The organism is Paenibacillus contaminans (genome assembly GCF_003285015.1).
Taxonomy (GTDB): Bacteria; Bacillota; Bacilli; order Paenibacillales; family NBRC-103111; genus Paenibacillus_V; species Paenibacillus_V contaminans.
On sequence record NZ_QMFB01000004.1, the window covers coordinates 1 to 115,343 of the forward strand.

81 protein-coding genes and 2 pseudogenes (1 of these 83 running past the window's edge) are annotated in these 115,343 nt (G+C 51.0%); 13 read left to right on the plus strand and 70 right to left on the minus strand.

What is annotated here, in order from left to right; genetic code table 11:
• Positions 1–413: 413 nt before the first annotated feature.
• The 14 genes from DQG23_RS08890 to DQG23_RS08960 all read right to left on the minus strand — a co-directional run bounded on the left by DQG23_RS08890 (position 414) and on the right by DQG23_RS08960 (position 24,713).
• A complete protein-coding gene (locus tag DQG23_RS08890) occupies positions 414–1,115 on the minus strand; it encodes a PIG-L deacetylase family protein (protein WP_113030489.1) in 702 nt (233 codons plus the stop codon).
• Between the two features lie 30 nt (positions 1,116–1,145).
• The gene (locus DQG23_RS08895; RefSeq protein ID WP_113030490.1) at positions 1,146–2,756 is read right to left on the minus strand and encodes a hypothetical protein; all 1,611 of its coding nucleotides are present in this window, start codon (positions 2,754–2,756) and stop codon (positions 1,146–1,148) included.
• 30 nt (positions 2,757–2,786) lie between these two features.
• Complete coding sequence (locus tag DQG23_RS08900; RefSeq protein WP_113030491.1) at positions 2,787–3,980, minus strand: Gfo/Idh/MocA family protein; 1,194 nt, start codon at positions 3,978–3,980, stop codon at positions 2,787–2,789.
• A 69-nt stretch (positions 3,981–4,049) separates the two neighbouring features.
• Positions 4,050–4,928, minus strand: coding sequence for a carbohydrate ABC transporter permease (locus DQG23_RS08905; protein WP_113030492.1), 879 nt, complete (start codon positions 4,926–4,928; stop codon positions 4,050–4,052).
• Positions 4,929–4,945: 17 nt separating this feature from the next.
• On the minus strand, positions 4,946–5,842 hold the full coding sequence (locus DQG23_RS08910) for an ABC transporter permease (RefSeq protein WP_113030493.1): 897 nt from the start codon (positions 5,840–5,842) through the stop codon (positions 4,946–4,948).
• Between the two features lie 120 nt (positions 5,843–5,962).
• Positions 5,963–7,675: an extracellular solute-binding protein gene (locus DQG23_RS08915; RefSeq protein WP_158560364.1), complete on the minus strand. Its 1,713-nt coding sequence runs from the start codon at positions 7,673–7,675 to the stop codon at positions 5,963–5,965.
• A gap of 86 nt (positions 7,676–7,761) precedes the next feature.
• Complete coding sequence (locus DQG23_RS08920; protein ID WP_113030495.1) at positions 7,762–10,695, minus strand: family 78 glycoside hydrolase catalytic domain; 2,934 nt, start codon at positions 10,693–10,695, stop codon at positions 7,762–7,764.
• A gap of 32 nt (positions 10,696–10,727) precedes the next feature.
• Positions 10,728–12,779 carry a hypothetical protein gene (locus DQG23_RS08925; protein WP_113030496.1) on the minus strand — a complete coding sequence of 684 codons (2,052 nt, stop codon included), beginning with the start codon at positions 12,777–12,779 and terminating at the stop codon, positions 10,728–10,730.
• Between the two features lie 50 nt (positions 12,780–12,829).
• Positions 12,830–15,634 carry an S-layer homology domain-containing protein gene (locus tag DQG23_RS08930; protein ID WP_113030497.1) on the minus strand — a complete coding sequence of 935 codons (2,805 nt, stop codon included), beginning with the start codon at positions 15,632–15,634 and terminating at the stop codon, positions 12,830–12,832.
• Positions 15,635–15,971: 337 nt separating this feature from the next.
• Positions 15,972–17,609, minus strand: coding sequence for a response regulator transcription factor (locus DQG23_RS08935; protein ID WP_113030498.1), 1,638 nt, complete (start codon positions 17,607–17,609; stop codon positions 15,972–15,974).
• A 6-nt stretch (positions 17,610–17,615) separates the two neighbouring features.
• On the minus strand, positions 17,616–19,349 hold the full coding sequence (locus DQG23_RS08940; RefSeq protein WP_113030499.1) for a histidine kinase: 1,734 nt from the start codon (positions 19,347–19,349) through the stop codon (positions 17,616–17,618).
• Positions 19,350–19,479: 130 nt separating this feature from the next.
• Positions 19,480–21,075, minus strand: coding sequence for an N-acyl-D-amino-acid deacylase family protein (locus tag DQG23_RS08945; RefSeq protein WP_113030500.1), 1,596 nt, complete (start codon positions 21,073–21,075; stop codon positions 19,480–19,482).
• 374 nt (positions 21,076–21,449) lie between these two features.
• Complete coding sequence (locus tag DQG23_RS08950) at positions 21,450–22,667, minus strand: metallophosphoesterase (protein ID WP_113030501.1); 1,218 nt, start codon at positions 22,665–22,667, stop codon at positions 21,450–21,452.
• A gap of 777 nt (positions 22,668–23,444) precedes the next feature.
• Positions 23,445–24,713: an MFS transporter gene (locus DQG23_RS08960; RefSeq protein ID WP_113030503.1), complete on the minus strand. Its 1,269-nt coding sequence runs from the start codon at positions 24,711–24,713 to the stop codon at positions 23,445–23,447.
• A 696-nt stretch (positions 24,714–25,409) separates the two neighbouring features.
• On the opposite strand from DQG23_RS08960, the gene DQG23_RS08965 reads away from it, so the two are divergent.
• The 4 genes from DQG23_RS08965 (at position 25,410) to DQG23_RS08980 (ending at position 28,041) form a co-directional block, all read left to right on the plus strand.
• Positions 25,410–26,186, plus strand: a complete 777-nt coding sequence (locus tag DQG23_RS08965; RefSeq protein WP_113030504.1) for an SDR family NAD(P)-dependent oxidoreductase — start codon at positions 25,410–25,412, stop codon at positions 26,184–26,186.
• A gap of 288 nt (positions 26,187–26,474) precedes the next feature.
• A complete protein-coding gene (locus tag DQG23_RS08970) occupies positions 26,475–27,125 on the plus strand; it encodes a DUF2306 domain-containing protein (protein ID WP_158560365.1) in 651 nt (216 codons plus the stop codon).
• A gap of 36 nt (positions 27,126–27,161) precedes the next feature.
• Positions 27,162–27,785 (plus strand): DUF1361 domain-containing protein, encoded by a 624-nt coding sequence (locus DQG23_RS08975; RefSeq protein ID WP_113030506.1) that lies wholly within the window; start codon positions 27,162–27,164, stop codon positions 27,783–27,785.
• Positions 27,778–28,041, plus strand: a complete 264-nt coding sequence (locus DQG23_RS08980) for a hypothetical protein (RefSeq protein WP_113030507.1) — start codon at positions 27,778–27,780, stop codon at positions 28,039–28,041. The genes DQG23_RS08975 and DQG23_RS08980 overlap by 8 nt, the downstream gene beginning before the upstream one ends.
• Positions 28,042–28,185: 144 nt before the next feature.
• Here the strand turns inward: DQG23_RS08980 and DQG23_RS43715 are convergent, their stop codons facing one another.
• The 15 genes and pseudogenes from DQG23_RS43715 to DQG23_RS09050 form a co-directional block, all read right to left on the minus strand.
• On the minus strand, positions 28,186–28,338 hold the full coding sequence (locus tag DQG23_RS43715) for an FIMAH domain-containing protein (protein ID WP_420330219.1): 153 nt from the start codon (positions 28,336–28,338) through the stop codon (positions 28,186–28,188).
• A gap of 29 nt (positions 28,339–28,367) precedes the next feature.
• Positions 28,368–29,216: a carbohydrate ABC transporter permease gene (locus DQG23_RS08985; RefSeq protein ID WP_113030508.1), complete on the minus strand. Its 849-nt coding sequence runs from the start codon at positions 29,214–29,216 to the stop codon at positions 28,368–28,370.
• Between the two features lie 19 nt (positions 29,217–29,235).
• Entirely contained in the window at positions 29,236–30,105 is an 870-nt protein-coding gene (locus tag DQG23_RS08990; protein ID WP_113030787.1) for a carbohydrate ABC transporter permease, read from the minus strand.
• 103 nt (positions 30,106–30,208) lie between these two features.
• Positions 30,209–31,564, minus strand: coding sequence for an ABC transporter substrate-binding protein (locus DQG23_RS08995; RefSeq protein WP_113030509.1), 1,356 nt, complete (start codon positions 31,562–31,564; stop codon positions 30,209–30,211).
• A 104-nt stretch (positions 31,565–31,668) separates the two neighbouring features.
• Entirely contained in the window at positions 31,669–33,174 is a 1,506-nt protein-coding gene (locus DQG23_RS09000; RefSeq protein ID WP_113030510.1) for a helix-turn-helix domain-containing protein, read from the minus strand.
• The gene (locus DQG23_RS09005) at positions 33,146–34,942 is read right to left on the minus strand and encodes a cache domain-containing sensor histidine kinase (RefSeq protein WP_113030511.1); all 1,797 of its coding nucleotides are present in this window, start codon (positions 34,940–34,942) and stop codon (positions 33,146–33,148) included. Before DQG23_RS09005 ends, DQG23_RS09000 begins: the two co-directional genes overlap by 29 nt.
• 419 nt (positions 34,943–35,361) lie before the next feature.
• The gene (locus DQG23_RS09010; RefSeq protein WP_238177809.1) at positions 35,362–36,198 is read right to left on the minus strand and encodes a transposase; all 837 of its coding nucleotides are present in this window, start codon (positions 36,196–36,198) and stop codon (positions 35,362–35,364) included.
• Positions 36,199–36,788: 590 nt separating this feature from the next.
• A pseudogene (locus DQG23_RS09015) lies at positions 36,789–37,106 on the minus strand (SDR family oxidoreductase); the annotation flags it as partial.
• A gap of 332 nt (positions 37,107–37,438) precedes the next feature.
• Positions 37,439–38,326 (minus strand): carbohydrate ABC transporter permease, encoded by an 888-nt coding sequence (locus DQG23_RS09020; RefSeq protein ID WP_113030513.1) that lies wholly within the window; start codon positions 38,324–38,326, stop codon positions 37,439–37,441.
• Positions 38,327–38,335: 9 nt separating this feature from the next.
• Positions 38,336–39,301: an ABC transporter permease gene (locus tag DQG23_RS09025; RefSeq protein ID WP_238177810.1), complete on the minus strand. Its 966-nt coding sequence runs from the start codon at positions 39,299–39,301 to the stop codon at positions 38,336–38,338.
• A gap of 105 nt (positions 39,302–39,406) precedes the next feature.
• Positions 39,407–39,544 (minus strand): hypothetical protein, encoded by a 138-nt coding sequence (locus DQG23_RS42090; protein ID WP_158560366.1) that lies wholly within the window; start codon positions 39,542–39,544, stop codon positions 39,407–39,409.
• Between the two features lie 107 nt (positions 39,545–39,651).
• On the minus strand, positions 39,652–44,046 hold the full coding sequence (locus DQG23_RS09030) for a hypothetical protein (protein WP_113030514.1): 4,395 nt from the start codon (positions 44,044–44,046) through the stop codon (positions 39,652–39,654).
• A 298-nt stretch (positions 44,047–44,344) separates the two neighbouring features.
• A complete protein-coding gene (locus tag DQG23_RS43720; protein ID WP_113030516.1) occupies positions 44,345–44,902 on the minus strand; it encodes a transposase in 558 nt (185 codons plus the stop codon).
• A gap of 203 nt (positions 44,903–45,105) precedes the next feature.
• Positions 45,106–45,465, minus strand: coding sequence for a Rieske (2Fe-2S) protein (locus tag DQG23_RS09045; RefSeq protein WP_113030517.1), 360 nt, complete (start codon positions 45,463–45,465; stop codon positions 45,106–45,108).
• Entirely contained in the window at positions 45,462–46,613 is a 1,152-nt protein-coding gene (locus DQG23_RS09050) for an amidohydrolase family protein (protein WP_113030518.1), read from the minus strand. The genes DQG23_RS09045 and DQG23_RS09050 overlap by 4 nt, the downstream gene beginning before the upstream one ends.
• 194 nt (positions 46,614–46,807) lie before the next feature.
• Between DQG23_RS09050 and DQG23_RS09055 the strand changes: the two genes are divergently transcribed.
• Positions 46,808–47,620: a helix-turn-helix domain-containing protein gene (locus DQG23_RS09055; protein ID WP_113030519.1), complete on the plus strand. Its 813-nt coding sequence runs from the start codon at positions 46,808–46,810 to the stop codon at positions 47,618–47,620.
• 394 nt (positions 47,621–48,014) lie between these two features.
• On the opposite strand, the gene DQG23_RS09060 is transcribed toward DQG23_RS09055, so the two are convergent.
• Complete coding sequence (locus DQG23_RS09060; RefSeq protein ID WP_113030520.1) at positions 48,015–49,676, minus strand: type 2 periplasmic-binding domain-containing protein; 1,662 nt, start codon at positions 49,674–49,676, stop codon at positions 48,015–48,017.
• A gap of 413 nt (positions 49,677–50,089) precedes the next feature.
• Between DQG23_RS09060 and DQG23_RS09070 the strand changes: the two genes are divergently transcribed.
• Both DQG23_RS09070 and DQG23_RS43400 read left to right on the plus strand, forming a co-directional pair.
• Positions 50,090–50,419, plus strand: a complete 330-nt coding sequence (locus DQG23_RS09070) for a helix-turn-helix domain-containing protein (protein ID WP_158560367.1) — start codon at positions 50,090–50,092, stop codon at positions 50,417–50,419.
• 88 nt (positions 50,420–50,507) lie between these two features.
• A complete protein-coding gene (locus tag DQG23_RS43400; RefSeq protein ID WP_202865895.1) occupies positions 50,508–51,011 on the plus strand; it encodes a transposase in 504 nt (167 codons plus the stop codon).
• A gap of 272 nt (positions 51,012–51,283) precedes the next feature.
• Here the strand turns inward: DQG23_RS43400 and DQG23_RS09080 are convergent, their stop codons facing one another.
• Entirely contained in the window at positions 51,284–51,487 is a 204-nt protein-coding gene (locus DQG23_RS09080; RefSeq protein ID WP_146762268.1) for a hypothetical protein, read from the minus strand.
• A 17-nt stretch (positions 51,488–51,504) separates the two neighbouring features.
• Positions 51,505–51,735 (minus strand): annotated as a pseudogene (locus tag DQG23_RS09085) (histidine phosphatase family protein); the annotation flags it as partial.
• Positions 51,736–51,803: 68 nt separating this feature from the next.
• On the opposite strand from DQG23_RS09085, the gene DQG23_RS41775 reads away from it, so the two are divergent.
• Entirely contained in the window at positions 51,804–52,265 is a 462-nt protein-coding gene (locus DQG23_RS41775; RefSeq protein ID WP_146762269.1) for a hypothetical protein, read from the plus strand.
• A 110-nt stretch (positions 52,266–52,375) separates the two neighbouring features.
• On the opposite strand, the gene DQG23_RS09090 is transcribed toward DQG23_RS41775, so the two are convergent.
• From DQG23_RS09090 to zwf, 30 genes are all read right to left on the minus strand, one after another.
• A complete protein-coding gene (locus tag DQG23_RS09090) occupies positions 52,376–53,344 on the minus strand; it encodes a carbohydrate ABC transporter permease (protein ID WP_420330220.1) in 969 nt (322 codons plus the stop codon).
• Between the two features lie 253 nt (positions 53,345–53,597).
• A complete protein-coding gene (locus tag DQG23_RS09095) occupies positions 53,598–54,470 on the minus strand; it encodes a carbohydrate ABC transporter permease (RefSeq protein WP_238177812.1) in 873 nt (290 codons plus the stop codon).
• Entirely contained in the window at positions 54,467–56,710 is a 2,244-nt protein-coding gene (locus tag DQG23_RS09100; RefSeq protein WP_113030523.1) for a DUF5696 domain-containing protein, read from the minus strand. The genes DQG23_RS09095 and DQG23_RS09100 overlap by 4 nt, the downstream gene beginning before the upstream one ends.
• The gene (locus DQG23_RS09105; RefSeq protein ID WP_113030524.1) at positions 56,707–58,848 is read right to left on the minus strand and encodes a YIP1 family protein; all 2,142 of its coding nucleotides are present in this window, start codon (positions 58,846–58,848) and stop codon (positions 56,707–56,709) included. The genes DQG23_RS09100 and DQG23_RS09105 overlap by 4 nt, the downstream gene beginning before the upstream one ends.
• 25 nt (positions 58,849–58,873) lie before the next feature.
• Entirely contained in the window at positions 58,874–59,788 is a 915-nt protein-coding gene (locus tag DQG23_RS09110; protein WP_113030525.1) for a carbohydrate ABC transporter permease, read from the minus strand.
• The gene (locus DQG23_RS09115; RefSeq protein ID WP_113030526.1) at positions 59,788–60,765 is read right to left on the minus strand and encodes a carbohydrate ABC transporter permease; all 978 of its coding nucleotides are present in this window, start codon (positions 60,763–60,765) and stop codon (positions 59,788–59,790) included. The genes DQG23_RS09110 and DQG23_RS09115 overlap by 1 nt, the downstream gene beginning before the upstream one ends.
• Complete coding sequence (locus tag DQG23_RS09120) at positions 60,752–63,754, minus strand: extracellular solute-binding protein (RefSeq protein ID WP_113030527.1); 3,003 nt, start codon at positions 63,752–63,754, stop codon at positions 60,752–60,754. The genes DQG23_RS09115 and DQG23_RS09120 overlap by 14 nt, the downstream gene beginning before the upstream one ends.
• Before the next feature lie 20 nt (positions 63,755–63,774).
• On the minus strand, positions 63,775–64,896 hold the full coding sequence (locus tag DQG23_RS09125) for an ABC transporter ATP-binding protein (protein WP_113030791.1): 1,122 nt from the start codon (positions 64,894–64,896) through the stop codon (positions 63,775–63,777).
• Positions 64,897–65,032: 136 nt separating this feature from the next.
• Entirely contained in the window at positions 65,033–65,911 is an 879-nt protein-coding gene (locus DQG23_RS09130; RefSeq protein ID WP_192894568.1) for a sugar phosphate isomerase/epimerase family protein, read from the minus strand.
• Positions 65,912–65,945: 34 nt separating this feature from the next.
• Positions 65,946–67,352, minus strand: coding sequence for an ABC transporter substrate-binding protein (locus DQG23_RS09135; RefSeq protein ID WP_113030529.1), 1,407 nt, complete (start codon positions 67,350–67,352; stop codon positions 65,946–65,948).
• 96 nt (positions 67,353–67,448) lie between these two features.
• On the minus strand, positions 67,449–68,879 hold the full coding sequence (locus DQG23_RS09140) for a hypothetical protein (protein WP_113030530.1): 1,431 nt from the start codon (positions 68,877–68,879) through the stop codon (positions 67,449–67,451).
• Between the two features lie 50 nt (positions 68,880–68,929).
• Entirely contained in the window at positions 68,930–71,668 is a 2,739-nt protein-coding gene (locus DQG23_RS09145; protein ID WP_113030531.1) for an alpha-galactosidase, read from the minus strand.
• Positions 71,646–73,448 (minus strand): right-handed parallel beta-helix repeat-containing protein, encoded by a 1,803-nt coding sequence (locus DQG23_RS09150; RefSeq protein ID WP_113030532.1) that lies wholly within the window; start codon positions 73,446–73,448, stop codon positions 71,646–71,648. Before DQG23_RS09150 ends, DQG23_RS09145 begins: the two co-directional genes overlap by 23 nt.
• A 37-nt stretch (positions 73,449–73,485) precedes the next feature.
• The gene (locus tag DQG23_RS09155; RefSeq protein ID WP_113030533.1) at positions 73,486–75,540 is read right to left on the minus strand and encodes a right-handed parallel beta-helix repeat-containing protein; all 2,055 of its coding nucleotides are present in this window, start codon (positions 75,538–75,540) and stop codon (positions 73,486–73,488) included.
• Positions 75,541–75,647: 107 nt separating this feature from the next.
• Positions 75,648–76,547, minus strand: coding sequence for an amidohydrolase family protein (locus DQG23_RS09160; RefSeq protein ID WP_113030534.1), 900 nt, complete (start codon positions 76,545–76,547; stop codon positions 75,648–75,650).
• A gap of 31 nt (positions 76,548–76,578) precedes the next feature.
• Positions 76,579–77,391, minus strand: a complete 813-nt coding sequence (locus tag DQG23_RS09165; RefSeq protein WP_113030535.1) for an AAC(3) family N-acetyltransferase — start codon at positions 77,389–77,391, stop codon at positions 76,579–76,581.
• 108 nt (positions 77,392–77,499) lie between these two features.
• Positions 77,500–78,345 carry a carbohydrate ABC transporter permease gene (locus DQG23_RS09170; protein ID WP_113030792.1) on the minus strand — a complete coding sequence of 282 codons (846 nt, stop codon included), beginning with the start codon at positions 78,343–78,345 and terminating at the stop codon, positions 77,500–77,502.
• A 70-nt stretch (positions 78,346–78,415) separates the two neighbouring features.
• Positions 78,416–79,270 (minus strand): ABC transporter permease, encoded by an 855-nt coding sequence (locus tag DQG23_RS09175; RefSeq protein ID WP_113030793.1) that lies wholly within the window; start codon positions 79,268–79,270, stop codon positions 78,416–78,418.
• Between the two features lie 142 nt (positions 79,271–79,412).
• Positions 79,413–81,098, minus strand: coding sequence for an extracellular solute-binding protein (locus DQG23_RS09180; RefSeq protein WP_113030536.1), 1,686 nt, complete (start codon positions 81,096–81,098; stop codon positions 79,413–79,415).
• A 101-nt stretch (positions 81,099–81,199) separates the two neighbouring features.
• Positions 81,200–82,858: a response regulator gene (locus DQG23_RS09185; RefSeq protein ID WP_113030537.1), complete on the minus strand. Its 1,659-nt coding sequence runs from the start codon at positions 82,856–82,858 to the stop codon at positions 81,200–81,202.
• 3 nt (positions 82,859–82,861) lie between these two features.
• Positions 82,862–84,664 carry a cache domain-containing sensor histidine kinase gene (locus tag DQG23_RS09190; protein WP_158560368.1) on the minus strand — a complete coding sequence of 601 codons (1,803 nt, stop codon included), beginning with the start codon at positions 84,662–84,664 and terminating at the stop codon, positions 82,862–82,864.
• A 251-nt stretch (positions 84,665–84,915) separates the two neighbouring features.
• A complete protein-coding gene (locus DQG23_RS09195) occupies positions 84,916–90,303 on the minus strand; it encodes an S-layer homology domain-containing protein (protein WP_113030539.1) in 5,388 nt (1,795 codons plus the stop codon).
• A 192-nt stretch (positions 90,304–90,495) separates the two neighbouring features.
• The gene (locus tag DQG23_RS09200; RefSeq protein ID WP_113030540.1) at positions 90,496–92,157 is read right to left on the minus strand and encodes a hypothetical protein; all 1,662 of its coding nucleotides are present in this window, start codon (positions 92,155–92,157) and stop codon (positions 90,496–90,498) included.
• The gene (locus tag DQG23_RS09205; protein WP_113030541.1) at positions 92,154–93,521 is read right to left on the minus strand and encodes an FAD-dependent oxidoreductase; all 1,368 of its coding nucleotides are present in this window, start codon (positions 93,519–93,521) and stop codon (positions 92,154–92,156) included. The genes DQG23_RS09200 and DQG23_RS09205 overlap by 4 nt, the downstream gene beginning before the upstream one ends.
• A 117-nt stretch (positions 93,522–93,638) precedes the next feature.
• Entirely contained in the window at positions 93,639–94,652 is a 1,014-nt protein-coding gene (locus DQG23_RS09210) for a LacI family DNA-binding transcriptional regulator (protein WP_113030542.1), read from the minus strand.
• A gap of 863 nt (positions 94,653–95,515) precedes the next feature.
• On the minus strand, positions 95,516–96,934 hold the full coding sequence (gene gndA, locus DQG23_RS09220) for an NADP-dependent phosphogluconate dehydrogenase (protein WP_113030544.1): 1,419 nt from the start codon (positions 96,932–96,934) through the stop codon (positions 95,516–95,518).
• Positions 96,935–96,950: 16 nt separating this feature from the next.
• Complete coding sequence (locus DQG23_RS09225; protein ID WP_113030545.1) at positions 96,951–98,300, minus strand: glucose-6-phosphate isomerase; 1,350 nt, start codon at positions 98,298–98,300, stop codon at positions 96,951–96,953.
• Positions 98,301–98,322: 22 nt separating this feature from the next.
• The gene (gene fsa / locus DQG23_RS09230) at positions 98,323–99,009 is read right to left on the minus strand and encodes a fructose-6-phosphate aldolase (protein ID WP_113030546.1); all 687 of its coding nucleotides are present in this window, start codon (positions 99,007–99,009) and stop codon (positions 98,323–98,325) included.
• Between the two features lie 38 nt (positions 99,010–99,047).
• Positions 99,048–101,036 (minus strand): transketolase, encoded by a 1,989-nt coding sequence (gene tkt / locus DQG23_RS09235; RefSeq protein ID WP_113030794.1) that lies wholly within the window; start codon positions 101,034–101,036, stop codon positions 99,048–99,050.
• The gene (gene zwf, locus DQG23_RS09240) at positions 101,020–102,549 is read right to left on the minus strand and encodes a glucose-6-phosphate dehydrogenase (RefSeq protein WP_113030547.1); all 1,530 of its coding nucleotides are present in this window, start codon (positions 102,547–102,549) and stop codon (positions 101,020–101,022) included. The genes tkt and zwf overlap by 17 nt, the downstream gene beginning before the upstream one ends.
• A gap of 182 nt (positions 102,550–102,731) precedes the next feature.
• Here zwf and DQG23_RS09245 point away from each other — a divergent pair, with 182 nt between their 5' ends.
• Positions 102,732–103,610: a LysR family transcriptional regulator gene (locus DQG23_RS09245; RefSeq protein WP_113030548.1), complete on the plus strand. Its 879-nt coding sequence runs from the start codon at positions 102,732–102,734 to the stop codon at positions 103,608–103,610.
• Positions 103,611–103,832: 222 nt separating this feature from the next.
• Here the strand turns inward: DQG23_RS09245 and ssuE are convergent, their stop codons facing one another.
• From ssuE to DQG23_RS09280, 7 genes are all read right to left on the minus strand, one after another.
• Positions 103,833–104,390 (minus strand): NADPH-dependent FMN reductase, encoded by a 558-nt coding sequence (ssuE, locus tag DQG23_RS09250; RefSeq protein WP_113030795.1) that lies wholly within the window; start codon positions 104,388–104,390, stop codon positions 103,833–103,835.
• A 22-nt stretch (positions 104,391–104,412) separates the two neighbouring features.
• Positions 104,413–105,360: an ATP-binding cassette domain-containing protein gene (locus DQG23_RS09255; RefSeq protein ID WP_238177813.1), complete on the minus strand. Its 948-nt coding sequence runs from the start codon at positions 105,358–105,360 to the stop codon at positions 104,413–104,415.
• On the minus strand, positions 105,315–106,133 hold the full coding sequence (gene ssuC, locus DQG23_RS09260; RefSeq protein WP_113030549.1) for an aliphatic sulfonate ABC transporter permease SsuC: 819 nt from the start codon (positions 106,131–106,133) through the stop codon (positions 105,315–105,317). Before ssuC ends, DQG23_RS09255 begins: the two co-directional genes overlap by 46 nt.
• A 16-nt stretch (positions 106,134–106,149) precedes the next feature.
• The gene (ssuD, locus tag DQG23_RS09265) at positions 106,150–107,292 is read right to left on the minus strand and encodes an FMNH2-dependent alkanesulfonate monooxygenase (RefSeq protein WP_113030550.1); all 1,143 of its coding nucleotides are present in this window, start codon (positions 107,290–107,292) and stop codon (positions 106,150–106,152) included.
• Positions 107,293–107,307: 15 nt separating this feature from the next.
• On the minus strand, positions 107,308–108,450 hold the full coding sequence (locus DQG23_RS09270; RefSeq protein WP_238177814.1) for a sulfonate ABC transporter substrate-binding protein: 1,143 nt from the start codon (positions 108,448–108,450) through the stop codon (positions 107,308–107,310).
• A 346-nt stretch (positions 108,451–108,796) separates the two neighbouring features.
• Positions 108,797–111,121 (minus strand): ABC transporter permease, encoded by a 2,325-nt coding sequence (locus DQG23_RS09275; RefSeq protein ID WP_192894573.1) that lies wholly within the window; start codon positions 111,119–111,121, stop codon positions 108,797–108,799.
• 2 nt (positions 111,122–111,123) lie between these two features.
• Entirely contained in the window at positions 111,124–111,828 is a 705-nt protein-coding gene (locus DQG23_RS09280) for an ABC transporter ATP-binding protein (RefSeq protein ID WP_113030551.1), read from the minus strand.
• A gap of 222 nt (positions 111,829–112,050) precedes the next feature.
• Here DQG23_RS09280 and DQG23_RS09285 point away from each other — a divergent pair, with 222 nt between their 5' ends.
• The 3 genes from DQG23_RS09285 (at position 112,051) to DQG23_RS09295 (ending at position 113,981) form a co-directional block, all read left to right on the plus strand.
• Complete coding sequence (locus tag DQG23_RS09285) at positions 112,051–112,419, plus strand: GntR family transcriptional regulator (RefSeq protein ID WP_113030552.1); 369 nt, start codon at positions 112,051–112,053, stop codon at positions 112,417–112,419.
• A 64-nt stretch (positions 112,420–112,483) separates the two neighbouring features.
• Positions 112,484–113,296 (plus strand): ATP-binding cassette domain-containing protein, encoded by an 813-nt coding sequence (locus tag DQG23_RS09290; RefSeq protein WP_238177815.1) that lies wholly within the window; start codon positions 112,484–112,486, stop codon positions 113,294–113,296.
• A 91-nt stretch (positions 113,297–113,387) separates the two neighbouring features.
• The gene (locus tag DQG23_RS09295) at positions 113,388–113,981 is read left to right on the plus strand and encodes a hypothetical protein (protein WP_238177816.1); all 594 of its coding nucleotides are present in this window, start codon (positions 113,388–113,390) and stop codon (positions 113,979–113,981) included.
• 205 nt (positions 113,982–114,186) lie between these two features.
• Here the strand turns inward: DQG23_RS09295 and DQG23_RS09300 are convergent, their stop codons facing one another.
• The gene (locus tag DQG23_RS09300; protein WP_113030555.1) at positions 114,187–114,930 is read right to left on the minus strand and encodes a phytanoyl-CoA dioxygenase family protein; all 744 of its coding nucleotides are present in this window, start codon (positions 114,928–114,930) and stop codon (positions 114,187–114,189) included.
• Positions 114,931–115,079: 149 nt separating this feature from the next.
• On the opposite strand from DQG23_RS09300, the gene DQG23_RS09305 reads away from it, so the two are divergent.
• Positions 115,080–115,343, plus strand: the beginning of a protein-coding gene (locus DQG23_RS09305; protein WP_113030556.1) for a helix-turn-helix domain-containing protein. It continues 552 nt past the right edge of the window; 264 of the gene's 816 nt are visible here — the first part of the coding sequence; it begins with the start codon at positions 115,080–115,082; its stop codon lies off the right edge, out of view.

Here is a 115,343-nt window from a genome sequence, read left to right on the forward strand (position 1 = left end):
GTCGAGCACGAGCATCAACGCCTTTCGGGACAGTTTATTACCATTATTATATCATATTAACGCGCTGTCGTGGTAAAATGAGGACTTTCTAAACAGTCTGGGTTTTTCCCGTTAATTCCTTTTTTCATGCTTTTTAACCAGAATTACCTGCATGTTTTACAGTTAGCGCAGCATCTCCACTCCATGCAAAAAAGACGCCGATTCCCGACGTCTTCCTTTGCGTTGATGTACAGTCATTCCTTGGGTTGTTTTTCTCTTCGTTCTTTAGGTTGTTGCTCTGCTAATTGTTGTTCCGCTCGTTTCTTGAGTTGAAGTGGCGGCTTTCATACTTTGAGTTAATTAGTACTTTGAGTTGATGTTCTGCTCGTTCCTTGAAGTCGATGCTCCACTAATCTTAGCAAGCATTTCAACGGCTAAGTCAGCAAATGCGGGCCGCCGCTGACCGGATACATCGGAAGACTGCGAAACGCCTCCGCATATTTGACCCCGATCGCCATGCCACGCATGACAGCCGATTTCGACATATGCCCCACGACGTCGATTCCATAAAGATGCTGCAGCCATGTATCCTGGCTTTCATGGCAGCGTAGCATGCGGCACTTCGTCTCGAATGTATCGGTAATATCTACGTACGCTTCCGGCTCGAAGCCGATCGATCCGATGTTGTCCATTACAAATACATGCGGAACCTTATCCATATGGGGATATTCCGTTTGAATCAGCCGGACGGTTACCGGAATGCGGCAATCGCTTGCGATTTCGCCGCAAATGCGGTGATCCGGATGATAATCGTTCGTGCCGTGTACAAACATCACGTCCGGATTCGCTTGGCGAATTGCGTTAATAAATTTCATTCTCGTTTCTTTATCGTGGAACAGAAATTCGTCGTCAATATCCAGCCAGATCATGTCAGCGCCGATAACAGCTGCGGCTCTTTCCGCTTCTTTCCGGCGAACTGCAGCAATTTCATCCTTTGAGAGCGTCGGCGAACCGACGTTTCCATTGGTTGCGATCATGATCGTCACTTGGTCGCCTCTGGCCGCGTATTTCGCTAACGTTCCGCCGCATAATCCCTCGGCATCGTCCGGGTGCGCACCTATTGCCAATATTCGCATGGAAAACTCAATCCCCTTTTCATTCCTATTTCACCATTCTGTGCGCGAGTACGAACCATTCGTTTCACGACGGATCAGCAAGCAAGTGTCGGCAGGCAGCTCTACCCGGTGCGATCGGCCGTCGAATCGAAGGGTTCCTTCCGTTCGCGCACCATGCATATTCAGCAAAATAACTCCGTCCGCATCACGCAGCCAGATCACGCCTATATTCCGGCCTTCCGTCATATAAGGAAATTGCGGATTGGTCGCCGCGAGGAGCTCCCGTAATTGCCGTCCTTCTTCTTCCGTCGGTTTCGTTCCGAAGGTATGCTCCCAACGGACAATCGGGAAATCGGCGAGACCGGACAGCGAATCCTCATTGTAAGCCGCAGCGGTTTGGTCGAAAATGATCGTGCGATAGTTGCCCAGCGAGCGAATCCAAGCATCGGTCAGCCGGTATTTTCCGAAGAAAAGCAGAACCTCCGCCTTCTCCGCATTTTTCTCCGCCTCGAGCCCCCGCACAGGTTTGACAGGAAGACCGGACAGAAAAGCCGTTTGCGGCATTTCCGTCGGTTCCGCGCCGGCCCCATCCGTTCCGTACGCCTGATGTACGGGAAATATGCGGGCATAAGGTTCATACTCGCTCGCGACACGTTCGATCGCTTCTTTGCTCTCGATCCATACCTGCCAATAGTCTTCCTCGATCATCCACGTTCCGCTCATGAAGAAGATGTTCGGAATACCGGCGGAAACCGCCATTTTTACCTTGAACACGAGGCTTGAGGGGCTCAGCGATCTTGGCGGAAAAACCGTCGTCTCGCTGAATGCCTGCTCGCGCGGCACGATGTTCAAATGGTGGAGGATGCTGAACAAATCGTAGGCGCGAGCTTGCGGATTACCGAAATCCTGATCGTTGAAATGACCTTCGCCTACCCGGAACATACAGCCCGGAATGTCGTCCCGGATGCCCGGCATGTCGATGCCGTGCCGTTCATCTCCCAGATGCATGACCTGGATGCCGATCCGAATCCCCGGCAAATCCGACTGCTTCATCAAGCGGCTAATTTTACCGCTGAGGTATGCCACCCATTCTTGAGCCACCTCAGGGTCTCCCGGTTCCTCGGGACGGGGAAGCGACCGAGCGAGCTCCTCCCGTGTCAATCGGCGGTTATAAGCTTCGTTATAACCTTTCAGGCAATCGTCGCAGAAGCAGCCCTCGATGTTCGGCCCCCAATTTCCCTGTCGCAAATCGTCGTCGTAGAACACCTGCTCGAAGCCCGCATCTCTCAGCATTTCGATCGCCCGGACGTTGTCGCTTAGCATCGTTTCGTCAAGATCGGCGCAAAAGTATACGGGCTCGCCGTTGCGGTCGATGCGATACCTCCAGCTGGACGGAATGGTCAAATCGAGGGTGTCGTCATCCGGATTCAGGCTATTTCCCGGATGTCCGACCGGTACTTGCGCCACCCCGACCTCGAACCCGTTGCGAAGCAATATTTCTTTCGCCTTGATCATATCTTCCATCGACGCCCACCAACGGCCGAAGAAGTATCCCCACAACCAGATCGTGCGGATGCCGCTTCGTTTGAACAAGTCCAGGGCGCCTTGGCTTTCCGCCTCGTTGATGACCAACAGCGGATTCATATTATAGTGGATATGCACGGCTGCACCTCTTTTTCCGATTCGATTTCGTTACAACGCGTGGACGGCCGCTCGGCCGAGCTCGTTCCAATCGACGGCTTGAAACCGGCGGTTCTCGGCCGACCACTTGGCATTCAGACACATCAGCGCACTCAACAAACCGTCGCGTAACGGAAAAATCGACTTCTTTTTACCTTGCATCACTTCGATAAAGTTGACCGCCAACGCAGTGTCGCCGCCGGAGTGCCCGCCCGGTCCCGGTTCGATATCGTACGTTTCCACGCGATGCGTATGGTGCATGAACACTTTAATCTGATTACTGTAAATATCGAATTCCAGCGTACCTTTGTACCCAAGCAGCCGATATCGCCGCGTGGCCGCCTTCTTCCGCGCAAAGAAATTCTGCGAGTAAGCGGCGTGCATACCTGTCTCGTATTGGATCAACGCGCTGCCGGAATCTTCGTTGCCGGTGTCGACGGCATACGCACAATATTCGCCATGCTCGTCGTCCCCTTTTTTGCGCCTGAGCACTACGCTATCCTGACAGGTCAGCTGCTCATCGCAAGCCTTGCAGCGCAAGCCTGCCGGCTTGTCGCCCTTGAAGATCTGCTTCGACGTCATTGCCGATATCCATTTCGGCTGAATGCCGAGCAGATGGTTGATACAATCGAAATCGTGGGTCGCCTTCTGTAGGAACAGCCCGCCCGTCTCTTGCTCATCCCTGTACCAGTATTGAAAATAAACATGGCCATAGGGCACGTTGTTCTCTACCTGCATATGCTCCACCGTACCGATTCGCCCAGAATCGATGATCTCTTTAGCCAATCTGACATGCGGGGTTTCGCGCAACGGAAAGGAGACGACGACCTCCGAACGGGATTGTTCGTAGGCTTCCTTCAAACGCAGCAGATCGGCCGCGTTCGTGGCCACCGGCTTTTCCAAGAACAGCGGAATTCCGCTTGGAAGCGCGCGAACGGCCATTTCCGCATGCAGCGAGCAGCGCGTTCCGATCAGAATGCCGTCCAGCTGCGCCCCGCGAATCATATCTTCCGGCGTATCGAAGTACGCGATCTCGTCGGAGCGCGTCTTCCGCCGCTGTTCGGCTCCGGATCCGGCCAGCTCGTCCCGTATGGCTTCATTGCGTATATCGGCAATTGCCGTCACCCTGCAAGCGGGTTCGATCCGGATGATTTCATCGATCATGTTCCGGATTCGTGTACCGTAACCAATCACACCGAGTCTCATGTGAAATCTCCCTTGTTCTATACTTGTCCTGTCCTATTACCGGCAGCCTGCCGAATTCCGGCAAATGCGCTATCCTTTAACGCTTCCGAGTACAATTCCTTTCATAAAAAAACGCTGCAAAAACGGATAAACGATCAGAATGGGCAACGTTCCGACGAAGATTTGCGCTGCCCTTACGGTTCTTTCCGTCACGTCGAGAAACTCACTCAGGTTCGTAATTTGCAAAATATTCGGCTGAGCGATCAACGACTGCAGATAGGTTTGCAGCGGATAGTTGTCCGTTCTGTTCATGTACAGCAGGCCATCGAACCAGGCGTTCCAGTGGCCGACCATCGTGAACAGGGCGATCGTCGCCATCGCCGGCAGGGACAACGGCAAATAGATGCGCAGCAGAATCGTCAGATGCCCGGCTCCGTCTATGAAAGCCGATTCCTCCAGCGGCTTGGGCAACCCTCTGAAGAAATTGAGCAGCAGCACGACATGAAAGACGCTCACCGCCCCCGGAAGCACAAGCGCCCAGATCGAATCCAGCAAGCCGTAATTCCGCACGGCCATATAGGTCGGAACCAAACCTCCGCCGATCAGCATCGTCACGACGAAATACCAGACATACACCGTGCGCGACCGGAAGGATCCCGACTCCTTCGACAGCGGATAGGCGGTAAACAACGTCATTGTCAAACCGAGTATCGTTCCTAAAAGCAATCGTTCCAATGAAACGCCGAACGCTCGGATAAATTTAGGATCGTTCAGGATTAGCCTGTAGGCATCGCTATTGAATTGAACGGGCCAGAACGTCACGTAACCCGCCGAAACCGCACCTGCGCTGCTGGCCGACAAAGCCCACACATGGATGAACGGTAAAATGCATAGAAGCCCGAGCGCCGTCATTAACGTATAATTTGCGGCGATAAACAGTCGCCTGGAGAACGTGCGCGACTCAATCATGCTTAAACCACCTCTGCTTAAAAAATTCTGTAGTTGGCGTAAACATACGCAAGCCGGTAAGAGGTGACGATCAATACAAGGCTGATAACCGATTTGAACAATCCGACCGCCGTAGACACGCTGTATTGCGCCTCTACAAACCCGATCCGGTAAACAAGCGTATCCAATATATCGCCTGACTCGTAGACTTGCGGACTGTACAGCATGAAGATCTGTTCGAAGCCGGCGTTCAAAATATTGCCCAGGCTGAGCACCGCCAATAGCAGGATGGTCGATGCGATGCCGGGAATCGTAATATGCCAGGTCTGTTTCCAGCGCCCTGCCCCGTCGACATACGCCGCCTCATATTGCGTGGGGTCGATCGACGTCAAGGCCGCCAAATAAATGATCGTAGCAAACCCGAATTCCTTCCAGACGTCCGATGCGACGATTGCAAAAGGAAACCAGTTGTTGCTGCCCAGAAAAAAAATCGGTTCGACGCCGAAGGCGCCAAGAACGCGGTTGAAAATCCCTTCCGTTGACAAGAGATCGATCATGATTCCGCCCAGAATGACCCAGGACAGAAAGTGCGGCAGATAGATCAAGGTCTGCACCCCGCGCCTTAGGAGCTTGTGCTTCATTTCGTTCAGCAGGAGCGCGGCGATAATCGGCACAATCTGGTTCAGAACAATCTTCATGACGGCAATATAAACCGTGTTCCATATGACTTGCCGGATGTCGGGCATTTGGAGCATGTACTTGAAATTTTCGAAGCCAACCCATTCGGAGCCGAATAGTCCGCGGTTGGGAATAAAGTTCTGGAACGCGATAGAGATGCCGGCCAGCGGAACGTAACTGAATAGAAAAACCATGATCACGCCGGGCAAGATCATCAAGTGAAGAGGCAGATTCCGTTTAAATTTTGCAAGTGTCATCATTCGTACCACCTTAAAGCCGATAAGGAAGGAAGAAGCCCGAGGTGCGGCTTCTCCTCCTTCTTGCCGGCTATCGTTAATCACGCGTTATGCGAATGCGCCGGAACAGCCTGATTGGTCTTATTGGCCGGCGGCAGCCGCCCATTCGTTGACTTCCTTGGTGATCTGATCTCCCCCGAGGTTCTTCCAGTCACTCACAAACTTGTCGAACTCCTCGATGCCGGCCGAACCAAGGATGATCTTGGTCAGCATGACCTTCTCCATTTTATCCAGCGTGGCCATCTTCTCGGACATAGCCGGCGTTGACCCGCCCAGGAAAGTCGTTTGCTGGAACTGCTTGTTGGCGATGTAGCTGTCCACCGCTTCCAGGCCTGCATGATCCATGCCGAACACCTTGTAGAACATCCAGCCTTCCACATTGCTCGGATCTTTGCGCCATGTATCGATTTTGTCGTAATACATCTTTTCTTCGGAATTCAGTTTGGCCGGATCATTGGCAATCAAGGCCGCTTTCACGTTGCGGTGGGAAGTGATGTTTTTCATCACCGGGCTCGCCTGCACAATGTTGTATGGATACCAGAGCACGCCGGTATCCGGGTTTTGCGAGATGGTGGGATCCGGGTTCACCCAGTTCTTCTCGTTATAGTAGTTCATCAATTTGACGAGAACTTCCGGATTTTTGATGCCCTTCTTCACGACATAAACGACGGTGATCGGCATATTCATCGAGACTTTGGCCGGCGTGCCGTCCGCGCTCACGATCGGATACGCGTTCCAGTCCGCGTTCAGATCGTTTTTCTTCGTTCCGTTGTTGGCATACAGGGTGGCAGCCAAATCTCCATAAAACAGGCCGATTTTGCCGGCGTTGATCGACTCGTAGACTTTGCTTGTGTCCTTGACGCCGAATTCCTTGTCGATCATACCGGCCTTGTACATTTCCGCCAGCTTGAGAATCGCGTTCTTCATCTCCGGCTGGATGCTGCCGTAGGCCAACTTGCCGCTCGCGTCCTTCACCCAGATGCCGGGATAGGCGTGGAAGGCGTTAAAGAAGCCGCCGATGCTGGGGCTGCCCGCAATATTCAGCTCTTTCGACAACCCAATGCCAAACGTATCCGCCTTCTGATTGCCGTCGGGGTCTTGCTCGACGAACGCTTTGGCGATGTTGTACACGTCGTCCATCGATTTCGGCTCGCTCAGCCCGAGCTTCTTCATCCAGTCGCTGCGGATCCACAGGACGTCGGAGGCATCGATGGCGCTAACAGTCATCGGCAGGGCGTACAGCTTGCCTTTGAAGCTGGAGGCTTTCAACGCCACGCCTCCATCCTCCATGAACAGAGACTTCAGTTCTTTCGTCGCGTATTTATCGTACAGTTCGGTGAGATCCTCGATCATGTCCGCTTCCACCAGCTTCTTCAGCTGCAGCGGGCTGACCGCGAGAATGTCGGGAATGTCGCCGGAAGCGATCGCGATGTTCGCCTTGTTCGTATACCCGTCCGCGCTGTTGACGACCCACGTGTTTTTTACCTGGATGCCCAGATCGGCCAAATACCTGTCGTATATCTGGTTGTTATCGATGCTGCGGCCCGTATCGAACTTCATGCCACTCTCGCTGCGCCCCGTCGTAACCACGATCGGCGGGTCGTATTTCCCCATCGGGTCAACCGCTTTGGTAGACGGGGTTTCCGACGCAACCGCCGTTCCCGGTTGTTCCGACTGCGAAGCGGACGGGGTCCCGCTTTTCCCGTTGTTGCTGCTGCATGCGCTTACGATCAGCAGGCTGCAGACGAGAGCCCAACCGACAACCATTTTGATGCGTCTTTTTCTGCGATTCACTTTCATGTCCCCCTCTAGGTAAGTAGTTCCGTCAATCTATCCTCATTTTATGGAGTTCAAGCTTGCCGAACAATCCAAATGTGTTGTCATTGCATGTACTCTGTTGTGCAATCCGGAATTTCTATCCGCTCGCTGCTGCCTTCATATCCGTCGGGATAACGAATTTCGTACCGCAGGGAGGCGGGAGAGGAAATGCGAATATGAAACCGGTTGTTTTCTTCGTCTATTCGCCAGGACACGTCGATACGTCCGCCGCCGAAGATCGGAACCGCACCTCTGGCCCAGCTTAATCCGCAAGGCTGCGGCGCGATGATCGCTTCCTTCCAGCCGGGCGCCGTCCGGCGAACGCCCAATACAATGGCACCGAGAAAATAAGCGGGAGCGGCGGACCAAGCGTGACAATGGCTCCGTGTCGGAGCGGCCGACTTGCCGCTATTGTCTTGGTTCCCGGGATACATCTCCCAGCAGGTCGTCGCGTCATGCTCCAGCATACGGCCGTAATTCCGGCGGATATCGTCCAGAATCCAGCGATATTGTCCGATTTCGTCCATCGCCTCGTAATAGAAAAACGACATGAATGGGCTGCCGATCGGCACAAATTGTCCCGGCGGCTGCAGAAGCAGCTGTTCCAAAGCTTCTTTCCGGTCAAGCTCGGGCACCTTGCAAAGAAAGGCGGTCACCTGGGTTTGCATGCTGTATATATCCGATACCCGTCCGTCTGTATGAATGCAATCCACATAGGCGCGCTTCTCTTCCGACCAAAGGTGGAGATTGATCGCTCTTCCGAGTTCCTTGGCCCTGTTCGCCCACGCCGCCCCGTCGGTAGGTTGTCCGGCGGCGATGGCTAATTGGCCGGCAGCGGACAATGCTTTACATAGGAAGACGTTCTGATGCGTAACGACTCCGTGATTCGGCTGGTCGATCGGCGCCCAATCGAGAAAATTCCAGCCCCTCATATTCAATAATCCGAGCTCGTCCATCCTTAACAGGTAATGTTCCAGCGTAAAGCGAACATGCGGCCAGATCCGCGAAGCGAACGCCGCGTCGCCGGTTTGCTCATAATATTCCTGGCAGGCGACAACCCACAGGAAGGTCCAATTGGGAATGACGCTGCTCAGACCGCCAGGCAACTGGTCCGCGTACAGCGGCGTCTGCCGGCTTGAACCGGGAACGAGCTCCAAGCATCGCTTCACCAGCGGTTCGGCGCCCAGCGTATAGTAACTGACCAAAGCCTCGTTGCGGCTGTCGCCTACCCAGAACGTTTGTTCATAAGCCGGGCAATCGACAAACGTATCCTCCATGCACAGCTTCGTCGTATAGACGCTCATTTTCCAAACTTCGTTCAGCAGCGTGTCGGAGCACTGAAACCGCCCGATATCGGCGACCGGATAATGACTTTGGATCACGGAGATACCGGCGATTTTCACCGGCTTCGCGGTTGCGGATGCGTGCCTAATCGTCAGCATCACATAGCGCAAGCCCCGCCGAACAAGGGATGAATAGCTTTGCCGGCCTGCCCGGCACGCATAGCGCAACGTATTGTCCAGACTGTGCGTGTCCTGACGCCAACCATCCCGCATATACTCGTAGCCGTAGCAATCGACGACAGTGCCTTCCTCCGCCGTCAGTTCAAACGCGATGTATCCGCTCAGTTCTCTGCCGAAATCGATGATGATTTCCGTATCCGCACCGTCGAACCGCGGAATTTCCGTCAATGCGCCGTTCGGGGATACCAGCTGCTGTAAGGAAGCGGGCACCATCACCGGTCGGCACTCCCTCTTCCAAATGCAGGAGGCAAACACATCGTCACGGCTGACCAGACTTAAAGGAATCGGTCTTACCCATTCCATCAACGCCGTCAGCGTCCCGGACTGCATGTCTTGACGAGCCTGCAAATAAGCTTCGCCCGTCATATCCAGCTCTTCGCCCGGCTCGTGATCGACGAACTTAACGGTGTGGAAAGGCCCGATCGAAACAAAAGCGGAATCTTTGCCGGTCTCGACGGCCAACGGAGACAACCACTCCAGAGGGCCGTCTCCATCCAGGCCGATGTGATAGCCGCGGCCGTGTTCCAATCCGCTCACGTCCATAACAAACAAATGGTCCCCCTGTTCCAGTTCAAGATCCAGGAACAGCTCCGGCTTTTCCCCGCGAAAATCCTCTTCATTGTAAGCTTTGCCGTCAATCCAGCACGTGCCGAAATTAACCGCGGCGAAAGTAAAGCCGAGCGTTGCCTGTACCCGTCCCTCGGGAACCCGGATGATCGTCGCCACAAAGCCGGTGTATCCGACGAGATGGGCATGCTCCGTACTTTCCGGCACCATATGATTGCGAATATCGATTACGGTAGTTAGCTTAACCGGGACAACCCTTGATAGCGACTCCACCCGAACCGGATAAATGCGTTCTTCCGTAAGTTTTGGAATTCCGCTAGGCTTCAACCCTTCCCATGGCGCAGTCAACGCCGGCCCGACGATCCGGCAGAACCCCCAATTCGAGTCATCGTAATCCCGATCCATCCACCTCTCGTGCCACAATCTGCCGTCGATCCTTTCGGTAAAAGCTTGCTGGCAAGCCATGCGGGGAGCGCGCGCATCTTGTCCCAAATGACGCGACGTTTTCCACGACGAATCCGTTCCGTAAACGTCTATCAGCCTATCGCTATCATACAGCTCCAACTGGGCAAGCAAACCGCCTCGGCCTTTCACATAATAAAAGTTTGGAATCCCGTAATGCAGAACGATGACGGCAATCGTATTTCTCGCTCCCGTGCGTAAAAGATGACCTACCTCATAACGATCATAGGCCTGCTCGAACGGCCAGGAGCGAACGGGCCCGCGGCCGACCTGAACATCGTTGACGTACAACACATAACGGGAATCGGCGGAGATGTTGAGGACAGCCGATTCCGCATTTTCCGACGATAACATGAAGTTTTTGCGAAAACACCACCACTCGTTGCGCGGACTCGCTTCCGTTTCCCCGTTCCAAATCCATTGGGCTACCCAATTCGTATTCATCGAAAGTAATTCCTTTCTTGTAGGTCAAGCGCTTAGACGGCTGTAACCGTAATTGCCCCGGTGTCGCTCACCGTTATTTTGTAAGGCGTGCCGTTCGGCGATTTGACGATTAACCCCGAACCGCTGAAGTTTAACGCTGCGTTCATCCGGTTTAACAAAGAGTTATGGTATGCCGTCTGAAGCGAAAACAGCTCGAGTCCCGTTACAAAGATCGATACGGCTCCGCTGCCGTTCCCTTGCGCTCCTATTTGTAACATACCGAAATAAGCGTCGGAAGGGACTACTCCTTGAATATAGTATTCTTTCCAAGCCGTGCCCAGCGTTCCCGCTCCGCTTGCATTCGAGAGCATAACCGTTTGGCCGGATACCGACGTTCCGTCTTCTTTAAACCAAATCACTTTTACTAACGTATCGCTTCCTATCGTTCCCGAGCTGACTTTTCCTTGAGCCTTGAATGCAAAGCCTTCGCCGGGAACCGTTTGGAACAAAGGGGAATATATATACAAGTTGTTATTGGCTCCGTTTGCCTTTACCTCAATCGCCGTTCGGTAACCGCCCGGCAAATTCGACGTCGTTTTGCGAAAAAAGTTTCCGCTGCCATTTACACTGAAGCCCGACCAGCTCGATTTGGAAGCCATATCGGCTGCCGCCGTCATAGACTCTCCGGTCGTGTCGGCGGATTCCGCCCAGTTAACGGCCCCTTGCAATCGATCGGAGACATGCGTAACGACGTCCGAAACCTGGAACGTCGTATTCGTAACCAGCACCCGATCTCTACGGCTGTCCGCGATACGGTTTGCCGACCATTCGATTAGCTGGGAATTATCCATGATGACCGAATAGGCGGGCGACCCGGCAAGTCCCGCTACAATCGAAGCCTCAGAGATAAAGCCGCCGCCCGGACGAACACAACGAATATTGTCCAGCAGCAGCCGTCCAGTACTGCCAGTCTCAAGCTTGAACAAATCAAATTGCAACTGGCTAAGATACCCTCCGGTCACGTCGCGGATGACCGCCTCGCCCTGCAAGTAACCCCAACTTGCAGCCACTTCGATTAAGCAATCGAGCAGTTGAAAGTCCTCACCTTTGAACCCATAGCCGTACGGCGCGGCCGTTTTTATGATTTCGCTGCTGACGATCGATATTGTCGACTTAGGCTCGGTGCTCTTCACTTCAAAGGCCGTCGCCAGCTCATTGTCGAAATGGGCCGAATTCCAGGAATATTGGTTGCAGTCCAGAATGCTGCCGATTACCTTGAGCGCGCCATTGGGTTGGTAGCATCGGATGCAGTTCTGCACCTCCCGGGTGCGAAAGCCATAGATCAAGTTTTCGCTTTGCGGAGCGTCAACGACTGCATCCGTGAAATGCGAGCCATATTGGAGTCCGACCAGCACGCGATAAATACACATGCCAAATACGGTATTGTGCTGGGCGGCATGGCTGGCCGAGTAAGAATACCAATGGATGCCGCAGCGGTAATGGATATTGTAGTCGCCATACACGAAAATGTTGAACAAATTGAGGTAGCGGCCGTTGATTTTCAGTATCGCATCCCTGTCTTCCTCCGAATCACTCGCCGTGCTGATTCCAAACAGAAAGTAACCGTTGAAATCGATCGTCTGATTGTCTTTGCCGATTCGTACCGAGCGCACGTAATAATGGCGGGTGAAAATCACGGTTCGACCAGAATCGAAAGCGGCCTGAACGGCTTCAGTATCGTCCCGCCCAGTCCCGACTTTATAAAAGTCCGGAGTTACGCCTCTCCCGGCAAATTCCGAATCGATCATTTCAAAATTGCCGTTAACGTCGAGGCTATCCAAAGGATCCATTTGCTTCAGCTTCAAATTTGGCGTTAAGGTCGTTGTGGAGGACCCAGTACCTGTACTGCCTCTCATTAAATCCTTTACCTTTGTGCGGGTCTCGGCCGAATCTGCGTAGGCTTTCGACATAGCTCCGTCAACCAGCCCTGACGAAGCAAGCGCAACGCCAGCCATCCCTAAAGAAGCGAGCAGCTTTCTTCTGCTAATCATGCTTTTCTCTTGTTTAGTGTTTTGCAGGTTTTCCAATTCCTTATCGTCTAACATCGTTCATTCCTCCTGTAAGTTTGAGATGGAATTCGATAAAGGGAAACGTTTTACTCATTCATAAACCCTGCGGTCTGCAGCATCCGTTTAATAACAACCGCAGCCTGTGCGCGTGTAGCTTTGTCCTGAGGAGCAAATTGATGTTCTGTGATGCCTCTCATCATACCGGATTCAAGCATTTGTGCTGCCGCAACCTGTGCCCATGAACTTATCGCCGATTTATCTTCGAAACCAGCCAGCAAAGGAAGCAGCTTCCCTGCAACAGCAATAGGTTTATTAGCAAACAATAACGCATTTGAAAGCATCACAGCCATTTGCTCTCTCGTTATCGTATCGTTAGGCCGGAAGGTTCCGTCTTCAAACCCGCTGACGATTTGCGCCCTCACCGCCGCGCCAATTGCACCCGCGAACCAGTCGGTTTCTCCAATATCCGTAAATGCAGGGATCGAATCCTCTTCAAGCCCTAATGCACGGATAATGAGGCTGACGAACTCTGCACGAGTGACATTCCCTTCCGGAACAAAGTCCGTTTCGGTCTGCCCATTTACAATGAGCTTGGAGGCAAGCAGCTCCACATCGGTTTGCGACCAGTGGCCTTGGAGATCATCAAAGGATCGTATGGACTGAGCTATCGTGTACAGACTGTTTCCAGTGCGGAAGATATGAACCTCCGTTAATCCGTTCGTTGTTGTAAAGGTGGAAGGAACAAATGAGAATTCGCCGGTTTGCGGATGGAGCCTGATTGCCGTCGACTGTGCAGGATCAATAGCTTCCGACACTCTGTTCCTTTTTGGCCCGCTTTCAACAATACTTCTGCTCACATACGTACGTCCGAAGTCAGTGAATACTTGTTTACTGCCATCCACCTCGATACTAAGAGTGAAGTCAATGATGTCTCCTACAAGCATTATGCCGGCTGTTTTCGCCTGCTCAGCCATCTGTTCTTTGGCTGCGTCTGTGAGCGTTTCCATCGTAACGAAAAAAGTAGCGTGCTCGAGCTTGCCGCCGAGCTGCTTCAATTGAGCTGTAAGCGTAGGGAAGTGGATCGGTAATGTGTAGCTGGCATTTTCCGTCTTAATTTTGATTAAGGCATAGGGATTTTCACTAGCTGCCGCAGTAAGCACTTGAGCCGGAATACCAACATTACGAATCGCTTCCGTACCCGGTAATTCAAACAAAATGGTTTGCGACCCCTTTGCATTTCCTTTAATTATTCGAAATGCTTTCATTAGCGATTCCGTATGCAGCATTGCTGTAGCCTCAGCTTTTCCGTTCGTTTCCGCAGTTGCCTTTACGGTGAATGCTGCCGCACGGTTAGTAAGCGTTGCTCCGCTTGCAGTCTCTTCTACATCTTCGGATTCCGGCTGAAAGGTGTCCGTCTTTTCCGAAGTGTTTGTATCGGGTGGATTCGGGGGTCTGTATTCAATGGGGGCTTCGGCCCGAATCACGGTTAAGGTGTAGGTCTTGCTAGTAAAGCCATCTGCTGCCGCAGTCACAAGCAATATTTGATTGGTTCCTACTTGAAGGCTTATGGGATTCGACACACCGCCGCTATAAGCTTGACCATTGAGTCTCATTGTAGTCGCGGGGTCATAGGTAACCGCTGTTACACTGATGCTGGATACGGTATGACTGACTTCAATAGAGTAAGAGAATACTTCCGGAGCAAACGAAGGCTGCAAAGCGCCTGCACTAACACTGATTTTACTTAGATCAGCATTCGGTTCGCTATCACCGGCCCGCTCCTCGCCGATGACGGTTATTTCGTCACTGTTGAAGTTCGCCAAATAGACTTTGTTCAGTCCTATGTTCACAGCAGCAGCAATTGGGTTCGTTCCTGCCGCTGCAGTAGAAGTCGTCTGACTCCTTCCATCGATCACCGTCACATCGTTGCTGTCGTAATTCGCTATATGAATCTTATTCGTCTCTGCGTTGATGGCCAGCGAACTTGGTCCGGATCCGACGGATACCGTGGAGATGCTGTGATTGGCGCCATCAATTACGGTCACATTGTTACTCGTGGTATTGGTCACATAAATCATTCCGGTCACCGGATTTACTTCCACTGCAGTCGGCGTTATACCAACATTCAGAGTAGAGACATCACCCGTAGTTCCATCAATTACAGTGACGGTATTACTGTAGAAGTTGGCCACGTACACGCTGCCTGTCAGAGGATTTACCGCTAATGCATTGGGTCCGGCCCCCGTAGAAACCGAGGAGGAACTGTTACTGACACCGTCGATGACTGTCACCGTGTCACCATCCACGTTCGCGACATAAATCTTGTTTGCGGCTTCATTAACAGCAATGGCAAACGGACTTTCCCCAACTTGTATCGTTGCAGTTACGGCTTCGGTATCCATATCCGCAGTGGCTCCGTCAATGACCGTCACTGTATCGCTGCCTAAGTTCGCCACATAAATCTTGTTAGTCACCGTATTGACCGCCACAGCAAAGGGCAGAATTCCAACATCCACCTCTATGGTATTGTTCGTCACGCCGTCGATGACTGTTACCGTATCGCTATCCGCGTTCGCCACGTAGATCTTGTTCGTCACCGGATTCACGGCTAAAGCATAAGGCGTTGTTCCAACATCTATGTTCGCCACGGTGACAACACCCCCGCCATATGTATCTTCCAGCACGGTCACGCTGTCGCTGTCGGCATTGGCTACGTAGATCCTGCTAGTCACCGGATTGACTGCAACGGCATGCGGCCCTCTACCTGCAGCGACATTTGTGGATGAAGCAGCTGCAGACACTTGCGAAACAGGCAATCCTCCAGCAAGTAACAGGAAGACGATCATTCCTACTAAGCCATATCGCAGTAGGGGGGTTGTTTGAACATTCATTAACAACCAATCCTTTCCACATATTTGTTAACGCTTTCAATTTGAAAACAAGTTTTAAATCAGTTTTCACACGTACTTTATGCTTTCATCGTGTTTAGGTTGTTTAGCAGATCACCTATTCCTCCTTTTAATGGCCTTGCCATCCTTTAGTTGATCAGCATGCTGTGCTCCCTTCTTTATTGATGTCTTCATTCTATTTACCCCGTTCGGTTCGAACAATCCAAATGCATTGCGATTGCATGTACTCTGTTGTCATCTTGTCCCGCATCGGCGATTTGCATATAAAAATCCGCCTTTCACAGTTTTCTCTGCGCAAGGCGGAAGCGTAACCGCTCGATTATTTTCTTGCATGATCTCTATATTCTTGCGGACTCATGCCTACGTGCTTCTTAAAATACTTGCTGAAGTACGAAAAATTTTCGAAGCCCAGCTCCAAGCTGACTTGCTGAATTTTGGCAAAATCGTTGCTGAGCAGCTGCTTCGCTTTGGTTATTTTCAATTCGATCAATCGTTCCGCAAGCGTATAGCCTTTCTCCGAATGATAAAGCCTGGAAAGATAATAAGGACTTAAATGCACCTGCTTCGCCAACTGCTGGAGCGACAAATCTCCATTTAAGTGCCGAACCATGTAACGGTCCACGGTATCGATGATATGCCGTTTTTGATCCGTTTGTTTCAGCTCCATCTGATTCATCACGATCTCCGAAAGCCTAACGAAATAGACAAGCAAGTCTTCCCAATTTCCATGCGCTTTGTAATCGGAAAGCAGCGATAGGTCAATGCCGCTTTCCTTGACTGCAGCGCCCAAGTTTTTTTTGTTTATAAAAGCGATGAACATCGCCGACAAGCAGCAGTAAAACTCCAACTGCAGAGTATAATCGACGAACACCGGCTTTTGCGTTTCGCGAAAGCAGTTAATCAGCTCCGTCTTAAACGATTCCGACTCCCCCGACTCCAACAGCGTTTGAAGAGCAAAAACCGCTTCTTGAGGCCTTTTTTCCAAATACGACTCTTGCTCGTTAGAGGGAACGTCTACCAGAATAATTTCTTCCTCCAGCCCTATGCCCTGGGTGAAAAGCTCGCTCATTGAGCGAAAATCCCTGTGCAAGCATGTCCAATTTGTCAAAGGACTGCCAAGAACGATCGATAGCGGCAAGCTTAGCATTTGACGTACCGTTTGTTGAATTTTTTCAAGCATCTCCTGCACGAAGAGGTACGTTTGCTCGGAAGCCCGCACGGAAATTCCGCCTTCCTCCGCAGGCGCTTGTATCAACCAGATCATGTTCGTCTCTTCCTTGGCCGGAATGACGCTGACGACCGGCGACAAATACTCCTGAATAATATTGCTGCAGGCGTACTCCATGAGCAGCCTGTCGTTTGCCGTCATATGCGCCGGCCAGCGGTCGACCCGGGCCATGATCAGCATCACGGGACTATCGCTCTGCATCGGAATATCGAGGAAATCCAGCTGCTCCTGAATGGCGGTAACCGAATCATTCCCTTTATAGAGCAAATTATGAACGAAATCACGCAGCAATAACGGCTGGGCGCTTCTCAACTGGAGACGAGCTTTCGTCAGCAGCTCGATTTCGTCAATCTCGCGTTCTACTTCATCGATGGCGCGACGAATCAATTCCTCGATCGTTTCCTCATCCGCCGGCTTCAGCAAATAATCGTACGCGCCTTGACGCAAAGCGCCCTGTAAATACGTGTAATCCGAGTAGCCCGACAAAAAAATAATTTTACACCTCGGCCACTGCATGCGTACTTTTTCGGCCAGCTCCAGCCCCGTCATTCCCGGCATTTTGATATCCGTCAGGAGAATATCGATACGATTCTCGGCAAAAATTTGCAGCGCTTCTCGCGGCGTTTCCGCTTTCCAAACGGCAAGGTTCCAATCCGTCAAATCTTCCAAAATTCCCGCTATTCCTTCAACGATAATCGTCTCGTCATCAACTACCAGAATATGATTCATAACGGCTCACTCCTTTTCCGAAGCTCGATCAATGGTGATGATTGCAGTCACTCCGCCTTGCTCAATATTGTTGGACAGCCCAACCCCCGACGTGCTGCCGTAAAGCAGCTTCAAGCGTCTATGGACGTTCTCCAAGCCGTGTATATCGTCCCTCGTCGCATCTTCTCCATCCCGTGACAGGGAAACCCCCGCCTGCCATAACTCAAGCTGCTTGGGGTTTATCCCGACTCCGTTATCCATAATTCGGACGGTTAATTGCCGTTCTCCCGCTTCTACAGCGACTACAATAGATCCGCCGGACTCTTTATGCTCCAATCCGTGTATAAATGCGTTTTCCAGTATGGGCTGAATGATGAGTCGCGGAACCTCCCATGCGTCGACGTCGCCTTCCGCCTCGAAGCGGCATGAAATCCTTTTTCGGAACCGGATCTCCTGAATGGCCGCATACATTTGGGCATGCTTCAGCTCGGTTTTGAGCGGAATAAACTCCGATTTATTATAGGTGATGAACTTGAAATATTCTCCGAGATACTTGGCCAGTTTTTTTACGCCGTCATGATCGCCGCTATGTGCCATTAAGTACAAAATATATAAGCTGTTGTATAAAAAATGAGGGTTGATTTGCGACTGCAAAAGCTTTAATTCCGCTTGTTGGCTGTAAATCGTTTTCTCGTACACCTCTTGAATCAATTGCTTCAGCTTCCCTGCCATCCGGTTAAATTGCGCATAGATGAATTGAAATTCGTCATTCTCTTTTCTTTGAATAACGACATCCAGGTCGCCAAGCTCCACTTTGCGAAAGCCGCCGATCAACTTCTTCAGAGGCCTGTCGATAAGCCGGAAAATAGCAAATGATGCGAGAATCACGAAAATGAAGGAGAGAACGGATAAATACCAAATCCATTTTTTGAACGAATAAACCGGGTGCAAAATCTCATTCTCCGGAATTAATGTCGTTAACGTCCAATTCAGCGGTTCGGAGCGCTCCTCAAAGACCATATAGGGAGTGCCGTCGATGCTTATCCGTTCTTTGCCGGCGGCTAACGCCCGAACGCTCGTAGCAGCTTGGCCGTCCGAAAGCTCTTCGTACAAAGGCTTCTTATAATACTCGTCCAACAAATAAGAAATCGAATGCTCATACGGCTTGAGCGCCTTGATCTCCTGGCCGATTTTGGGTAATGACATCTCGACGACAAGCATAAATTGCGAACGCGATGCGGGCGGATAACCAAACGAAAAAAACAAACGATCCTTATAATAAAAGGCCGTAGCCGGAGCGGCGTTAGCGTTTTGAAGCGCTTTCCATTCTTCCGCGTCCAAAGGCTCGACCCCCGTCCGCGAGGAAATGCGCTTATTCGGAATAGGCATCATAACGAACACATCTTGGATATACTTGCTGGATGTGCCCAGCATGACGATTTTGGAAAATAAATCATTATAAGCCTTCGTTCTTTCATACTCCGTCAAGGATTCCGAACGGATGCTCAGATCGTTCAAATCGGAATCGTTAATAAAGGTTCGCATTATATCCGTAACCCTCGTGATTTCCGTTTGGAGCGAAGCAAGGATGTAAGCCGATTTTTGTTCCATCGATTTGGCGATTTCGTTCCGGACGATTCCGGCGCCATAATCATTCATTAACAAGCCGATGATGTAGACGGGAATCAAAATAACTAAAAACGTGCCTACAAGCTTATGAAAGATTCCAAGCTTCACCCGCCTCCCCGGTCTCTTCCCCATTCGATCCCGCTCCTTTCGTTCACGCCTTATCTAAACACCAATATACGCTGTTTTTTGCCGATGGCAAAGACAGACCGCCGAAACGGATCGGCAGTCTGTCAACCAAAAATATTCCGAAACGGTACTAACGTCAAGCGGAACCGGTGCCGGCCGCTCTGATCACCCGCCCTGCGGTAACGCCCGTAAACGCTCCGTTCCGTACCGCAATTGTCCCGTTCACGATAACGCAGGCAATGCCGACGGGTTCCAGCAGAGGATTGCTATAAGTCGACCGATCCGCCACTGTCTGCGGATCGAACACAACGACATCCGCAAACATGCCTTCGCGCAGAAGCCCGCGATCCTTAAGCCGCAGCAGTTGGGCGGGCGCCCCGGTCATTTGGCGAATCGCCTGCGGCAGCGATAGCGTTTGCAGTTCACGCACATATCTGCCAAGCACACGCGGATACGTCCCGTACAGCCGGGGATGCGGCTTGCTACCAAAAATACTGTCGGAGCCGAACAACTGGAGCGGATGCTTCATCGCTTGCATCACATCTTCCTCTTCCCCCCAATGAACGACCATGGAGACGGCCCCTTGTTCCTCGATCATGAGATCGAAAGCCGCGTCCGCCGGATCCACTTGCTTTAACAGGGCGATTTCGGCAATACTGCTGCCTTCCCACTGCCGGTTTCGTTCGGAGGCGACCGAGGCGATGACGATATTTCCCCAGCCGCAGTTTTTCACCCAGTTCTCGAAGTTGTCGTTATGGAGAAAATCCCGCTTAATCCGCTCGCGAATTTCGGGGTCCGCAAGCCTTACGAGGCATTGCGCGGCTCCTTCTTCATGCATCCACGGGGGCAATATCGTTTGCAGCACGGTCGAACCCGCCATATACGGATATTGGTCGAATGTGATTTCCAGTCCGTTAGCCCGCTCCTTGTCCATTAACGCAAGCGCATCGGCGAATTTATGGCGGTTCGCTCCGCCGATGGCCTTAAAATGCGAAATATGCAGCCGAACGCCAGATTGGCGGGCCGCCTCGATCACTTCCTCCAGCGCTTCGATAAATCGGCTGCTTTCGCTTCGCACGTGAACGACAAAGCAGCCGTTATATGCAGCCGCGCCTTTGCATATCTCGATGAGCTCCGCTTGATCGGCGAATACGTTCGGCGGATAGACGAGTCCCGAGGATACGCCGACCGCTCCTTCCCGCATGGCCAGTTCTACCAGCTCGCGCATGCGGCTTAGCTCCTCCGGCGTCGCCTTGCGGTCCTCGAAGCCCATAACAAGCGTCCGTACCGCGCCGTGCGGAACAAGATACATAACGTTTCCGGATAAATCGGCCTGCTCGAGAAATCGCAAATAGTCGTCGACCGAGTTCCACGGCCAATCGCCGATATCGCCGTTAAGTCCCCTAAGCTGCTGCTGCCACAACGGCTTCGTATGTTCCGATACGGGGGCTACGGAAATTCCGTCCTGCCCGAGCAGTTCTGTCGTTACTCCTTGAAGCACCTTGACGTGATGGATATCCGGCTTCGTACACAACAAATCGGAGTGCACATGCGTATCGATAAAACCCGGACAAACGGCCAATCCTTCCGCATCGATCTCCGTTCGCCCTTGCTCACCCTTCAAATCACCGATCGCCGCCAGCTTCCCGCTGCGAATCCCGATATCGGCCTTCATCCACGGATTGCCTGTACCGTCATACACCTGTCCGTTCCGGATGACGATATCCATCATGGTTTATCCCCTCGCCTTTACCCTCGATTTAACATCGTGTATCAGATCGTTACTTCCTTCTTCGCAAGCTTTGAATGAATTTTAAACTTCATAAATATAATAATATCGAATTCAAAACTTCAAAAATGATTATAACTGCTATCCCTATCTTTAATCAAGATATTTTACTAGATTCAAGGTTATGAATGACTTTGGGGATGCCCAGATTGTCTTGTCATTTTTCACAAAAAAAAGGACCTCGACTTACGCCTTGCAGCGGTTTTCGAGGTCCTTTTCCTTGACTTTTCGGTTATTTCGTACGATGCAACGCTTGGTAAAGCCCCTTATTTTTAGCTAAATAGTACTTGTGGCTGTCCCTCGCCGCGACAGAAGACTTAAGACTTCACAACCTTCTCCTGCTTTTTGTTTTCCGGAATAGGAGCGGGATCTATGCTTTGGTCGTTCGCGGTAAGGTCAATGCCATAATCCTTGGCAAACACCATGCGGGTATCGACAAGCACGTTCTCGCTATGTTCATCGAGTTCGAATACGCGTGCGCCGCGCAGCCGGTTCCGGTCTGCGCCTGGCAAACCGTAAGTGCCGAAACCCGCGCTTCCTCCATACCCGAGCAGCACGCCGTAATAGTTGCCGTGGTATGTATTCACGTGATCGTGGCCGCAGAAGACGCCTTTGACATCGCCGCGGGCCATTATCGCCGAAAACATACCGCTATTGACCGGACCCGGGCATTCGTCTTCGTTCCGTTCCCCCACGATTCCGTGCTTACCGGCGGCGCGTTCATGGTCGGCGGCGGACCTTCCGTCCACGCTGGCGTGCCACATAAACCGGTGCTCCCATAGCGGGATATGAATGAACATAAGCGACGGCACTTTATGCCCCGTCGTTTGCTCCAGCTTTTTGGAGGTTTCGTAATACCATGCCACTTGATCGAAACGCAGCCAATCCCAAGTCGGATAACCTTCGAAGTTTTGACCGGCAATCTCACTCGGCGCATACCTTCCGCTGTCCAGCAGCCAGATGTTGAATGCCGCCTTCGAACCTTGGGAAGAGCGGATCAAAAGGTTGGTATTTCCCGTTCCGGTAATATCGCGTTCGCCGGGTTGGTTCACATTATACTTGTAGGCCATATAAAATTGCAGCATGTTCTCTTCGTCCAGTCCGGCGTTCGGCGTCGAATCTTCGTCGTGATTTCCGAAGGTGACGGCCCACTTGATTCCCCGCTGCTCCATCGGCTGGGCAACATTGTTCATCGCCTGCTTCATGTCCATCGCCGTATCGCAGCCCCCGGTAATGTTATCGCCGTTAAGGACGACAAAATCCGGTTTTTCGGCGTCGAGCACTTTCTCCATCAGTTCCACAGTCCGCCGATCGATATGCTCGTCGTCCTGCGTATCGTTAAACTGGACGATTTTGAACTTTCCGTCGGCATGAAATTGCAGCTTCCCATTGTCTTTGCTTGCAGCCTGTACCGTTCCTCCGCTAAATTCGAACGGAATGCCCGCCGTTCCGAGCGTGAGCGCCAGCGCCCCCGCCCCTCCTACTTTAATAAATTCCCTCCTGCTCATACTTTTACTAGTTTCATCATGGCTCATCGACAAATACCTCCCACATTTATTAGGATAAGCACACTCCCAATTTAGCGAAGAAATGTAAGATGAATATAATCGTGAACTAAACGTTATGTAAAAGCGCCGACGGATACCTGCCAAAAGCTTCAGTCTAAAAAAATCTAAAGTAACTCGATAATTTCTTTACTGATTGAAAAGCTGCATTGCAATCGCTTTGTTACTTTGCTCGAAATCGTGTAACTCCTGGTAAATGCGGCACCTCTATGCACCTGTAGTCCGAATCTGCCAGCTTGGAGCGAGGAATCCAAGTCGCTCTTGAGCTGTAGTCCGAATTCGCCTGCTTGGAGTGAGGAATCCAAATCCCTCTTGAGCTGTAGTCCGAAATCGCCTGCTTGGAGCGAGGAATCAAAGTCCCCCTTGAGCTGTAGTCCGAAATCGCCTGCTTGGAGAGAGGATTTATCGGTGTGCCTTGTCAAATCACCTCTGCAAGCGTGCATTTTCGGACTACAAGCAAGGAAAGGAAGCCGAGCCCGATTCCAAGAGGGGAAAATCGGACTGCAGCGAAAGTAGGTCACAATCGGAGAAGAAAAAAGACGCGTCCACCCCCGCGAATACAGCGGTTTTGGAAGCGTCCTTGCACTCCGGCTCCATTATTGAGCCTATATGAAACAGCCTCATTTTAACGCTTGCTTGCGCCTAAGCTACGCTTGATTTGCTGCATGGCAACCGCGTAGCGCAACAATGATATCCCGTCAATCGCTGCCGATCCCAAGCTTCGCAACAGGAACTATGACTATCCCGTTAAACGGCGGCTTGCACCGCTTTTCCTTGCTTGCGGATTCGAATCGCCATCACGGATGCATACAGGCAAACGAGTCCTGCCGCTATGAACGGTACGGTATAGCTGCCCAGCCAATCCCGGACGATTCCTGCGCCGTAAGCGGCCGTCGACGCGCCGACTTGATGGGCCACGACAATCCAGCCGAAAATCATGCCGGCCTTCTCTCGGCCGAACGTATCCGATGTGATTTTCGCCGTCGGCGGAACGGTCGCAATCCAGTCCAATCCGTAAAATACGGAGAATACGAGCAGCTGTGTATACCCCATATCGAGCGCGAACGGCAAGTAGATGAGGGATAAGCCGCGCAGCCCGTAATACCAGAACAGCAGCCATCTGCTGTCGAAACGGTCGGAAAGCCAACCCGACATCGTCGTCCCTATCAGATCGAATACGCCCATCAGTGACAACAGCCCCGCCGCCATAACGAGCGGAATTTGAAAATCGCCGCAGGCGGGAATCAGATGCGTGCCGATCAAACCGTTCGTCGAAAAGCCGCAGAAAAAAAAGGTGCCGGCCAGCAGCCAGAAGGTGCCGTTCCGCGATGCGGAGCGAAGCGCGAGTATCGGCGTCAAAAAAAGATTGCCCGTGAAAGGCGCCGGCTTGACGACATCCGTTTCGCCGAGAGGAGCGCTGCTTACATCGTATGGATGATTTCTCATCCATATCGCGATAACCGGTATCAGCACGATCAAAACTCCCCCGACTGCGCACACGGCGTACCTCCAGCCGATTTCCTCCGTTATTTTGGCAAGCAGCGGCAGAAAAAGCAGCTGTCCGGTTGCCGCGCTAGCGGTAAGCATGCCGATGACAAGCCCTTTGTATTTGACGAACCAGCGGTTGGCCACCGTGACGCCGAGGACGTTCGCGAGCGATCCTGTGCCAAGTCCGACGATGACGCCCCACACCAGCGTAAGCTGCCAAACCTTCGTTATGAATGGTGTAACCGCCATGCTTACGACGAGCAAGGCCAGCGAGATCACCATGATTTTTCTTATGCCGTAGCGCGCCATCAGCGCCGCGGAGAAGGGTCCCATCAAGCCGTATAGTAAAATACGAATCGATGCCGCACCCGATACGTCGCTGCGAGCCCAGCCGAATTCTTGCTCTAGCGGAATCATCAGTACGCTGGGCACGGTGCTGATCGCCGCAGAGACGAGCAGCGTCAAAAACACGATGGACACGACGATCCAACCGTAATAAATCGTCGACGCTTGACGTTCGTTCCGCATTTCCTCCACTCCTGTCTTTCCGCGCCTCTCCTATAAACACATCTTTTCATCGTTCAGTCGAACGTATTAACACTTTATATTGTATAGCAGCTTTAATCAAGTATTTTTTCATCCCCGTGCTGTAAGCCGGAAATCAAAAACAAAAGCCTCACGAACTATCGGCAAAATGTCGTTCGAGCTGCCGATTGAGCATGTTCAAGCTTTCGATAACAGCAGCCGCCACGGTATATCTCACGAACCTCTGCCGTAAACACCTCTATTATACAAGTGGGCTCATGCGCCAGCGTAACCGTATCCATTTGTCCGTTGAAAAACAAGGCACTTCCTTGATTCTACAAAAACATCGGTTTCCAGCTTCTCGGCTTCAATTTTGAATGATTCACTCCCCTTCGCCTTTGACCTGCCGGTACGGCACCGCGAAAATTGCTCCCAATGGAATGGAATCATGCTGGCGATCCCTGGTCATGACGCTGCATTTTGATAATTCAATATCCTGATTTAGCTTCAAAATACTGAATACCTCGTCACACATCCGTCGGAACGCATTATGGGGTTAAAAGCATCGTCTTCTGTCGCGATTTTCATTAAAAGAATTCAATTGACAAAGAGCGATCTCAACTTTTATATTTAATTTATTGAACCAAGTTCATAATACAGAACCCCAAAATCATGTAACATTTCCAAGGAGGAATAACGATGAGACTCAAAGGCAAACGCGCACTCGTAACAGGCGCCGCCCAAGGGATCGGCTTGGGAGTTGCCACTCGCTTCTTGCAAGAAGGCGCCAGCGTCATTCTGCTCGATGTACGTACCGACGAATTAGCGGCAGCCGCCGCGGAGCTGCAACAATTGGACATTGATCCTCGGCCCGAAGTAAGAAGCGTCGTTTGCGATTTATCAGATCCGTCTCAAGTGGAACAAGCCGCTGATTTCAGCTGGAGCTGTTTCGGGGGGATCGATATTCTCGTCAACAATGCCGGAATCGCGGTGCGTGAAACTTTTACTTCCATTCCGCTCGATCGGTGGCGGAAAATTATCGACGTCAACTTGAACGGCACGTTCATGCTTAGTCAAAACATTTGCAAACGGATGATCGAAGCCGATATTCAAGGGTCCGTCGTCAATATGGCCTCCAAGAACGGCTTAGCCGGCAGCGCCATGCTTGCGCATTACAATGCATCCAAAGGCGGCGTCGTGCTGCTGACGCAATCGATGGCCGTCGACTTGGCGCCGTACGGAATTCGCGTCAATGCGGTCGCGCCGGGCTTCATCGATACGCCTCTCGACCGCAAGCTGAAAGAGAGCCAAGCGGAAACTCTCGTTCTAACCGAACGTACGCCGATGCGCCGACTTGGAACGATTGAAGAAACCGCAAACGCTTTCCTGTTCCTCGCTTCCGATGAAGCCTCTTATATTACCGGCACGACGCTCGTCGTGGACGGAGGACATCTGGCAAACGCAGGCGATTTGTAGCAGGAAGCTTCCAATGCAATGGCCTTCAGGCTGGACTTCACGCCGTCAAACGGGAATGCGCCGCCTGCCCCGCATACAAAGAACCTGGCCTTGCAGCCGGGTTCTTTGTCGTTCTTCCCGTCCCGTCGAGACACGGTAGTCAGCAGCACTAACCCTTTAGCGTTAGACCAAGCTCTCGTTCGCCCCGACCTTGGTCGGATCAAATGCTCCATCATTAGTCGGTTAACGCCCCAGCTTACCGGTGATACAATTCAATTACATAAAAAATGCCAATTGGGAGGATGGACGATGGTTGCAGGAAACCAAAAAGTTCGTAAGGGCGTTTACGGACTATTGGCTGTTCTGGCTATAGCGGTAGGGGCTTACGCTCTGGTTTTGTACGGAATGCCGGAAGGGCTGCGAAATCAAGCGTTCGTGACGGAAAAAGGAAAACTTCCGGAACTATGGTACAATGTCCTTTGGGCGCACGCGGTATCCTCGGGGATCGCCCTCGCTGTCGGCTGGGTGCAGTTCGCCAAAAAAATGCGCAGGCGAAATCCGGGTGTGCATCGCGTTATCGGCTATGTATTCGCCGCGGCGGTCGCGGTTGGCGGATCGACCGGCTTGTATTTGGCTTGTTACGCGAACGGCGGCCTGTTTGCGCAAACGGGCTTCACAGCCCTATCCGTCCTTTGGCTGTACACGCTTTACCTCAGTCTCAAAAGCATCGTCGGCGCTCGCAATACGGAGGAACACGGCCGCTGGATGACGCGCTGTTACGCGCTAACATGCGCTGCAATCGCCTTGCGGATTTACACGCCTCTTGCCGCCGTTCTGTTCGGGGTTACGGATACGAACGACAGCTTCGTCGTCATCGCCTGGCTTTGCTGGGTGCCGAATCTCGTGATCGCGGAGTTTTTCATCAACCGGAATCGCAGCTTTGGCACAAGACGTATTTGACGCATTGCCGTTTTGCGTTCCATAGGAGTTTTGCGCATGCATGAACGTTTTAAAGCGAGAGCCGCTTTTGCCGGTTATATGGCGCTTCTCGTTATGTTCGAATCCGACTATTCGTTTATGATTTTCAATATATTCCTTGCCTTTGCCGCTTTGGAGCTTTCTTTCCTGCTGCCTTTGTTTGCAATTCGAAAGAAAAGCGAAATTCCGCTAAGCGTCGCTTTTTATCTTGTTTTCATCCTTCTATCGCCCAATGTTTTTTATGTGGTGACGGATCTCATTCATTTGAACATTTTCAATTTTCATTATCTGCAAGGGATGTCCAGAAGGGAATGGTGGAATTTTACCGTCCTGCTGTGCGGCGTGCTGCTTGCGGTGTTTTATTACGCGCTTATGTTAAATCAGATTTCTGGCCTTTTCCGAAACGGGAAGGTACGAATCGCGGTTTTGATCGGGTTCATGGCTCTCGGCAGCGTCGGCATTTATATGGGGAGATTTCTGCGCTTTCATTCCATTCATTTGTTTACGGAGCCCTTCTCCATCTTCGCTCGGCTCCTCGATGCCATCAACCTTGATTTTGCGCTGTTCGTCGGATGGATGACACTGCTGCAATTTTTGACGTATTGGTTATTTCTGGATCGAAGAAGGTGTACGCATGATTGAAAACGATATGCTTCCGTTCGCCTTAGCTGCAGGCGTTTCGATCGCGGCTTTGCAGCTGTCGGTTTCGATCCGTTTGTACCGATTCGAGAAATCGGTCTTATGGGGATGTGCCGGGATCGTATTGCTTTTTGGGGATGAATTACCTTTTCTCCTTTGCGGCGATAGAATCGGTCAGCCACGCGCCGGCCACCCCTCTTCCGAACGACAAAAACGGCTGAACGAAGAAAACCTCTTCGCCCAGCCGTTTTTTGCTTAAGTCATGCTCGTTCTTCTCTTCGGGCTTCACCTTCTGCAATGCCGTCAGTTACTACGTCAGCCGGTTTAGAACCAGATTGGTTCTGCCTACGTCGGCTACCACATCGGGACGGTGGGGCAGACTGCCCATAAAATCGTCAGCAAATTATTTCGACCAGGCTGCAATGACGGCTTTCGCATCTGCGGTCAGAACCGCCTTAGCGTTTGCGGAAAAGTGAGACTGCAACCCTTTGTTATCCATTACGTCCAGGAAATCCTGCAAATGCTTAATTGCCTGAGCTGGATGATTTTTATTCAAATGATCCTGATATCGCCCACCATCTCTCCTTATCCCTTGACGGCTGAGCTTGAAAAACCTTGAATAATATACTTTTGGCCCAAGAAAAATACGATGAGCAGCGGCACGACGCTTGCTGTGGCGGCAGCCATCATCATGTTGTAGTCCACTCCGGCTTCCAGCATGAAGTTCTGCATGCCGAGCGGAACCGTGTAAAGCTTCTTGTCCAGCAGGAAAATAAGCGCATTCTCATAATCGTTCCAGGTCCATGTAAAATCGATAATCGCGAAGGTCGCCAGAACAGGCTTGGAGAGAGGCAGAAACAATTGCGCGAAAATCCGGAAATGCCCCGCCCCGTCGATGAAGGCCGCTTCGGATATCTCATGGGGGATGCTCATGAAAAATTGCCGGATCATAAATACGCCGAATACCGTAAACAGTCCCGGTAAAATGAGCGCCCAGTGGGTGTTGTAAATATGCATCCACTCGAACATGATGAATTTGGGGACAAACAGCACCTGCTGCGGAATCATCATCAGACACAGGTACAGCAAGAAAATAACGTTTCGGCCTTTGAATGCAATGCGGCTGAATCCGTATGCGGCCATCGCGGCAAGCAGCGGCGCTCCGATCATGACGATCAGGGAAATTTTCAGAGAGTTGAAATAAAAGAGGGCAAAGCCGTCTCCGGTCGTCCAAACCTTGATATGGTTGGCCAGCACCGGTTCTCTCGGAATCCATTGGATCGGGAAGGTGAAGACGTCCTTGGCTTTCTTAAACGAAGTGCTGATCATCCAAATCATGGGCGACAGCAAAAGCAGGCTGGCCAAGGCCATAATCACGGTGTTCAAGCCCTTGCCCAGTCTCTCTTTGACGATTCTGGAGCTTCTTGCATTCATGCTGCGTCTTTCCCCTTCCTTAGTAATGGACCCACTTTTTCTGGCCTGCCCATTGAATCAGCGTAATGCCGAGGATGAGCAGAAACATGGTCCACGAAACGGCGGACGCATAGCCCATTTCATAAAAATTGAATGCCTTCTTGTAAGCGAAAATGGAGAAAACCGTCGTGCTGTTGGCCGGCCCCCCTTGCGTAATGGCATAAATCATGCCGAAACCCTTGATGGAGCCGATAAACCCGGTAATCATCAGGAAAAATGTCGTCGGGCTGACCAAGGGCAAAATAACGAGCCGCAAAAGCTGCCAAAACGTCGCGCCGTCCATCTTGGCGGCTTCCAGCTGCTCCAGCGATATTTCCTGCAGCGCCGCCAAATAAATAATCATGTTGTACCCGATGCCGCCTGCGATCATCATGACGAGGACCGCAAACATGGCCGTATCGGGAGAAGCAAACCATTGGGGCGGCTCCTCTATGCCGATAGAGCGCAGGAAAGCATTGATGGGACCGGAGGCGGGCTGGAACAACACCATCCAGACGAACGCAATTGCAATACCGCTTGTAAAATGGGGCGCGAAGAAAAAAGCCCTCAGCGTCTTTTGGAAATAGGCGCGGTTATTCAGGACGACCGCGATCAGGAAGCCGAGCATAATCGAAATCGGCACAGGGATTAACAGCATCAGCGTATTTTTGAACGATATGGCGAATAAATCGTCTCTCACCATCATTTTGAAATTATCCAATCCGATAAAATGCGGCGGCTTCCCGCTAGCGAATACCCAATCCGTAAACATCAAATAAAAGGAGAACAGAGCCGGAATCAGCATGAATACCGTCATTCCGATAAGATTGGGGGCGATGAATACATAACCGAGCAGCTTCTGCCGTTTCATCCAGTTCACGATTAGTCACCGCCTCTCTCTATAATTAGGGATTTACACAGCAAAGGAGAAGCGCAGCACGAATGTCCTTGCTCCCCCTTTGGCTTCCGGTTACTTATTTTTTGGCCGCTTGCAGGTTCTCGTTATGCACCCGTGCCAACTCCTTCGCACTTTCCTCAGGAGTCAGTTTTCGCGAGAAGACCTTGTCATAGATGACCTGCTGCTCGCTTCCCGTTTTTTTGTCCAGACGGCTTAAACCGAGCGGAAGACTGCCGAACATAACCCGCTTGATGGAATCGATGTCATACGTGTTCTCCACGTCCTTGAACATCAAGCTGACTGCCTGGTCGACGGGAAAATCCTTGGAGGAAGGCACTCTGCCCCCTGCCGCCATCGGCAGCATCCCTTTATCCGCATACCACTTGATAAATTTCCAAGCCGCTTCCGGATTTTTCGTACGGGGATTGATGGAAAGCGAATCGCCCAATCCGCCGGCGTTAATATAATCGGTCTGATCCTTGTTTACCTTAGGAGCCGGCGCTGCCGCTACTTTGAACGTACGCGGATAATCCTTCACATTGTTGGTGGTCCTGAAAATTTGGTTGGTGGAGAACAGCATCGCCGTTTCTCCCTTAACAAACATCTGGTCCAGGGCCGGCTTCGAGGTGATCTGCTCCGTATGGGGCATGATGCTCTTATCCTTGAACATCATGTCCGAATATACCTGAAGCGCTTTGACGGTCAGCGGATTATCGAAGGCCGAGGTGCCGTCCGGTTTGGTCAGCAGCAAACTTTGCTTCAGCATGGAGCCGTTGATGGGCACGTTGAAGTAATAATCGCTTTGCGCCGCTCCCCATACCTTGTCTCCCTTCAGCTTGTCCGCATACTCTCTGAACTCGTCCAGACCCCAGTCCGTAGGAACCGGAAGACCTTTGGCATCCAGCATATCCTTGTTCAACCAGACAAAAGACAAGCCTTTCTGGGTGGGAACGCCGTAATATTTGCCGTCCACCTTCCACAAGGATGCGCCCGTACCCATTTTTTGGTCTACATCGTAATCGGTAAACTTGCTCAGATCGAGCGCGTTGCCCGCTTTGATCCGCTTCTCGTACAAGCCGAAATCATAGCTCATGTACATGTCGACAGGCTGGCTGGAGGAAAGCGCCGTGTCCAGCTTCAGGTTGCCCGCATCGTCATTGACGAACCGGACATACTCCACCTGAATATCCGGGTTCTCTTTGTTCCAGTTGTCTACAACCGCCTGGGGACCGTTCTCGACCGGCACCGCTCCCCACATGGTAAGTTTGATCGGGTCCTTTTTTGCCGCAGCGCTGGGCGCCGCGCTTGCCGAAGGCGACACCGTTCCCTCCGCTTGATTGCCGCCTCCCTTTCCGCCGCCGCAGCCGGCAAGCGCCAGAGGCACCGCCACTAATGCCGCCAGTCCTGTATGCATCCATTTTTTGTTTCTCATCTAACCTGTACCCTCCCTGCAATCGGATGTTTGATTCACCCCAACTTTACCAAGCTGCGCCATTTTTTCTTAGAGTTGAAACTTGTAGGTTAATAGTACAAAACTTAGATATTGTTCTGGCGCCTGAACGAACTTGGCGTTTGTCCGACCATGCGCTTGAATACCTTGATGAAATAGGCATCGTCGGCAAAACCCGTTTGAAAGGCGATCTCCTCCACACTCAGCTTGGCGTGCAGCAGCAGCCGTTTCGCCTGTTCGATCCTTATATTTTGCAAATAGGCGATTGGCGTCAGTCCGGTTTTTTTGCCGAACACCGTGCTTAAGTAGTCTCCGTTGATCGCTACCAGCTTGGCTAAATCCGCAATCTTGATATTTTCCTTGTAATGCTCCAGCATATATTGAATCACCCGGTTCACCTCGGGATGGTCCGTAAAGCTGACATTTTCCTCCTTCAGGTGCCGGATCAGCTCCCGTATGGTTTGCAGCACATACCCAAGCAGCGATTCATGGCTGATGGCCGAGTTGATTCCCTCCCGATCCTCGGACGTTCGTCCGGCCAGTCTCGCCAGGATATGTAGCAGATGAGCCGCCAGCATTTTCACTTCCATATGGGAGAACGACGTGGCTTCCATGCTCTCCCACATAAGGGCAGCCGCCTCGGCGCATTTGGGCTCGTCTCGTTCTTCAAAGCACCGGATCAGCTCGGCTTCCAGCTCCGCAATGGGCGGATGCTTTTTCGCGCCGAACGTCGCTTCCGGCGCACGGTGCGGCGTTTCAGGGCGGCGGTCGATCCCATTTTGCCATTCCTTCATCGCGCTTGCCTCACGGCCGTACCAAACGCCGTTCAACTGATTGAGCGCCCGCCGCCAATCCTCGGACAGACGGGCGAGACTGCTGCAGGCTGCCGTTCCGGCCGGAAAGTCCGGCTTATACAAGCGGATATCCTCTTCCTTTCCATGAAACCTCCAACAGAAAAAGGTTGTCTGTCCTCCTTCATAGAAGGATTGGACCAGCAGATACGTCTCCTTCCGGATGCCCGCCTGTTCCATAGAAGCGGGAGCGGCTCCGCTCAACACGCCGATAATATCAAGTCCCAGATTACGGAATTTGTCCGCTGCCGCCGCCGCAACCGTTCCGGCCTGGTCCTCATGAACAGGTGCGCCCGTTCCCCGGAAGCCCGACCAGATACGATGATAAAAAGGATATAACGCCTCTCCCGCCGCCTTAAGCTCTTCAAGCAGCTCTCCTTTAATTCGCGCCAGGTTTTCCAGCAAAATATCGTCATTCAAAGACAGCTTTAACAGATAGTTGTAGGCGCCGTATTGAAGGGCGTCCCGCGCGTAGTCGAAGTGGTTCATGGCCGTCAGCATAATAAACCTGCTGCGGATTCCCGCCTTCCGCGTTTCCTTCAGCAGTTCAATCCCGTCCATGTCCGGCATGACAATATCGGCGATCACGACATCCGGTTTAAGCTCCAGGATAGCAGCCAGAGCCTCCCTGCCGTTTCCCGCCTCACCTGTAACGCAAAAGCCGTGACGTTCCCAGTCCACGGTTTCCCGAATGGCCTCTCGGACAAAACTTTCATCTTCCACCAGAAAAACCGTCCACATGCCCGCCGCCTCCTTCCTGTGAATAGGGCTTCGCGATCAAGAGCGGCAGCTTGACCCGAACGAGTGTCCCTTCCGCGCCGGTTACAAATTCAATAGAGCTCTCCCGCTTAAAAAGCAGCTGCAGTCTTTCTCTCAAATTGCTAAGTCCGATCCCGTGTCCGCTTCGCCTTCCCGGCCTTCGAGCGGCCTCTTCCATACCGATGCCGTTATCCTCCACCTCCAGAATAAGCTCGCTTCCCTCCGCCCTGGCCCTGACCCGGATGGTGCCGCAGCCTTTGGCCGAATCAAAGCCATGCACGATGGCATTCTCCGCCAGCGGCTGCAGACTAAGCTTGGGAACCAGCGCATATTGAACCGATTCCTCCACTTCATAAAGCACGGTGAAAGAATCCCGGAAGCGAAACGATTGTATGGATTCGTAGGAGCGCAGCAGCTGAATTTCTTCTTTCAGGCTGATCATTTCAATATCCGAGTTGAGGCTTGCCTCCAGAATGACCCCAAGCGAGGTGCAAATGCCGACGATCGATTCCTGCTTTTCTTTTCTGGCAATCCATTTGACCGTGTTCAAGGTGTTAAGGAGAAAATGCGGATTCATTTGGGAGAGCAGCATTTGGAAACGAACCGCCTGCTTTTGCCGCTCCTCCAGCTTAAGCTTGTTAAAAAGCTCGATGATATCGTCAATCATCCGGTTGAAGCTTTCGCCAAGGGAGCGCACCTCGTCCGTCGCATTCTTGCCGATTGAAATTTTGACGTTCAGCTTCTTATCCGACGCTTCCTCCATGCTCCGCTTCAGGACGTACAGCGGCTCCGTCATGCGGGCGGACAGGAAAATGGTCACCAGCACGAACGCAATTACAAGAATGGTCAGAAAGAAGAAAGCGATGAACCTTAACCGCTGGATCTCTTTCTGCAGCTCGCTTAAAGGCATTCGGCTGACCACATACCAGTCAAGTTCCTCCAGATAGCTGTAATTGACAAGAGATAAGGCGCGTTCGTCCTCGAAATGTCCTTCCTTCGCCTGCACGGACATGATCCTTTGCATCATCACGCTGCTGAACGCCGTTTCCTTGCTTTGCAGAACGATCTCGCCTTGGCCGGTAAAGATTGTAAGATCCTGGTTGGCCGGGCTGTCCTTTAACGTGCTGCGGAACCATTCTTGAATGTTGATGCTGATGCGCGCCAGCCCGTAATTTCCCCGCAGCTGGTCATCCAGAACGGTGTACAGGCTCAGGAGCTTGCTCCCTTGGCTGCCTCTCACATCATTCCAATCATCCGCCATCCAGCGATAGGGATGCGATCCGCCTTGCAGCTTTTTTTGCCAATCCAGCAATTCATTCAAGCTATTGGTCAATTGGTTGTTGGGGGCATAGGACGTATACACATTGCCCTTACGGTCGATGAATCTAAAATACAATTCCGCCTGATGGAAGAAAAAGCTGTTATTGATGCCGAACATTTTGCTTTCGATCACTTTTTTGCGTTCCAGGGGATCGTACTTGTCCGGATCGTGCATGATCTGGATCAGGCCCTCGTCCTGGCTCAGCATGATATTCGCCTTGTAGGCGAATGCCATCATATCCGTTAAAGACACATAGACCTGCTGCATGCGTTCGGTCATGCGGTCCATCATATCTTTCTGGCGAATGGATTCGAAATGCTGGAACAAGTAAAAAATAGCGACGCACAAAGGAACCATCAGGAGCGTGATGTAGGCCATAAAAAGCCTATATTTCAAGGTGTTCGGAAACAAGCGCCGCCATATTGGCATCGTGGTTGATTCACTCCTCGTATCGTAGTCGGATATCTCTCCATTATAAGCAGCGTGACGGAAGCATTTATACCGCCTCCGAAAGAATCTCAATCATGATCGAGAAGACAAAAACGCCTCCGTCCGACAGCAAGAGGCGCTTTGCCCAAAACCTTAGCCGGTTTTGGCTTATTGAATTCGGTCTGGCGACCGTAAGACCGCAGTGTAACCGCTGCCGTCACAGCTCTTGCAGCTGGCTGTTGACCCGGAATTTCCTTATCCTTTCGATTGTATCACTTGTAAAATCGAAGCCGGTAGATTCAAAACTTGTAAATTCATATAACAATTCTTAGACTGGACAGTGAAAAGTTTTCAGCCTTAAGAAGCCCATAAATCTGCGTCAGTAGAGGGTAAATCTTGCTTGGAACGAATAATTTGGGTTACGGAAAGTGGTTTGTTTTGGGCAAACAACCGAAAAATCGAATGGCGCAGATGAACCGCAACCGTCGCTTCCGAGACAATCGCTTTGGAAGGCGTGCGAAGATATCGAAAGAACAGCGCGGGCGTCCGTCGGAAAACTTCAGGGCGATCAGTTGGATGAGACCTGTGGCGATGACACTACACATGACGAAGCCTTCAATGGCTTTCAACGTCTGCCGAATGCGCGAGCGATCCGTTTCGTTCTTGACCTGCTCCATCGGATGAGGCTCGCCTTTGCGTAAGTATCGTTTTAGCTTCGGCATGGAGCGGCTCCAGAACCGGTAGCCGAATGCGCCGATTACCTGCTTCATTTCCCGAAAGGTACACTCGATCTTGAAACGATACCCATACAGGGTGATGATCTCTGTGGCTTCCAGCGAAAGATCCGTACTGACGAGAATCGAACAACGGTCGCCTTGTTTAACCAGCACAAAGCGAAGCTCCTGGTACAAACCCTGTCCCCAGAGCAAGTCCAGGCACAGGCAGGAAACCGTTTCTTCCTTCCCGTAAATCGTCACGTTGACCGGTTTAAATTCCGTTGCTCTCGTGTGAAACAAGTCAGCGAGTTTGAGCATCTTGCCCTTCTTAGGCGGGCGTCCCCTGCCAGATTTACGGACGGGGCGCTCGTAAGCGACGGCATTCATCTTGGCCTTGGTCACGATGTGCATCCGGCTCTCGCCGGAGAGGTGGCCTTCCCCCAGACGCTTCAGCGCCGGAATGGACAGGAAGTAACGATCCAGCAGAAGCAGGGCTCCGCCAAATGAATGGGCGGCGCTGAGCGCTATAAATTTCAACATGGGCTGGTCGATCGTGACGAAATCGGGTACACTACTCTTGTAACCCTCTCTGCGATCTGCTCTCCTTTCTGGCGTGAGAACCTTAAGGATACTACAGATTTGTGGATGGGGTTATTTTCCTATGTGACGATTTCTCGACAAGAACTTTTCACTGTCCAGTCTATTAGTTATTCTTCATATATCAGCTTCGCATATCTCGAAGAAACAGGTGCGCATTTCCTTTTCTGCGCATAACCCATAAACACCTGATTCGTATATCTGAGCTGAGAAATTAAAAGTTATGCGAAAACAAAGCGACAAAAGCGAAGTGAGGACATGGGGTAATCCCTTGCAGCACAAGGGTTCACGGCTTTTTTGTATGGTCGAAAAATGGTTCGCATAATATGGTGTTATACGAATGTCCACACTTCCTTCACTACTTACAAATTAGCAGTAATTCATTTAAATCTATTATTGCTCAAAACGTATGTTAGCGCTCTTTAATGACCATTTTTGTATGTGTCCAATTTAGGTGGGAATTTAGGTGTAATAAAAGAAGACCAGAGCAGTGGCTCTGATCCTCATGGATATGTTGACCGTAACAACTGCAATCAACGGGATGTCCCTATCTTCTCCATTGTCGGCCAATGGAAAATTGGTTTTTTGGGACCTTCTCCGATTTCATAACCGCCGGTCGCGAGAATTTCCGCACCGGTAATGAAGCTTGCCCAGTCGCTGGTAAGGAACAGAACGACCGTCGCAATTTCCTCCGGACGACCACCACGGCCCAGCCACTGCAGCGTCTCCGAATACTCCATAAACGCCTGCGGATCCTTTTGCATACTGACCGTTTTGTCGAACATCTCCGTGCAAATGTGACCCGCCTTTACCTCGTTGACAAGCACGCCATGTCTGGCTTCATCGACAGCTAGCGAACGAGTATGCCAAGCTTATAGCTCCCTCCGCGAAATTCAGGACCGTAGAACGTAGGAGAAACAAAGCACCGACCTGCAAGTCGAAAGATTCTCCGCAATGTACGGATTGTGGATGGTCGTAAGCTTCGCGAATTTCCCAGCGATTGCTGGCGGGATTGAACAACAAGCAGCCTTCACGGTAGGGTTTTGTAATAGCCTCAAAACCCGTGTTCGAGCGTGACGGCTCGGATGATGTCGGCGTCAATCTGCTCGGCTTTGCGCTGAAAGCCGAGCAGAAGGGCGCGCTGGGCGTCGTCAATACGATCGGGGAGCCTGAACTGCCGGTCTTAGCCCTTGATCGAGCCGAGCAGCATCCCTTTGACGAAATATTTTTGCAGGAGCGGATAGACTATCAGAATCGGGATGATCGCCACTACCACCGTTGCCATCTTGATCGTCTCGGGCGGCAGCTGCTGCAGTTCAGATATATTGACTCCCAACTCGGAGCTGACGTTCGGCGTCACGATCATATTGCGCAGCACGACCTGGATAGGCATCAGCGCCCGGTCGGTCAGGTACATGATCCCGCTGAAGTAAGCGTTCCAGTGGTTAACCCCGTAAAACAGCCCAAGCGTCGCGATGATCGGCATCGACAGCGGCAGCACGATTTTGAATAGCGTCTGGATGTCGCTACAACCGTCCACCTTGGCCGCCTCTTCGATCTCGCCGGGCAGGTTTTCGAAATACGTTTTCATGATCAGCATGTTAAACGAAGATACCAGACCCGGTATGATCAGCGCCCAGATCGTATTCAGCAGCCCGGTCGCGCTCACGACCAGGTAGAGCGGGATCAAGCCGCCGGAGAAAAGCATCGTAAATACGATTCCGATCAGAACAAAATTGCGGCCCGGCAGAAATCTTTTCGACAGCGGATATGCCAGAAACATCGTCACCATCAGGTTAAGAAATGTACCGAGCAGCGTCACGATGATCGTAATCTTCAGCGCGTTCGGAATCCGATCGCTGCTGAAGATATACTTGTACGCCTCCAGCGTCATCTCGCCTGGCCAGATGACGAAGCCCCCATTGCGGAGCACCTCGGCGATCGGCGTAATCGACATGATAAACACGTAGTACAGCGGAAACAAGGTGACCAGACCGAACAGTGTCATGGACACATAGAGGAAAAAGTCGACGATGTAATCAGATTTGGTCCTTTTTAGTGTTATTGTCATTTTTACCTCCTACCAAATTCCCGAGCTGCCGAATTTTTTCGCCAGTTTGTTGGCTCCGAGCACGAGAATGAAGCCGATGATTGACTTGAAAAATCCGACTGCGGCGGCTACGCTGAAATCGAGCTGCTCGATCCCTCGGCGGAATACCCAGGTGTCGATAATATCCCCGACCTCGTATACGCGAGCGTTCAGGAAGATGTAGACTTGCTCAAAGCCGGCATCCAGAATATGGCCGATGCGCAAAATAAACAGCAACACAAACACTTCGCGTATGCCCGGCAGCGTAATATGCCACATCTGTCGCCATCGTCCGGCGCCGTCGACCACTGCGGCCTCGTACAACTCGCTGTTGATCGCGGCCAGCGCGGCCAGGTAAATAATCGCCCCGAATCCGGTGTTTTTCCAGATATCGGTCAGCAGCAGCAAGGGACGGAAAAAGTCCTTGTCTGTCAGCAGATTAAGCGTATCGCCTGTCTGCCCCCTCCACCAGGAGGAGATCAAGCCCGCATCTGGCGCCAAAAACGAGAAAACCAGACCGTAGACGATGATCCAGGAGAGGAAGTAGGGGCCGTACGTGATCGACTGGATGACCCGTTTGAACCATTGCACGCGTATTTCATTCAAAATCAACGCCAGCAAAACATCCGGTAACATATTGAACATAATCCGGTAAATACTGAGCAGGATCGTGTTCTTCAGCAGAATGAGGAAATCAGGCGACGAAAACACCGTCATGAAGTTATCCAGCCCGATCCATTCGCTGCCCCAAACGCCCTTGATCAAGTTGTACTTCTTAAAGGCAATGAGCAAGCCGCCCATCGGGACGTAATGGTACACGATGTAGTAGATAATGCCTGGAAGCATCATCAGGTAAAACCAACGGTAGCGGACTAACGCTCTCCTAATAAGGAGGAACCTCTGGTTCAGGGTCATCGTACCCTGCGTCCCTTTCGCCGCAATATTGTCCGTCTTCACTGTTGCATTCCTCCTGTGTTCATTGCATTGCATGGCAAACCGACATACCCGAACAATCGGACGTTTTCATTGCGACCCCTTCGTGTAGTGTCACGAACACGCCGCTCATTTGTCGCTCTCGACACCTCCGTCCATCCCCCGCCAATCCTCGGAACTACTTGACGAGACCGGATCCTCAGGAATGCACGCGGCGTTCGCGACTTCCGCGGGCGGATTGCCGGTTCCGTTGAAAGCTTTCACCATCTTCTCCCCGCTTTAAGAAACACCTCTCCTTTTCGGACATTTTTATTTTTCTTATCTAAAATTAAGCGCTCGATTGAGCGCCCACAGATAAAGTGTAGCTCAATCCGTTAATCAGTCACGTATACCTCATCTACCCATAATGTCCCTGAAGCAGAGGAATTGTCATGGGTTAGAATGATGATTAGCTTGTTGTTGTATGCTGCAGGTGTAGTGAAGGTTGCATTGACTGCTGCCCAACTGGTTGAAGTGATCGTTTCATCAATTAATACAGCATTGGTTGCGGTGTTGATGATTTGAAGCTTTCCACCCGCACTGCCGCTGATCTTACCTGCTAAGCTTACGGTATAGGTGGTGTCAGGGCGATAACCAGACCAAGAATATACAAGCTCTTGACTATTGCCATCCGCAGAGGACTCCAGCCTCAGCGTCTTTCCGCCTGCATAGGGGTCAATCGGATCAAGAACCACATTGCCGACTGTTGTTGAAGCTCCGCGAGTCCAGTAGCGCGGCAGCGTCGTATCGAAAGCATCCGCTGTCTCGAAACCGGCGTTCGCAATCTCGCCATCCGCCAAGGAAGGAAAAGCGTGTACGTCATCGAAACCTACGGATGCGCCTGACGGTGAAACGGCCGCGGTATAGAGACGAACTCGAACATCATGACCTGCCGCAGGGGTTGTGACCGTGAATGTTGATCTTGTCCAGCTTGTATCGGAGACCATAAGCTGTCCGAGATTGGTTGAGGTTGTGTAATCATATAGTTGTACACGACCATTCACTGCACCGTATTTTTTACTCAAGAAAGAAAGGGTGTAGCTCGTATTCGGCTCATAATCCGCCAGATTGGTTTCCATAATTTGCCAATTCATTCCGTTTGTTGTGAGCAGCAAGGATGAATCGTTCATTCCAGGATCTGTGGAATCAAGTCGTGCCGTAGCTGGTGTAGATTGAAATCTCGTCCAGCGCAGCGGTAAAGTGCTGTCCAACGGATCTGCCAGCTCAAAGTTTGTATTTTGAACCTTATTACCGCTCCATTTGGCTAAGGAGGATGCCATCACAGTGGCACAGCCATCGATCTCGCACACTGCATTCGTGATGTCAGCGACGATGGGATCGAATTCTGCGAAATGCGCCCAGAAATGATAATTTCTTGTGTTCGTTTTATCCGTTGTAACAAGTGGTTGTCTACCGTTATAGTAGGACAGCACAGGATCCGTCAAGCTTTGATTCCACATAATATCTGTGAACGTATTCGTCAGCTTTTCCATATCGTAAGCTGTGAATACTTCCCCCTGATGGTAAGCCTCTACCGCTCCCGCCATTGTTAAACCTGCATGAGAGATGTCTTCCTGCACATAGCTGGCATAGTGTCCGTCATCCCACGGACCGAAGCGATCCCAGTAATTCCAACGGTATGCATCTGTAGAGAGAGAAGCATTTAATGGATGATCAATCAAAGTGCTCTTGAAGGCGCGCGACATGTCATTAGCGCGGCTCCAGTATAAGGGGCGTTCGGAGGAATACGCAGCCACACCTTCCGTCGCATCATGAAGCAAATAAAGCATTTGAGCAAAAGCTAAATATTGGTTATGCGGCAAGCTCCGGCCTGGGAACTGCTCCGTGCTGAGGCCTTCAGGGATTATGTACACCCCTGAGCCGTTATTGGCTCCGTCTGTTCCAGTAATTTGTTTCCAATAGGGCTCCCATTTGTCGAATAGATGATTTGCTGCGAAATCGCGATAGCCTTCGGCTTTAGTCAAATAAGCGGCGTGCAAGGCTGGATCCGCTAATACGATGTTTACAAACCTTAAGATTGGAGACATGATCACTCCTTCATGAACCATATGCTCCCATTGTTCGCCCACTTCAAATGTATCCAGCCATACGGTATGGCCTGCAGTGCCCGAAGGAATGGATACTTCAACTACGATATCGTGACCGGCAGCCGGAGTATGGAATACACCCTCAGTGACAGCCAGCCTGGTTGTATTGCTGAAATTCCAACTGCCTAGAGTAGTTGCTGTTGTTCTGTCTACGACGCGCACTTGTCCAACTGCACCTGGAGAGGCAAGTGCCCCGAAGGAAATTCCATATTCCACATTCGGTCTGTAATTGTAAAGCTCTTGAGCAATCACAGGTGGCGTAGAATCCAAATACACAAGCTTTAATCCATAATCATCTGTGAAAATCGTAGAATCGGTGGCACGATGCGCTTCAGCTAAGGAAGTCGTATCGCTTCTTGTCCAGGCAGCAACCTCTGAAGGAAGAGCAGCTGTCAAGGAGATTAAATCCACATAGCTGCTTGAGCTGGTTGCTGACAGCGGCTGAGTGAACCGGATTTTAATCGATTTTCCTAGTTGATTGGGTGCAGTGAATTGTATGGATTGCTTGGTCCAACGTGTTCCCTTGTAGGTGTTGGAGGCAATGACGACATCATCTGATTCATTGTATATTTCCATAACACCAGGCACACTTGGATTTGTTGTACGGCCTTGATAAGTCAAGTTATAGGTTGCGCCGGGCTTATAGGAGACGCTTTGCTCGATTCCCTTAACCGATAGCGGGGAAGCCGTAATGGCAAATCCTCTTTGACCCGTGTAGTAGTTGTTAATTCCAGTTACAAGGTAAGCGTCAGATGAAGTTGTACCTGCGAGCCGAGACCAGTTTTGCGGCATAGTAGCGTCGGAAGCGCTTACCGTTTCGAAGCCGGTATTCAGTAAAGCGTTGTTGGGGGAACTGGTATATAACTGAAAATTATCATAATAACTGGAGAATCCGGCCAAATCAAATCTATTCTGATACAGACGAACCTTGAGTGTCTTACCCGCTACGTCCGGTGCTGTGAAGGAAAGCTTGAAATTTGTCCAGGAAGTCGATCTGAATGTTGTCGAAGCAAGCGACGTCCCGTCTGTTACATCATAGATAACCACTTGGCCGGAAGCATCTGTGCTGGATACTTTTCCATCGAAGGATAATGTGTAAGTCTGAGATGGAATGTAGGCGCCAAGCTCTTGTTCCACTATTTTTCTTGTGATGTTATCGGTTGTCGTAACTAATGAATAAGTACCCGTTGATGAATCGGTACTGACATGGATATCAGCGGAAGTTGCGGTTCCGCTTCTTGTCCAATTGTCAGGCAGTGTCGGATCTGAACCATTTAGTATTTCCATATCGCCGTTTGTCAGGGGTGAATTTTCATTTAATACTAAATTGTCATAATAGGTCGTAAAGCCGTTGAGGCCCCAATTCGATTGATAAAGTCGGATTTTGATTTCTTTGCCTGCTGTAGCTGGAGCGACGAACGATACGCTTCCTGGTGTCCATGTCGCGGAGCTGAACGTTGTGAAGGCGATTACAGAGCTGTCCGTTGCATTGTAGATCTGAACTCTCCCTTGGCCGCCAGTACCTGATATTTTGCCATCAAAGCTTAAGGTGTAGGACTGAGAAGGAACGTAATCAATCGTTTGCTCGGCAATTTTCCATGAGGTATTGTCCGTTGTGGTAGCCAGTACGTTGGAGCCGGTCACGGGATCCACAACACTATAAATATTTGACGGGCTTGCTGTACCAACTCGGCTCCATCCGTCAGGCAATGTAGAATCGGCTGGATGAAGTCTTTCCATATCTCCATTTACAATTCCAGGATTGATGTCGTTGATAGGCGTGATCGATATATGGTCGAAGTAACCTTTGTAGCCATCTTGCTCATAATTTTGCAAGCCAAGCTGAATCTGAACAGAACCCGTGCTCGGCGCCCTGAATTGAAATACATAGCGTTCATAACCTGCATGATATGCGCGGATAGAGCCAAGCACTGCGTTCGTAGCCGTGTTTACTACCTGTACAAAGGTTTGTGTTTTCTCTGTTTCTACACTCATATACATTTCGACTAAATAAGTGGCGCTCGGGGAAAGGTTTACATGTTGAACGAGTCGATTCTCATTAACCCCATCACTCTCGATAATAACTCCGGCTGTTCCATCGAATACAGAACCGCTTGCAGAAGAACGGTATGCTTTGCCGCTTGTGCCTTGGCTTGTCCAACCATCAGGTATTTGATCAGCGTCGGTATCCACTTCGAAGGATCCATTCGTAACAGTGGAGGAAGAGTAGCTGTTTGCTCCTTCAATCTGAAATGTGTTGTTTTTGGACTGATTATAGGCAGCGCCATGGTCCTTCCAGCCTAGTGCGCCATCTCCATCATGATCCGAGGCATTGCTGATGATGCGGTCTGAATGATCAACGATTTTGTCGAGCCAGTACTTGGAGTTGGTTGCTTCATACATCGTGATGTAGCTGTCCAGATAATAGCTCTCTCCCCAGGCGAGTGCTCCGCCATTGGCTGACTCGGATACACCTCGACCAAAGTTGATGTTCTGATCAGAATACAAAAAGCGATCCAGTGTAGGATCTTGTGCACGAATTGATGCCGGCAATAAACCAGCGCATAAGACAAGTGCTGCTGTGGCAATATTGAGCTTAGAAATAAAGCGCTTACCAATCATAAACTTATGCCCCTTTCCCACTATTCATTTTGTAAAACTCAAGAGTTAATCATATTGATAATCCGTAGTTCCCGGGTGAACTTTCTTACCACAAACTGCAAGTTGCGTCAATTTGGAAAGTTAATTTCATCCAGGCATTGGATGCCGAATATTTTATACCAGTCGTCTGCCCGCTTAAAAGCTTCTTGCGTAACGACCTGATTCTCGTAGACCTTACATTTCTGGTTTCGCATATGCATGAACAGTGAGATGGGGCTGTAGACGGATTTCTTGAGTTTATCCTGCATCTTCTTTAGGATTACCGTAGCGATAAATGTGAAGTCGGTAAGATTTTGTCCTTTGCAATGCGCCGGGACGAGACCAGGATGAATATCCCTTGGCGCGAGATGCGGTCAATGTCCAGCCCGATGTAAGCATAAGCCCCATGACCATCAATGAGTTGACAATCAATGCACTTGATATAAGCGGATCGACCATTGTAATGGACCAGGTTTTCCCGTTGCTCCATGTCGGTCAGGTGCGCGGCTACGAGCGCTTTGTACAGTTTTCTGTTTTCTCTCAGGCGAATTACGAAAGAAATCTTCCCTTCATACAAAGCGAGGATATTTTCGTCGTTATAATAACCCGCGTCCAGAACGGCAAATTTGGTGTTCACGCCATTGGCTTTGAGTTCGTTGATGGTTCGGATCAGCGTCGAGGTGTCAATCACGTTGCCGGGACCGCGCCGGAAATAGATCGGCAAGCCTGTATTCTGCTGTGTCACGTAGATGAGCCGCACCTCGTTATGATTCTCGCCGTTGTGAAAGGTGTCCCCGAAATCAAGAATGAGTTTCTCATGGTGCGGACGCCCCGCCATGGGTACGAATGAGGCTGGCGGTTTGCCATAGGTATTCTTTTACGGTTGTTTTACCCCTGCGTTTTGAAGTGCATAGTTTGGCATATTCTACGCCTTTCTTGATATCGTAAGCAATATACATCGATTCAGCCCACCATGTGGATAGCATTATTTCTGTCCACACAATAAGTTATTCTGTCTGCAAAGGCAAGGAGTTAATTCCTCTATTTGGGCAAAGTTACATAAATTTCATCGTCTTGAATTTCAACAGGATAACCTCTTAACTTGGTCTGAGGTTCTACAAGCAGTCTTCCATTGGTCAAATCGAATTCCCAGCCGTGCCAGGGACAACGTAATATCTGGTCACTCATTCCATATTTGTATTCATAAACAAGGGAGGGGAGACGAGTTCCGCTAACAAGTCCTTTGCAGATGCTTGCTCCCATATGCGGACAAAAGTTGTTCCATGCATACCAGGTTCCCTTGACTTCGTATAATCCGAACTCGATGCCTTCGATTTTAAATATTTTGTTTTTTATTTGTTGAATGTCGGATATTTTGCCTACCCAATGTTTTCTTTTCATTCCTCTTCTCCCCATACATGATCAGGAGAATTCAACGATTCTACAGCAATTTTCTCTGCAAGCTCTGTAGAAGTGCTGTTCATTCTAGCCGGCTTCGTATGCAGACCGTATAACTCTGCAGCAGTACCTGCCAGAATGCGCTTCTTCATCTCCTTGGGCATCCTTGGAAGAGTCATCCTCGGGTTGTCATTATCCCAATGCGGATAGTCGGAGGAGAACATAACCGTTTTCTCTGCAGAGATCATATGCAATATTTGAACGAATTGTTCGGGCATGTTCGGCTCTTCGATCGGCTGAGTCGTAAGGCGAATATGATCCACGATGTATTCGGACGGGAACCGTTTCAACCATGGAACAGACTCCCGTAAAGCCTTGTAATTTTTATCCATTCTCCACATCAAGTGTGGCAGCCATGAGATTCCACCTTCAATGGCTACGAACTTGAGCTTTGGAAACTTCTCGAATACACCTTCACAGACTAGGCTGTTCACATGAGTCATGTAGTTTGTAGGCAAAATATTGTGCCATTCCATGTAACGGGTAGGATATCCGGATGGTGTTGGCGGGCCGGAAATCCCTTTCCCTTCTGTTCCCGGATGCACGGCTACCGGGAGTCCGCATTCTTGTGCTGCATCATAAATCGGGTGGTAGAAGCGTTGTCCATAAGGCATGCGTGCTGCGCTCGCCATTAAGACCTGCACCATGTCTGGATTGGCCGCATGCCGACGAATCTCGGCAGCAGCTGCGACCGGGTCTGATGCATTGACAAAAATTGAGCCCTTAAAGCGTGGACTAACGCTGAGCCAAGTATCAACCATACGGTCATTACATGCTGCTGCCAGCACATTCCCATAATCCGGATCCGGGTCTAGTGAAAGTCCCAGTACCCCTGAGCCGGTAAGTATGGCATAGTCTACTCCATATCGATCCATGTGGTCGCTAATCAGGAATTGGGGATCACTTCCCGGAGGACCTCCACGATCCGGATTGGCATCCTTCCGATGTGTCCCGATGGATGAGTAATATTGGGCTCCATAAGGCAAGCCAACATCACGATATCTATCATGCCACGCCTTTGGCAAGTACGGGGTTAATGATCCAATATGATTATGAACATCGGTGTCAATTAAAACAGGTGCATCGCTCATAGCTACGATTCCTCCTAATCGATTGAAACGGCTTGGGTGACGTATCATTGATGCGGTGTTCATTACTTGCTTGATTTGTCGCGACACTTCGATTATAACTAAGGTGAACAGAGGCGTTCCATGAAAGATCCTATATTTTATTTGCACAATCCTCTACTAAAAATAATAGCTTGTTGTCATTAGGGGGTGTGAAGATGAGCTTGCCGAACACGAGTGTTGATTTTGATTTTACAATCATGAACCTGGAGTATGTCGTAGAAATTGAGTCTAGGAAACCTCTAGAAGAGCATGTGTTGAACCTGGCCGAGCATGCAGGGGAGTATGTATTGTCATTGACGACTCAGGGAGAAACGAACTATACGATCAACGGCCAGCATTATTGTGTTTCGAAAGGTGATATTTTGTTTTTTCCTCGTTATATGCCGCGCAAGCGAGAGACAGAGCAAGGTAAGCATTGGCAGCATATTGTTGTGCTCTTTCAGCTTCATTTCCACTCTCTTGAGGTGAAGGAAAAAATTGATCGGATGAATCATATATTTTGCAATTTAGATCAGACTAAAGTTCCTTTTTTATTTCATGAGCTTCACCGAGCTTGGGTAGGTAAACAGCCTGGATTTTTAATCCGCTGTCGAAGTCGTATACTGGAAATCATACATGCTTTGATCGTAGATTCATTGGACAATAAGACGTCTCATATGCGCATGGTAGAGCTGTTAATCGCCCTGATGGATGCGAATGAGCACAGATTTTATTCCATTGAGGAATTGAGCGCTGAAGTGGGGATTAGCCCTTCGTATTTGTCTTTGATTTTCAAGAAGACCACGGGACTAACGGTCATTCAATATCAGAATCGAATCAAGACCGGCAAAGCTTACGACTTGCTGAGAAGCGGAGAGTATACGATTACGGCAGTAGCCGAACGTCTGGGATTCCGAGATATTTATTATTTTAGCAGATTGTACAAAAAGATTATGGGAAGTGCCCCTTCGTCTGTATTGAAGAGGTAATCCGAGCAGAGCTCTGACTCCACTTCGCTGTGGAGTCTGTATGCTCGCCAGTCTCGGCCAAGGGCTCAACAATAGGTACCCATATGACGGCATTTGGCTGGTTGGCTGGGCTCCTTGGTCTGATCGACCAAGATGCCTTGCTGCTTGCACCACTGGAATAATTGCCCCCAACCTTGGAAGCGAGTGTAATGGTTTCCTCCATGGCATTGTAGTGCAGACCGAGTTCATGTCCATCCTGCAGAATCAAGGGATAGATGTCCGGAGAATAACCGGTCTCTATGATCAATCAGAATACCGACTCTTGCCATTTCCATCATCATGATCCCCCTGGAAAAAAAAGAAGCACGAAGGGACTCTCTCCAATTCAAGTAGAGAACCTTCGTGCACGCTCCTATTACTTTGCCAAACCTGCTGCTTTGATTTGAGCTGCATATTGTTCGAACAGAGCATTTCCGTTGTACTTTGTCATAAGCTCTTCGCGATATGCGGGCCAGTTCTTACCTGATTTGTCGTCAAATATTGCTTTTACTTGAAGCTCGCGTTGACGCTTGCGGAAAGTACCCAGGTCAAATCCCTCGGGCGGAGTCAGGCTTGTTCCGATATATGGAAGTGAAGGGAAACCAAGAATTATTTTGGCTATTTCACGATCGCGATCGGATTCATTCGCATTAATAATAGTCAAGCCAAGAGCTGTCGGAGTTTCAGGCGTAAAGAAGTCCCATATTTTGAGAAAATCACCACTATCCGTAATTTCCTGCTTCGTTGCTTCCGTGTTAAGCGTGATTGTGTCGCCGTTACGTGTATAGTGCCTGTTCTCAATACCATAGTGTGTCAAGATGTAACCTTCTTCACCAGCCAACCAGTCAAGAATTTCAACGATGCGTTCAACCTTCTCAGGTGATTTTTCTACTACCCCTTTAGGGAACAGAACAGGGGATCCCGGTGCAATTCCGGTAGAGATAGGTTGACTGCCAAAAGGAGTGAATGGAATCCAGTTCGCATTCGGGAACAATGCCTTTGTTTTGGATTGCAAGCTCTGTGGGTTGGAATCAAAGGCAAAATCCTTCGTAGCGCCCATAATAACACCCACTTTACCTTGCGCCGCACGGTCGATATGCTGAGGTGATTTGTTTAGGAACCAGTCCGGATCAACCAGACCTTCACCAATTACCTTCGAAATATCGTCAAGCACTTGCTCTACGCGTGGATCTGTTTGCATGTCGATGTAATTACCGTCTCTTATAGTGGAAGCAAATACCAGACCCGCTTTCCAGTATTCCGGCCATTCAAGTCCAATTCCATCTCCGCCTGTTGCAGTTGTGAAGCCAAATGTATCCTTCTTACCATTGCCATCAGGGTCATTGTTCACAAAGGCTCTAAGTACGTTTAGGTACTCATCGTAGGTTTTCGGAACTGACAAATTGAGGTTATCCAACCAGTCTTTACGGATATACCAAGTACGGTATACTTCCTTGCTATAAGAAGAAGGCATACGGAAAGTTCCGTCTGCAAACTGATAACCCTGGAATACTGTCTCATCTATCCAATATTTGAAGTAGTTCGGCATTGTTTGTGGAGTAACGAATGTACCAACATCTGCAAGTATACCGTCTAATGCATATTTTAGACCGCCATCCCCATTCGCATCACGCCATACATCCGGTGGCTGGTTTGATGCTAACTGTGTATTTAGTCTTGTTACATAGTCTTGTCCAACTGGCATATAATCTAGCCTAATCTTAACATTGAATTTTTCTTCAATCGTTTTCTTTACGAAATCCTTTGCATCAGAAGGGAGCTGTGCATTCGCAGGAGCATCTACCATCATACGAATGTCTAATAGTTCTTTCTTGGCAGCCGGTACTTCTGTTGCGCTACCCTCGGTGCTAGCTGGAGCAGGCGTGGTGGTGACATTTCCCTCATTGGAGCTGCAGGCACTAACGATTGCAGTACCAAGCACGACGGCCATAAACGGTTTCCACTTTCTACTTAAAAATTCTTCTTTCATGGATTCATCCCCTTTTTTGAACTCCAGCAATGCTGATTGTTCAATCATTTTGCCGTGATATCGTAATTATAGCTGTCGATTCTGATTGGGCTCCATGTATAATACTCTTGTTTATTTGCACAATCCTCTGTCGCCGAAAGGCATGGCCCAAGAACACAAATGTCTCCTTCAGCTGTTTACAATTTTCGTCTTCTCCGGGTGAATCGTCAGTTCCATCTCACTCTCCAACAGACTAATCACTAACTTTAATACCCGCTCGTCCCCTTTTTGCGTCCTGCAACAGATTACAAGGTGAGTAGCCCGAGGGAATCGCACCCTCAGGCCCTCTCAAAACCGGACGTGAACCTCTCAGCTCATCCGGCTCCCATTATCCAGCCGCAGGCAGGATGCCCAGTCTCCAATGAGCAAACAGTCCCGGAATGTTCTTCGCCAGTTGCCCCAGCCATCGAATGGCTTTTGTCTTGTGTCAGGAACTGGGCGTCGTACGCAACAAAGTGAAAATGTGGCGTATGCGCTTGGCGAAAGCGGCGACCGAAACGAATGAAATCGAGACGAATCATCCCAAGCGCCTACGTTCACGAATCGAAGACATACTCAGCGACGAACAACGCGCAGGGGCACCGAACACCTTCACACCGGAGCAGGTGGCGCGAATCATTGCCATCGCATGCCAGTCGCCGTCTGAGCACGGCGTCCCGGCCAGCCATTGGACCGCCTCGGAGTTGGCCCGTCAAGCGGTCCGACAAGGCGTAGTGGAAAGCATCTCGCCGCGGCAAGTCGGTCGTTTTTAAAAAGGAAATGGATTTGGAACCGCACCGCAGCCGTTACTGGTTGAATCCGAAGATTGAAGACCCGGATCAATTTCAGGAAGACGTCAAAGTGATTAGCGACCTGTATCAGGCGGCTCCGGCGATGGCTGCCGAGCGTGTGCATATCCACTCGTGCGACGAGATGACCGGGATTCAAGCCCTTCAACACAAGCATGCTGCCTTGCCCATGAAACCGGGCAAAGTGGAGCGGCGGGCGTTTGAATACATTCGGCATGGCACGTCCGGTTTGATTGCCTCTCGAAACGTCGCTACGGGTCTCATCGAAGCCCCGCTGATCCAACCGACACGAACGGAAAAAGACTTCGTCACACACATTCGAAACGTGGTTCGTCAGCATCCGGAGGATCAGCATATTTTCGTGACCGATCAGTTAAACACGCATCAATCGGAAGCGCTGGTGCTCTTTGTGATTGAGCAATGCGGATTGAAACTGTCCTCCGACGCGGTTGGCGTGAAAGGCAAATCCGGGATTCTGAAAACAATGACTTCCCGTAAAGCCTTCCTGCAGGAAGAAAGCCATCCGATCCGCTTCGTTTATACGCCCAAGCATTGATCGTGGTTAAACCAAATCGAGTGCTGGTTTTCCATTCTCATCCGCCGTTTGTTGAACAAACGCTCCAGCTTCGCTTCGCGTGAGGATCTAGAACAACGGATTGCACAGTTTATTGACTACTACAACGAACATTTGGCGAAACCATTTCGTTGGACGTTTGACGGTAAATTGCTCAATATCTAATAAGTGATCTTATATTTAAGCCATCCCGTACTTGTAGTTTGATCCTTAATCAACACGCCGCCTGCTTGCAAAGATATAGGATTCATTCGTTAGATTGTCTTCACAATTAGCGTCAGCGCATCTATAAGCGGCGTTGCAGGACGGCCGATCAGCTTATCGAAGTCGCTGCTCGCCACATCCAACTCGCCGTCTTTGATATTTTGCTGAACGGCGGCGAACAAACCCGCAATCGGCGACGGCAAGCCGACACTTACCAGATAATCGGCGTATTCCGCAATACCGACTTGTTTCACGACAACATCCTTGCCAGTCACAGGGGGATATCCGGTTTATTTAGTTGATCTAAAAATTCTAAGCCATAATTGGAATCAAAATGATTCATCATCAAAGTCATTACCAGACCGTGTGTCCCAATAGCAATTCTCTTCCCTTTCTGTTCTTTTAATAGGGTCTTGAGCACTGCGATTGACCTATTCTGACAATCTGCGTTAGATTCGCCACCTGGTAAGGCATATTCAGGGTTGTAGAAGTTATCTCTAATATCAGACATTAAATCAATAATTTCTTAGAGTGGGAGGTGATAAATCGTCTGCTGCGCGGATTGATTCATTGAAAGAAAGGATAAACGGCGTCTTCGGAGCGCGCTTCTCCACCTCACCTCCCGTTCCTCTGCTCTCCTCTGCTGCCTCCCGCTACGTCTTTGACATTTACCGTTCCTCCAACCGGTATTCCTACCCGCTTGCCCTTACTCGCTCGTCGCTTGCATGCGCTGCAGTCCGATTTTGCCCACATGGAATCGAGTACGACTTCTATTATCCGCCTGTAGTCCGAAAACGCCTGCTTCCAGCGGGTATTTGGCTCGGCACACCGGCGAATCCGTTCTCCAAGCCGGCAAAATCGGACTCCAGCTTAAGGCGAACCTCGATTCCTTGCTCCAAGCGGGCGTTTTCGGACTACGGCATATCGTGGAGCTTTAATGGCAGCATAAGGATGAACGACTTTGCCATCCACAATGCTTTCGAAGAAAGCGACTTCGAAAGCATAAGCCGGGACGCGCGAGTTCACCGTTGAAAGACATGCAAACCTATAAAGTCTTAAGATAAGAAAAAACGGTCCGGGACGCCGCAATCCCGGCGTAATCCGAACCGTTTTTTGATTTATTGCATCATAAAGCTTTTGAACTACTCCACTAACCCCGTACGCTCGACGCCTTCGACGAACCAACGCTGCGTAAACATATACAGAACAAGCGGCGGAAGGACGATCAGGAATGAAGCGGCCATCTTGAGCGGCTCGTCGAAAACCGACGGTCCCAATTCCGACTCCCGCTGCGCAATCGCCGCGGAAACTTGCGATATGCCCATCGAAAGCGGCACGTCCTGCACGCCTTTCAAATACATGCTCGGCAAATAGTAATCGTTCCACGTCCAAACGAACGAGAACAGAAAAACGACGAGAATCGCCGGTTTAGCCAAGGGCAGCATAACCTTATAGAAAATGCGGAAAACGCTGGCGCCGTCGATCTTGGCCGCTTCCTCCAGCTCCTTCGGCTGGGTGGAGAAAAACTGGCGGTAAATGATGACGAACAAGGCCCCCTTCAGTCCGTGTCCGAACAAAGCCGGCAGCACGATGGGGATGTAAGTCGCGATAAGACCGAGCTGGCTGGCCGCGATCAGATTCGGCAAAATCGTCACTTGAATCGGTACGATAAAGGTAAAGATCAAAAGTATGAAACAGGTTCGCTTGAAAGGAAATTCGAGCCTGGCGAACGCATATCCCGCAACTGCGCACGATACGGTCTGCAAAACTGCGATCGTAAGCGAGAGAAACGCGCTTATCGTAAAGGCGCTAGGATATTTCAGCTTTGTCCAAGCATCCTGCAGGACGCCCGTATAAATCATCCTCGGCACCCAAGTAACCGCAGGGTCGATTAAGTCGGCCGAGTTTTTGACCATGGTCGTCATCATGAACAGAATCGGGTTCAAGTAAATGTAGGCCACGTCAATCAGTACGAGATAAATGAAGGCGCGGAATATGAGGCCTTTGTCCGCTTCTTTGCCGATAATCGCATGCCGTGTCTTGGTAATTCCCGCCCTCCAATCAAGACGATTTGTACGAATCGTTCGGATTGCCGTTAGTAACCGGGTCACCGCTCATCCTCCTTTATGTCGAATAGTAAGGAAGCACAAGCTCCCTTGGCAAACCGTGTGGTGCCCGCGATCCAGGTAATGCTTGATCCATGTAATGCTCGATCCACGTAATGCGCGATCCATTCAATACCTTGATCCATGTAATGCGCGATACACGTAATGCGCGATCCATTCAATACCTTGATCCATGTAATGCGCGATCCACGTAATGCACGAACCATACAATGCCGCAATCCACGTAATGCCGCGGCAATCAACCGGTCCCCATACCCGACGCTTTATTCACCTTCTGAAACACCCACAACGCAATCCCGAGGAATACGAGGATGATCACGAAATAGATCCAGGCCAAAGCGCTTGACTGTCCGTAGTTGTTGCTGGATACCTGGGACAAAATCGGGTTTGTCGGGAATGTAAATAAATCAACCGTCGTGTAAATAAGATTAAGCAGGATGAACGGAGTCATGCCGGGAAGCGTAATTTTCCAAAACACTTCCCAAGGCGTCGCGCCGTCGATTCTCGCGGCCTCGTAAACCGAAGCGCCGATCGTTTGCCGTCCGGCCAAAAAAATCAGAATTTGCACGCCGGAATACCACAGGATCAGGACGAAGGATCCCATGACGGCAACGATCGGTCCCCCCCATGCAGCCGACAAGTTTTCCGACACAAGCGAAGCGATGTTATACCTTTGGAGGAATCCGAGCTCCCCTTCGCCCTGCGTCATGAATTCCCGTACGACCTCCCCGGTTGTGAAAATGACGGGCAGGAAGAAAATCGAGCGAAACAACGGACGTCCCGGAAATTTCTGGTTCAGCATAATGGCGACAAGCAGCGAGAAGATCAAAATGATCGGAATCATAAAAAGCGACTGCCGCAAAAAAGGGAATAACGAATTGTACAGGATGTCTCCGTTCTCCAGCAAAATGTACTTGTAATGCTTCAATCCGACCGGATTCACCTCGATGCCGGTACTCATAATCGCTACCTGATGAAAGCTCATGTAGAGCGAGTAGCCGATCGGGAAAGCCATGAATGCCAAAAAACCGATGAACCACGGGGCTATGAACAGCGAGCCCTCCAGCTTGCGGATCGCCTGACCGGAAAGCTTACTTCGCTTGGCCGTCAATGTGCCGTTCCTCCTTCCACGATCAAGTAATCGAGCGGTTTCAGGGATATTTCGCCGCTTGTGTAAGCCGTGCCGCCATAGTTGACGATGATGCGTTTACCGCCGGCGTAGGTCGTCTCTTTCACTTCGGCCGCAAGCGTACGATGGCCTACGATGAATTGATCCTGCACGTCGCCGAGCGCTTCGTTCATTTCCCGGTATTCCTGAACCGCTTCCTTTTCCCAGCTCCGGAAATCCGGACTGTATAAGTGAAGCTCGTAAGCATCTTTAAAGCTCTCGGCGTTCTCATAGATAAAAATGAAAGAAGGAGCGGATCCGTATTCCAAGCCGCGTAAAAATTGCTTGCGGTATTCCTGACGATCGTTCGCATAGGACGACGTATAGTGGACGAGTCCGTGCAGCGCGATCTGAATGAACGGAACAGCCGTTTCCGAGAACGAGTCGTACGAATAGTCGTCGACCAAATGGTCGATCGTGCCGACGTAAGGGAAAGCGAAGCTGCTCGATCCGAAACCCCGAAGGCCGAGTGAAGCGTCTTTGAATTTTTCCATAAGCGCTTGCTGTTTTACCCTGCTTTCCGTTCGGCTAAGCGGGTAGTTCGTATTGAAATCGCTGATAAGCGATTGTCCCAACCCCATAAGCGTGACGCCGTCGGCGCCAAGCTTCTTGAAATATTCGATATCCTGGTCAAGCACGTTATCCAGATAGCCCAAGCTGACGATATTTTTCAAGACGGTTCCGCCCAAATCGCGAAGGCCGTGTTTTCGCTTATTGAAACTTCCGGCATCGCTTGTGTTAAGCAAATAGTTGGTGTTTAAATAAACCGGAATATCCAGCGAATGGGCGAATTGGATGAATACCTTCATCCCATTGTCGCCGCCGAGCCGTTTGTCCACGGGCAGCGGAGCGCCGTGATCGCTGAAGCCGCCCTTCGCCCAGCCCATATAGTCGACGACCATATTGTCGATGCCGAGGTCGTACAACCGCTGCACCATTTTCATCGCGTCGCTCGTCGTCGTCGACCGGAGATAACGGTCCGCGATCAGCCCCCCGGGTCCCCGTTCCGCTCCGACAATCGTAACCGTCATCGGCACCTTTGTATCGTTCTTCGGTTTAAGCGGTTCCAGCTTGTGCGTTTCCATCAAGTATTGTCGATACCGCTCGGCCATCCCGACATAGTTTGCTTTCATCCTGTCGAGCAGAAGGTAACGAACGGCGCGATCGCCTTGAAATCGATTCTCCTTGTTATACGTAACGAAAAATCTGCCTTTGGCTTCGTTCGTCACTTGTTTATAACTCGATCGATAGTTTTGCTGAGCGGTTATCCAGTTGTAGCCGCTGAACACGCCGGACGGCGAGGCGACGACATCGGAGAACTCGGCTCCGTCTTCGATAACCGAAACGAAGCCTTTATCGCCCGATTTGGCGCCGAATACGGGAATCGAAATCGGATTCCGGGATTGGGGATCGTCGTTTGCTTTGAACGAAATGTCGGTTCCGTATACGGCTTCCTGATAAATCCGGTTCACGTTCGTATTGTGTTGACTATAAGGAATGAGCGCGCCGGAGCCGTCCGGTATGAACAAGTAGCCCTCCTGGCCTGCGGAATGCTCCGCCCCGAAAAATGGGTAAAGCCGGATCCAGACAAGGCTTAACGCGCCTTCCTTGACCCCGGATTCCACGATTTTCGTGACAATCGAGTCCCGTTCCACTTTAACCTCGATCGGAATCGTGAACTGCTTCGACGGTATGTCGAAGGTCAGCTTGAAGCCTCCGTCGATCGAAGCGACATCGATGATATTGCCTTGCTCTTCGAGCAAGTTCGTTTCTTTCGGCTGCGTCGCTTTGCCTGTCAAATCGACATAACTCAGCATGACTGGGGAACGCAGATGCGTTCTCCAAATGCCCTCCTGAGCTTCCGCAAGCCATTGACCCGGATCGGGATACGAATGCCAAACGTTGCCGTTCCGCTTATCGGTGACGGCGAAGTGGCCGGATTTGGCGTCAAGCCTCAATTCGAGTTCTCCGGATTCGGCAACCGTTTGGAAATCGGCATCCTTCGGCAGCTCATCCATGCCTTTGTTTACTTTCGCCGCCCCCGCTTTTGCAGGAGGGGCGGCCAGGGCAACCCCTCTATCGATCGTACCGATATCGAGACGCGTCCCTACGAACAATATCAGAGAGGCTAGTAACAAAGCCCAGATCCAATAAGATGCAGGAAATCGTTTGAGCAGCTTCATCGCAGTCTCACCTCCTGATACACTTCATGTATGAAGTCTTTCAAATCGCTGCTCAGGCCGAGTACGACGAGCGCGAGAACCGCAAGCGCCAAAAACGTCAAGAGAGAGAGCAAGACGTTAATAATCGTTTCGCCTACCGAATAATTTTGCAGCGATTGGATTTTCCAGAACACCATCAATCCGGTCCAGACGTACAAAGCTTTTTCCATAAAATCGTAAATCGTCTGCTCCGACATCGTCAAAACGTTGGAAACGGCCGCAAGCGGAATGCCGATCAGGATGAACGGGATGAGCGCATATGCGTTGCCGACGAATACGTCCTTGAACCGGCCTTCTCCGCGGTAAATCGAGCTGACCAAATAGTTGGATACGACCCAGCCGAACCAGACCGCTCCATACTGCAGAAGAAGAGACAATAAATTGACGCTGTTAGCATCGTCCATGTTGAACGAAAAACCTGTGAACAACTTCATGACGACAAGCGCTGCATACGCGATGATCAGCAGAATGACGGCGCTTCGATACCCGCCTTTATGTTCATAGCGGAGCGCGGTGAAACCGTCGATCGGGTGTTTCAGCATGTAGAACATATGCTTGAGCTTCACGACGAATTCGTTGTTGGAACGCGTGCGATTGTTCCATGCTTGGCGCCATGCCGTTCGGCGGGTCGCTCTTTCGAACAGCAAAAGCGAAATAATGGCTGCGGCCATGCATGTTGCGACTACCGAGAAATGGCTTTGGAACCACTGAAGGCGGATTTGCCAGAACGTGTCGGAATATCCCTTATGATCGTCGCCACGCTTGAACAGCTCGAGCGCTTCCTTGTAGTTCCCTTGCTTATAAGCTGCTTTTGCCAAACCGAGTATGGCCGGCGAATAATTGGCGTTCAACCGAAGCACCTCGCGCCAATGCCGCTCGCTTTCCTCATAGCGTCCTTGCAAAGTCAGCTTGTTCGCCGCATTCACTTTGTCGCCGAACTCGGACAAGCGGAACAGCTGGAGGACGCCTTCTTGCCCGTCAAGGAGAATCAAGTCGTTGCGTGAGTTGGCATCGACGGCTACAGGATTTTTCATCGATCCGAGCTGGATCGTGTTAGGCGAAGACGGGCCGGCCCAGAAAAAGAGCAAATTCCCGTTCGCATCATACTGGTTGATGTAGTTATAAGAAGAATCGATCGCCGTCATATTCCCGTTCGAGTCGATGGCGATATCGATCAGCTGCGGGGCGACCGAACCGCCTGCCGCGAATTTGAGGTCGGACTGCCGCACTTCGCCGAACGTTTTGCTTTCGAGCATGTTAAGCCCTTTGATGCTCAGCTTTTTGATTTGCTCGCTCTTGATGTCTTTACCGGCTGTCGTCGTGTACAGGAACCCGTCATGGTCGACCGCGACGCTTCTTATCGCGCCCGGCAGCTTGCTGATCTCGTTCGCGTACATCTTCTTTGGATACAGCAGCCGCTTCATCGCGTCGAGCGGAGAGAAGACCGTTTTGTTCGCTCCGTAAAAGCTTTGGAAATTGCCTTGCGGATCCAGCTGCAGCAGCCCTTGATAACCGCCGAGCACGGCGATGTACAGAAATCCGCGCTTATCGACGACAAGCCTCGTCGGGTCGAACTTGAAAGATTCCGGCATATATTTCGAATCCGGCCTTTTGTACTCTCTAATGTAATTGCCATCCTTGTCCATGCGGACTATCCGCTTATTGCCGGTATCGGCGACGTATAGGTCGAAATCATCCGTAACGAATACGCCTTCCGGTTTATTGAACGAACCGCCCGGCGAATCCCGCTCCGGCGCGATAATACGGATAAACGCCCCTTCGGGTCCGAACTCGACGATCCGGTTATTGCCGGTATCCGCCACGAAAATATGGTCCCGCTTATCGATAAAGACGTCTTTCGGATTTTGCAGCGGAGACGATTTGGCCGTCCCCGGGTTGTCGGGATCGGGAATCGTCAAGTCTTTGCCGAACATCCCTTCCGGCGTGTATGCCGGCTGCGTCCAGACCAGGCGTCCTTGTTTATCTTTGGAGTTCGTCCAGTAGGGCACTTCCGCGTATGCGGACAGAGGCACGAGCGCCGCTGCGGTTAACGTAAGGAAGAGCAGCGTCAGAACCCGCCGGCTGCTTCTCAGTTTCATGATTTATCCTCCGAATCTGCGTCCTTTATTTAATGCCGGAATGCGCCATCGTCGCGATAACTTTGCGCTGGTAGAATAAGAAGAACAAGAAGTTCGGCAGAAACAGGATGAGCGCTGCAGCCGCGGCGGCGCCTTGCCTTGCTACGGAGTTTGCCGCTCCGGAGGTAATCGTGCCGAGGAAAAACGGGAATGTTTTCATCGATTCGTCCTGCATGAACAATCTGGACGTTTCCACGTTGCCCCAAGCGCTTTGAAACGTCAGGATCGCGACGGTTGCCACCGCAGGCATAATGGTGGGAATGACGATTTTAAGGAAAACCGTAAATTCGCGGGCACCGTCCATTTTGGCCGCTTCGAGCAGCTCGTTCGGAACTTGATCGACGAACTGCTTCATCAGGAAGACGCTGACGGGAGCGGCCAAGGCGGGCAGCAAGTGGCCGAAATACGTATTCATGATGCCCAGCTTCGACACGACCAGGTAACGCGGAATGCCGACCGTCTCCGGCGCGAACATAAGCGTAAGCAGGATCGCGGCGAACAGCACTTTATGGCCGGGAAATTTATGCTTGGAAAGCGGATAAGCGCATAATGCGCTGACGATAACGACTCCGGCTACCGTAAGTAGGGTAACCGCCGCGCTGTTAAACAAGTAACGGGTCACCGGAACCGCGGAATTGCTCGACAGAAGGAACAGTTCCTTGAAATTATGGAGCGACGGATCTTCCACGTAAATGCGGGGCGGAACGATGAACAGCTCCTGATACGGCTTAAGCGAGTTTGTAAAAATGAATACAAGCGGAATGAGCATGAATACGGATAACAGCGTCAGCAGCACGTACAGCATTTTCTGAAAGGCGTCTTTCTTCTCCAGCCTGTTCCTTCTTTTATTCCGGACGGATGCGAGGAAACGCGTGATCTTGTTGCCGGCTATGTCGGCCATCATTCATCCCCCCGGGCTCCGAATAATTTATGACCGAGCTTATTGGCTGCGTACATCATGACGAGCAGGAATACCGATAAGGCCGAAGCGTACCCCATCTCGAAACGGACATCGCCGTAATCCTGAATATGGCTCATGAGGACATGGCCTGCATATTGGGGAGTCGGAAACGTACCGGACAACTGTTGGCCGATTTCCCCCGCCTTAAAAGTGCCGACGATCGCCATAACCGCGCTGAACAGCATTTGCGGCTTCATCGACGGAATCGTGATATGCCAAATTTCTTGCAGGCGGCTCTTAACCCCGTCGATCCGTCCGGCTTCATAGAGCTCCTTGTTGACGTTCAGCACGCCGGCAAGCTGGGCCAGAAAGCCGACGCCCATGCTGGACCATAAGGTTACGGCAACCATCGCGTTCATCAAATATTTCGGGTCCGTGACCCATAGGACCGGTTTGTCGATAAGCCCCATTCCGAGGAGTATGCTGTTCAAATAACCGATTCGATCCCCCATCAGAAGGGGGGCCCATACGGCGACCATCGCCGTACCGGCTACAAGCGACGGGCTATAAATAATAAGCGCGTATACGGTTCTCGAATAATTCGGCAGCTGGGAAATGAGCCAGGCCAGGATGAAAGACGCGATATAACCCCCGGGCCCGACCAGCAGCACGAATTTGATCGTGTTCGGCAGCGCGTTTTTCAGGAATATCAAATCTTGCGACAGCAAGTACAAATAATTTTGCCAACCGACGAAACGGGGCGGCTGAAGGGCGTTGAAATATGTGAAGCTAAGCAGCACGGCGAGCAGGACCGGAACGAAAATAAAAGCCGTAAAGCATAATACGAAAGGCGCGATAAACAAATACGAGAGCCTGTAGGACCATACGCGTTTAAGGTACGCGTTCACATGCGTCCCGAGCTTATAGCCCCTTTTCTCACCGATTGCCGCCGTCATTCCGGCTTCACTTCGGGACATATCGTTCAACTCCTTCCCACGGTTTGTTTACTTGCGGCATATCGAGCGTGTGCGTCGCTTTGCCGTCCGGGGTCATAAATCCGAACTCCTGCGCTTTCCGCACCATCTCCCGGTCGATATTAACGATGCCTTCCTCGAGCGATTCGCGGAAGTTCATGCCGTCGACGACGGTACGGTTCCATGCGTTGTTCAGCTCCCGAGGGACGAAATAAGCGCCCGGAGGACTGGCCAGCTCTTTGTACCATTTCCATTGCTCGAGGATGACCTTAAGATCCTCCTTCGGCCATGGCAGACGGGTGAACGCCTCGATGTTGGCGGTGTTCCACCGGAACATGACGCCGTTGAACGATTCCAGATCCGAGCCGAACCTTTCCTGCACGTCGGCGGACAACAGCCATTTCAGGAACGTCCATGCTTGTTCTTTTTTGTCGGAGCTCTTGTAAATAAATCCGGTCGTCTGTCCGCCGGAGGACCAGCGGGCGACCGTGCCGTCCGATTGTTTAACGCCGGGCAGCGGAGCGATTCCCCACCAGCCGGTTAATTCCGGCGCAGCTGCGGTTAACTGAATATACGCATTGAAGTCTGCGATCCCTATCGGCATGGAGCCTTTGCGGAAATGCTGGTAAAAGCTCGGGACGCTTTTTTCCAAGTCATAAATGTTGAACAAATCGGTCCACTGCTTGAACCCCTTGAAAGCTTCCGGCGTTCCGAGCGCCGTGCTCAGGCCGTCTTTATTGAAAAACTCCGCGCCGTTCTGGTACAAAAACGTAATGAAATCGTCCGTCGGCACATAAAAGTTGTAGCCGTTTTGCTGCAATGTCGGCAGCATATCGTACACGTCGTCCCATGTGTCGGGGATGTTCAAACGGAGCCGCTCCAAAATGTCTTTCCGGTAAAACAGCACTTTAAACGATTGCGTTTCCGGAAGCGCGTAATACCCTTTATCGTAATAAAAAGGAAGAAGCGCGCCTGGCGCGAACCGGTCCGCCACTTGCTTGAAGTCCGGGAATCCGCTCAAATCCTCGAGCGCCCCGCGCATGGCGAAATCGATCGATTTGTTCTGCGGCTGGCCGAGCGCAATGTCCGGCGATAGTCCTGCTGCGTTGGCGTAAATAAGCAAGTTTTCGTCCGGCAGCAAGCTGACTTTGACTTTAATGCCGGTTTGCGGCGTGAACATTTCATCGCTGATCTCTTGAAGCAGGTTGACGTAGTCGCGGGGACGGTTAACCCAAACGTTAAGAGCGCCCGCTTCGAGATCGCTCAAATCGTCCTTGCGGAGAAAAGAGCGGAAGAAGCTCATCGCAGACGTTTTCATTCTTTGGAAGAAGCCCGCTTCCATTTTCGGCGCAGACGACGATGCCGGAACGATGTAGAGTTGATCGAGCTGCAGGGGAGACTTGGTCAAAACTTCCCCTATGGCTCCGATTTTTTCTTGCAGCGCCGAAATATCGTCCATATGGTAAGGGATTTCGTTCGGGTATTTGAGATAGCTGTCGATATCGCGGACGATGTTCAGCAACGTTTGAACGCTGTTTTCCCGACGGCCGTTCGCTTTCAGCATGTTGTCCGCCATCGATTGCATCCGCTCCCTAACGTCCTGCAGGCGGTTCGGCAGCTCCGGGAAATCCACGTCTATTTTCCAAGTGCGGTTTTTGTCCACGACATTGCCTGTCAGCGACTTCAGCTCCGCAGTCAACTGCCGCAGCTCGGCAGCCGCTTTCTCAGCTTCCATGAGAATCGCTTGGAAAGGGGAAATCGTAGCCGTCATAGACAGGACGTGATCGCCTTTATCCAAATATATTTCGAACGGATCGCCCGCTTCGTCGGACAGCGTGACGCCGCGCCAGTTCAGATCGTACCGGAACGGGTAAGCGAGCAGTTCCTTGAACGGGACTTTGCCGTCGATCGCGATCGTACGGAAAGAGGTCATATTCGAAATCGTATTTTGCTTTGCGCGCATCGCAATTTTATAGCGCCCGCTATCCGGAACGGTGAACGACCACGTTATCGTCTGCCCGCCGCGCTGCCAGTTGGAGCCGCCTACCGTATTAAACGTTTCGTGCGCCCCGGCAGAAGGCGTCGACAGCGCGTCCTTATCTACAGCCATCTGGATGGCTGCATCGTTTTTGGCCGTCATATGCTCCGCTTGTATTGGAATGACCTCGCCAAGCTTGCCTTGCTCGGCCGGGAGTTTGGCGGCGTAGGCCGTATAGTCTGCAGGGGTTTCCGGAGGCGTCAGCGTCAATCCGCCGATCGCGATCGGTTCGCTGCCGGACAAACGGATCGTATGCTCGCCTTGCGTCAAATACCATGTAAGCGGCTCGCTGTAGCCGCCGCCGTTGTCGCGGAAAGGCTCTTCGAGCCAGCCTTCCGACGAAAGCGATCTCGGGCGAATATCATTGCCCTTATCGTCCTGCTTGACGGGCAAATCGTCTTTAAATTGTCTGCGGAACGTTATCGCCCTCGCTTCGCGGAATGGAATGTTTCCGTCTATTGCGACCGCGAGCGATATGGGCCGCCGGTTCGACGACGCCGTCTGGTTCACGCTGTATGGGTAGTACTGCAAATTCAAGTGGTATAATCCTTCTTTATCCACTTTCACTTTGTATTCGATCCAATTGTCCCGGTCGCTCTTCCAGATCAGCACGCGTTCTTTTCCTTGGAAGCCGCCCGGCTGAGCCAATTGCTGCGGAGCCTGGGCATAAATATCGGCACCTGTTAGCCGATACGTGTTTGTGGCGTTCACATAACCTTTTTCGATCCAGTCCGCATAGACCTCGGCATAAAACGGTTCGATATCCGTATGCAATTCGCTCGCGCTTGCGTCAACGGCTTTTGATGAAGCCGCGCCGCTCTCCGCCGGTACGGTGCCGGAAGCGTACGCCGCTTTTTCAGGAGGAGGAGCGACGATGCCGGAGCCGGCAAGTATCAAGGCGGAGAGCGCAAGAGCGGCGATAGTACGTTTGTTCCTTTTTCGGCGACGGTGCATTGGAGGACCTCCTTTTATCTCTAAGAGCCGCATAACCGTTCGCCACTGTCCCGGTCGAAAAATAACGCTTTGTGCATGTCGATGGCAGCCGATATTTTCATCTCGTCATCGTAATGATTGCGCGGGCTAGTACGGACGACAAGAAGGTTTGGCCCGCCGACATCGAGATGAAGGAACCGGTCTGCACCCATCAATTCGTCGAATTTGTGAATGCCGGTTATGACAGCGTTCGGAAACGCCTCGAAGTAGAGCTGTTCAACGCTTATATTTTCAGGGCGAACGCCGAGCGTTACCGCTTTGCCGGCTAGCCGCTTGGCAATTAGCGCTTTCGCATTGCCTTGAGGAATTTCCAGCGAAAACCGGCTCGTATGGAATTCCAGCTTGCCGCCCTGTTCTTCCAGTTTACCTTCCATAAAATTCATCGGCGGCGACCCTATAAAGCTGGCTACGAACGTGTTGGACGGATTGTTGTATATTTCCTCAGGCACGGCAATCTGCTGAATAACGCCGTCCTTCATCACGACGATCCTGCTCGCCATCGTCATCGCTTCGGTCTGATCATGAGTAACGTAAATGGTCGTCACTTCCAGCTGCTTGTGCAGCCTAATCAGCTCGGAGCGCATCTGCACACGCAGCTTGGCGTCCAGGTTGGAAAGCGGCTCATCCATCAGAAACACCTGAGGGTTGCGGACGATCGCACGGCCGAGCGCGACACGCTGACGTTGTCCGCCGGACAATTGCCTCGGCTTGCGCTCCAAATACGGCTCGATTTCCAGTATCCGCGCGGCTCTTTTGACAGCGAGATCGATTTCATGCTTCGGCAGCTTGCGCAGCCGCAATCCGAAGGCGATGTTCTCGTAGACGGACATATTCGGGTAAAGCGCGTAGTTTTGAAACACCATGGCGATGTCGCGGTCTTTCGGCGGCAGATCGTTGACGATCGCGTCATTGATATAAATTTCGCCCTTGCTGATGTCCTCTAGTCCTGCGAGCATGCGCAGCGTTGTCGATTTGCCGCAGCCGGAAGGGCCCACGAACACGACGAACTCTTTGTCTTCGATTTCGAGGTTGAAATCTTTCACGACATTTTGCTTGTCCTTGCCGTATTGCTTGTAAACGTGATCGAACAAAATCCGGGACATGTAGCCTGTTCCCCCCTCCTCTATGATTTCGTTAAAGAAAAAAACATTGCCAAAGCGCTGCGATCCAATCGGGGAAGCAGGCGTCGGATAAGCGTCATCCACCCGTCACGATGCCTGCTTCCCCGATCGTGATTTCTTATTTCCGATATTTGCGAATAAATTCGACCGCCCGGCGAATATCGGCTTCCGGATCGTCGCCCACTTCGCGTTCGATGGTTAAATAGCCGGTATACCCGATCTCTTCGAGCGCTCCGAAATAGGCGTCAAAGTTTACGGAGCCTTCCCCGAGCGGAACCTCTCTGAATATTCTGCCGCCCTCCATCATTGCGGCGGTTTCCTCATGGTCCATCGGATTGAACCCGAACGGGCTGTAAACGATGCGCGGATCGACTTTACGGAGACTTATCCCGTCTTTGGCATGGGTGTGGACGATGTAGCTTTTCAGCAAACGGACACCCTGCGCCGGATCGTCGCCCGTCACCATCACCATATTGGCAGGGTCGAAATTGACCGCGACCCCTTTCGAGCTGAAGGAGTCAAGGAAACGTTTCAGCCGCTCGGCCGTCTCCGGACCGGTCTCGATTGCAAAATAGGCGCCTTTGCCGGCAGCGTATTCGGATAGCTCCTCGCAAGCTTGACGCATTTCCGCGCAGATCGGATCGTCCGCTTCTTCCGGAATATGGCCGATATGCGTCGTCACCACATTCGTACCCAGATCCACGGCGAGATCGAGAATCCGCTTGGACTTCTCGATTTTATCCGGATTGACCTTTCGGTCCTGAAATCCGTAGCCGCCCAAATCCCCGCACAATGCGGAGATGTCCAGTCCGAGGGAGCCAATGTACGCCCTTAATTCCTTTCTTACGGCCTGCTGCAAATTGTCCGGGTCCATCTCCCCGCGGACGGCGTGCATTTGCACGCCGTCCGCTCCGACCGCCTTGGCTTTCTTCAACCCTTCGTTCATGCCGGCCCGGAAGCTGTCGACGATGACGCCAATTTTGTTTGGTAAAGTCATGAACATTCTCCTTAAGGGATACTAATCCCTTTCGCTACTTGGCGCCTTTGGCCACTTTCGTCTCTTCGATTTTTTTATCGGCCCTCTCCAAGGCCTCGCGGAAGGCCTGGTTCATTTCCATCTTGCCGTGAACGACGTTAGCATAGATGTTTACAAGTTCATTCTGAGCAATATCCCTATAGGGGGAAGTCGGCTCATCCGGTACCGACGCAAACTGCTTCGGCAGCAGAGCGCCAACATTCTTACCTTTATAGAAATCGGACTCCTGTCCGAATGTCGCTACGATCGATTTGTCCTTTATCACCGGCAGCAGACTTCCTTGTTTGGTAGCCGCTGCCTGAAACTCGGCGGAGGTTAAATAAGCCATCGCCTGAAAAGCTTCTTCCTTGTGTTTGCTCGTATTAAACATCGAAATAACGAACGGATACGGCTGGTAGCCGACGCCGGGTTTTTCTTTTAACGAAGGAAAGGAAGTGAAATCCCATTGGTCCCCAAGAGCCCCCGAGAGCTGCTTCTCATCAAGCAGTACGCCGCCCGGCTCGAGCATAGCGACCGTTTGGTCTTTCAAGAACATATTCAAGTTGGCGCCCTGGCCCACTTTGTTCATATCGTAGCCGGGAAGGTCGTATATGCGGAAGATGTCCTTTAGATAGTTTTTATATTCCGACGTGTCGAATGCAAGCTTCTCCCCTGAGCTGTCGAACATTTTTTGCGACACTTGATTCAGTCTCATTAAATGAAAACCCGAAAGCATAAAGCCGCGGTATTGGACGCCGTTTTCATTGCGTGTCAGCTTTTTGGTCGTCTCGTATAATTCATCCCATGTCATACCGTCTTTCGGCAAAGCGACGCCGAACTTATCGAATATGGCCTTGTTGTAATAGATCGTATTCGGCGACATGTAGATCGGAAGGCTGTAAAGCTCCTTATTCGTCGACAACATTTGGGCGACTTTAAGCGCCTCCGGGTCCAACTGATTCAAGTCATAGTTGAAAGTCTTGATTAGCGGCGTCAAATCGTACTCGCCTTTAAATTGGCGAATCGTCGTTTCGAACCCGACACCCGGGGTGGTCATGATCAAATCCGGCACATTGCCTGTAACGACCCGATCCGCCAGTTCCTCAGCCAATGGCTTTCCCGTAGAGCCGATTGCCTTAACTTTGATATGCGGATATTTTTTCATAATCGGTTCCGCGAACACTTTCGCCGTTTGTTCTTCGCTCCAGGCGCCGTTGTAATGCATAATGGTTATTTCCACAGTCTCTTTCGGTTTCGGCGATTCGGTGCCTTTCGGCGTTTCCGTGCCTTTCGGCGTTTCCGTGCCTTTTGGCGATTCCGTATTCCCTGTGCCGGTGCCCGTATTCCCGCTGCACGCAGCCAGCAAAGAAGCTGTCATCACACTTACAAGCGCCAAACGACTCCACGGTTTGAACATTTTCATAACCCCTCCTGATAATTTTAATAATAATATGGTCTAACCATATGATTTATGGTTGTTCCAACACTGAACAAAAAACCGCATGAATACCTACTTTAGTCAGTTAAATTTGAAAGAATAAAACTCCGCGTCGCTCATCGTTATTTCCATAATTACCGGTTGGCCGGACAAGAATGAAGGATCGCCGTCCGTAAAAACAACCGTTTTGTCGAGAGAGTCTCCAAACAACTCGATGGAGGTAATCGTCCGATCCGCGGAAGCAAGCTTCACTTTCATGTACCCTCTCGCAGATGTAGCGAAGTTGACCGACAGCCGACCGCCTTCATAGATGAACGGCTTAGTCGTTATTACGCAAGGCTTATACGTCGCTCTATAAGATACGAACCCGTCTATCCTGATCGTATAACGCCTGAGCCTTGCAGGTTTTTGCGACCAATGCCCCTCCTTGGCGTACATCGAAAGCTCGTTCGGAGCGTAAGGAAGGAGATCGCTTCCGGTTTCGATCATGCCGACGGCCGGAAAACAATCGCCGTAAACCCAGTTGTACGGATGCTCCGGTCCCGGCGTCATAAACGCCTCGTCCCAGCGGCTCCAGCTGCGCCCGTCGCGAGAGCTCATGAACACGCAGTCCGTAATGGCCAGCCCGTAGCGAGGATGTACACCCATCCTTTTTTTACGGCTTAACGCGCCGGCAAAATCGTCAAAGTTCGGCGTCCACTCTTTCTTCTCCACATAGCGTGACGGAAAGCCGGCATAGAGATGCGGAGCCCGATAATACGGCTGAACGACGTTCGTATAAAGCGGGTAGTCCTCGCCATCGCCGAAATCGAGCCGTTCCGGCGTCGTCCATTGCTTAAAATCGGCCGATTCCATCCAGCGGATGTCCCGGATCCCGGCGTTCCAGTCGTTGCCCGGAATATCGTGAAAATCGCGGACATAACATCTGTACTTATTCGCCAGGGTATCCCAAAATGCGACGTTCAGCGTATCGAACTTTCCTTGATTTGTCATCCGCCACGCTTTGCGAAAACGAATGCCGTCGCGGCTTGTGAAGCACCATAAATAATTGTCGTTCCAGTCGATCGCGGTGCCTTTATAGCGCTCCTCGTCGGGGCATTCGGGGTTCATGTCCTTGAATACGTAAAAGTTATCGAACCTGGCCGTATTCGAATCGAGAATGATATTATTGCTCCGGGAGCCTCCATATTCGCAGATGCCCAATTCCGGCTTGATCCAATCCTTGCCGTCCACGCTTTCTGCATAACAGACGACGATCGATCCCGTAACATGCTGCGTAACATCCGGGTCCAGCATCTCCCAGCCCAAATAATACATCCGGTACAAGCCGTCGTCCTTCACGATGCAATGATAGTTGCAGCCGTCTCCCTCCCAAGGAGCGTCGTGAATGATCGCGACTTCCTTCGGCTGAAGCTTGTTCAGCTGCCGCACTGCGGTCGTTTTTTCCGTATCGATCAAATATTCGTCCCAAAACAACTCTCTGCGGTTTGCGATCCGTATCGCGTCAGTCATAGCCGGATTCCCCCCTTAAAGGTAAACTTCACCTTCTTTGCGAATTCGCCTTAAACATAAATGGCCGATTCTCCTGCAAGCTGCCGCTTGATATGCAAACAATTGAGCGCTTTCTCCTGAAGATCCTGGCGCCTGTAATAGTAATGGTTCGTGGCTTCGTAGCCGATACGAGAGTCTCTGCTTACGAGCGCGTATAACGATTTGGCCGATTCCAGCTCATCCTCGACAAGTTCGGCCAAACGGCTCCGCAGCTTGCCGCGCGCTTTTTCGTCCTGTTCCTGAAGGAATAAATCCCGGAATCTTACGAACGAGACTTGATTAGCCGTGCTTTGAAAATGATAGTAAGCGCCCATTGCCGTATGGAGAAGCTCCGTATACTCCCTCCGGCTGCCGGCCGGCACGGCGGCTTCCGCTCCCAGCAAGATGTCCAAGCCCGACTTCCACTGCTCTGCCAGCAGCTGAAACTGCTTCTCGAACCGCTCGGCCGTATAAATGCTTCTCCAAGTGTTCAGATCGTCATAGGGAAAGCCCACCATCGAAGCCCTGTAGCCGGTCGGAGAAAGGTACAGCAAATTGGCCGGTCCCGAGTTTTGCGGGCCTGCATAAAGCGTTGTGATATGAAAAGGAAACTGCCGAAAGGCTTCGCTCAATTGTCGGATCGCCCCTTCGATCGGCTCCGCCGCTTCGCCGAATTTACGCTTTAGCAGCTCCGATTTCACTGACGGCACAAATCTATCTGCAGCTTCAAACGGATCGGTTGAATCGGCAGCGGACGTTTCCCAGTAATATTCGGAAGCCAGCTCGAGATTGGAAGACGGATACCCTCCCAGCGTCCAGCTTAACATCAGCCCCGTGACTCCGGACTCCAGCAAACGCTTCAGATGCTCCTCGACCAAATCCAACACAGGCAAGTAAGGAACGGCGGAGCATTCCCACGAATTGTTGAATTGCACCTTTGCGACCGATTCCAGCCCGCGCGCCGCTGCGGTTTCCCAGCTTATTTTCGATCTTTCCCCCGGTCCGACGATGGAAATCGAGTAATCCCGCACGTAGCCTTCCGTATCCGCCACAAACGTCGGCATCAGCTCCTCGCTTACGCACATGACGCGCATCCCGTCCGGAAGTTTACGAATCCCTTCGATAAGCGTTTCTTCCTTGTATTCGGTCCATGCCCAGGTGTAGCAAATGAGCTTTGCGTCCGGTTTGGCGCTGAAAGCCCCTTCGGCGATACAGCGGTTCAGCTCGGCAACGACGTCTATCGGCTCCCGTTCGCGGCAGCGGGCGCATGTCGTCGTTTGGCGGTTCGCATGCGAGTAGCAGTGCGTGACGTTTTCCGACTTCGTAATCGTAAACAGGCCCGCCAGCTCCGGAACCTCGGTAAACAAGCGCGCTGTGGCGCTGCGCAGATAGTGCTGAATATCGGGATGCGACGTGCAAAGCACGGCATGAATCCCGTCATGCGAATGCCCCTTCCATTCCGGGTAACGCTCGAAAAAGGAAAGCGGCATCTCTCTCGGTTCGTTGAAATACAGATAAACGCCGATTCCGTACCGGGCCGCCCGCTCGGTCAGCTTCCGCAAACCGTCAAGCCGCTTCTCCCAATGGACCGACAGCTCGGGCGCCGCATCCCAAGGAACCAGATTGTACAAAACCGCATGCAGCCATACGCCGTTCACGCCCAGCTCCGACAACGATTCCAGCAAGGCGTCGGGATACGGGTCTACCTCTGGATCGATCAAAGGGTCCCCGAATACCGCGAAATAGGAATAAATAAAACGCAGATCCATTTTCGTCTTGCGCTGCGTATGTCCCCGCTTCAGCAGCGGCGCACCGCGACTCTCCAACCTTTTGGCGATCCACTGCAAGCCCTTAAGCAGCCCCGGCTCGTCTACCGCCCGGATCGTTACGGCATGAGCCGACACCTCGATCGCATGGCTTTCCGCGAGCAAGCTGTTTTCCTTACGAATGACGAGTTGAATCGTATGAGCTTCCGGCGCGTCAGCCTTCTGCTCCGGATCAAGCTCGCATGCGGTCATCTCGATACCCCACCGCTGCTTCAAACGCCGCACGAAACGGTCGGCGAACGCACGCACATTTTTGCCTCCGGCCGGATAACAGACGCGCCAGCCGGCGTCCAGCCGGACGTCATCATTAGCAGCATCGTCAGCTTTAGCATAAGCATTGGCATGTTCATCAGCATTAGCAGCATTGGCACCAGCATCATCGGTTTTGACTCTGACGCTCTCCCTTGCAAGCATCCATTTATCATCGCGATCGCTATCCGCCGCAAACCGCTGCAGGAAGCCGAACGGCTTCTCCAGAAGCGGATGGGCGTCAGCGGGAAAATGCCGGGCGATCTCACGCCGAAGCTGCGCCGTCCTTTCTTCCTCCTCTGCGGTCAGCGGCCGATAATAAACCGCATCTCGCGCCGGCTTCAACGATCCCAGCTTGATCCAGAGGAAATCGTCCTCCTTCAGGGCGAATGCAAGCTGATCGGCCGTCCAATCCAGCAGCACAAGCAGCTGCTCGTACGCGAGCAAATGCCAGTTCGCCCGAATGAGGGTAATATAGCCGCGTGACAGCCATAACGGGTCCACCTCAGGGGAGCTGGGCAAGCCCATTCCTTCAGCCAGCTCGATCACCTGATCCAAGCTAGCCTCCAGTATTTTCGCGATCCGTTCGACCGGTACCATGCCCCAATTCCGCCACACAATCGCCTGCATCGCCGTCGGAAAATGCGTATATTCAATCGCGCTCTTCCCCTGGTCACTCCGAAACAAGTCCAGCATCGGCATTCTCTCTCCTATCTATAGCTGCCGTATCCAAAACCGTCCTTATCGTCCCGTCCGCCTCCAGACAATTCAGCAGCCACGCCTGACCTTCGGCAACTCCGCTGCCGGCCATGCCCGCGAAATCGCAGTTCATCATTTTCGGCTTTTTGGCGGAGACCTCATCGCTGATCGAGGCAAAAGGAACGAACGCCTGACCTCTTTCATTCATAAAAAGAGTGTCGTTGCCTTCAATTACACGCGTAATATGCGAGCCTTTGAAGGAGCTGGAACAGGAATAAAGATTGCTTTGAATGACAACATTGGCATTATCGTTTACGCTATTCGAGCTGTCTATAAGAACGACGCATGATCCCGCTTTACTATCCGCGTACCCGTTCTCCAGCATAAAAATGTTGTTGCAGACGTTCACGCTCCTATTCGAAAGCGTAAATTCCATAAAGCTGGTCGTACAATTCGAAATGATGTTGTTGGATATGTTCGTATTCCTAACACCGTTTACAACGATACCTTTTTCACAATTATCAACGAAGTTATTAGTCGCACTGCAGCTTTTACTAATAATCGACAGCCAAATGCCCATGCCGTAACCGAGCGGTTCACCATCGTTTCTTCCATTCCTGACTCTATTGTTGGCAACGATAACAGCCGAGCTGCCTATCCCATAATCCCCGCCATACACACAAATACCGTGAGAAACAAAGCCGTCGACATCATTGTTCAGGATCGATCCGTTGTTGGTAGCGGAAGCAAATACGCCGCCGTTCCAGCAATGATTGAACGTATTGTTCTCGATGACATACGAGTCGGAAACATGCGGACTGGTTTTCGAGTCATAGCGCATATCCCAATGCAGGGTTATCCCGCTTGTACTGTCCCGCTCTTGCGGCGATACGTTAGTCGGGATGACATAACCCACATTCCTGCATGTATTAGAGCTAAACTCAAAATTTGTATTCCACCCGTAATAGACAACGGTTGTACTGTACGTATCCTCAAATATACAATCGGATACATTGCAATTCGCGGTTCTATAAAAGAATATGGCTCCGCTCGCAACCAACTCATATACGGTAAACTTGCTATAATCATGGCTGTTTTTAGACCCGACAAACTTGATCCCTTTAAAGGTTACGTTTTCAACTCCACCTGCTTTGGGGATATTGTCCAAAGGATCGCTATCTGTCGTTAACCCTTGAGTAACCCAAAAGATTTGAGACAACACAATAAAATCGGAGCCGGAAGCATGCTCATATTTAAATCCGGTATGTGTCCCTGCGATTTCCTTGAAAATCCTCATAGGCTCTAGTTGAATAACATCCCCGCTCTTACCCGTTACAACCAATAACTCCAATTCGTTGCTTTTTAAAGAGATAACATCGCCTACATATACACCGTTCGGATTCTGTACAGTTACACTTGTACTGTTCACGGATGCGGCACTGGTTGTTTTAGTGTAAAATACATCTTTCGCTTTAATAACTGCATGATTCCCTATAATCGTAATATTGGATGGTACTACAATAGCCCTGCATCTATAGGCTCCGCTTGGAAAAAACAAAGTACCGCCAGTGGCTCTTATGGATTCTATAGCAGCCCGGACAGCATCGGTATCATCCATTTCTCCGTCGCCGGTCGCACCGAATAACTTCACATTGGCTACCTGATCCGCCAACGCCGCGGAAAGCTCTTGAGCAAATTTTTGCATACCATCAATATTCCTCCGAATGCCTGCAGCCTCCCCATTATTCGTCACGGATTCCTGCAATTCCTTAGACATGTCCTTTAGCTCCTTTTATCTGATACACACCCTGCGATTACACGACAGCACCGGAGCTATCCTTCCAATTCGCTCCGCTCCACCAGACAGGTTTGCTCAAGCTCGTATCGAAAAAGCAATAACCGACCGGCACGCCGGCTGGGCGGGCGCTCGTGGCGCCGCTGTTTACGACGGCAACTTCCTTTTCATTGTAGGTCATGACCGAATCGGCCAATATCGTCCTCGTTTTTCCGTTTTTGTCCATACAATTCAACAGCGATGCCTGACCGGCCGCAACTCCGCTCCCGTCCATGGCCGTGAAATCGCAGTGCAGCATTTTCGGCTTTTTAGCGGAAACCGTGTCGGAGACCGAAGCGAACGGCACGAACGAATTCCCTTTTTCGCCGACAAACAGGGTGTCGTTGCTTTTAATTACGCTGACAATACTGGAGCCTTTATAGGAGCCGGACAAGGAATACAGATTGCTCTGAAACATAACGCTCGCATTGTCGTAAGCGCTTCCCGAGCTGTCCAGCACCACGACGCTCGAGCCCGTTTGACTGTCCGGATACCCGTACACCAGCATAAAAATATTGTCGGAAACCTTCACGTTTACATTTCGAAGCGTAAATTCGATAAAGGCGGTCGTACAATTCGATATCGTATTGTCCGTAATATTCGCATTGCTCAAGCCGTTCACAACAATGCCTTTTTCGCAATTATCAATGAAGTTGTTGGCCGCACTGCAGCTCTTGCTGACGATCGACAGCCAGATTCCCATACCGAAACCAAGCGTATCGCCGGTATTTCGTCCGTTCCTGACCGTGTTGTTGGCAACGATGACCGACGAGCTGCCGATCCCCAGGTCTCCGCCGTACACGGCGATGCCGTGAGAAACGAAGTCGTCGACATCATTGTTCAGGATCGCGCCGTTATTCGTAGCGGATGCGAATACGCCGCCGTTCCAGCAATGCTTGAACGTATTGTTCTCGATCACGTACGAGTCGGAGACATGGAGACTGGTCTGCGAGGTATAACGCTGATCCCAGTGCATCGTCACCCCGCTGGTGCTGTCTCTTATTTGCGGCGATACACTGGTCGGAATGACGTAGCCTATATTCCTGCATGTATTGGAGCTGAACTCGAAATTCGTATTCCAACCGTAATAAACGACAGACGTACTGTACGTATCCTCGAAAATGCAATGCGAGACGCTGCAATTGGCGGTTCTATAGAAAAATAAGGCTCCGCCCGAGACCAAATCGTATACGGTAAACTTGTTGTAATCGTTGCTGTTTTTGGACCCGACGAACGTGATCCCCTTAAAGGCTACATTTTCGACTCCGCCTGTTTTCGGGGTGCCGTCCGCTGCGTCGCTATCCGTCGTCAATCCTTGCGTAACCCAAAAGATTTGCGGCATCACGATAACATTCGCGCCGGAAGCATGACTCCATTTGAAGCCCGTATGCGTCTCGGAGTCTCCTTTAAAAATCCTCATCGGCTGTACTTGAATCGTGCTCCCCGTTTTGCCCGTTACGACGATCAGATCGGTTACATTACTTTTTACTGCGACAACATCGCCTATGTTTATGCCGTCGGGATCCTGCACGGTAACGCTTGTTCCGTTCGCGCTCACAGCGCTTGTCGTTACGGTATAAAACACGTCTATCGCTTTAATGACCGCATGATTTCCTAAAATCGTAATGTTTGAAGGTACGACGACCGATCTGCATCTATAGGTGCCTCTTGGAAAAAATACGGTGCCTCCGGCAGCGCTTATGGAACCTATCGCATCCCTAATGGCAGCGGTATCGTCCGTCGTGCCGTCGCCGGTCGCCCCGAAGGACTTCACATTCGTGACAATATCCGCCAAACATTCCGAGCAATCCTGCGTAAATTCCTGCATCATTTCTTCCACGTTCCTCTTAATGCCAACGGCCTTTCCGTTTGCGCCGTCCCCTTCATCGCCGCCTTGACGGGCAAATACCTTTCCGCTTCCCAGCAGCGCCCCCGCCACCACCGCCGAGCCCGCTACGGTTAACAGTTTCCGCCTGCTCATCATCGTATCAATGACATTGTTATTCGACTTGGATTGCTGCTTTTTCTCAGTCATGATTTTAGCTCCTTAAATTAGGATATTTTCGCAATAATCAGACTCTTTAAGATGCATGTAACCAATCCGGTGAAGGGGACTTCCGCGCGCCGCTTCCGATCGAACAACTAGTTCAATCCGAAAAGCTTGATTGCATTTTCCCGAGCGATCTTATTGAACACGGCTTCGCTGATTTTATGAGTGTCGCGCCAATCGGTCAGCAGATCGATCAATGGAACGGGCATCGTCGGAAAACAAATATCGGTACCGAAAAACAATCGGTCCTGGAATTCCTCCAGAAATTTAGGACCGTACTCGGGATCTCGGGCTAAAGCATTGCAGGCCGTATAATCGGCCAAATCCCCGTACAAATTCGGGTATCTTCGGAACAGCTTGGGCACGACCCCTTCTTCCTTAATCGGCCCTTGCGGCAATCTGCCTACCTGGCCGCCGCCTAAGCGAAAAATAAACGATCGTTCCCCAGGCGTTTCCAATCGGCCGATCTCCGACCAAAATACCGGTCCATGCCCGAATATAATCAGATTCGGGTACCTTTGCAAAGTATGCTCCAATTGCGGCAAGCCGGGGTCGTCATACAAGCCGAAATCGCCCCTGATCTGATCCGAGCCGTCGAAGACGATCGGCAACCCTACGCGCTCCGCATGGCGAAACAAATTTTGTACAAGCGGATCCATCAGAGGTAAGTTGATCATGACCTCGCCAATCCCCTTGCAGCCTCTTTCCTTGTAATAAGAAAGGATGCGGTCTAGCGGCGCTTCCGCCGAATTCGTCAGAGCGCGCGGATCAACATTGCAGTAAGGAATAAACCGGTCCGGGTATTTTTCGGCCATGTCGAGAATATCTTCATTCGCTTGCGGGATATAAATTTCGGGACTTACGATCGGAAGCAATACTCCCTTCTCGATTCCCAATTCGTCATACCGCTCGATGAGCTGCTCCGCGCTGCAAAACTGAACGACGAAAGGAACCGGCTTTCTGTACGCATGCGCATGAATATCAATAAACAATTGTCCCGTCACCTCAAATCGTTATGTACGATCAACTAGTCGTATACGCCTGTATCCATTCCAGTACTTCATCATCGAACCACATTTCCGGGCTTTCCTTGAACAGCCGCAGCACATTGTCGACATAACGATCCGCACGAATGCTTGTAAACTTCGAATTTCCGCATGCGGCGTAAGTAACAAGCCCCAGCTCATCGAGCGTTTGCTGCGTTTTTCTTGCATCGTGAAACGGCCAAACGCCGGGTACATTGTGTCTGGCTATTTTTGACATTGCCGCGCACTTACGCCTCGGATCCGTTATGCCGCTGCAGTAATGCTCCATCAGCATATATTCCGCAAAATGCTTAAACGTGTTGTACATCGTGTCAATGCCGATAAAAACGATCAACGCTTTCTGTATGTACATCTTTTGCCATGGCGACGAGTAGGAAAAACAATAATCTCCAAACACCCCCATTCGCGGACCGTACGAGGAATGCTCCCTTGTCAATTCGGCTGCCTGATTCCCCCATGCGGCAACCGAGTGCGTCGCTTGATCGCTTCGCAGGCTGTCAGGCAGCAGGCGGAACGTCTCGGTAATGACCCCGACGTCGGAAGGCGAACGGTTGACGTCCCAATTCCGGTACGCATTGGGGAAATCCTTCTGCACAAGAGTCGGGAACACAACCGTACCGCTCTCCGTTACCGTTTCTTTAGCCGCATCGATGACGCTTTTCGGTCCGCCGATCACCTTGCCGAAGCTCTTCAACGAGGAGTGAATCAGAAGGATATCCGACGGTCCCGCTCCCGTTTCTCGGAAAGCGCGGACAATATCGTCTTTCGTTACAACTTGCCAATCTTGCATGATACATTCTCCCGCCCTGTCCAATAATATCGCCTTGCTCCCGCTGCTTTCATTTCCGTTTCGCTATTATGCTACATGGCCTCACCTCCATACTGAAGTCCGCCGTTTTCATTCTTTCACGCTTCCAAGCACGACACCTTTCATGAAAAACCGCTGCAGGAACGGATACAACAACAAAATCGGTAAAGAACCGAGAATGATATGTGCGGCTCTGACGGTCTGATTGCCGGCTTCCTTGATCATCTGCAGATCGCCGCTTGCCAGCAGCCTCGCATCGACGTTGATGACCACCGTCTGCAAATAACTTTGTAGCGGATAATGCTCCGGCTTGTTCATCAGAATCAATCCGTCGAACCATGCGTTCCAATGACCTACGGTCGTGAACAAAGTCACGGTGGCCAGCGCCGGCAAAGAAAGCGGGACATGGATGTGCCACAGCGTCTTCCAATAGCCGGCCCCGTCCATAAATGCCGATTCTTCCAGCTCCTTAGGCAAGCCGCGAAAAAAATTCAAGAGCAGGATAATGTTAAACACCGGGACGGCTCCCGGCAGCACGAGTCCCCAAATCGTGTCGAGCAGCCCGACCGTTCTAACCGTCATGTACCATGGAATGAAGCCGCCGCTAAACAGGATCGTAATGACAAGCAGCCATACGTATACCGTCCTGAAACGAAAATGTTTGTTTTCTTTGGACAACGGATACGCCGCCATGATCGTAAGCAGCATGCTGATCGGAACGCCGAGTGCCACCCGTTCAAGCGTAACCCGCAAGGATCGATGAAATTCCGGTTTGCTCAGTACGAAATCATAAGCTTGAAGGGTGAATTTGACCGGAAGCAAGGAAACCGTTCCGGCTCCCGCCGCGCTGCCGGCGCTTAGCGAGACGGCCAGCACATGTATCGGCGGAATCATGCACAACACCGCAATTGCAAGCAAGGCTGTATAAATGAGCATGCTGTACAAACGGCTGACCCAGCCGAGCGAGATTGTCACGAAACGGTCACCCCCTTTCCCCGTAAACGGATCAAAAAATACGATAATTGGCCAAACGGTAGGCAAGCAGGTAGGACGCGGAAATAAGCACGAACGAAACGAGCGATTTCATGAGCCCCACTGCGGTAGCCACGCCGTATTGCGAATCGATCATGCCGATCCGGTATACGAAGGTGTCGATGATATCGCCGCTTTCGTAGACGATCGGACTGTACAGATTGAATACCTGGTCGAATCCCGCGTTCAACACGCTGCCCAAGCTTAACGTCATCATCAATACGATGATCGGCATCATGCCCGGCAGCGTAATATGCAGCATCCGCTGCCGGCGGTTGGCTCCATCCATAACAGCCGCTTCATAAAGCGAAGGATTAATCGCGGCAAGCGCCGTCAAATAAACGATCGTGCTGAAGCCGAATTCTTTCCAAACGTCGGAAGCAACAAGTACATAAGGAAACCATTTGTTATCGCCCATAAAAAACACAGGCTTCAAACCGATTCCCGCAATCGCCGTGTTGACGATGCCTTTCAAAGACAAGAAATCGATCAGCATGCCGCTAAGTACAACCCAAGATAAAAAATGGGGCAAATAAATCAGCGTTTGGATGCCGCGTTTGATCCATTGCTTGCGCAACTCATTGAGTAACAGCGAAACGACGATTGGTACGACAGTTCCTGCAGCGATTTTCATAACGGCTATCGATACGGTGTTCCATAAAATACGCGGCACGCCGGGCAGTTCCATCACATACCGGAAGTTGTCGAGTCCGACCCATTCGGAACGGGCGACTCCTTTGGCAGGGCTAAACTCCTGGAAGGCGATTACGATACCGAACATCGGAATATAGCTAAATATCAAGATGAGTAACAGGGCAGGCGCAAACATGAGGTGCAGCGGAAGCTCCCGCTTCCACTTGCCCGATCGTACCGGTTCGGTTGCGCGCTTGCTCGCCGGCCCCGGTATTTTGTTGCGCAAGTCTTCTTCCCCTCCGCATCGGAAGCAGCTTCGCTTCTGTTCAGAAGCAGCCTCACTTCTGTTTCAAGTACCACTCGTTCACTTCTTGCGTTATTTGGCTGCCGCCAAGCCGGTTCCTTTGTTCCACAAACCGGTCGAATTCGTCAATCGGCGCACCCATAATAATTTTTGTATACGTTTCCAATTCTAATGCGAACGCCGTAGAGCCTTTCAAGGCCATCGTTTTGGTCGGCGTCCCGAAGAACGCGTTTTTGATCTGTTTGTTCTCGTTCAAATACCGGTCGAGAATGCCGAACGAGCCGCTGTCGCTATACACGCGCTCCATTCCCCAGTCGTTAACGTCGCCGGTTGTCCGGTAATTGACGATCATGTCGTAGATGTTTTTCTGATCGTAACGTAAGTTTGACGCATCTCCGTTCTTTAACGCCTTGGCAATATTCCGCTGCGTATTCAAGCTGTTTTCCGGCGGCCATACCTTGAAAGGAGCATATTTGAACGTTTCCAGCCCATTGTTGTTGAAAAATGTCGGAGTCGGATGGTCGCCATAGCCCTTTTCCGCATAAAGGTTGATCATCTTGATGAGCGCTTCCGGATGCTTCGTCCCTTTCTTCACGACATAGTAGTTGTAGATCATCGTAGCCGGAGTTTGTGTCAAAGCCGGCTTGTCGTCGGCCGAAACGAGCGAATAAGGGCGCCATTCCGCCTTGGGATCGTTTTTCTTGCTGTCGTTCAGCGGAAACATCGGGCTTGCCATGGAGCCGAACATAAAACCGATTTTGCCTGCTTTCACGTCTTCGACCGCTTTGTCGAAAGGCTTGACGCCGAACTCCTTGTCGATCAGCCCTGCTTTGTACATGTCCTGAAGCTTCTGCAGCACCGGTTTTATTTCCGGTTGAACGCTGCCATAGACGAGCTCTCCAGATGCATCCTTCAAATAAAATCTCGGATAAGCGTGATAGCCGCTGAAAAATCCTTCTAAATAAAGCTCCTTCGACAAAAACATGCCGTACGTGTCATGCTTGCCGTTGCCGTCCGGATCTTGCTTGGCGAAAGCTTCGGCAATCCGTACCAGATCGTCCATCGTCTTTGGTTCGGGTATATGCAGCTTTTGAAGCCAATCCGTCCGAAGCCAGATCATCTGGGCGTATTCAATCGCAGCGCCGCTTTCCGGAATCGCCATCAGCTTGCCGTCGATCGTCGCCGCTTTCAGCGGGTTGGGACCGTCCTCGAGATGGAACCGCTTCGTAAGAGCCGAAGCGTACGTTTCATAAATGTCCGTCAGATCCATCAGCATGTCGGCATCCGCAAGCTGCTTCAATTGACGCGAGTTCACCAGCGAAAATTCCGGCAGATCGCCCGAAGAGACCGCAACATTCATCTTCTGCTCGGCTTGATCGCTTCCGACTACCCAGACGTACTTCAGCTTGATGCCGAGCTCGTCCAAATACGCTTTCGTCCAAATATTGTTTTCAATCGTATCTCCCTTATCGTATTTGTAGGTACCATCGACGATCCGGGCGCTCGTAATCTCGATCGGGGGATCGTATTTGCCGGGCGGCGAGGTGGGAGGCGGGCTTTCCGCTTCCTTGCCGCCTGTTTCCATAGGGACAACTGCGGAAGGTTTGCTCTCGTCCACGTCCACTTCCGATTCCGACGTGGAACAGGCTGCTGTGAAGAAAAGAAACTGCGACGCTGCTATGACCGCTGCCATTCGGGTCCGCATGGCCGATCCGTTCATCGTTGTATCCCCTTTGCAAACAATGATTGTTTGTTACTTTGATTATAGAAACTGAGCGGAGCTGCGGCTATCGTACATTCTCAACTTTCGTCAACCGATTTCTACTTGTTGAATCGGTCCCGGTATTCCTGCGGCGTGATGCCTTCCCTGCGCTTGAACAGCCGGGCGAAATACGTCGGCGTTTCGATTCCGATGCTTCGGGCGATTTCGTGTATTTTCATCTGCGTTTCGGCGAGATGCGATTTCGCCCGCTGCATCCGAATATCATTAATGTAGTCGACCAGTCCGATTCCTGTCGTCTGCTTGTACAACCGCGACAAATAAATGGGGTTCAAGTACACCACATCGGACAGCGCCGTGAGCGATAAATCCCGGTCAAGATGATCCGCTATATATTGATGCAGCTTACGGATAACTTGGTGAGTCCGCTCTCGCTGATCCTCGATGCTTTCGTCCAAGAGCCGTGCGGACAGCTTGATCAAATCGTCAAGGGCTACCGTATAGGGCTTCTCCGCACGGAATTCCAGGATCGCCTCGATTCCGGCATCGGCTTTCAGCAAATGCGGCGCCCACCGGCTTATCTCGGACAATAGATGCGCGGCAACCGAATAATACACTTCAAGATACAGGGAAGTATGAAACCCTGATGCGAGGCATGCTTTCAGCTCTTGAACCACCTCCGCAAACCGGTCGTGCTGGCGCAGATCCGTCAATTCGATGTCGCTCAGCCGCCTAATGATCGTCTTTACCGTTTGGCGGTGACTGTCCGAAGCGGCGGCGGGAACGTCGGCAAACGGCGTCCCCTCGCACACGATCATTTCTCCGCTGCTGCCGAGGCCTCGTACGAGCAGCTTGCGCAAACGCTCGAATGCATGATAAAGCCTATCCCACATCACCGGACCTTGTCCGACGGCAAAAGAGACGGGGAGTTTGCACAGCTGCTTCATGGATGAGCGGATCATTTCCACCGTTTCCACAATAAACAAGCGAAGCTGATGCTCCCCGTAGTAAGGTTCAACCGCTTCCGAATTTCCTTCTTTTTCACTCGCTTGCACGAACATGGCGAAATGGGTACTATCGAGCGGAATCATATAAAATCGCTCTTTGACAAAATATTCCCCGCTCATATTCTGCAGCGCATAGGTCATCAGCGCCCGGTCCGCGGCGCTTTCGTAACCGCTCCAATCGTCGACGCGTCCGATAATCGGCCAGACCGGCCGGGAAGCGTCGAGCGGAATGCGCAGCTCGGCGAACGTTGCCGGCGCGATGTCCGCAGGCGCGAAAACGCCGTTGCAAATTTTGCGCAGATGCTCCTTGCTTAAAGCGGGGAGCGCCTCATGAAGCTGCTTGCGAGCTTGATCAATAAACGCTTCGCTTCGCCGTTCCGCATCCAGACTGTCCAGCGCTCTTCGCACGGCGTCGACGATATGGTCGTCTTCCTCGGTTTTCAGCACATAATCAAAAATGCCGCTTCTTAAAGCATTGTGAGCGTAATGAAAGTCGTTGTGGCTGGTCAAAAAAATGACTTTGCACTGCGGCCATAAACGATGTATTTCCCGCTGCAGCTGCAAGCCGTCCATTCCGGGCATGGCGATATCGCTTAACACGACGTCGCATTTCGTCCTCCCGAGCAGCTTCAGCGCCATTTTCCCGGAATACGCGCGATAAATGTCAAGATCGGCAAAAGCCGATTGTTCGAATAATTCGTAAATGCCGTCGACGATCATCTTTTCATCGTCCACAATCAGCAGCCTGTTCATTGCCTATTCCTCCTCTACTCTATCTTTCTCATCCTGAGGCTTCGAGGAAAGGGGAAGAACGACTTCCGCTTTCAACCCGCCCAGTTGGCTGCGCTCCAGCCGCACGCCGCTTTCATTGCCGAATTTGATGCGAAGCCTGCGATGCACATTGAACAGCCCGGTCGATTCGGGCGGCTCAAGCTCGGCGTCGAGCGCTTGTCTAAGACGAGGCAGCTCGGCATCCTCCAAGGAATCCCCATTGTCTTCTACACCGATGGTTAATACGCCCCCGTGTTCGCTTACTTGGAACGAAACGGCGATGATGCCGTCCTTCTCCGGATCGGTCAACCCGTGCTCGTAGCAATTTTCGAGCAGCGGCTGCAGGATTAGACGAGGGACCGGAATTCGCCCGACCCATGGCGGAGGATCGGGAAAATCGATTTCGACATGCCCGGCGTAGCGGTATTTTTGAATTTCGACATAGGTCCGGGCAAATTCCAATTCTTCCGTAAGCGGCACCTCTTGCTGACTGTTGTGCGTAATATACTGGTAATAACGTCCGAGATATTTGGCGAAGCGCATCACATTTTCCGTTTCGTGGACTTTGGCCATACGATAAATGATAAAAAAGCTGTTGTACAAAAAATGGGGATTGATCTGGAGCTGCAGCTGCTTCAACTCGGATATCCGCACGCGGTATTGATGTTCGATCACTTCATGAATAAGCACCTTCAGCCTGCCGATCATGCTGTTGTATTGCGAATACAAATAGGAAAATTCGTCCCGGTTTCTGCTGACGATCGGAGCGTCCAAATTGCCGTGCTCAACCTTTCGGAAGGCTACGACCATTGTGCGCAGCGGCCGATGGATCAAACGGTAGATCAAATAAGAGAACAAAACGACGACGATTGCCGAGACGATCGAAAGCAGCCAGTAGCCGTCTCTATACTTCCGCAAAGATCCGAGAACGACCTTTTCCGGCAGGTAGGTAAGCAATGTGGCGTCGAGAGAAGAGGATTGTTCGAAGGCTACGATATACGGCGTTCCGTCGACCGTAACTGTCCGGTAACCGGACCCGCCGGAAGCTTCGCGCTCTGAGACGGCTAACAATCCGAGCCCCCGCGCCAGCTCGGCTGCATCGATATCGCCTTCACCCTGCGTCCGGTCGGAAACCTGCCAGCGCAAGCGGCTGTCGAAGAGCACAACGCCGCCCTCCGCATTGTCGGAGAGCCGGCTGAGAACGCGGCGGATTTCCGCTTTGTCGATCTCCACCGCAATGACAAATTGCTGGTCCTCACGCCTGCCTATTTCCGGGTAGGGAACGCTGATGAACAAGCGGTCGCTGTAAGTCAGAAATGGCGATACATAACGGTTTGTCGGCTGCGAAAGCTCTCGGAACGCGCCTGGATCGATCGGATCGATGATATTGTCTGTGGATAAAGTCCGATCGATCGATGCGATCGAAATGCCGACGCTCAAAATATATGGATTCGATGTTTTTAACAAGCCGAGACGGCTTCTAAGCCTATTGATGACGATAGTCTTGTCGAAATCCTCCATAATGGCGGCGGAGTTGCTTAGCTTAGTCAAATCGGCATCGTTGACGAATTCCTGCTCGAGACGAATGATGCGGTCGAAGTCCGTTTCAAGAGAGTCCATATGGAACTGTACCCGCGAATATAGCGAGGCTGTAATCTGGTCTTTTACGCTGCGGGACGCCGAGTCGTTCATATTCAAGCTTAATGCGTACAGCGGAATAAGCACGATCATGAAAGCAAATACCAATTTCGCAAAAATCGACCGCATCATGTTTCTGAACCGGTTCATTCCACGTCCCCTTTTCTCCGCAGCCCGCCTTGAACGAAAGAAAATCGCCCCGTTTCGGCAAAGATCGAGTCTTTCGGAAGTCTTTTCCTCTATCATAAGAAAAATAAGGAGACATGACTATCGGACAATCTATACAATCGATGTCCGATTTCAACTAGTTTACAATCCGGGTTTTGCTTCTGAAGCGACTGCATAAAAAAAAGCTATAGAACAAGGCATACAGCCATGATCTACAGCTTTTTTTCTAATTGCTATTGCAGCATTCGATGAATAATCGTTGCCGCTTCCGCCCGGGTTGAGATCCCCTGCGGAACGAATGCGCCCGCTTCGCGGCCTTGGATCAGTTGAAGCGCCGCCGCTGCCCGCACGTATTCAACGGCCCAAGTCGCCACAGCCGATTCATCGCTGAAGGCGGATGCCAAGCTGCCGTCCAGCTTCACACCCTTATGAATAACGTAAGCGCGCATCATCATGGCAACCATCTCTTGTCGTGTAATAACGCCATTCGGATCAAAGACGGTTTCGCTTTTTCCATTAACAATCCCTTTTTGAACGGCAATGGAAATCGGTTCTTCGTACCATGCGCCTTTCTCTACATCGGTAAATGGTTGAATTCCCGATGGATTCGTTAGCTTCATTCCTTTAACAAGCAATGAAGTAAACTCTGCGCGCGTGATCGCACGATCCGGTTCAAACGTTGAGCTGCTCGTACCTGAAATGATATGCTTCGCCGTTAGTCGTTCGATGACATCGGCAGCCCAGTGAGAAGCGGAAACATCGTCAAACGACTTTTTGAACTCCAGTACCGCATATTTACTGAAATGGCGAATGTCGATAGAGATTTGACCGTTAACCGTTTCCCCGCCGATATACGACAAAGAGCCGTCATCAGCAATGTAGTATACACCGGCCAGATTCTCATTAACAGAGGAATCCACCTTGAACTGTAACGTTAACGGTTGATTGAAGACAGTGAAATCGGTTGTTTCTCCGCTTTTGGTGACAAAGGATAATCCAAAATCAATAATTTCGCCGGAAAGCTTGATCGAAGCATGATTGGAAGACTGGAGCTGCCCGATCAGCTTCGCGGATTCCGAATGCGGCAAAACGTCCATTTTCAACTCGATCGTGCCGGTCTCCAAAGCTTCCTTCGATATGCTGCCGGTTAATTGCTCCAACAATCCGAAAGGAATTTCCAGTGTTAAATTATCTTTTACGACCACTAACGGATTTGGTCCGATAACTTCAATCGCATCGGCCGGAAGAACAATTCGGTTGACGTTTTGCGGAACGATAACCTCAACTTTTCCATTCGCAGCAGCCTTTTGAAGCTCGTTACGGTCTATTACATGCACGTTGTTGCCGGTTGACGGTGTAGAGGAATGATCATTATCGCCACCACTTCCATCGGTTCCGGAAGACGGCTGTTCCGGTGATTTCTCAAGACGAGCGATGGCAGCTTCAGCCGCTGTCAGCACGGACAGATTCGTAATGTCTGCATCTATCGCACCTAAACTCTTCGCTTCGTTCACTGCCGCGCGGGCCGCTACAACCGCCGTTTTGTCCGCCAGCATAATGGCGGCAGGCAGTGACGCTATTGCGGACTTCGCTTTTTCGATCGCCTGTTCTAATGGGGTTGGCGTTGGCGTCGGTGTTGACGTCGGCGTCGGTGTTGGTGTTGGTGTCGGTGTTGGCGTCGGTGTTGGTGTTGGCGTCGGTGTTGACGTCGGCGTCGGTGTTGGTGTTGGTGTCGGTGTTGGCGTCGGTGTTGGTGTTGGCGTTGGCGTCGGCGTCGGTATCGGCGTTAACCGTTGATTGATTTTGTATTCCAGCTTTGACTTGCCGTCTATTGCCGTTACACGGATGACCGTTTGCTTCGATTCCGGAAGCACCTCCGTCGAAACCGTCGCTTGCACTTGTGTCGCGGTCGCCTGAATATTCGCATTCGTTGGTATCGTTGACGTATATTCCAGCACTCCCGGGGAGAAGCCTTCAAGCGCCGTTCCGTTTACGGTAATGGAAGACAAAGTCGCATCGGTTTCCGGCACAGCAATACGGGACAATGAGACGCCTGCATCCGGCGCGTAAAAAATCGAACCGTCTATTCCGATCGTCATGCTATTCAAGAAATCATTAACGATAATTTTGTATTGCAGCGTCTCCGGGTCAACGGCAATAATTTTCCGGGACAGCGTCGTATACAGCAAACCGTCCGGCGCCCATCTGAGGTGGAACGGCATCCATTTGCTAGTGCTGTATGTGCTCGGTTGAATCATCTTGCTCTTGACGATCTGCTTCGTCTTGACATCCATTGCAAAGATAGTGCCGTCTACCGCTCCCCACAGCAATCCATCGGGACCGAAAGTTAGTTCTCCGATCATGCGGGGGGCCTCGTCGATGCCGGGAATGTTCAGCGTAAATTCGTCAATCTTTTTCTCATTCGCTACATCCCATACGAAAATTTTGGCTTGCGGTTCGGAAGGTTCGATTCCAAGCCCTCCCCAAACGGTCGTACTGCCGTATAGGAGCCCATCCTTATAAGCCAAACCGATTATGCTTTGGTTTTTTACCACTTGATCATGATCATACTGCTTCCATGTATCCGCAGCTTCATCATAGATAGCCAAAGCCCCGCCCAGAAAGCCGTAATCCGGCACCGTTCCGACAAATAGCTTGTTATCGCCGGAAGTGATCGCGAACGGACGATCCTGATGGGAAATTTTATACTCGTACTCCGGGTTTTGGTTCAGCAAAACGGGTTGAGTCGGATCGTAGCTATACATAATGGCCGATACATAAGTGCCGTAATAAACCTTATTATTCATAAATCCGATGCCTTCCGGCTGTGCAAATGAAGATACGTTCACATCGGTTTTGTTCGTGAACGGATTATAAATGCTCATCCCGCGCTGGTATCCGCCAAAGTACAATCTCCCGTCAAAGCCGCGCTCTATGCCTTGGATTCGAACCGGCTGCGGGTCGATCGCCAGCTCAACGAACGAAATCCAGTTATCCTCCGGATCATACAGCATGTATTCGCCATATTGCGTTACCATAGCGAGTACGGTTTTTCCCGCTTTTTCGCCGCTGTTCAATTTGATCCATGTCATGTCTTTGACACGGGTCGTATCGGGAAGCGGTACCGCAAGCGGAATTTCGGTCGACTCTTTCGTGCGGATATTGTATTTATAAAGCTTCGTTACATTTTTGTAGTAAATTTCATCGGTATTTTCGGGGTTTGGCTCCGCGATCATATTACTGTACGTGAAGGTGCCGTCGATCGTATTCGTTTCCAAATCCCAAACAACCATGTTCACCGTGCTTACGGAAACAAACAGCTTGTTTTTGACTTTGAATACATCGGCAATCGTATTTGTATTGCCGCTATGCCCGGGAATGACGATTTCCGTTTTTTCGCCGGTTACACGATCCACCTTGAACAATTGAACCGTCGTTCCAAGCCCCGCATAAATGTATTGCTCGTCGACAGCTATTCCCCTTACATATTGCTGCCCGGACTTTACGGTGCCATAATTCCGGAATCGTTTAGCCGCAATATCGTACTCGAACAATTTGCCGTGCGTATCCGGGTTATACGTTCCTCCGTAAATTTTACCGTCGATTTCTTCAATATCCCACACCCAGTTGTCCGCGGTATTGTAACCGAGCGATTCCACCTTCATTTCGGCCGGTAAATAGCGGTATAAGGTTCCGTCTCCCGTGCCGGCAAAATATACGTTTTTATCGGAACCGATGGTCATGGCCCATGTCGCTTCTGTTTTTGGAATATCTTGTTTAAATTTGAGCGCTCCTGTTTCGGCATCTACAGCATAAAATGTGCCTGGCAAACCATTCGTAACGAAGTATACCTCGTTCTCGCCTTTCGCATTCGTTTGAATCGCTCCCGATTGCCCAAGGTTTACATTAACCATAGGTCCAAGATTAACCGGCGCTTCATATTGACGATCGAGCGGCACCTCCGGCGGTAAAACTTCCATGGCGATATCATCGAAATAAGCCTCCGTCAAACTCGGCTCGCCCGAATACAACGCAGCCTTAGCATAAGCCGCCCCTGCCGGAACGGTGCTAATAATTCGCATTTCCGTCCATTTGTTTTTACCCAATGTCACACTTCCAAACAATTCTTGTTTAGCGCCAATTTGTTCCCCGGCCGTGTTATAAAAGTATATTTCCGGGACAATATTGTGCGTTTGATTGATTACATACACGTTCGATTTCAATGTAACGGTTGTGCCTGGAGTAACCGAAACGCCGCTGCTGATTACCCTTAATCCTGCTGTCGTGGAAATATCCTTGAAGTGCAGGCTTTTTGTTCCGCTGCGGACCGGATCACTAGACAGCTTGATTTCCCCGCTTGTACCTGCAGCTATACGCCAACCTGGAATATTGCCGTTTTCCAATGCGGCTTCAAATCCCGGATTGACGATGGAAGCGGCAGGTCCCGGCTCCTGTGGAGTGGCCGGTACGATCGTTACGTTAGCATCGTCGACGTACACTTTGGTGAGGCTTGGAAAGCCGGAATAGAGTCCCACTTTGACGTAAGCCGTATTCGCAGGAGCCTTCGCGCTGACGGAAAGATTGTGCCACGCTCCGACAGGAACAGCGGTATTGCCGTAATTCACGAAAGTATTCGGCGCGATTTCCGCTCCGGCAGCCGTGTAATAATGAATAACCGGCTGAATGCCATGCGATTGATCTGCGGCTGCAGCTTTGTATACGTATACATTATAGGAAACCGTATCGCCGGCAGACGCTTTGATGGAGTTGCTTAACATTCGAAATGCGCCGATTGGTGAGGTACCGTTCACTTTATCTTGGAAATATAAGCTGCTGGAGCCCGTTCTTGCCTGTGCGCTGCTGATTTCAATGCTGCCGTTCGCTTCAGTAGCCGCATCGACGGTCCAGCCGGGAATCGCTCCGTTCACCGGGGCAGCTTCAAATCCGGGGTTTTCCAGGCCCGATGTCGGTTCCGACGGCGCAGGCGGCTCCGGATCAGCCGATACAATCGTTAGTTTAGCGTCGTCGAGATATACCTTTGTTAGGCTCGGGAACCCAGAGTAAAAGCCTACCTTGATGTAGGCGGTATTTGCCGGCGCTTTCGCATTGACGGAAAGATTGTGCCACGCTCCGACAGGAACAGCGGTATTGCCGTAATTCACGAAAGTACTCGGCGCGATTTCCGCTCCGGCTGCCGTATAATAATGAATTACCGGCTGAATGCCATGCGATTGATCCGCGGCAGCGCCCTTGTATACATAAACATCAAATGTCACCGTGTCGCCAGCTGATGCTGCAACGGGGTTGCTTAACATTCGAAATGCGCCGTTTGGCTGGGCGCCGTTCACTTTATCTTGGAAATATAGGCTGTTGGAGCCCGTTCTTACCTGTGCGCTGCTGATTTCAATGCTGCCGTTCGCTTCAGTAGCCGCATCGACGGTCCAGCCCGGAATAACACCGTTTTCCGAATTCATTTCAAATCCCGGATTCGCGAGACCGCTAAGAATCGGGCTGCCCGTCCCGTCAACTGCCGCAGCAGCTGAAGGAATGGAGATCATTCCGAACACGAGCGAGAGACAGAGCAGAAAGACAAGCAAGTGTTTGGGCGATTTTTTCGTCACTCGGATCACCTCTTAATCGATTTTAGAATTGGAGCGCTCCCAAATTGAGCGATACATATTTTTTTCATGGATATAAAAATTGAACTTCCGCTTGCAAGCTGCGAAAACTTGGATCTACGGCACGAAAGACACCCCTTCCGTCCATCTTAATGATTGTTTCAAGTTGATGCTGAGAATAGATCATCACCTCCTTTACAACTTCCGATCCGCCCATTTGCCGGAGAGCGTATCGGCCATCTCGACGATGTGCTGCCCGAATCGCTGCGGCTCGCTCCCCGGGGTTAAACGGAGCTGCTGCATCAGCTTCCGGATGCTTTCCTGCAGATCGGTTAACATAGCGACAATTTGCGCCTTGCGCTCCTCCGTCGCATTCGCTTTTTCCGGGTCGACAACCCTTGCCGGAAATAAGGGAGTATTCCAATAAGTGATCTGCCCCAGCTTCGATTCGAGCTCCTTGAATAAAAATCGGACGGCCTCCCGCTCCCCTTCCGGATAATAAGCGTAATAATCCCGGGCAATCCCCTCGATGTCGTCACTCCATAGGGCGCGGCAAAACACATAACTGTTGAAGCTGTGCACCCATTTCCATGGATAGGGATCCGCCCCCCTATACGGAACAACCAAATTGACGATACCGTGGACTTGGAGCTTTTCGTAAAAAGCGATATCCGCCGCAATACGGTTCGGCAAAAACGCAAACAGCTGCGAGAGCATAAAGTGATCGCTGTAATATTCAAATATCGTCAGCTTGCGCCCCGTTTTTCGAACAGCGTTATTCCAATCCAATAAAGCTTGCTTCGCCCTCCCGTCCGTATCACGCGGACTATCGTCGTACCCGTGCCGGTAATCCCGGCCCCAATAAGCGAGAAGCGTATCCGCAATGCGGGAGGCCTCCGTATCGTTTCGCTCCAGCATGCTCCAAGAGAGCCCGGCATTGTAGGCAATATGCTCGACTTGTACCGTCAATCCCGCCTGATGAAAGCAGGTATCCAGCTTCTCCGTAAATTGGAGATACGACTCCAGGAAACCGCTTTCCTCCTTGGCGGCAATATCCTCCGGCCATAAAGAAACCCGGGTCAAATTCGGCACGTTCCGACAGTAAGCTGCAATATCGTTCAGCAGAAGCTCCTGCAATCCGGGATCCCGGAAGTTGACTTGCGCTTTTGCCGTGTACGGATGATCTGGAATCAGATTCGGGTACCGATCCATTCCTTTTTTCAAAAAGAACATGAGGCTGTGGCCGCCGAGCGTGACGGAAATGCCGCGCTTCGCAATTTCCGGGGCGATTTCCCCGCCAACCTGATCCCACAAGGAAAATGTAAAAAACAATTCGTTAATTTTATTTTTGCCGAACCAATCGATCATCGATTTCAAATAGTCCGGCTCGTTGATCGTCTCAAATACGAAGCCCCTTCGTTCCATTCTCGGCGAATAGTGCCGATACCGCTTCAGCCCCGTCCCCGGTGTACCCGGGGTATACTTCTCTTGAAAGGAGCCCGCCTTGGCGATTGTCGGCTCCTGAACGGGATAAATCCAGTGAAAGCCCCATTGTTCCTGGGCGTACTGATAAACGGCATATAAGGTGGCTCTCTCCGATCTCCCGGAAAGCATCCATTCATCCTCGGTCTCTATAATGACAAAGTCGTCCGAATGACGGCCTTCCCCATTCAACGCCGCTTTCAACAAACCTGGCTTACGGTTCTCCAGATCGCCCCATGTCCCGATCCAAACCTGCTCAGGGGCGGGGTCCGGCTCGAATCCCGTAAGCTTCTTGCTCTTGTCCAGCAGCCTATACCATTCCTCGCCTGCAAACGACAAAACCGGATGCTCTCTAGGAAGTTCAGCTGTGTTCATGAAATCCTCGCTCCTTCCTCGGTTCCCAATTCGGCGCCGCCTTTCAGCAATCGCTCTTGCAATTCGCGGATAGGCACGTCGATTGCAGCGCACCCGTACCGGGCAGCCAACGCCGCAGCAGCTCCCGCCGCCTGACCGATCGCCATGCAGCTCGGCGTCAGTCGAGTTGTCGCCTGCGCTTCGTGCGTCGTCGAGATACATCTTCCTGCAAGCAGCAGATTCGAAATTTGCAGCGGCACGATACTGCGGTAAGGAATGTCGTAGGCGCCGCCCTCGCGGATGAAATTAGCCGTAACGCCCTTGCCTTCCGGGTTATGAATGTCAATCGGATAGCCGCTTCTTGCAATCACGTCATCGAATCTTCTTCCGTCCAGCACATCCTCGCCGCTAAGCACATAATTCCCGATAATTCGACGAGTCTCCCTGATGCCGATCTGTGTGCCGACAGCCGATACTTTCGCTTGCTCAAAGCCGGGAATCCGCTCTTGGAAAAAGCGTTCCAGTAAAAGCACCTGCCTGCGCCCTTCGATTTCCGCCTTCGTCAAGTCTTCGATCTTCGTCGGATCGAGCCCCGAAACACGGGATACGTTGATAAGCACTTCATCTTCGTTCGGACCGGTGAAAAATAAGACGCCTTCCCGCTCGATCGGCAAATCGGCCTCCTGCCATTTGCTGTAGAAGCCCATCACGCCGGTCAGCGGCAGCTCATCCAGCTCCGCAATCATCGATTTTTTGTAAAATTGCTGAGGGTTCTGCTGCATGTATCGCTTCACCTTATCCAGTTCTACGCCTCTCATGCGGAATTTCATCGTCATAGGCTGAACTTTGTTGTCCGCATTCCCCTGCTCCCATGGAGCGCCAGCCATATAAGCTACGTCGCCGTCGCCTGTCGCATCGACGAACACCTTCGCTTTGAGCTCGGTTATCCCGCTTTTGTGCTGCAGCATTACGCTGCTTATCCGGCTTTCCTCCGTCTTGACGCCCGTGGCGGACGAATGCAGCAGCACGTCCGCACCTGCCTCCTGCAGCATCTCTTGCACTACGACCTTATACATCTCCGGATGATAAGGAGTCAATGTATGAACGAATCCGATCGTATCCCGCAGATGCCCGGGCGACGCTCCCACCGCCATTAACCGGTCCACGATTTCCTGCGCGATGCCTCGAATGACTTGCTCTCCTGCTGCGGAATGAAACGTCATCCACGGATATACAAGCGCGATTGTCGACATTCCCCCAAGAAATCCATAACGCTCGATGAGTATCGTCTTGGCGCCGTTCCTTGCAGCGCTGATCGCTGCCGCGACCCCAGCCGGCCCTCCTCCGAGTATCGCCGTATCGTATTGCAGTTGTTTTTCATTCAAATGGCTTTTGTCATTCCTCTCTGTCTTTTTGGAGCGCTCCCATTCGTGCCCAAAAGAAACGGGCCAGGCAAAAAGCGCTAACCCGCTTTGTCCGCTTACCCATTCAGCACCGCATTGTTACGTACTGCCCCGTACGATCAGTTCATTGGCAATAAAAATATCTTTGGACTCGTTCTCGCCCAGTTCGCCACGCAACATATCCATCAATAGCCCGACAGCCTCCCGGCCTAGCTTGAGCTTGTCTTGATGCACCGTTGTCAACGGCGGCGAAAAGTACGACGCTGCCTGAATATCGTCGTATCCGACGACAGCAACGTCCTGAGGAACCCGGAAGCCCCGCTCAAAGAGCGATTCCATCGCGCCGAAGGCCATCAAATCGTTGGCGGCGAATACCCCGTCAAATCGGATATTTCTCTCGATCAGCCGCTTCATCTGCAGGCGCGCTTCCGCTTGATCCGCCATTCCGCCGATGATAAGCGACGGATCAACGTCGACGCCCGCTTCTGTCAGCGCCTGATAATAACCGGCAAAACGTTCGTTTTCATGGTATGTATGGACGAGGCCCTGAATATATGCAATTTGCCTTTTCCCTCGTTCCAGCAGATGCTTCGTCGCTTGATACGCGCCGCCGCGGTAATCGGATGTTACGCAAGCGAGAGGCAGATGGTCGTAGCTTCTCTTCCCTACAAGCACATACGGGATGTGCTGCTGGCGATAATAGAGCAAATATTCCTGCTGAATATGTTCGCCCATAATGATGAGGCCGTCTACTTTCTGTCTTAAGACGATCCGCTTCCAATATTCCCGGTCCGAATCCATCCGGTTGGCGAATAAGACCAGATCGTAGCCGCTTGCGGCGGATTCCGTCTGTAAACCCTGCAGCACTTCATAGAAAATATGGTGTGTGAGGAAATTCGGATTTTGTCCGAATACCATCACTCCGATATTCCCGGTTTTGCCGCCGGCAAGACTTCTCGCTTGAGGATGGGGCACATAGCCGGTTTGCTCAATAATGCTTAGAACTTTGTCCCGCACCTCCGGCTTTACGCCAGGCTGGTCGTTGACCACTCGCGACACGGTTCCTCTCGAAACGCCGGCAAGCTTAGCAATGGATTCCAACGTATGCTTCATAAACCACCTATAGAGTTCCAAATAGGAACTTCGCTTTTATGGGAGCGCTCCAAATATTAATATGTTCATATTATGTTGGAATCCGTTTTAAAAGTCAAACAAAACTTGATGCAGAACTACATAAGTCCGTCTCCGATCCATCGTTCACTTGCAGTGCGTTTCCTTGACGTAAACATCGGGGTGCCTGTAGGAAGCCGTTGGTGTATTATAGGGAAGAAGACTCTTATGTACACGGCTATGCGCCGTTCAGGGAGGCCGACCAATGAACCGGGATAAAGCGTATTTCATTGCGAGATTATTTACGTCGAATAATCACCGGCAACGGGAACTGTTAATGAGTTTGCCGTCGCTAAAATTCCTCCAAACGTAATGGAACCTACGAAATCAAACACGTCTATCGTAATGGTTATGCACGAACCGTGCGATTAGTGTAGAAAACCTTATTGTTCATAAGGCTGTCCTCACTATTTCACTGGTAAAATGCTCGTTCTCGCCCAGTAGTGAGGCAAACGAAACTATCAATTTGGTTTGCCTCACTAATAATTGCGTTTGCCTCATTACCTCACCAAAACACGGGTTTTCCGTGTGAAATAGTGAAGTTTGCCTCACTGATAATAACCTTTGCCTCATTATGACGATGACCATGACGATCACGATCTGTTGCACGATCAAATGCCTTACATCCAAAAATCTAAAATGTAAGAGTTCAAACGCTGCTGGCAGCATAATATAACCGAAAAACAAGGATAAACGCCTATCGGCGTCATTGACGCTGGTGTTTACCGAGATTTAGAGCCGCTTCCACGATATACTTTCTGAAAAATAAGAAAAAGCCGCGCAACAGCGCGACCTTAATGAAGCTCTTATTCGTTAGCTTCCATCCATTGAAAGTGAAAGCTTCCTTTACGATCGATCCGCTCAAACGTATGCGCTCCGAAATAATCCCTCTGCGCTTGCAGCAAATTAGCCGGCAGCCTCTCCGTGCGATAGCTGTCATAATACGCTAAGGCGGAAGCGAAAGCGGGAACCGGAATACCCGATGTGACGGCGACAGAGACTACTTTTCTCCATGCTTCCTGATAGTTTGCGATAACCCCGCTGAAGTAATCGTCCAGAAGCAGGTTTCTTAATTCCGGGTTACGGTCGTAAGCGTCCTTGATGTTTTGTAAAAATCTTGCGCGAATAATGCAGCCCCCGCGGAAAATCATCGCAATGCCGCCATAGTTCAAATCCCAATTATAAGCGTCGGATGCGGCCCTCATCTGAGCAAAGCCTTGCGCATATGATGCGATTTTGCTGGCATACAACGCTTGGCGAACATCCTCGACGAATGCTTTAGGATCCCCCTCATAGCTTGAGGCCGCAGGGCCTTGAAGCCGCTTGGATGCAGCCGCTCTTTCCTCTTTCATCGCCGAGATAAACCTTGCAAACACGGATTCGGTAATGATGGACAACGGCACTCCCAAATCCAGCGCGCTTTGGCTTGTCCATTTGCCGGTCCCTTTCTGTCCCGCCGAATCGAGGATGACGTCCACCATCGGTTTGCCCGTATCCGGATCGGTCTTCGCGAAAATATCGGCTGTGATTTCGATCAAATAGCTGTCCAGCTCGCCATTGTTCCATTCGGAGAAAATGTCATGCAGTTCGCTTGGCGTTAAGTTCAGAACATCCTTAAGCAGGTGATACGCTTCGCCGATAAGCTGCATATCGCCGTATTCGATGCCGTTGTGGACCATTTTGACATAATGGCCGGCGCCGTCTTCTCCGATATAGGTCGTGCAAGGCTCCCCGTTCACTTTGGCCGAAATGGCGGTCAAGATCGGCTCTACCAGCTCGTACGCGTCTTTTTGCCCGCCCGGCATAATCGCAGGACCGTGCAGCGCTCCCTCTTCGCCGCCCGAAACGCCTGCGCCGATAAAGCGGAAGCCTTGGGCCTGCAGCTCTTTATTTCTTCTCTGCGTATCGGGAAAATAGGCGTTGCCGCCGTCGATGAGAATATCCCCTGGACTCAGGTAAGGCACGAGCTGCCGGATCGTATCGTCCGTCGCTTGTCCCGCTTTAACCATGATTATTATTTTTCGCGGCGTTTCCAGCGATAAAACGAATTGTTCGACGCTATAAGTGCCTTGAAGGTTCTTTCCTTGCGCTTCCTCGACAAGCTCTTTCGTTTTCTCCGGCGACCGATTATATACGGCGACCGAGAAACCTTTGCTTTCGATATTCAATGCGAGGTTTTTCCCCATGACGGCTAAGCCGACTACGCCGATTTGCTGTTTGTTCATGATAGCTGCCTCCGTGTCATTCCTGTCCTTTAAACGATAAACGTTTGATAAGCTCGGCTTTGTGCGCTTCAAAACCGGGTTTGCCCAGCAGCGCGAACATATTGATCTTATACGCCTCCACGCCCGGCTGATCGAACGGGTTCACCCCAAGCAGCAGTCCGCTGATTCCGCATGCCTTCTCGAAGAAGTAAACCATTTCGCCGTACGTATATTCGTTCAGCTCGTCAAGCTCTACGATCAGATTCGGCACGCCTCCGTCAACGTGGGCAAGCCGCGTTCCTTCAGCCGCCTTCCTGTTTACTTCATCCATCGTCAAGCCCGCAACAAAATTCAAGCCGTCCAAATTGTCCGAATCCTCTTGTATGGTAATCTCCACCCGCGGCTTTTTCACCGCAAGAACCGTTTCAATGAGATCGCGCCGGCCTTCCTGGATATACTGTCCCATCGAGTGCAAATCGGTCGAAAAATCGACGGATGCGGGATAAAGCCCCTTCTGGTCTTTGCCTTCGCTTTCGCCGAACAGCTGCTTCCACCATTCGGAAACAAAATGCAAGGACGGCTCGAAGTTAGCGAGCAGCTCGATCGTTTTCCCTTTGCGGTAAAGGGCATTTCGTACGGCCGCATATTGATAGCACTCATTGGAGCGAAGATCGGAATTGTTATATTTCCGTGCTGCCGCTGCTGCTCCCGCCATCATCCGATCGATGTCGAGTCCGGCAGCGGCGATCGGAAGAAGTCCTACGGCAGTTAGAACGGAATAACGGCCGCCCACATCGTCGGGAATGACGAACGTTTCATAACCTTCCGCATCGGCAAGCTTCTTTAATGCCCCTTTGGAAGCGTCGGTTGTGGCAAAAATACGTTTTCGCGCTTCCTCCCGCCCGTATTTCTTCTCCATATAATCCCGCAAAATGCGGAATGCGATGGCCGGTTCCGTCGTCGTTCCCGACTTGGAAATGACATTCAGGGAAATATCCTTGCCCTCCAGCAGCTCCAAAAGATGGGTTAGGTACGTAGAGCTGATATTTTGACCGGCAAAATAGACTTGAGTATTTCCGTTCATCTGATTATGAAACGTATGGGACAACGCCTCGATTGCGGATCTTGCGCCCAAATAGGAGCCGCCGATGCCGATGACGACCAAAGCGTCGGAATGGGCGCGAATACGCTCGGCAGCTTGCTTGATTCTCGCAAACTCTTCTTGATCGTACTGAAGCGGCAAATCCACCCAGCCCATATAATCGGACCCGGGACCATCCTTCTCATGAAGCATGCGATGAGCCGCATTCACATACTCGCTTAAATAATCCACTTCATGCTGTCCGATAAAGGATAACGCATGGGAATAATCAAATGAAATCGCCATCTGGAAAGCCTCCTTCAAATACTCATCTATTCGTCGCAGCTTGCAGCTGCGCTGTTTTTCTCCAATCGGCTGCGAATTTCTCCATCCCTTGATCCGTTAGCGGATGCTTGGAAATTTGCTCGATTACCGAGAACGGAATCGTCGCGATATGCGCGCCTGCCATCGCTACACGGGTTACGTGGTCCGGATGGCGCACGGAAGCCGCAATAATTTGCGCGTCCAGGTTATGCAAACGGAACAATTCGGCGACCTTCGAAACGAGCAATACCCCGTCTTCCGAAATGTCGTCCAGCCGGCCAAGGAACGGAGAGACATACGTAGCGCCGGCGCGAGCGGCCAAAAGCGCTTGGTTCACGGTGAAGATCAGCGTCACGTTCGTTTTTACGCCTTTTTGGCTGAGGTAACGGCAAGCCTCTAAACCTGCCAGCGTCATCGGTAGCTTGATTGTGATGTTTTTATCGTAATTGTTGATTTTGATCAGCTCGTTCGCTTCCGCGATCATGTCTTCAGCCGTAACCGCATCGGGCGTTACTTCGGCGGATACCGATTCGACCTCGGGCACTTCCCGCAAAATCTCCGCAATGCGGTCTTCGAACTTCACGCCCTCTTTGGCGACCAAAGACGGATTCGTCGTAACGCCGGATAAGATACCGATTTTATATGCTTTTTTGATGTCTGCCAAATTGGCGGTATCGATAAAAAATTTCATAGCGAACAAAGCCCCCAGTTTATTCGTTTATTTGACCGTTACTTCAGTAAATCCTTTGTCAGGCTAACCACGTGACTAACCGAGAACCCGAAAAATTCCATGACTTCCGAACTGGACCCCGAAGCGCCGAACGTATCGATTGCCAAAACTTTTCCGCCTGGACCTGCGTACCGGTCCCAGCCTAATGAAATGCCGGCTTCAATGGCTATCCGCTTCGTAACGGAATCGGGAAGGACGCTCTGTTTATAGTCTTCGGATTGGCGGTCAAACAGCTCTCTGCTCGGCATGGCGACGACTCGTACGGAAATGTTGTCCCGCTCCAGCTCCGCTTTGGCGTTCACGGCCAAAGAAACCTCGGATCCGGTTCCGATCAGGATGACATCCGGCTGCCCGTTCGTTTCCGTCAGAACATACGCGCCTTTGGTTACCCCTTCGACATTGGCTTTGGTCGCTTCGTAAATAGGAAGGTTCTGCCTGCTCAACACGAGCGCTACCGGTCCTTCCTGTTGCTGCAAGGCGTACGCCCATGCGCTTGCCGTTTCATTGGCATCGGTCGGACGAATGACCGTAAGTCCCGGAATGGTGCGCAGTGCGGCCAAATGCTCGACCGGCTCATGCGTAGGTCCGTCTTCTCCGACGGCAATCGAATCATGGGTAAACACATAGATGACGGGCAGTTTTTGCAGCGCGGCCAAACGAATCGACGGTCGCAAATAATCGCTGAAAACGAAAAAGGTGCTTACGAACGGTTTTACGCCGCCGTGCAAAGCCAATCCGTTGCCGGCGGCTCCCATAGCATGCTCCCTTACGCCAAAGTAAATATTGCGGCCCGAATAAGACTGGACGGCAAACGTTTGCTCTCCCTTGATATCCGTCATCGTCGAATGCGATAAATCCGCGCTTCCTCCAAAAATGGAAGGAATGCTTTTTACGTAATGATTAATGGCTTCCCCGCTTGCCACACGGGTAGAAATGCTTTTGGATGCGTCAAAAGTAAGAATGTCGGCGGCATCGATCGACACGGAACCGTCGATGACCTGCTCAAGCTCCTTACCCTGCATAGGATGCTGCGCCTTATAGGCACTCAACAAAGTGTTCCACTCTTCTTCTTTGACCGCTCCCTTACGTTTCAACTGCTCGAAATGAGCTTTGACTTCCACCGGGACGGTGAATTCTTCCTCATACGGCCAGCCGTAAACGCTCTTCGTCGCCTTCGCCTCTTCAAGGCCTAACGGACTTCCATGCACTTTGTGCGTACCCGCCGCCTTGCTGCCGAAACCGATAACAGTCCGAATTTCGATTAACGTCGGCTGCGAACGGTTTTGCTTGGCTGCGGCGATCGCTTCGGTAATCCGCGAGACGTCATTCCCGTCCTCGACCCGCATATATTCCCAATTGGCCGATTCCGCTCTTTTTTGCATATGTTCCCCGAAGGAAAGGTTGAGATCGCCGTCCAAAGAGATGTCATTGGAATCGTACAATACGATTAATTTGCCGAGCTTCATATGTCCCGCCATGGACATCGCCTCGTAGGAGATGCCTTCCATCAAGCAGCCGTCTCCGACGAGCGCATACGTATAATGATCGATTACCGGAAAGCCGTCCCGATTGAATTTTGCGGCCAAATGGGCTTCGGCCATCGCCATCCCGACCGCCATGGCAATCCCTTGCCCCAGAGGTCCCGTTGTAGCTTCTACGCCATCCGTATGCCCGTACTCGGGATGTCCCGGCGTTCGGCTGTTCAGCTTGCGAAATTGCTTTAAATCGTCAAGCGACACTTGGTACCCGGACAAATGCAGGAGGCTGTAGAGCAAGGCCGATCCGTGTCCCGCAGACAGCACGAAGCGGTCGCGGTTAAACCATTTTGCATGTGCAGGATTATGATTGAGCAATTGGGACCAAAGGGCGTACGCCATCGGCGCCGCTCCCATCGGAAGACCCGGGTGACCGGAATTGGCGCGATTAATCGCATCGATAGATAACGTTCGGATGGTGTCGATAGACAACTGATCAATAGTTTGCGTGATAGGCATATTGCTGTTCTCCTCGTTTCGTTTCGATTTCTTTCTCGGACTTGGCATCGAACCACCAGTGGTAACCGTCCTTCGCCAATAAAGCATCGGACTCGGCAGGTCCGTATGAGCCGGCTTCATACAAATAAAGCGGAACAAGATTTTCTTCGAATGCCTCCAAGATCGGCTGCACCCATTTCCACGACAATTCCACTTCATCCCAATGCGCAAAAAACGTGGGATCTCCGTTCAACGCGTCGTATATCAAGTTTTCGTAAGCCTCGGGAACGTCGTTACGGCTTTCATGGAAATCAATCCGAATGGGCTTGAAATCCCCTTTATGCTGAGACTCTCTCGTATTGACTTGCAGCGTGATGCCTTCGTTAGGACTAATTTCAAATACAAGGAGATTAGGCGACTTTCCATCGGCATCGGCGCTTCCCTGCGAGGTTATGGACGGCTCCTTGAACTCAAAGACGATCCGCGTCGATTTCTCCTTCATTCGTTTGCCAGTCCGGATATAAAAAGGAACGCCCCGCCAAAAGAAATCGTCAATGTGCAATTTGGCGGCAATAAACGTATCGTTCATGGAAGCGGAATCGATGCCCGGCTCTGACCTATAGCCGGCTGCCGGCTTTCCTTGAAGCATTCCCTCTTTGTACTGCCCGCGGATTACGCTGGCTTTCACCGTCTCTTTTTGCAGCGGCTCGAGTGCTTCCATCACCAATTTCTTCTTAAAGCGCACCATTTCGGAGTCGCTGTTATTCGGGATGTGACTTGCAACCATCATCAGCATTTGCAGCATATGGTTTTGGAACATGTCTCTCACAGCGCCTGCCTGATCGTAATAACCCGCGCGTTCCTCTACGCCGACCGTTTCGTTTGCCGTAATTTGCACATTGGCAATGTAATGATTCGTCCACAAGGCGTTAAGAACCGGATTTTGCTGCAGAGCTTCAAGCTTCTGCACCATCGGTTTGCCGAGATAATGGTCGATTCGGTATATTTCCTGCTCCGTAAAAGCTTTACTCAGCTTCCGATTCAAATCACGGGCAGATTGCAAATCGTGGCCGAAAGGCTTCTCAATCACAAGACGCTTCCAGCCATTCGGGGAGCCAAGCCCGCTTTCTTGGATGTTCGCCGCAATCGTTTCGAAAAATTCAGGTCCGACGGACAAATAAAAAAGGCGATTCGACGAAATCCCGAGCTCCTCTTCCCGCCGTTCAATCATTTGCAGCAGCTTCTTGTAATCTTCTTTGCGGCTTATATCGAGAACGCTGTACCGGAATGCTTGCAAAAACGGTTTGATTAAAGAAAGATTGTCCGCTCCGCGTCTGGAAAACTGGCGGATCGACAACTCCACATTCGCCCGAAACGATTCGTCGGACAGTTCTCTTCTTCCAAGTCCGATCAAGGAGAACGACGGCGGCAGCTTCCGGTCAACGAACAAATTATACAAGGCTGGGTATATTTTTCTTTTGGCTAAATCGCCTGTCGCTCCAAACAAAACAAATGAGGTCGGCTCCATCTTTCTCTCTCCTCCCATCAGAGCTCTTATCCTTCCGTCATCGGAGAAAACGCGGGGTGCTGCAGTACGCTGACCGCAAACCCGACCAATAAGCTCTGGTTTCTCTTTCGTAGTTCCACTATAATACGGATATCGACTATATACGTAATAAATATATTTCACAGGAGCTATAGATCACGTCTATGAATAATAACTACGAACTGTACAAAGTTTTTTATTGGGCCGCGAAAACAGGCAGTTTGAGTCAGGCAGCCAAGGCCTTATACCTCACCCAACCGAGCGTCAGCTACGCCATCAAACAGCTCGAAGACAGCTTCGGCATGACGTTGTTTTACCGCAATTCCAAAGGCGTTACGCTGACAAAAGAGGGCGCCGTCCTGTATACCTATATCGAGCAGTCTCACATGTTCATTTCGCTGGCGGAAGAAAAAATGGCCGCTCTTAAAAATCTGGAGAGCGGCGAGCTGCGGATCGGCGGAAGCGATTCGCTGTTCAAGCATTATTTGCTTCCGTATTTGGAAGACTTTCATCAACGATATCCCGGCATCAGACTTCACCTGAATCATGGGACTACGCCGGAAACCATCTCTTTTTTAAAAGAAGGCAGAATTGATTTGGGTGTCGTCCGTATGCCTATCGACGATCCCCAGCTTGAAGTGAGGGAGAGTATACGACTGCAGGATTGCTTTGTAGCGGGCGCCCGTTATGCCGAGCTTAAGGACACGGTTCTTTCGCTGGATATGCTGCTCCAGTACCCGATCATCCTTTTCTCGCGCAATAGCCGGGCACGAATGACCATTACGGAATTATTTCAAAGCTACGGCTATAAACTCAAGCCTGAAATCGAGGTAGGAAGCGTGGATCTTCTTATCGAGTTTGCGCGGAAAGGACTCGGTATCTCCTATGTGACGAGGGAATTCGTCTCGAAGGAGATGGAGGACGGCTCTCTTTTCGAGATTCAATTGGATGTGCAGCTCCCGCCTACCCATGTAGGAATCATGACGATGCGCAATATGCCGCTTTCCTCCGCCGCCAGCCGGTTTATCGAGCTGGTTCAATAGAGGGGTGACATTGCCTAATCTCAAGAGAAAAGTCAACGGCGATACCCGGCACATCCAGCGCAAATCGGCTTGAACGTTCGTTGTACAAGCTTAACAGGCTGCCCGTAATAAATAGCGGGCAGCCTGCTGCGATAGACCAAGTCAGCGGCATGTTAAACTGTCTGCCAAACAATTCATTTACCTGTACAACCTAATCTCCTCGGACAGACGCTCCGCGTTCGGTCAAAACGAATGACGCCTGCGCCGCTGCTGCCACTCCGCTTCCTCCTCGAGCTCATTCAGTGCAAGCCCAAGTCGTTCTGCGGTTTCCTCCGCCAACTCAAAGCCTCCGTTATCTTTTCTCGTAATGGACTGGTCTACAGCGTAGACGCCGCTTAAAATATGGCGACCGCCAAGCGCCGACAAAACCGGCTTCAGCGCATACTCAACAGCCAGCAAGTGCGCAATCGTCCCGCCGACAAAGATCGGGAGAAGCAGCTTATCCGCCAGCCCTCTCTCCGGAATCAAATCCAGGAACGTCTTTAGGATGCCGGTATACGCCGCTTTATAAACCAGGCTGGCCACGATCACAACGTCCGCTTCCTTCACCAGGGTTAACGCAGCCTGAATCGCTTTGCTGGAAAAATTGGCGCGAAGCAAATCGTCTGCCGGCAGTTCCGCCACATGAATAATATCTACATGATGCCCGGTTCGCACCAACTCTTGCTCTGCCGCTCCTATCAAACCATATAGCCGAGATTGTTTATTCGGGCTGCCTGATACAATCGTTACTTTGGCCATCATTCCTCGCTCGCTTTCATTATCAAATGTCAAACGCCAGCTTCGCCGCCGCTTCCTTCTCGGAAATAGCCGCCTGCTGAGGCTCCAGCACGCGGTCGAGGATCGTACGCTCGAAGTGGGTAAAGCCGCCGTCCTTCTCCCGCGGCCGGGCCAGCGTGACGGAGACGTCGAACGCGATGCGCCCGCACTCGATCAGGATGACGCGGTCGGCCAGCGCCACCGCTTCGGCGACGTCGTGGGTAACGAGTACCGCGGTGAAGCTCCGCCTAAGCCATAGCTGCTCGATCAGCCGCTGCATTTCGATGCGAGTCAGTGCGTCAAGCGCCCCGAGCGGCTCGTCGAACAGCAAAAGCCGGGGCTCTCCTACGAGCGCCCGCGCCAGTGCAACGCGCTGGCGTTGCCCGCCGGACAACACGGACGGCCAATCCCGAGCCCGATCCTTTAGTCCGACTAAGCTTAGCGCTTCATACGCATTAAGCTCGGTCTCTCGCTTGCTAAGCCCGTAAACGCCCAGCTTCACGTTGTCCAGCACGCTTCGCCACGGCAGCAGCCGAGCGTCTTGAAACATGACGCGCGTTTGCGGATCAATGCCGGCCGCCGCGCTATCGCCGCGTACAATCGTGCCGCCGCTTGCATCGTCAAGTCCGGCAATAAGCCGCAACAAGGTGCTTTTGCCGCAGCCGCTGCGCCCTACTACGGCGACGAATTCTCCCTCGCGGATGGATAAATCAAGCCGGTCGAGCACCGTTTGATCGCCGAAGCGTTTCACAACCTGCTCGACTCGGACGGAGAGGCCTTTCCTATCCTCCGTTTGCGGCTCGGGCTTCGTCCCGGACAGACGGTCCGGAATATGTTTATGGTCAGTCTCCCGTCCTGCTTGCCTTCCGTCTTCACGCCAAGTGCGGGCTTTTTCGGCATAAGCGCTCATAAGGTTTGCGGTACGGCCGCTTTGCGGAAATGCGGATGCCATTGCAGCCACCTCCTTTCCAGCCATTTCGCGATCAGATCGGACAGTTTGCCAAGCAGTGCATAAAGCACGATGCACAGAACGACGACATCCAATTGGAAAAATTCCCTGGCATTCATCGCCATATACCCGATCCCTTCTTTGGATGAGATCGTCTCGGCAACGATGAGCGTCAACCACATGATGCCAAGGGAGAACCGCAGGCCGACCAGAATCGACGGCAGCGAGCCGGGCAGGATGATGGAACGGTACAGCTCCAGCCGGCTCAGCCCGTATACCCTGCCCATCTCGATCAGTCCGGGGTCTACGGAGCGAATGCCATGCAGCGCGTTGAGATAAATCGGGAAGAATACCCCAAGCGCGACCAAGAATACCTTGCCGTCCTCGCCGATACCAAACCAGACGATGACGAGCGGAATGAGCGCCAGATGCGGGACGTTGCGGATCATCTGGATCGATGAATCGGTCAGCTTCTCGGCGAGCGAGGAGACGCCGTTCAACAGGCCGAGCAGGAAACCGATGCCACCGCCTATGGCGAACCCGATTAGAGCCCGCCACGTACTGATCCGAAGCGCTTCCCACAACTGCCCGTTCCCGCCCAGCCGGATGCCGGCCTGCAGCACGTCCACAGGTGTCGGCAGCATCCGGTTCGAGATCAAGCCAAGGCTGCCGATCAGTTGCCAAACGATCAGAAACGCAAGCGGTACGAGCCATGGCAGGACGTGATCACGGGTGCGCCGTAAGCGGTGCGGACTGCCATTTCCGTTGCCCTTCATAAGCCGCCAGCCCCCTTCAATGTGCCGACGCTTTTGGCGTCGGAATTACCTGGTTGGCGATGAGCTCGCCGAAAGGGCTAATCGAGCTGGGCCCATTCGCCGCCGTCCGCTGAAGCGGCAGATGCGGGAACAACAAGTCGGCGACCCGGTACGCTTCCTCCAGATGCGGATATCCGGAGAAAATGAACGTCTCGATGCCAAGCGATTCGTACTCCTTCATACGCGCCGCTATCGTCTGCGGGCTGCCGACAAGCGCCGTGCCTGCGCCGCCCCTGACGAGGCCGATGCCGGCCCACAGGTTCGGGCTGATCTCAAGCGTCGAGCGGTCGCCCTTGTGCAGCCGCGACATCCTATGCTGGCCTACGGAATCGAACCGCGAGAAGATCTGCTGCGCTTTCGCCACCGTCTCGTCATCCAGATGTTTGATCAGATCGTCCGCCGCCTCCCACGCTTCCTCGTCCGTCTTCCGCACGATGACGTGCAGCCGGATGCCGAAGCGAAGGCTGCGGCCGCGGCTCTCGGCGAGACGGCGTACCTGGGCGATCTTCTCTTCCACTTCGTGCGGCGGTTCGCCCCAGGTCAGATAGACGTCGCAATGATCCGCCGCCACCTCCTGCGCCACAGGCGACGAGCCGCCGAACCAGAGCGGCGGATATGGCTTTTGGATGGCCGGATACAGAACCCGGCCTCCCTGTATGGTCAGATGCTTACCCGACCGCTCGACCGTCTCCCCCGCGAGTTCTCGCCGCCAGATGTCGAGAAACTCGTCGGTCAGCTCGTAGCGGGCGTCGTGATCAAGGAACAGACCGTCACCGGCCAACTCCACCGGATCGCCTCCGGCGACGACGTTGATGAGCAGGCGTCCGCCGGAGATCCGGTCGAAGGTGGCCGCCATTCGTGCGGCGAGCGTCGGGGACATGAGGCCCGGCCGGACGGCGACGAGAAACTTCAGCCGTTTCGTCGAATGGATCAGGGAAGCCGCCGTTATCCACGGGTCCTCGCAGGAGCTGCCCGTCGGGATCAGTACGCCGTCGAAGCCGAGACTGTCGGCCGCACCGGCGATTTGCTTCATATACTCGCCATCCACGACGCGAGCGCCCTCCGTAGTGCCTAAGTAACGGCCGTCGCCATGGGTCGGAATAAACCAGAATACGTTCATGTCGCTCACTCCTTCTTACGGTTTAAGAATCGCGTCGGTGATCTTAATGTCCTTCGGAATCAGCTCAAGCTTGCGGAACGTGTCCGCGATCTTCTGCTGGGCGTCGATGACCGCCTGATCGATCGGCTGCACACCGTACGGTCGACGGCCGGCGGCCAGCTCCAACGACGGCACATCGATGCCGAGCTGCGGCGACAGCTTCTCGGCCAGCGCCTTCTGATTGTTCTTCGCCCACTCGTCGATCTTGTTCGCCTCCTCAAGAAGCGTCTTGACGATGTCCGGGTACTTCTCGGCGAACGGTCTGGCCGCCAAGTAAAATTCGTAATTGGAGACGATATCGGTGCCGTCGGCGAGCAGCTTCGCACCCGTTGCCGTTTGAGCAGCGGCCAAGAACGGGTCCCAGATGACCCAAGCGTCTACCTTGCCGCTTTCGAAAGCTGCGCGGGCGTCGGCCGGCGGCAGGTAAACGGTTGTGATATCCGAGTAGGCCACGCCGGCCTTCTCGAGCAGCTTCACCAGCAGGTAATGCACGTTGGAGCCTTTATTAAGAGCCACTTTCTTACCCTTCAGGTCTGCGACTGACTGGATCTTAGAATCCTTCGGCACAAGGATGCCCTCGCTCTTCGGACTGGCCGGCTCGTGGGCCAGGTATACTAGCGGGGCGCCCGCGGCTTGCGCGAATATCGGCGGGGCTTCACCCGTATGCCCGATATCGATGCTGCCCACATTGAGGGCTTCGAGCAGCTGGGGACCGCCGGGGAACTCCGTCCACTCGATCTTGATGCTTTGCTCGGCCAGCTTCTTGTCGAGCCCGCCATCGGCCTTCAAAATATTGATCGTCCCATACTTCTGATAGCCGATTCGCAAAGTGATGCCCTTGGTCTTTACGGTCGATGCTGTGTCTGCACCTGCCGTGCCCGCCTTGCCGACTTCACCGGATGAGCCGGCTCCGCCGCCGCAAGCGGACAGCAGCAGCGACAGTCCGAGGAATAACCCGGCAAATGGCGCGGCAAACCGGAAAAGACCACGCGAAGCTTTCGCATTTTCGACGGATGGAACGAAACCATTGAACAAACGTATCATCTCCTTGTGAATGTCGTTCGAATCGGTTCCTGCAAAACGGCAAAGCCTCCCTTCCGCATACACGATATTGTGCATGCTTGAAAAGGAGGCCTCCGACTGTACGGTCGCGCCGATATATAACAAAACCGATCAACTAACTAAGATTTATGGTTATGATACTATCATTCCGATTAATGGGTGTCAACGATTTTTTGGGTATTTTTAGGTAACGAACCAGAGGTCGCAAACCCGCGCGGCTCCGTATTTGTTGTTTCCGCTATTCACCCTTACGTACATGAAATGTTACGCTCGCCCCTATCCCTAATGCACTTTGGATGCGAAGTCCCGTTCCGAAGTGCCTAATTAAACGCTGATTCGTATTGATTTATCCGACACCCGAGCTTTCAAAGCCGTCTCGATCACATATTCGTTCGGCGACACATTATTCAATACTTTTTAAGGATTCAATCATATTGATTCGGGTTATTTTTCTCTTAAGCAGCAAATTTGCCAGAATGGTGAGAAAGAATGCAAGAATAACAGCTGCCAACAAGATGAAAACGTTTAATTTATCTGGGATTTGTTGATGGGTGCTTGAGAGCGCCTTTACAATAATGGTGTACATATAGCCGCTAATCGGTATAGCAACAATTACCGCAAATGTGGTTAGGATGATGTTTTCAAAAAAAATGAGTCTGTTTATTTTATATTTTTGATAGCCTAATACCTTAAGAGTGGCAATCTCACGGCTCCTTTCATAAATGTTTATGGAAGATATCGTATAAATGGCGCCAAAGGAGAGGATGACGGCACAAATGATAAACATGAGAAAAACAAAGCTGTTTTGCTTCAAAATATATTGAGCTGATTTCTTAAGATCATTCTTATCTGTAATCTTATCTACTTGAAGATCTTGCTCAAAGAAGCTACGAACGCTAACAAGATCTGTAGAGCTATTGGCTTCAACTAAAAGCGAGGATGGATTGTAGTTTATGTCAAAACTCTTTAAGTAGGCCGGCGTGCTATAAAACGACGGGTTCGAATACTGGGTAGATATATGTAGAACCTTCATCTCCAGCATCTTATTTTTAAACTCCGGTGCCGTGAACTTTATCCGGATGAGATCCCCTTCTGTTATATGATATTTGTCGGCGTAAGATTTGGGCACCAAAACACCATCGTTTTCCAGAAATAGTTTATTGTCATTTACGTCTAAGAAATGAATGAGATTGTTTTCTTTTTCAGTAACCGTTAAAGTGGCCTTTTCTTTTTTATCATCTTTTATGAATTCGATAGGCAAGGCGGATAAATCGAATTTTTGCTTAATGCCGGAGGGGAGTTTTGACGCATCGAAAGATGCTCCTATCGCATAATCCACTCTTAAATCATAAGCATAAACCTCTTCAACCTGGTCAGCTACTTTTAGTAAGGCCGTGTGGGTGCCGAAGGCCGTTATCAATAAAACAGTGCTTGCAACAACACCAACCGAGCTCACTAACGCTTTTTGTTTATTCAGTAGTATATTTCTCACAATGAGTTTGTAACTGAAGGAAATACGACTCCAAATACCCGGAATTCTTTCGATAAGAAGCATTTTCACCTTCTTGGGCGGTTTAGGACGCATAGCTTGAGCCGCACGTTCTTTTAATACGGTTCTGCTGCTTAAGTAACACGAGAGGAGTCCAAAAGCACTGGAGAATACAATGGGAGGAAAGACCGAGTACACAGTAAGGGCAAATTTTATGTCCGGCAGAGAGTAAGCCCTTGAACTCGACGCGGTTACTAAAGGAATAAATACGATAGCCGCTATGGAGCAACCTATAATGGATCCTACAATTCCTACCAGCAACGGGTAACCCATGTAATGAAGCATGATCGTCCCGTTTTTTACGCCTAAAGCCTTCATAATCCCCACTTGATTTCTTTGAGAATCGATAATCCTCGACATGGTAAGAAATAGGATAATAGCGCCTATCAAAAAGAGAACGAACGGTATAACCTTACTCATCAAGTTATTATTATGTATCGTTTCCGTTATTTTAGAATAACTGAACGTCCTTTCTTTACTTACTTGGTTTAAATAGGAAAGTTGTTTGGATTGTGCTTCAATGGATTTCCCTAACTTATCAAGATCATAATCTTCTTTGGCATCAATCAGGACTTCGTTATAGGTAAAGCCGTCTGCCATTTCAGGGATCGTCACTTCGGCCGTATAAGCTGCTCCGAAGGTTTTATGATCTTGTATTTCGTTCTTTTTGGCATATTCAACATTCTCGCACAAACCGCTGATTATAAAGGTATAGTCTTTATTATTTGAACTTAACCTGATTTTATCGCCGACGCGATACTGATGTTCATTGGCATAATGGGAATCCAACAAGATCTCGTCTTTTTTGGACGGGATCCTGCCCTCCACCATAGTTGGCGTATTGATTTCATTTTTCATTGGGATTGAATGAATTTTTAATAACGCTTTATACCCTTCAAACGCTTGTGTGGCATCCAACGTATAACGTCCTTCTATTTTTTTTATCCCTTCAATTTCGCTTAAACCAGCCACCTCATCTTTGGAAATATGACTGTAATACACATTCAAATCGCTTAAATTATGTTCTGTAAAGTAAGCTTTCGTATAGGCATTAAGGTTATCACTATATGTGATCAGCCCCGCATAGAAAAAAGCTCCTACGGCAATAACCAAAACAATGGCTATGAATTGCCCTATAGATTGTCTAATATCCCTCACTAATTTTATGCATAATTTCATCATTACCATTCAATCCCTTCCACACGCTGCTTTACATCATTGATCGCAACGCTTTCTATCATTCCGCTTTTGACCTTAATAACTTTATCAGCCATAGGAGCAATTGCGGAATTATGTGTGACCAATACAACGCACTTTTTCGTTTCCCTGTTTACATCTTGTAGAAGCTTTAAAACGGATTTACCGGTAACGTAATCCAACGCTCCTGTTGGTTCATCACAGAGTAAAAGCGAAGGATTTTTAGCGACAGCTCTAGCAATCGCCACTCTTTGCTGTTCGCCTCCGGAGAGCTGGGAAGGGAAGTTTTTGATTCGATCCCTCAATCCGACTTGATATAAAATATCTCGAGCATCCAGATGGTTTTTACATACTTCAGCGGCAAATTCAACATTTTCCAGTGTGGTTAAATTCGGAATCAAATTGTAGAATTGAAAGACAAAACCGACCTTCTCACCGCGATATTCGGTTAATTTTTTTTCGTTAAAGGTTGTTATTTCTTGATCGCCGACAAATACTTGGCCTGAGGTAGCCGTATCCATACCGCCGAGGATATTCAAAATCGTACTTTTGCCTGCACCGCTTGCTCCCAAAATAACGACGAATTCCCCCTCTGAAATGGAAAAATCAACACCATCAAGCGCCTTAATCGGCACTTCTCCTATTTTGTATTGTTTCGTTACTTTTTTGAATTCGATTAACGTTTTCACTTCTCACATCTCCTCGAAAAATTAAGAATTGAACCTACGTAAGTTCCACTTTGCCAAGATTACCTCCACATAGCATACTAGTATACTAGTCATGTAGCACACTATAATTCATGCTCATATCATTGTCAACAAACGATCGTACGTTCGCGTTATTGACAATTGTTTGCACATAAATTATGGTATGTTAGATGAATAACATACCGATATACTGAAGGTGGGGCAATGAACATCACTTTCGACGATAAGCAACCGATTTTTCAACAAGTAGCCTACATCATTGAGGACGATATTCTGAACGGCACTTTCCGCGTGGACGAGCAAATTCTTTCTGTTGCTCAGTTTTCTCAACAGTTTCAAATTAATCCGGCAACCGTAGTGAAAGGGATCAGCCTACTCGTAAATGAAGGTATCTTGTACAAAAAAAGAGGGCTTGGCATGTATGTCGCGCTTGACGCGGAACAGAAGATTCAGACTAAGCGAAGAGATCGTTTCTACAAGGAACTGTTGTCCAATCTGCTGAATGAAGCCGACAAACTCGGGCTGACTACCGAAGATATCTTCGACATGATCAAACAGCTGAGAAAGGAATGAACAAACCGTGAGCATAGCATTGTCTTGCGGAAACTTAAACAAAAAATACGGGCGAACTTACGCTTTGCGGAATCTAGATTTGCAGTTGGAGGAAAACGTCATTTACGGCTTGCTAGGGCGAAACGGCGCCGGCAAATCGACGTTGCTTAACATGATCGCAGGAGGAATCTTCCCGGACTACGGCACAATCGAGGTAAGAGGAAAAAAGCTGGGCAAAGGAGAACTTCCGAAGGATTTCTGTTTCGTACGTGAGAAAAACAAACACTTCGGAGGAGCGCGGGTTGGCGAGATTTTGCAGTTTGCTGCGAAATTTCATCCGAATTGGGACTGGACGTTCGCTCACCAGTTGATCGAAACGTTTCGGCTTGATCCGCACAAAAAAATCAGGCAGCTATCAAGAGGCACGGAATCGCTCGTAGGAAACATCATCGGTCTGGCCAGCCGGGCGCCGCTGACGTTATACGACGAGCCGGTGCTCGGACTCGATGTCTTCATGCGGGAAAGGTTTTACAAGGCGCTTCTGGAGGATTATGCCAATCACCCTCGCACGATTTTATTGTCTACGCATTTGATTGACGAAATCGCTACAATCGCAGAAAGAGTTTACATCATTGAAGCCGGATCCCTCCTGCTTCATGACGAGATGGATCAAATACGTATGGCAGCTCATCTGATCAGGGGAAATTCGGAAGCGGTCGCTTCGTTTACAGCCGGAAAGCGAGTATTACATACGGAAACCTATGGCCGCGGCACACTTGTCGCTATTTACGAAAAGTTGGACGATTGGGATATGCAACAGGCGCGCGAGATGGACCTTTCGATTGAAAACCTGACACTTCAAAAGTTTTTCTCGTATTTGATCGAAGGGGGTCACTAAACTGGGCGCATGGGCCGTTCATTTAAAAGCAACTTATCTGCAAATGAGGATTTACATCTTGTGCGTAATCCTTCTTATCCTTCTTGGAAGGTTGGCGGAGTTCATTGTTAGCCTCTTTATAGACAGCAGCCAAAATACCAGTCTATCGGACGGCAACATGCTGATTCTCATTTTGCTCCTTATCGCTATTGTGCTGCCGCTCAGTTATTACAAACGTATCGTATATTTGGGCGCAAGCCGAGAGCAATATTTTAAGGCACTTCATTTCGTCTTTGCCGTCTGGGCTGCAGCCATCGCTTTGTTCAATTCTTTTTGGTTTGAGCTTGAAGCGGGCGTGCTTCGAAATTACACGAACACCGTTGATCTCGTTGAAGCGTTTCATTGGATTGACTTTGGGTTCGCAGGTTCTTTTCTTCACCAAATTGCCTTTTATTTGATGGTTATGGCGCTGCTAAGCATGCTGATCTCCGGTTACTACCATCCTGTCGGTTGGTTGCTGTGGGTATTGCTCATTGCAGCAATCCCGATCGGAATGGCGATTCCTTCGCTGCGCGATCATGTCGGCGTTTTTTTCAAAGCACTGTTATTCAACGGCTCGTTACTGACAGGAGTCGGATTTAACCTTTTGCTTTATTTCGTTTTCGTGGCCGGCGGCTGGCTTTTTACCAGGGGAAGAACGCATTAAATAACCTCGTTTATCGGGAAGAATAAGAATGGTGCTCAAGTTGTTGCGAATTCGTTAGAATTGGAAGAATGCTGTGATAAAAAAAGTCTGGCTCAATCTCAAATCAGTTTGATTTTGAGATTGAGCCACAGCTTCACAGTCTTTCTTCAGCCGCAAACTCGTCAAGCACCGGAAGATGTAAGGAATAAGGAAAATATTGATTCCTTTAATATAGTGGATACTTCTGTCGAATATCTTCCCGGTGTAGAACGTTGGAATCCTCCCGAATGTAATGGCAAACGTACGAGCGGCGCCAACGATCCTTACTCCGGTTTTTATTCGAAGAATGGATAAGCAGCTCACTGAAGAAAAGAATATCGCCTTTCTCCATAATGACCGGTATTTGGCAGCTCGTATCGACGCCTTCCGTCTCTTCGGTCCAGGACTCGTGCTCTTCTATATTTTTAACCGCGCCATGCGGCAGAAGTCCGAGCTTGTGCGTTCCGGGAATTACCCACAAGCAGCCGTTCTCTTCATCCACCACATCTTCCATGGCCGTCCATGCCGCGATCATCGTCATCGGATCGTTCTTGATATAGTAATAATCCTGGTGCGACGCTTGGCCCGGAGCTCCCGGTTCCTTATAGAAATACATGCTTTGCACGCACACCGCCTCCTTGCCCATTAGTTGGGCAAGTACCCCACGCACGACCGCATGCTTCATCAACTGCCGGGAGAAGCTGTCATGCTTGTGCGAATTGAACAGTCTGAGGGTATATTTCTTGCTCAAGTCGCAGGCCGCCCATTCGGGCATCGGCACTTGGTTCCGAATATCGTAGATGTGTCCATTAAAGGCATCGATAAGATCCCCGGTCATCCCCTTTTTTAACAGGAAATACCCCTGTTCTCTAAAAAATTCGATCTTTTCCCCCGTTAGTGGCGTCAATGGCTTCGTATATGTCTCGTTCATCTCGGCATTCTCCTTCGCTTATCATGATCTTTGCTATAGCTAAAGAATACTTCCAGAACGCCTTCCCATCAATGGCTGCAACTTGCATGATTGTATCTATAATTGATATGATACGGAAATAAGGATTTTTTCGAGCAGGAGGAAATTTTATGTCCAAGCCGTCATTGGATTTTACATTCGATAGCTTGAAACGCGCCGTTGCCGGATCTATCGTTTACCCGCCGGGAGGCCGATTCGGTCCACGCGTTCAGTTGGATCTCCAGCTTGTTATGCTGTATACAGGGGAGATGACCGTAACGATCGACGGTAGACAACTTCACGTTCTGCCCGGTCACGTCGTCTTACTCAAGCCGGGTCACGAAGAAACCTTCGCCTTTTCCCGGACCGAAGAAACGTGGCATCGCTGGATTTCC

What these genes read in the sequence shown, in the direction of transcription:
- DQG23_RS08945 (WP_113030500.1), bottom strand. Translation starts at nt 21,075, where the DNA reads ATGATGGATATCGTCATCCGGAACGGACAGGTGTATGACGGTACAGGC.
- DQG23_RS09000 (WP_113030510.1), bottom strand. Translation starts at nt 33,174, where the DNA reads ATGTGGACGGTTTTTCTGGTGGAAGATGAAAGTTTTGTCCGAGAGGCC.
- DQG23_RS09150 (WP_113030532.1), bottom strand. Translation starts at nt 73,448, where the DNA reads ATGTCTAAGGAATTGCAGGAATCCGTGACGAATAATGGGGAGGCTGCA.
- DQG23_RS08900 (WP_113030491.1), bottom strand. Translation starts at nt 3,980, where the DNA reads ATGAGACTCGGTGTGATTGGTTACGGTACACGAATCCGGAACATGATC.
- DQG23_RS09060 (WP_113030520.1), bottom strand. Translation starts at nt 49,676, where the DNA reads ATGATTGAACAATCAGCATTGCTGGAGTTCAAAAAAGGGGATGAATCC.
- DQG23_RS08985 (WP_113030508.1), bottom strand. Translation starts at nt 29,216, where the DNA reads ATGAATGCAAGAAGCTCCAGAATCGTCAAAGAGAGACTGGGCAAGGGC.
- DQG23_RS09225 (WP_113030545.1), bottom strand. Translation starts at nt 98,300, where the DNA reads ATGGCGATTTCATTTGATTATTCCCATGCGTTATCCTTTATCGGACAG.
- DQG23_RS09155 (WP_113030533.1), bottom strand. Translation starts at nt 75,540, where the DNA reads ATGACTGAGAAAAAGCAGCAATCCAAGTCGAATAACAATGTCATTGAT.
- DQG23_RS08910 (WP_113030493.1), bottom strand. Translation starts at nt 5,842, where the DNA reads ATGACACTTGCAAAATTTAAACGGAATCTGCCTCTTCACTTGATGATC.
- DQG23_RS42090 (WP_158560366.1), bottom strand. Translation starts at nt 39,544, where the DNA reads ATGGTGAAAGCTTTCAACGGAACCGGCAATCCGCCCGCGGAAGTCGCG.
- DQG23_RS08975 (WP_113030506.1), top strand. Translation starts at nt 27,162, where the DNA reads ATGCATGAACGTTTTAAAGCGAGAGCCGCTTTTGCCGGTTATATGGCG.
- gndA (WP_113030544.1), bottom strand. Translation starts at nt 96,934, where the DNA reads ATGAACAAACAGCAAATCGGCGTAGTCGGCTTAGCCGTCATGGGGAAA.
- DQG23_RS09135 (WP_113030529.1), bottom strand. Translation starts at nt 67,352, where the DNA reads ATGAAAATGTTCAAACCGTGGAGTCGTTTGGCGCTTGTAAGTGTGATG.
- DQG23_RS09010 (WP_238177809.1), bottom strand. Translation starts at nt 36,198, where the DNA reads ATGTTGAAATTTATAGCGCTCAGCGCCGCCCATTCATTTGGCGGAGCC.
- ssuC (WP_113030549.1), bottom strand. Translation starts at nt 106,133, where the DNA reads ATGAAGGGCAACGGAAATGGCAGTCCGCACCGCTTACGGCGCACCCGT.
- DQG23_RS09210 (WP_113030542.1), bottom strand. Translation starts at nt 94,652, where the DNA reads ATGAAGCATACGTTGGAATCCATTGCTAAGCTTGCCGGCGTTTCGAGA.
- DQG23_RS09245 (WP_113030548.1), top strand. Translation starts at nt 102,732, where the DNA reads ATGAATAATAACTACGAACTGTACAAAGTTTTTTATTGGGCCGCGAAA.
- DQG23_RS09050 (WP_113030518.1), bottom strand. Translation starts at nt 46,613, where the DNA reads ATGAGCGATGCACCTGTTTTAATTGACACCGATGTTCATAATCATATT.
- DQG23_RS09055 (WP_113030519.1), top strand. Translation starts at nt 46,808, where the DNA reads ATGAGCTTGCCGAACACGAGTGTTGATTTTGATTTTACAATCATGAAC.
- DQG23_RS09185 (WP_113030537.1), bottom strand. Translation starts at nt 82,858, where the DNA reads ATGAACAGGCTGCTGATTGTGGACGATGAAAAGATGATCGTCGACGGC.
- DQG23_RS08925 (WP_113030496.1), bottom strand. Translation starts at nt 12,779, where the DNA reads ATGTTAGACGATAAGGAATTGGAAAACCTGCAAAACACTAAACAAGAG.
- DQG23_RS09130 (WP_192894568.1), bottom strand. Translation starts at nt 65,911, where the DNA reads ATGACTTTACCAAACAAAATTGGCGTCATCGTCGACAGCTTCCGGGCC.
- ssuE (WP_113030795.1), bottom strand. Translation starts at nt 104,390, where the DNA reads ATGGCCAAAGTAACGATTGTATCAGGCAGCCCGAATAAACAATCTCGG.
- DQG23_RS09005 (WP_113030511.1), bottom strand. Translation starts at nt 34,942, where the DNA reads ATGCCAATATGGCGGCGCTTGTTTCCGAACACCTTGAAATATAGGCTT.
- DQG23_RS08905 (WP_113030492.1), bottom strand. Translation starts at nt 4,928, where the DNA reads ATGATTGAGTCGCGCACGTTCTCCAGGCGACTGTTTATCGCCGCAAAT.
- DQG23_RS09105 (WP_113030524.1), bottom strand. Translation starts at nt 58,848, where the DNA reads ATGAAACTGAGAAGCAGCCGGCGGGTTCTGACGCTGCTCTTCCTTACG.
- DQG23_RS08920 (WP_113030495.1), bottom strand. Translation starts at nt 10,695, where the DNA reads ATGAATACGAATTGGGTAGCCCAATGGATTTGGAACGGGGAAACGGAA.
- DQG23_RS09020 (WP_113030513.1), bottom strand. Translation starts at nt 38,326, where the DNA reads ATGACAATAACACTAAAAAGGACCAAATCTGATTACATCGTCGACTTT.
- DQG23_RS08930 (WP_113030497.1), bottom strand. Translation starts at nt 15,634, where the DNA reads ATGAATGTTCAAACAACCCCCCTACTGCGATATGGCTTAGTAGGAATG.
- DQG23_RS08965 (WP_113030504.1), top strand. Translation starts at nt 25,410, where the DNA reads ATGAGACTCAAAGGCAAACGCGCACTCGTAACAGGCGCCGCCCAAGGG.
- DQG23_RS09175 (WP_113030793.1), bottom strand. Translation starts at nt 79,270, where the DNA reads ATGTTTGCGCCTGCCCTGTTACTCATCTTGATATTTAGCTATATTCCG.
- DQG23_RS43720 (WP_113030516.1), bottom strand. Translation starts at nt 44,902, where the DNA reads ATGGCGGGGCGTCCGCACCATGAGAAACTCATTCTTGATTTCGGGGAC.
- DQG23_RS09030 (WP_113030514.1), bottom strand. Translation starts at nt 44,046, where the DNA reads ATGATTGGTAAGCGCTTTATTTCTAAGCTCAATATTGCCACAGCAGCA.
- DQG23_RS08935 (WP_113030498.1), bottom strand. Translation starts at nt 17,609, where the DNA reads ATGAATCATATTCTGGTAGTTGATGACGAGACGATTATCGTTGAAGGA.
- fsa (WP_113030546.1), bottom strand. Translation starts at nt 99,009, where the DNA reads ATGAAATTTTTTATCGATACCGCCAATTTGGCAGACATCAAAAAAGCA.
- DQG23_RS09275 (WP_192894573.1), bottom strand. Translation starts at nt 111,121, where the DNA reads ATGAAATTATGCATAAAATTAGTGAGGGATATTAGACAATCTATAGGG.
- DQG23_RS09140 (WP_113030530.1), bottom strand. Translation starts at nt 68,879, where the DNA reads ATGACTGACGCGATACGGATCGCAAACCGCAGAGAGTTGTTTTGGGAC.
- DQG23_RS09165 (WP_113030535.1), bottom strand. Translation starts at nt 77,391, where the DNA reads ATGCAAGATTGGCAAGTTGTAACGAAAGACGATATTGTCCGCGCTTTC.
- DQG23_RS09200 (WP_113030540.1), bottom strand. Translation starts at nt 92,157, where the DNA reads ATGAACACAGCTGAACTTCCTAGAGAGCATCCGGTTTTGTCGTTTGCA.
- DQG23_RS09285 (WP_113030552.1), top strand. Translation starts at nt 112,051, where the DNA reads ATGAACATCACTTTCGACGATAAGCAACCGATTTTTCAACAAGTAGCC.
- DQG23_RS09110 (WP_113030525.1), bottom strand. Translation starts at nt 59,788, where the DNA reads ATGGCCGACATAGCCGGCAACAAGATCACGCGTTTCCTCGCATCCGTC.
- DQG23_RS08990 (WP_113030787.1), bottom strand. Translation starts at nt 30,105, where the DNA reads ATGAAACGGCAGAAGCTGCTCGGTTATGTATTCATCGCCCCCAATCTT.
- DQG23_RS09100 (WP_113030523.1), bottom strand. Translation starts at nt 56,710, where the DNA reads ATGAAGCTGCTCAAACGATTTCCTGCATCTTATTGGATCTGGGCTTTG.
- DQG23_RS08995 (WP_113030509.1), bottom strand. Translation starts at nt 31,564, where the DNA reads ATGAGAAACAAAAAATGGATGCATACAGGACTGGCGGCATTAGTGGCG.
- DQG23_RS09125 (WP_113030791.1), bottom strand. Translation starts at nt 64,896, where the DNA reads ATGTCCCGGATTTTGTTCGATCACGTTTACAAGCAATACGGCAAGGAC.
- DQG23_RS08970 (WP_158560365.1), top strand. Translation starts at nt 26,475, where the DNA reads ATGGTTGCAGGAAACCAAAAAGTTCGTAAGGGCGTTTACGGACTATTG.
- DQG23_RS09170 (WP_113030792.1), bottom strand. Translation starts at nt 78,345, where the DNA reads ATGCTCATTTATACAGCCTTGCTTGCAATTGCGGTGTTGTGCATGATT.
- ssuD (WP_113030550.1), bottom strand. Translation starts at nt 107,292, where the DNA reads ATGAACGTATTCTGGTTTATTCCGACCCATGGCGACGGCCGTTACTTA.
- DQG23_RS09270 (WP_238177814.1), bottom strand. Translation starts at nt 108,450, where the DNA reads ATGCACAATATCGTGTATGCGGAAGGGAGGCTTTGCCGTTTTGCAGGA.
- DQG23_RS09300 (WP_113030555.1), bottom strand. Translation starts at nt 114,930, where the DNA reads ATGAACGAGACATATACGAAGCCATTGACGCCACTAACGGGGGAAAAG.
- DQG23_RS08890 (WP_113030489.1), bottom strand. Translation starts at nt 1,115, where the DNA reads ATGCGAATATTGGCAATAGGTGCGCACCCGGACGATGCCGAGGGATTA.
- DQG23_RS08950 (WP_113030501.1), bottom strand. Translation starts at nt 22,667, where the DNA reads ATGAGCCATGATGAAACTAGTAAAAGTATGAGCAGGAGGGAATTTATT.
- DQG23_RS09120 (WP_113030527.1), bottom strand. Translation starts at nt 63,754, where the DNA reads ATGCACCGTCGCCGAAAAAGGAACAAACGTACTATCGCCGCTCTTGCG.
- DQG23_RS08940 (WP_113030499.1), bottom strand. Translation starts at nt 19,349, where the DNA reads ATGGGGAAGAGACCGGGGAGGCGGGTGAAGCTTGGAATCTTTCATAAG.
- zwf (WP_113030547.1), bottom strand. Translation starts at nt 102,549, where the DNA reads ATGGAGCCGACCTCATTTGTTTTGTTTGGAGCGACAGGCGATTTAGCC.
- DQG23_RS08980 (WP_113030507.1), top strand. Translation starts at nt 27,778, where the DNA reads ATGATTGAAAACGATATGCTTCCGTTCGCCTTAGCTGCAGGCGTTTCG.
- DQG23_RS09115 (WP_113030526.1), bottom strand. Translation starts at nt 60,765, where the DNA reads ATGTCCCGAAGTGAAGCCGGAATGACGGCGGCAATCGGTGAGAAAAGG.
- DQG23_RS09180 (WP_113030536.1), bottom strand. Translation starts at nt 81,098, where the DNA reads ATGAACGGATCGGCCATGCGGACCCGAATGGCAGCGGTCATAGCAGCG.
- DQG23_RS09190 (WP_158560368.1), bottom strand. Translation starts at nt 84,664, where the DNA reads ATGAACCGGTTCAGAAACATGATGCGGTCGATTTTTGCGAAATTGGTA.
- DQG23_RS08960 (WP_113030503.1), bottom strand. Translation starts at nt 24,713, where the DNA reads ATGCGGAACGAACGTCAAGCGTCGACGATTTATTACGGTTGGATCGTC.
- DQG23_RS09145 (WP_113030531.1), bottom strand. Translation starts at nt 71,668, where the DNA reads ATGCTGGACTTGTTTCGGAGTGACCAGGGGAAGAGCGCGATTGAATAT.
- DQG23_RS09255 (WP_238177813.1), bottom strand. Translation starts at nt 105,360, where the DNA reads ATGGCATCCGCATTTCCGCAAAGCGGCCGTACCGCAAACCTTATGAGC.
- DQG23_RS09045 (WP_113030517.1), bottom strand. Translation starts at nt 45,465, where the DNA reads ATGAAAAGAAAACATTGGGTAGGCAAAATATCCGACATTCAACAAATA.